Origin of the sequence: Streptomyces tibetensis (genome assembly GCF_040647715.1) — a bacterium.
GTDB lineage: Bacteria > Actinomycetota > Actinomycetes > Streptomycetales > Streptomycetaceae > Streptomyces > Streptomyces tibetensis_A.
This window is the reverse complement of the sequence record NZ_JBEZCR010000002.1, coordinates 1-111,721: the sequence shown is the minus strand read 5'-3', so window position 1 is coordinate 111,721 and position 111,721 is coordinate 1. Positions and strand designations below refer to the sequence as shown.

The following is a 111,721-nucleotide window of genomic DNA, read 5'->3' as shown; positions in this document are numbered from 1 at the left end:
GGAGCTGTTCGCCGCGGCGGTGCACGCCAAGGTGGGTCAGGACGGGGTGTTCATCGTCGCCGATCCGGACGACGGCACCATCGACGTCGTCAACCACGGGCTGCGCCTGGACTCCGACCGGCTGTCCTTCGGGCTGCCGGACTCTCTCACGTTCGGGGACAGCAGGGCGGACGAGGCCGACGACCACCTCCTCGGCGAGCGCCTCGACGCACTGATGACCCACCTCGACAAGACTCCGCGCACAGACCGTCCGCAAAGCGCGTATCCCCCGCCCGCCGCCCCGAGCGCGGCCCACGAGAACGACCTGCCACCCCTGTTCGCCACCGACTTCTGGCCCGGCCTGTTCGTGGGCGCCTTCGCGGCACTCCTGCTGTCCGCTGTGCTGGCCGGGCTGACGTGGGGTGTCGGCGGCCTGCTGCGGTGGCGCTCTCCCGCTCCCGAGCCGGCGAACCGTCTGTCGCTCACGGCCCCGACGGAGCCGTCGGCGCCCTACCTCCGCCGTACCGCTCATGCGGAACTCCGTGCATTGACAAGCGAGTTCGGCAAGCGGGAGGAGCACGGCCCCGCCTGGGACCACCTCGACGCGGCGATGCTCCTCCTCGACGGCGACCTCGACCGCGCCCGGCAGGCGGGCACCGACCCCGCGACCCTGGTCGCCGTCATCGTGCTCGCGCGAGCGGGCCGCGCCGCGCTCTCCGGCGACACGACGGACCTGTGCTGCGGCGTGAACCCCCTGCACGGCCCCGCCGCCCACCGCCACCACGTCCGTGTCTCGGCCGAGGGCAACGCCCGCCGCCTGCTGCCCGTCTGCGGGCCCTGCCGCGACACGGCCGTCGCCGAACCGGGCGGCATCCCGGCCCGGTTGCTGAAGCTGCCCGACCCGTCCCTCGGCAACACCCGCCTCCCCTACTACGACGCGACCGACGGCCCGCTGACCGCCGTACCCCAAGGAATCGCCCGGCTCGTCGACAAGGTGAGGGAGACCGCGGGTGTCCACTGAGATGAAGTGCGTGTTCACGGCTCTAGCGGCACTGCTGCTGGCGGCGCTGACCGCCACCGGCACCGCCACCGCCGCGGACGGCGACACCCCGAGCGCCGGGCAGCGCATCGCGAGCGCCCTGCGCACCTCGCCCGTCTACGTCGACGAGGCGTACGCCACCGCCGTCCCGCCGTCCCGGCAGCGGCAACTGGCGGACCGGATCCGCCGCACGGGCCTGCCCATCAAGGTCGTCCTCACGCCCCTCACCAAGGGCGACGCCTTCGACGGCGACTCCGAGGTGCTGGCGGGGATCGTCCATGACCGGTTCCCGAACCAGCGCGAACTCATCGTCATCACGACGGACGGCGACTTCTCCGACTCCCTGGAGGGCTACGAGTGGCCCTCTGACGCCCACCAGGCACGGGACGCCGTGTCCGCCGCAGGCTTCCTGGACGAGACGCGGGACGCCGGGCTGGCAGACCTGACCGCGAAGGCCGTGGACCTGGTGGCGGAGGGCGAGGGCAGGCAACGGTACGAGGAGGCGACGAGGGATCTGGACGCGGCCCGCGACGGATCGGCCCCTCCCGCGCAGCCCGGCCCCGGCTTCGCAGTCAGCGAATCCGACTCCGGAGTGACCGGCTGGTGGCTGCTGATCGCCGTACCGGCCCTGGCCCTGACCGTACTCGCGACCCGCGCCGCCCTGCTCCGTTCCCGGCGGCCCTCCCCGGCCGTCCCGCAGCTGGTGTTCGCGACGGCCCGCGCGGCCGACGAGGCACGGGTGAGGCGCCGGGCGGAGGCGGAGGTCCTGGCACTGGGCGAGGCGGCCCATGCCGCCGACGCCGCCACGACCCCCGGGCTCCAGCGTGCCCTCGACGCGTACGCCGCCGCCGGGAAGGTCCTCGACGAGGCCCCGGGCCTGCCGGACCTGGCGGGCGCCCTGGCGCTGGCACAGGAGGGCCGCGACGCCCTCGCCGGCTCCCCCGGCCTGCCGCTCTGCTTCTTCAACCCTCTGCACGGCCGCGCCGCCCTCCGCACCGGCTGGCGCCGGATCGGCCACCGGGACCGGCTCGACGTGGCGGTGTGCCAGGACTGTGCGGACGCTCTGCGGGACCACCGCGCCCCGGAGGTGCTCACCGACACGGCCCGGGACGGCCGCACCGTTCCCTACTTCGAGCTCCCCGCAGGGCGGAGCGTGTGGGCGGCCACGGGATACGGCTCGCTGATGCCACCGCTGGAGGGCCTGGACTCCCGTCGGCCGATGGCCGGCTGATCAGCCGGCCGGCCGCCCCTCCCGCAGGGCCGCGAACAGGGCGCGCGCCCGCCGGTCGTCCTTGTCATCGCTCCCCCACAACCTGCGCATGGGCCTCCCGAGCCGTCATGCCATGATCTTCGTTCGGATTAGCGACCAAGGAGCCCCCATTGAAGCGCGCCGCCCTGGCCGTCGTCTCCGTCCTGGCCCTGACCTCCGCCTTGACCGCCTGCTCGGGCGGCGAGAACAAGCCCTCCGCTTCGCCGTCGGCGCCCAGGGCCAAGCAGGTCACTCCGGCACAGCGGCTGGCGAAGGTGATCCTGACGAAGGACGACCTGCCCGGCTACAACGTGGACGAGCCGCAAGCCGAGTACGCCTTCGCCAAGTCCTCGGACGAGGTCACGGTCGACAAGTCCCGCTGCGCCCCGCTGGCCTACGCGATGAATCAACTCCCGCTCGGCGAACCGCAGGCCGACCTCACGCGCAGTGCCGGGTCGGGCTACGGCAAGGCGAGCACGTACGTCACTCTCGCCTCGTACGAATCGGCGGCCGAGACCGAGTCGGTGCTGGCCGGGTTGGCGAAGGCCGTACCGGAGTGCGCGGACGGGTTCACCGCGAAGGCGGGCAAGAACACCACGCCCTACGATTCGGTCACCGCCGAGAAGGGCACGACGACCGGTGCCGTCGCCTTCCGCTCCACGATGACGTTCCGGGGCGTCACCCACACCCTGCACACCGAAGCCATTCGCGAGGGTGACGTGCTCGCCGTCTACTTCTCGGTGAACGGCTTCGCCATCGCGGACAGCACGCGGCCCAGCGACGCCAAGATGTCCGCGAAGGTGGTGGGTGCGCAGAACGCCAAGCTCGCGAAGTGAGTCCGGATCCACCAGGGCAGACAACCCCGGTCGCACACGGCCCGGTTCTCACCGCCCTGGTGACTGCGCATCGCACACGGCCCGGGCCGCCCCGCTGATCAGCCGGGCGACCGCCCCTCCCGCAGGGCCGCGCACGGGGCGCGCGCCCGCCGGTCGTCCCACTTCACCGCGCTGCCCTTGCAGGTGCGCAGGTCCGGGTCGGCCACGGGCACGTTGAGCTGCCGCCCTCCGCCGCCGGTGGCCCTGCGCATGGCCTCGAACAGGCCCATGAGGTCCGGATAGGCGCTCTCCGTCTGACTGAGCTCCCGGACGATCCCCTGCGCCGGCTTGCGCGACCCCTTGTCGGCGGCGACGAGCACGTACCCGTACCCGGCGGCCCGCCGCGCGGCCTGCCACTCGCGCCCGCACAGGGTGTCGGGCGAGGTGGTCCAAAGCATCCGCAGCAGGTTCGTCCGCCGCCCGGTTGCCCCGGCGAGGGCGCTCTGGGTCATCTCGTGCCCGGCGCGGAAACGGGAGGCGGAGGACTCCCCGAGGACGGCCCCGGTGTAGGTATTGGACATGATCTCGTGCCCCTCGGCCCGGATGCGCCGGATCAACTCCGGGTGCCGGGCGGCCTGGGCACCGTGCCGGAAGAAGGTCGCCCGCGGGTTGTGCTGCCGCAGCAGGGCGAGCAGCCGGGGTGTCCAGACGGGGTCGGGCCTTCCGTCGAAGGTGAGCGCGACGGTCCGGGCGGGCATCGAACCGCTCTGTATCCCACCCCGATTGATTCCGATCACGGGCCCGCCCCGGGCAACGGCGTCGGGCACGGGAGCGGTACAGGGCGACCGCGTCTTGGCGGCGTCGCGTCACCGCCCCAGGGCTCCGGCCATCGTTCGACTCCCGCATCCTCCGCAGCCCGTCTTCTCCACGCGCTTCGGTCGAACACATTGGCCGAGACGGACGTCGTATGCGCGCTGGTGCTGCGGGAGTTAGGCATGGTGCGCGAGTGTAGTTTCGGAGGGTCGACCGTAGGGGTGAAATGGCGAGCTTCACGGTCCCACCCGACCCACAGCTGCTCCGCAGTGCCCGCAGTAGCGAATCGCGCTCCGCCAAGCGGTGCTGGATTCCGGACACGGAGGCTCTTGGCGCTGCCCCCCTTTTTTGAGCACGATCAGGACACGGCCCGCCCCCACGGGTGCCCTATATGAGTTGACTTGCCCCCATACAATCGGAAGTTCGCTCTGGTGAAACCGAAAACCTCACCGGTACCGTCAGGGCTCGTACTGCACATCTGTCTTTCACGGGGAGCCACTGTGAAGCGCCGCTCTTTGCCCGTTGCTGCCGCGCTGACGGCAACGGCAGCACTGCTGTTGACGGCCTGCGGTAGCGGGGACGACAAGTCCAGCGACAACGACAAGATCGCAGGCGTCGGCCAGGCAGCGGAGACGCCGAAGGAGTCGGGCTCCGGCTCGGCAGCACCGGAAGGGGACAAGCCGGACGGCGTGGATGTGTCCCTGCCTAGCGACATGGACCTGGTGTTCGACTGGGACAAGCCGAAGGACAAGAACGAGGCGGCTGCGATGGATGATGCCGCGAACTACCTCCGCGCCATTTATCGCGGTGTTGACAGGCGCACCACCAAGGACGCGGCCGTGACCGCCTACTCCACCGGCGACGGGCTTCACTACGCGCAGGTGCAGATCAATGAGTGGATCAAGGGCGGCTGGACCGCCACCGGGACGTTGCACCACTACGACGCCACCACTCGCTCCGCTCAGAACGGCAAGTCGGTGGAGGTGGGGTTCTGCGCGGACTCGGGTAAGTTCTTCGGCAGGGAAATCAAGACCAAGAAGATCCTCAAGACCAAGCCCAGCATTGAGGATTTCGACTACTTCAAAATTGTCATGGTCAAGTTCCCGACGGGCGAGAACCTGTGGCAGGCATCCAAGGTGTTCGTCGAAACGAAGGCAGCGAAGTGCCAGTGAGGGCCTCACGACGCACAATCCTAGGAACCGCAGCCCTCACTCTGGCCCTGAGCTCCCTCTACCTCACCGACTCCGCATACGCGGCAAAGCCTGTGGGATCCGGCAAGGGCGCCAACACGGAGCAGCAAGGCGGCGGCGACAAGACCGGCATCTACGCCGCCGCCCGCATCCAGTACTCCGGATCCGTAGCCAAGGGTGGCGGCACAGGCAACGTGACGTCCTCGGACGTCAACTGGAGTCCGCCTCCCTGCTGGTACGCCCCGTATCTCGGAGCCAAGGACTTCAAGAAGGAGATGTCCAAGCACATCGAGAGCCAGCTGAACGCACCCGGCATGGGCGGGACGGCGGGTTCCGCGATCGGTGAGACGCAGCGCCACTACGAGGACGGGTACGGCTGGTCCGGAAGTCCCGGCTACAAGGACTACAACGTCAAGAACGACGGCAAGGGGATGTTCTGGGCCGGCGTCGAGAACCCCGACGAGCCGGACGCCCTCAAGCGGTCCTCCTGCACCGACCTCCCCTTCTGGGTCGAGAACGGTGATGCTCCACCGCCCGAGCACGAAGAGGCCATCAAGCCGGAGATGCTGGCCGCCCTCGCCTACCAGCACATGGAGCTCCCCGACACCAAGGTCACCCTCGCCCCCGAGGCCAACACCAAGGTGAACCTGCCGACCTGGGCCTGGCTCGACAAGGCCGTCTTCGACGAGGTCCAGGCCACGGCTGCCCTCAACGTCCCTGGCTTCAACATCCAGGCCACCACCACCGCCAGGCCGGTGTCCCTCAAGCTGGAGCCCGGCACCAAGGACGCCGTGACGTACCCGGCCTCGGGTGAGTGCGCCATCAACGACGCCGACAAGTCCATCGGCGAGCCCTACGCCAAGGGCAAAGCCGACCAGACCCCGCCGTGCGGCATCAGGTACCTCCGCTCGTCCGGCGACGGCACGTACAAGCTCCGGGCCACCATCACCTGGGAGATCGACTGGACCGGCACAGGCGGCGCCGGCGGCGACATGCCCAACGGGACCTTCGGCAACGAACAGGCGGTCACCGTCCAGGAGATCCAGTCCGTCAACCGGTGAACCGACAGCAGCGAGCACACACACGGGGGGAGCGTCATCCATGAGCGACTCGGACCTTACGGTCGACTACGAGTTCCTCGCGGACTGCGAGCGCAAGCTCGGGCAGCTCAAGAAGACCTTCGAGGACATCGAGAACCGTCGCGACGACATGGACAAGCACTGGGGTTCCGGTGCGATAGCCGACGTGATGGAGGACTTCGTCGACAACTGGGACGACTACCGCACCCGGCTCGTCGAGTCGCTCGAATCAGTCGGCCAACTCGTGGCCGGCACCAAGAAGGCGTTCGTGAGCCTGGACGAGCAGTTGGCCAAGCAGAACAAGAAGAAGCAGAAGAAGTGACACCGACATCAAAGCGCCGTCCGGTCGACTGGCAGCCGCTCTGTGACTCCGACCCTGTACCCGGTGACCCGGAGGAGATCCGCGCCGAGGTCAAGCACATGATCTCGGTCGCCGAGAAACTCCGGAGTCAGGCCAAGAACCTCAAAGCGATCAGTGACGAGGACACCCTCAAGGGCAAGTACGTCAAACGCCTGCGCGAGGAGTCCGGCACGCTGGAGAAGCACATGCGGGAGGTGGCCGACCGGTACGAGCGTGTGCACGGCCATCTGACCAAGTGGTCGAACGAACTGGAGGACTTCCAGTCGGACGCCGACAAGGTCCTGCGCGAGGCGAAGGAGAAGCAGGGCGAGATCGAGGCGGACAAGAAGAAGGAGGCCGCCTCCGCCGACAAGGACACCCCCCGGCCCTCCGTCAGCGGAACCGACCACGACCCCCTCCAGTCGTACCGGAACCGGCTGAACGACATCACCGGGGACCGGGATACCCGCGCCAACCACCATGCCGGGAAGATCCGCGACGAGATCGAAGACGTCATCGAGGACTCGTGGTGGGACGACGTCAAGGGCTGGGTCCATGACAACGCCGACCTGATCAAGGCTTTCATCGATGTCCTCGGGTGGATCGCAACGATTGCGGGCTTTGTGGCGCTTGCCATACCCGGCTTGAACCTTCTCGTCCTCGGCATCGCCGCGCTCACGATCGGGCTCAGACTCCTGCTGGTGGCATCCGGGGACGCCACCTGGACGGATGTCATCTTCGACGTCGTGGGTGGGCTGCTCGTCGTGGGCGGCCTCGGGGCCGCCGCGAAGCTCGCCAGCGGCGCCAAGGCGACCGTCGGTGCCGCTCAGGCCGCCCGGACCGCTGGCCTGAGTCGAGGACTCAGGGGCGTCAAGGGAATCCTGGATGAAACCGGTCGGATGATGACGAAAATGCCGCAAGGAGCGGGGCGGCAGGCCATTGGGGCAGCTCGTAACGCAATGCGCAAGTCCATCTCCCAGAACGTCGGCCTGGTCGCCAAGAGCCCGCTGAGGGTCAGCCCGTTGTCGACGCTGGTGCACCTCGGTGACAAGGAGATGGCCGGCATGGCGAAGATGCTGCAGGCGAACAAAGCTGCCTTCCCGGAGGCTGCGGGGGCCGCCGCGGACAAGGCGTACAAGGCGTATCAGGCGGGCCTCGGCGTCGCCTGGACCGGCATGGCGATGGACGTCACGGACAAGGCGCTCGGCAAGAGCGACCTGACAAGCTTGACCGACGAGAAGTTCGGAACCGGCGAGAAGCCGTACAACGCGGCGTACTCGGACTGGAAGGACAACACCCTGAAGCCCGCCCCCGACACCCACTGGTGAGGAATGACCATGGACCTCTACTCGGCGCAACGCATTGCCGAGGCCGAAGCCGCCCGCACCGGAATCGGTACCGGGCCCAACCGGCGGCTCCGGCTGACCCTGTTCATCGGCATGCCGCTGTTCCTGCCGGTACTGGGCATTATGATCCTGGTGCCGAAGTCTTTGATGAACGACGTGCTCTACGTCTACGAGGCCGGGATCGTTGGCTGCCTCCTGCACTACGTCTGGGTGTTCGCGAAGTACCCACGGTACGCGGGGCGTCCGCCCTACCTCACCCGAGATCTGGCCATGGGCGGCGGCTTCTTCCTACCCTCGCTGTTCTTCGGCTTCTGGCCAGGCATGATCGCCGCCCCGGCGTGGGCGCTCTTTGTAGGCGTTGCCTATGCCGTGGAAGTCGCACGGGGGCGCAATGACCACCGTTGAACACCGTCGGACTCCGAACGGCTTCAATCTGGTGCCGCCGCCTGGCTGGGACGTTATTCCGCTGCACGCGGGCACTCAGGAGGCGATGGACCGCATCGTCCACAAGGCCGTCAGGCAGCTGCCCCCTGGATTTCCCAAGGACGACATTCCGAAAGCGCGGCTGAAGCTCACCCAGGAGATGAAGAAGGTCGTCCGGCGGGCCAAATCCAAAGGAGGAATGACTCTCTACCTCCCCACCGAACGCCTCCATGGCGTCGCCCTGCCCGTCTCGATCGTGGCCTCCGAGCCGATCGAGATTCCGCGGGTCAGGCCCGCCAGCGGCCCAGAAGCGGTCCTGGCCGCGCTCGCGTCCGAGACCCCCGGGGCCGAAGTGCGGCAGCTCGACGACACCGCGGCTCTGCGCTCGGAGCGAGATGTGGCCGCCGATGCGGCCCAGGGCGTCGAGGTCGCTCACCGCCGAGTCGAGTACTTGGTGCCGGTCCCAGACAGCACGCCCGACCGGTATCTCACCTTCTCCTTCAGCGCCCTGATCGCACCCGGTTCGGAGCCAGCCTTCTATGACACCCTCGTGGAGCTGTTCGACGCAGTCATGAGCACCTTCCGCTGGAGCTACTCCTGAGGTTCCCCCCACCAATGCCCACGCCCCAACGAAAGAGACCGCGCATGTCAGACGGCACACTCTGGAGCACGGACCTCGGCGCCCCGCTCTACATCGACACGGATGCCGACCCGTATCTCTGGGGCTATCTTCATCTCCAGATCGACAGACGGACCTTCAAGGAATGGCTAGACCAACACCTGATCGGCTTGGCCGCCATTCACAACATCGAGCTCACCCGGAAGCTCCGCCGCTTCCACAAGAGCTTCTACGAACATACGATCGTCACCCTGCGGGACAAGCTCCAAGCCGACGAGGCGTTCATCTACCACCCCGTTCCGCTCACCTACATGCCCTTGGTGATGCACGCCACCCGTATCCACTGCGAAGCCCCTGACGCGGCCTCTTGTGAGGGGTTCAGCGCGCCTACCGTGCCGCACCCGGACATCCCCGAGTGGCAGCAACGCACCGGCAGCGTTGCTTTCGCCTCTCCACATTTGGGCGAGGACGGAATCCGCGTCACCCGCTCCTACCCGGCGGACAGCACCATCATGATGACCTCGGTGACGTATCACTGGCACACCCCGCCCGGCATACCCGACGTGTGCCTCCGCGGACACCACGACGATCCGGAAGTGATCGCCGCGGCTATGGAGCCACTGGACGACTTCGCACGGACGCTCCGGCTTCCCGCGACGCCCCACTGACCCGCGCCCTCCGGGGCGGTTCAAGCGGTGAGGGCGACCGTCGAGCCGGGCCGCTCTGCGGAGGCCTTCACCTGCGTGCCGCCCGGCTCTTCCCCTTGCCCTTTTTCCGAAGCCTCCGCGCCCTCTCCCGCTCCCGAGCCGCCCGCTCCTCGGCTCGCGTTCTGTTCCAGCGATGCAGGAGCCAGCCTGCGGCACCGGCGCTGACGACGTAGGCGAGGAACGCGGTGGCGGTCCCGGGGATGTACACGCAACCAATCGACGCGCAGTTTCTGGCACGCAAGCCGCTCAGCAAGTAGAAAAGCGGCCCGAAGACCGCAGTGCAACACAGCGCCGTTCCCGCGGACCGCAGTCCACGCGCCAGGCCGGTCCCGCCCGGGACTCCGGGGGTGCAACGCAGCCCTCCGACCACCCCGAGCACGGTGATCACACCGAGGGCCGTACCCAGCGCCCACGAGCCTCCGGGCAGTCCTACGAGGGTAGGGAGGGTCTCGCGGGCGAACCGCTTCCACAGGCCCGTGAGCAGCAGGACCAGGCCCGTGCCGACCACCAGGCAGACGATCACCACGGCGATTCCCAAGCCGTCGCGCATTCCCCAGCGCCGGTCGGCACCCATCCCGTCAGCTTGCCTCTGCATCCGTGCCCCCACGAGTCACTCCACCCACCCAGCGCTACGCCTCACTCCACCCACCCAGCCCTACGCGTCACCCCACCCACCGAAGTGAGCCCGCGATGGCATCACACAAGCGCCCCATCGGACCTGCCATCCCGGTCAGCGGAGACGAGAAGGAGAGCGTCAGGTAACCGGCCCCGCCGGGCATCAAGACGTGGACGTTCAAGGTCGTGGCACCGAGAACGCGGACAGCCGGCCCCGCCGTCAGCTCCACCACCGACACCTGCCGCCGTCCCGCACCTTCGGGCTCCCGCAGTTCGAGCCACGCCGCGTACTTCTCCGGGTCGGCGGGGGTACCGCCCAGGGGCATCAAGGACACCAGGAGCGAGGCGGGGAGTCCGCCGTCGCGCGAGGTCGTCAGGAGGAAGAACTCCATGGCCCCGCGCGCCCGGCCGGCCTCCGCGGTGTTGCGCAGGGTGGTCCATACCTGTCGTTGGAGTTCAGCGGAGACGTGCCGCCCCTCCGACTGGCGGTCGACAAATGTCTTCAGCTGGGCGCGCCAGCGGTCCCGCATGAGGTCGACACGGAACCACTCGCGAGGAACCAGCAGCGTGTAGTCGCTGGGCGCTCCCACTCGCCGTGCGGAGACATCCGGTGCTGACTCCTTCACCCCGGCATCACCAGCGGGCCTCCGTCGTTGTCGAAGAGGCGGACGCTCTTGACGATGCCGGCGAACATGGCGGAGAAGACGTCCCACCCTTCGGCCGTCGGCGTGCCCATTTCCAGCAGGAGGACCGTGCCGTTGGTCAGGGGTATCTGGACCTGTATGAAAGACGTCCAGATCGGTTCGTCACGGCCCGACTGCGTCAGACTGCCGTCGATATGGGACGAGCGGCTGCCGACGCAGGTCACGGCCGGACCGCAGGGCAGCTGCACCTCTCCGATCTCTCCGAGTTCCAGGTGCCGCATCGTGGTCGCGATGAAGCCCACCGGATTGGCACCGGCTCGCTCGTCGAGGTCCAGGAGGCTGACGTTCACCGTGGCCGTGCAGCGGACGCCGTCGACCTCCGTGGTGACGAAGCCGGCGTACTGCACGCCCGCCTCGATGAACTCGTCGTAGTGCGCCGCGCACATCGCGGCGTACTGCACCTGCACCTCCTCGTCGGCACCGGGCAGAGCTTGCTTGGCCAACTCCACCAGTCGCTCGGCCAGCTCGTCCAGGTCGTCCGCCTCGAAGGGCAGCTCGAGGAAACCCTCCGGCATGATCCAGCGGACCTCAATGCCGCCGCCTCCCTCGAGGCTGCGCCGGGCTTCCTCAACGGTGTCCGTGGTCATCTGCGCCTTCGCTCTCGGACTTCTCGCGGTCGTCCACATCAGGACGGAATGTCGCCGCGAAGGGGTAGGGCCCGTAGTGCGGGTAGAAAGCCGGGATATCGGCTCCGCCCCTGCGAGCGATGTGTGCGATCTCCCGGTAGCTTTTCGCCCGCGCTCGCAGGTTCTGCCGGACCGGATCACCCCAGTGGGACCGGGCGCTTCGTACGAAGAAGAAGAGCTGCGTGACCAGGACGATCGCGGCGACCGTCAGATAGGCCGTGCGCGCGGCCGGGCTTTCCCAGTACAGCGCCACACCGCCCCAGTAGAGTGCCGCCCCGACGCCGACGAGTGCCAAGGGCATTCCATGCGCCAAGCCAGCCTTGAACATGTCCTGCTCGTCCTCGTGACGCCGACGCAGCAGCGACAGCACCGCCCGGTCGTCCAGGAAGTCGAACCGCAGCTCCCGTCGGGCCTCCTCCGCGGCCCGTTTCGCCTCGGGGACAGCGGCGATCACCGAACCACTGACCAAGGTGACGACATCGCCGCCCCGGCGGCCGATGAACTCCCACTGCCCGAGCCCTTGCTCGTCGTCCATGATGTCCAGCCTTTCTCGAAACAGGCCGTTGGTGGGCCTACGCCGCCAGGGCCGCGTTGAAGGACGTGGGCGAGACCCTCGGGGCGGGACCGGGCGAAGGGGAGGGCGAGGGCGAAGGAGTGGACTTGGCCGTCTCCGGCTCCTGGTACCCGGTCCTTTCACCGTTTTCACCGCTCAGCATCCTGTGCAGGGCGCTCCCGAGACCCGCACCCTTGATCAGGCCCGTGACCTTCCTGCCGTCCACGAGTTCCTTGCGCGCCACCTTGCCCAGGATCTTGTTGGTCACCGTGACACTGACACCGTTCAAGAAGGCGTGTCCGATTCCGTCCATCGCGGCCATGCCCCGGAACGACCCAATGGTCTTCAACGATCCGAATGCCTTGATCTTCGCCAGTCCCTTGAGGCCGGTCAGGGCCCTGAACCCCTTCAGCGCGCCCATTCCGGGCAGGATTCCCAGCGCATCGGCACCCAGCTTCAGCCAGTCGACCTTCCCCCCGCGCACGGACATGTCGTACGCGTGACCGGCAAGGGCGGCAGCGCTGGACAACACAGCGAGGGTGGCGAAAATCGGTGTCAGGAACTGCAGCGGCGGCACGAATGCGCAGATGACCGCTAGCACGGACAGCACTGCCGAGATGCTGGACAGCATGTCCGCCCAGTCGGCGAGGAAGTTCATGAATCCGCCCGGGTCCCGAACGTCGTCATGATGGACGACGTTCTTGATATGACGAGCGGCCTTGTCTCCCGCATCGTCATAGATGTCCCTGGCGTCCTTCACGTCCTTCCGCGCACCGCCGATGCGAAGCAACGCCTCGGAGCGTTTTTTGACCCAGCGGTCGTACTCGTCCTTCTCTGCCGCCGGAATGTTGTGCGTCGGGTACTTGTCTTCGTACTTCTGCACTTCACGATCCGCGAGGTCGTGATCGCTCTTGGCGTCGCGGTAGTCACTCAGCGCCTTGTCGGCTTTCCGCTGTGCTCGGCGCATCTCGCTCGCGAACTGGTCGGAGCTGCCTTCGCGCACGTCCTCGCCGATGGCTTTGGCTGCCTCGTCGTAACGCTCGAAGGACTTCTTCAGCTTGTCGGCCGTACCACCGGCCAACTCGTGAAACCCTTTACCGGCCTCGCTGTCCCAGCCCTCCACGGAAGCAAGCGCCTTGATGACCCGCGACTGTTCGTCGATCATGTCCGCCATCTTGCGCAACTTGCGCCCCAGCTCGGCCACTTCCTCCGGGTCGCCCGGCGTCGGGTCGTCGTGCCACAGAGGGGGCCAGTCGGAGTCTGTCCTGCTCACTTCTTCCCCTTGCTCTGCGCCTTGGCGTCCCGGATGGCCTGGGCGAGCTTCTGGTCGACCTCGTCGTACGCCTTGGCTGCGGTGGAGGTGTACTCGGCCAGCTGCTCGAGCTCCTTCATCAGCTTCTTCCGGGTCTTCTTCCAGGTGTCCCCGAAATCGGAGAAGGCGTCTTTCAGGCCTCCGTGCCCGACAGCCCGGCCGTACTCGTCCGCCGGGTTGCCGTGGCGCTCGAACTCACCATGAATCCTGGTGAGATCGCGTGAGCAGCGTTTGATGGCGGCAAGGTCCGCCTTGATGTGGTCCCCCATGGACACTTCTCTTTCTGGTTGTTCTCGGTGACCTCGGATGCGCGCGCACAATCCGGACGTTCGTCATCCCTCTTGGCGCCCTGCACCGGATACGCTCCCGGCACAGGAACCGTTCCGCGTGGGCGAGGAGAGTCGTGACGTGACATCCAGGGGCAAGCAGCGTGTGATAGCCGAGCGCCTCGGCATCCATTCCGAAGCAGGGGAATGGTGCACGATCGACAAGATCCCGCAGCCCCCCGCGGAGGTGCTTCAGGCCGCCGGTTCCCCTCGACTCCGACCTGGAAGGCTGCGCCCCATGGGCATGGTCGGCGCGGTGCTCGCCGTACCGTTCATGCCCTTTCTCATGGTGCTGACCCTTCTGTCCAACATGGAAGAAGCGTTCAAGCGGGCTCTCGCCACGAAGGGCGAGAAGGAGCGACTGCGAGCCGCGGACGAGGACGACAGACGCCGGGACGCCATCATCGCCGAACAGGGGCTCGACCGGGTCTTCGACGGCAACTGGCAGGGCAGCGCAGGGCAGTTCCTGCTGCGGTGGTACAGCCACTCCACTCACCATCAGCGCCTGGTGCTTGCCACCGAGGACGGGATCGTCCTGGCAGCCCCGCCGCAACGGGTCACCGTGGGAAGGGAGAAGGCCATGCGAATCGTCGCCCGACTCCCCGCCACCGAGGCCGTTCTCGTCGATCCGTTCTCCGGGGCGTACGAATCAAGGATGGTGCTGATCCGCTTCCGCGACGGATCCTGGTTGCGTGTGGACACGGAGGAACCCCGCAGCGACCTCCACACCTACCTGCTCCGGCAGCCTCTCCCCGACACCTGACGAACCCCGTCCGGTCGCGACCTGCCGGGTGCCGACAGCATCCCGCTCCCGGCACCCGGCACCCGGCAAACCCCTGGCCCCTACTTGCTCCGAGCCTGCTTCGCCAGCTCCTCGTCGATCTGCTCGAACTTGTCCGCGGCCATGGTCAGGTAGTCGCCCATGCCGTCCAGGCCGTCCAGCGTGTCCTTCATGCCGCGCACGAACTCGTCGAAGTTCTCGTCGAACGCCTTCGACGAGCTCTTCGTGACGTAGCCGCCCTGGACGAGGTTGTTGATGTACTTCTTCAGGCCCTCGAGCTTCTCCTGAACCTTTTCCTTCTCCTTCACGACATGCTTCGCCGCATCGCGCATGTCCTGATATGTGACATCAAGGTCCTTGGCCATGAAGCCGCTCCCTCTCACAACGCCGCAGGGCCAACCCCCGTGGCTCCCTGTTTGCGGACTCGTCGGCCCGTAAGCCGAGTTGCCGGTCGCACGCGGCAACCGGTGTGATCGTCCGCTCTTGCGTCAGCAGCTTACGGGTGTGGCCTGTGGTGCCCCATACCCACCTTGTGAACGAGCCGTCATGAAAGCGTGTACGACGTTGCCATCGGGAACATCACGAGGCCTCCCCGCTGCCCCGCCGTCACACCGAACGGATATCGTCCCTGTACCACTGGGACCCGCGTGACCGAAGCGAGCGAGCAGGACGGCGAGCAGCACCGCGAGCGAGCAGGACTTGCCGGCAGCACCGCAAGTGACCGGCACCGCGGCGACCAGCGACAGACACCACAGCGGCCACACCGGCCCAGTGGCACGGGGAGGACAAGTCGTGCGCCTGACTCTGACCGTCGTCGACCCGTACGGCGGTGGCACCGCCGACGTCGTGCTCGATGCCGATCCTGAGTCCACCGTGGGGGACATCGCGCAGGAGCTGGCCAAGCAGGTGGGGCACAGCGGGGCGCAGGTCATCCCGCTCGGGCAGCACCGGCACGCGCCGGCCAACAACGCGCCCCTCGTGTACGTGGACGGGTACGCCGTCGATCCGGGCGCCACCGTCGTCGGATCGCCCCTGCGCGAGGGTGCCGTCGTCAGTCTTCAGGATCCGTCCGGGTGTCTGCCCGGTGAGCCCACCGGACTCGTCGAGTTGCGGGTCGTCGGCGGGCCCGCCGCCGGGTTCGTGCACCGGCTCGGCGTCGGGCGGTACGACATCGGCAGCGGGGCGGCATCGTACATCCGTATCGACGATCCCGAGGTCGAGGCCCGGGCCCTCACCCTCTCCGTCGCCACCGACGGCACCTGCCAGGTCGCCGTACACATGGACAAGGAGCACGTCACCCTCGACGGCAGCTCCCTCGCGGAGGACCAGGACAAGGAAAAGAGCGAGCCCAGCGGCAAGAAGCGCGGCAGGAAGAAGGGCCCGGAGAAGAAGGAAGAGAAGAAGGACGGTCCCACCGAGTGGCCCCTCGGCGCTCAGATCGGGCTCGGCAACACCCTTCTCGAACTCACCCGTTACACACCCCCGAACGCCGCCCTGAAGTGGTCCGACGACGGTGTCGGCCTCGACTACAACCGGCCCCCGCGGCTGCGTCCGCCCGAGCGGCAGACCAGCTTCCGGCTGCCGTCGCCGCCCCGTGAGTACGAGGCCAGGCCACTGCCCTGGCTGATGGCGCTGACGCCGCTCGTGGGTGCCGTCGTATCGGTGATGATCTTCCAGCGCTGGTACTACCTGATCATGGCGGGCCTCAGCCCGATCCTGCTCTTCGCCAACTACTACAACGACAAGAAGCACGGGCGTAAGTCGCACGCCAAGCAGGTCGAGGAGTACCAGGAGCAGAAGGAGCGGATCGAGAAGGACGCCCAGGACGCGCTCGTCGCCGAGCGGAACGACCGGCGGCAGGCCATACCCGACCCGGCGACCGTGCTCGCCCTCGGGACCGGGCCGCGTACCCGTCTGTGGGAGCGGCGGCGCACCGACCGCGACCACCTTCTGATCCGTTTCGGCACGGGGCAGTTGCCCTCCGAGGTGGTGCTCGACGACCCCGAGCAGGACGACCACCGCCGCCAGGTGACCTGGAAGATCGAGGACGCCCCGGTCGCGCTGCACCTGCGCACGCTCGGTGTCGTCGGCGTGGCCGGGCCCGGCGACTCCGCCAGGGCCCTCGGGCGCTGGGCCGTGGCGCAGACGGCGGTGCTGCACAGCCCGATGGACGTGCAGTTCTACGTGCTCAGCGACAACGCCGCGCAGGAATCCTGGGACTGGGTGCGCTGGCTGCCCCACGCCCGGCCGTCGGGCGGGCAGGACGTCAACGCGCTCATCGGGACGGACGCCGAGACCGTCGGTGCCCGCATCGGTGAGCTGACGCAGATCCTCGACGCGCGCAAGAAGGCCGCCGAGGAGAACAAGTCGCAGGGCAACTCGAGCTTCAGCGACCCGGACATCGTGGTGGTGTGGGACGGCTCGCGGCGCCTCAGGTCCCTCCCCGGCGTCGTACGGCTGCTGCGCGAAGGGCCGTCCGTGTCGATGTTCGCCATCTGCCTGGACGCCGAGGAGCGGTTCCTGCCCGGCGAGTGCCAGGCGTACGTCGTGGCCGAGCCGAAGGCCGAGGAGTACCGGCCGGCCGCCCAGCAGGTTCAGCAGCAGTCCCAGCAGGTCGCAGGCGCCTTCCCGTCCTTCCAGGCCTGGCACACCACCGCCCAGCAGCCCGAACAGGCGGAGCGCACCGAGCAGTTGCGGCTTCGCGTCGAGGAGGCCGGGTCGGAGCGCCTGAAGGACGTACGGCCCGACTTCGTCTCCGCCGCCTGGTGTCTGCGTCTGGCGCGGTCGCTGTCGCCGCTGCGGGACATCAGCGGCGAGACCGAGGACTCGGCGCTGCCCGGCTCGAGCCGGCTGCTGGACGTGCTGCAGCTGGAGCCGCCGACCAGCGACGCGATCGTGGCCCGCTGGCGGATGGGCGGGCAGTCGACGCTGGCCGTCATCGGCGAGTCGTACGACGGGCCGTTCGGCATCGACATCCGCAAGGACGGCCCGCACGGTCTGATCGCCGGTACGACCGGTTCGGGTAAGTCGGAGCTGCTGCAGACCATCGTGGCGGCGCTGGCGGTGGCGAACACGCCCGAGAACATGACGTTCGTGCTGGTCGACTACAAGGGCGGTGCGGCCTTCAAGGACTGTGTGCATCTGCCGCACACGGTCGGCATGGTGACCGACCTCGACGCCCACCTGGTGGAGCGCGCCCTGGAGTCGCTCGGTGCCGAGCTGCACCGGCGCGAGCACATCCTGGCCGCCGCCGACGCCAAGGACATCGAGGACTACCAGGATCTCGTACGCCGGGACCCCTCGCACCAGCCGGTGCCCCGACTGCTCATCGTCATCGACGAGTTCGCCTCGATGGTGCGTGACCTGCCCGACTTCGTGACGGGCCTGGTGAACATCGCCCAGCGTGGCCGTTCCCTCGGCATTCACCTGCTGCTGGCGACGCAGCGGCCGAGTGGTGTGGTGTCTCCCGAGATCCGTGCCAACACCAACCTCCGTATCGCGCTGCGGGTGACGGACGGCGGCGAGTCGTCGGACGTCATCGACTCGCCCGAGGCGGGGCACATCTCCAAGAACACCCCGGGTCGCGCGTACGCCCGGCTCGGGCACGCCTCGCTGGTGCCGTTCCAGTCCGGCCGCGTCGGTGGCCGCCGGCCCGGCGCCGCCGACCCGGCCGTGCTGATGCCCTGGGTGGGCCCGCTGACCTGGGAGGATCTGGGCCGGGCGGCGCTGGTCAAGCCGAAGGCCGAGTCCCGTGAGGACGAGGAGATCACCGACCTGAAGGTCCTCGTCGACACCATCCGCGACGCCAACAGCTCGCTCGGCATCCCGCCGCAGCACAGCCCGTGGCTGCCCGCCCTGGACGAGACGCTGCTGCTGGACGAAGTCGAGCTGCCCGCGTTCGCCGGCGGCCCCGGCAAGCTGCCCCCCGCGCCGTACGGCATCGAGGATCTCCCCGCGAGCCAGTCGCGCCGCCCGGTCGCCGTGGACTTCTCGTCCTTCGGCCACCTCATGATCGGCGGCGCCCCGCGCAGCGGCCGCTCCCAGGTACTGCGCACCCTGGCGGGTTCCATCGCCCGAACGCATTCGGTCGCCGACGTGCACCTCTACGGCATCGACTGCGGCAACGGGGCGCTCAACGCCCTGACGCGGCTGCCGCACTGCGGCGCGGTCGTGAGCCGTAACCAGACCGAGCGGGTCGTACGGCTGGTCAACCGGCTCAAGGGCGAGATGGGGCGCCGCCAGGACGTGCTGGCGGAGAAGGGCTTCGCGGACATCGGTGAGCAGCGGGCCTCGGTCGCCGAGGACGAGCGGCTGCCGCACATCGTGGTGCTGCTGGACCGCTGGGAGGGCTGGGTGCCCACGCTCGGGGAGGTCGACCACGGGTCGCTGACCGACGAGTTGCAGACGATGATGCGCGAGGGGGCGAGCGTCGGCATCCACCTGGTGCTCACGGGTGACCGCACCCTGCTGGTGGGCCGTATCGCGACGCTCACCGAGGACAAGTACGGGCTGCGGCTGTCCGACCGCAGCGACTTCTCGGCGCTCGGCATCCCGGCGCGCAAGGTGCCGGAGGAGATTCCGCCGGGCCGGGCGTTCCGCAACGAGTTCGGCACGGAGACCCAGTTCGCGCTGCTCTCGGCGGACACGACCGGCCAGGGGCAGGCCGCGGCGCTGGCGGCGATCGGCGAGGCGGCCACGGCCCGCGACGCCGACGTCCCCCGCTCACGACGGCCCTTCCGCGTCGACAGCCTGCCGAGCCGCATCTCCTTCCCGGAGGCGTGGGAGCTGCGCGACCCGGACGCGTCCCGCTCGCGCCTGTTCGGTCTGGTCGGCATCGGCGGCGACGAGATCGTCGGCTTCGGCCCCGATCTGGCGCAGGGCGTACCGGCGTTCGTCATCGCGGGCCCGGCCAAGTCCGGCCGCTCGACGGTCCTGCTGAACTTCGCCCACTCCTTCCTCTCGCAGGGCACCCGCCTGGTCGTCGCGGCCCCGCGCCAGTCCCCGCTGCGCGGGCTCGACGGCACCGAGGGCGTGCTGAAGGTCTTCACCGGTGACGACATCGACGAGGACGAGTTCGAGGAGCTGATCGACCAGGCGTCCCTGGAGGAGCCGATCGCGGTCCTGATCGACGACGGCGAGATCCTGGAGGACTGCGACGCCGAGAGCCAGATGAAGAAGCTGGTCTCGCGCGGCGCCGAACGCGGGCTCGCGCTGGTCATCGCCGGTGACGAGGAGGACGTGTGCAGCGGCTTCTCGGGCTGGCAGGTCGATGCGAAGAAGGCTCGCCGCGGCATCCTCCTCTCCCCCCAGGAGTCCTCCAGCGGCGACCTCGTCGGCGTCCGCCTCAACCGCAGCATGGTCGGCGGCCAGGTCGCCCCCGGCAAGGGCATGCTGCACCTCGGCGACGGGGAGCTGCGCACGGTCGTCATTCCGGGGTGAGGCGGCGAGCCCATGCCGCCGGAGCCCAGCCGGCCCAGCAGCCGGTAGGGCCCCACGACGGATGGTTCGTCGACGTCGAGCGGCCGCATGGACGTCGCCCCTCCCCCGGAGGCGGGCGGGGGCGTCCCCGGTCCCGGTGCGCCCGCAGAGTGGTGCGGGAGCACCGCCCGGCTCACGGCTGGAGCAGGTCCACCTTCACGTCCGCCGGGAAACCGGTTGTCGGGCCGACCCGCCGTGCGAACTCGGCGACCGCGGCCAGCTGCGGGGCGCCGAAACGGAAGTCGAGGGTCGTGAAGTAGCGGGCCAGGGTCTCCTCGTCGAAGGCCTCCCAGCGGGCGGCCTGCTCGGCGACCTTGCCGACCTCCTCCAGGGAGAGGTTGCGGGAGTCGAGGAAGGCCCCGTGCACCCGGCGGGTGATGACCGGCTCTCGCTCCAGGTAGTCGCGGCGGGCCGCCCAGACCGCGAAGACGAACGGCAGGCCCGTCCACTCCTTCCACAGCGCGCCCAGGTCGTGCACTTCCAGGCCGAAGCGGGGCCCGTCGAGCATGTTCGCCCGCAGGGCGGCGTCGCCGATGAGGACGGCGGCGTCGGCCTCCTGCATCATCAGGCTCAGGTCGGGCGGGCAGGTGTAGTAGTCCGGCTGGACGCCGTAGCGCTCGGCGAGGAGCAGCTGGGCGAGGCGGACGGAGGTGCGGGAGGTCGACCCGAGGGCGACGCGGGCGCCGTCCAGACGGTCCAGCGGGACCTGCGAGACGATCACGCAGGACATGACCGGGCCGTCGCAGCCGACGGCGATGTCGGGGAAGGCGACCAGATCGTCGGCGTGCCGGAGGAACTCGACGAGGGTGATCGGACCGATGTCGAGTTCGCCCTGCACCAGCTTCTCGCTGAGCTTCTCCGGGGTGTCCTTGGAGAGCTCGAAGTCGAGGAGCGTGCCCGTTCTCGCGAGCCCCCAGTACAGGGGCAGGCAGTTCAGGAACTGGATGTGGCCGACGCGCGGCCGGGTGCGAGGATTGTCCACATCGTGAGGCTAGCCCTCATGGCGTACGGACCGGCGCGCGACCCCGCCGTCGGGGTGCGAGGCCCTGGTGGGCGCCCCCTGCGCCAGTCGGCGGAGGGATGTTCAAACATTCGGGTGACGTGATCTTGACCCCTATTGCATTCCGGGGTCTGCGTGCTAGGCTCATCGCAAGTTGCAGTTTGGTTTCCCTTGCAGTACAGAGCCTGCGGAGCATGTGACCGCGGGCTCTCGTCATTCTCAGACATATGCACTTGTGCGGAATTCATCTTCACACTTGCTGGTTCTGGAGCAGGGCAACCCTTTTGGGCCCAAGGAGGGCTTATGGCTACCGGAACCGTGAAGTGGTTCAACGCCGAAAAGGGCTTTGGTTTCATCGCCCAGGAGGGCGGCGGCCCCGACGTCTTCGTCCACTACTCCGCGATCAACGCGAGCGGCTTCCGCTCGCTCGAGGAGAACCAGCAGGTGTCTTTCGACGTCACGCAGGGTCCGAAGGGCCCGCAGGCTGAGAACGTCACGCCGGTCTGATATGCAGTACCCAAGGAGCCCCGCGCCGCAAGGCGACGGGGCTCCTGCCCTTTCCGGGCCCTTGCGCCCGATGAATTCCCGGTGAATTCCGGCCGAAGGGCGGCACCGCGGCGCGGCGCTAGGGTCTGTGGCCATGACCGACGCCGCTGACCATGTGCATGACGCCCCTGCATTCGTGACCGAGACCCGCACCTTCTACGACACCGTGGCCGAGGAGTACGCGGTCCACTTCGACGACCTGCGGCCCGGGTCGCCACTCGACCGGGGCGTGCTGTACGGCTTCGCGGAGCTCGTGGGTGCGGGCGGCGAGGTCGCGGACCTGGGGTGCGGGCCCGGGCGGGTGACGGCGTACCTGGCGTCCCGGGGGCTGTCGGTGTTCGGGCTCGACCTGTCGGAGTCGATGCTCACGATCGCCCGCCGCGAGCACCCGGGGCTGCGGTTCGTGCGGGGCTCGATGCTGGAGCTGGACCTGCCGGACGGCTCGCTCGACGGTGTCGTGTCCTGGTACTCGATCATCCACACGCCCGAGGAGCACCTGCCCGCCCTCTTCGCCGGTTTCCACCGCGTCCTGCGCCCCGGCGGCCATCTGCTCCTCGGCTTCCAGTGCGGTGACGAGCCCCGCCACTACGAGGAGGCCTTCGGGCACCAGGTGTCCCTGACCTTCCGCCGCCGCCGGCCGGAGCGCGTCGCCGCCCTGCTGAGCGGCGCCGGCTTCACCGTCCGCGCCACGACGGTGCGGGAGCCGGACGAGGCACAGGGCGAGCCGGTCGCCCAGGCGAGCCTCGTGGCCCGCAAGCCGGCGGAGTAGGCCGCCCGGCGCACCGCCGCAGCCCCACGCGCGACGCCCCGGGCGGCTCCGTACCCGGCCACGGATGCCCCCAGGCGCACCGCGACCGCCTCACGCCCACCCCCAGGCGCACCGCGGCCGCCTCACGCCCACCCCCAGACACACCGCCGCCCGCTCACGCCCAGCCCTCAGAACGCCACCCGGCCAGGAAACACACGGACTACGGCACCCCCGCGGCATCCCTCGCCGCGATGTACCCGAACGTCATCGCCGGGCCGATCGTCGACCCCGCGCCCGCGTAGCTGTGGCCCATCACGGCCGCGCTCGCGTTGCCCGCGGCGTACAGGCCCCGGATCACCGAGCCGTCCTCCCGCAGTACCCGGGCCCGGGCGTCCGTGCGGAGGCCGCCCTTGGTGCCGAGGTCACCGGGGACGATGCGGAAGGCGTGGTACGGCGGGAGCCAGAGGGGCGCCAGACAGGAGTTCGGGACGACCGAGGGGTCCGTGTAGTAGTGGTCGTAGGCGCTGTCGCCCCGGTGGAAGTCGGGGTCCTCGCCCTGGAGCGCCTGGGCGTTGAAGCGGTTCACGCTGGTGCGCAGGGCCGCCGCCGGGACGCCCATCGAGGCCGCCAGCGCGTCCAGGGTCCACTCCTTGTGGGCGGCCCCGGAGTCGTACCAGGCGTCGGGGAAGGGCAGGGTCGGCAGGACGTCCTTGAAGAGGTACCGGTTGCGGTAGTTCTGGTCGGTGATCAGCCAGGACGGGATCGCCCCGTGCTCGTCGTACATGGTGTGCACGACGTCGCTGTAGGGCGCGGCCTCGTTGACGAAGCGCCGGCCCGCGCCGTTCACCAGCAGTCCGCCGGGCAGGGTGCGTTCGGCGAGGCAGAAGTACGGCTGTCCGGGGATCGGGATCGCCGGGCCCCACCAGGCGTCGTCCATCAGGTCGAGCGCCGCGCCCAGTCGCTCCCCCGCCCGGATGCCGTCGCCGGTGTTCTCCTTCGCCCCGACGGTCCACTCCGTGCCGATGGGCTGCCGCTGGAAGCGCTGCCGCATCGCCGCGTTGTGCTCGAAGCCGCCGGAGCCGACGATCACGCCGCGGCGGGCGCGGAGCAGTCCTGGTGCGCCGTCGCGGGTGACGACGGCTCCCGTCACGGTGCCGTTCTCGACGTGCAGGTCCGTCAGGGGCGTGTTCAGCCAGACCGGGACCCCGGCCGAGCGCAGGCCGGCCCGCAGGCCCGCGGCCAGTGCCTGGCCCATCGTCAGGGGCTTCTGGCCGAGCGTCGCAGCCTTGGCGCCGCGGGCGAGGCACTGGGCCGCGACGGCCGCACCCCGGGCGTTCACGGCGGCCAGGGCGACCCACTTGTAGTCGGCGCTGAAGACGACCATGCCGGCGGGGACGTCCATGTACGGCGGGTTGAGGTGCGCCAGCTCGGTGCCCAGGAGGTTGCCGTCGAGCTGGTCCGGTTCGATGGAGCGGCCGTTCGGCAGGCCGCCGGGCAGCTCGGGATAGTAGTCGCTGTAGCCCTCCATCCAGCGGAACCTCAGGGGGCTGTTGTCCATGACGAAGGAGATCATCGCCGGGCCGGCGGTCAGGAAGGCCCGCTGCCGGTCGGCGGGGACCTCGGGGCCGACGACCGCGGCGAGGTAGGAGGCGGCCTTCGCGGGAGTGTCCGGGACCCCGGCCGCGAGGATCACGGAGTTGTTGGGAATCCAGATCCCGGCACCGGAGCGGGCGGCCGAGCCGCCGAAGGTCGGGGCCTTCTCCACGACGACGCAGCTCAGGCCCTGGCGCGCGGCCGTCAGCGCCGCGGTCATGCCGGCGGCGCCGGAGCCGATGACGACGACGTCGTACGTGCCGAGCGGCGGTAAGTCGGCTGCCCGGGCGCCTTGTTGCACTCCCGCGGCGACCGCGAGCCCGGCACCGGCGGCCCCGGCCAGCAGTCGTCTTCGGGACGGGGATCCGACGGTGCCCGGGGTGTCCGTGGGTGTGGTCATGGCCGCTCCAGCCCGACGAGAACGCGAAAGGGGTGGGGAATGTCGCGCGGGGCCCTTGCGAAGTCAAGACCCGTGCGGCACCCATCACGCGTCCGCCACGCGAACCCTGCGGCGGGGCAACGCCCTTCTTTCAGGGGCGCGGGGAACTGCGCGATCAGCCACCGGCGGCCTGCGGCCGCCGACGAAGAGGGACCCCGCACCCCGGATTCGACGCCACACGCGCCGCCGCCGTTACTCCAGGCCGATGGCCGCGCAGTCCGCCTTGTACTTCGGGGTGCAGATGTCCTTGACGGTGTACACGCCGTCGGTGATCACCGTGTCCTTGATGTTGTCCTTGGTGAGGGCGACCACCGGCACCAGCATCGCCGGGATGTTCTTCTGCGTCGGGCTGTCGACCGTCTCCCGGGTCAGCGCGGCGAACTCGATCGCCCGGTTCTGGACCTTGGCCACCGCGATCTTCGCGGCGTTGGTCGCCTCCAGCAGGAAGGACTTGTACACGGTCATGTACTGCTCGCCCGCGACGATCCGCTGCACCGCGTCGAGGTTGGCGTCCTGCCCGGTGACCGGCGGCATCCTGGTGGCTCCGGCCTCCTTCAGCGCCTCGATGACGGCGCCGGCCATGCCGTCGTTGGCCGAGTAGACGGCGGCGATGTTGTTCAGCCCGACCTTCTGGATCGCCTTCTTCATGTTGGCCTTGGCGATCGCGGGCTTCCACTCCTTGGTGTCGTACTGCGCGGCGATGTCGACCTGGCCCTGGAGTTCGCTGAGCGCGCCGTCCTTGAAGCGTGCGGTGTTGGGGTCCGCGGGGTCCCCGTTCATCATGACGACCTTGCTCTTCTCGGCCTTGTCGCCGAGTTCCCCCATGATGGCGCGGCCCTGCACCTGGCCGACGAGTTCGTTGTCGTGGGAGACGTAGGCGTCGATGGGGCCCTCGGCGAGCCGGTCGTAGGCGATGACCGGGATGCCGGCGTCCCTGGCCTTCTGCACGTCGGTGGCGATGCTCTTGGAGTTCAGTGCGTCGACGAGGATGACGTCCACCCTGTCGGCGATCATCTTCTGGAACTGCTCGCTCTGTCTGGCCACGCTCGCCTCGGCGTTGGCGTAGCGGACCGTGCCCTTGTTCTCCGTGAGGGACGCGACCTCCTGCTTGATCAGCGGGTAGTCGAACTTCTCGAAGCGTGCCGTGTCCCGGTCGGGCAGCAACAGGCCCACCGTGATGTCGTTGCCCTTCTTGGCGGCGGCGTCGTCACTCCCGCCGTCGCCGCAGGCGGCGAGGGACAGGGCCGACACGGAGACCGCCAGGGCGATGGAGAGGCGCCGCACGGTGGCCTGACGGGTGTTACGCGGTATCACTGGTGGTGCCTTCCGATGGGGGGAGCATCGTGACGAGGTGGTCGAAAGCCAACGGGCAGACGCCGTGCGTCGTCAAGAAGCACGTGTGAAGACATCGCAAAGGTGAATCACCGGGCGTACAGACCCTCTACTTCCGTGGCGAACGCGCGCAGCACGGCCTCCCTGCGGAGCTTCATCGACGGGGTGAGATGGCCCGCCTCCTCCGTGAAGTCCTGGGGGAGGATGGCGAAGCGGCGGATCGACTCCGGGCGGGAGACCAGCTTGTTGGCCTCGTCGACGGCGCGTTGCAGGACGGCGCGCAGTTCCTCGTCGTCGACGAGGAGGGCGGCCGGTACGGGGTGTTTGCCGTTCATCTGGCGCCAGTGGGTGATGCCCTCCGGGTCGAGGGTGATCAGGGCGGAGACGAAGGGCCGTCCGTCGCCCAGGACCAGGCACTGGGAGATCAGTGGGTGCGAGCGCAGCCAGTTCTCCAGCGGGGCCGGGGCGACGGACTTGCCGCCGGCGGTGATCAGCAGTTCCTTCTTGCGGCCGGTGATCGTCAGGTAGCCCTCGTCGTCCAGTTCGCCGAGGTCGCCGGTGGCGAGCCAGCCGTCGGGGGCGGCGGGGACGACGCCGCCGGCCTGCGGGTCCCAGTAGCCGCGCAGCACGTGGTCGCCGCCGACGAGGATCTCCCCGTCGGCGGCGATGCGCACGCGGGTGCCGGGCAGCGGCCAGCCGACGGTGCCGAGCCGGGGTTTCAGGGGCGGGGTGACGGTGCTCGCGCCGGTGGTCTCCGTCAGGCCGTAGCCCTCGAAGATCTCGATGCCGGCACCGGCGTAGAACGCGGCGAGGCGGCGGCCGAGCGGGGAGCCGCCGCAGATGGCGTAGCGGACTCTGCCGCCCATGGCGTTGCGCAGGCGGCGGTAGACCAGGGGGTCGTAGAAGGCCCGGGCGGTCTTCAGGGCGCGGGTGGGGCCGGGCCCGGTGCCGGTCTGCTGGGCCTCCAGGGCCTCTCCGTAGCGTTGCGCCACGGCCACCGCCCGGTCGAACGACGAGGCCCTGCCGCCCGCCTCGGCCTTGGCGCGGGCCGAGTTGAAGACCTTCTCCAGCATGTACGGGATGGCCAGCAGACAGGTCGGCCGGAAGCTGGCGAGGTCCGGCAGCAGGTGGTCGGCCTTGATGCTCGGCGCGTGGCCGAGCCGGACGCGGGCGCGGATGCAGGCGATGGCGACCATGCGGCCGAAGACGTGGGACATCGGCAGGAACAGCAGGACGGAGGCCTCTTCGCTGGTCCTGGCCCGGAAGACGGGGTAGAGCAGCTCGATGGCGTTGTCGACCTCGGCGAAGAAGTTGCCGTGGGTGAGCGCGCAGCCCTTGGGGCGGCCCGTGGTGCCGGAGGTGTAGACGAGGGTGGCGAGGGTGTCGGGGCCGAGCATGCCGCGCCGCACCTCGACCTCCTGGTCGGGCAGGTGGGCCCCGGCTTCCGCGAGCCGGTTCACATGACCCTTCTCCACGACCCACATGTGCTGCAGGTCGGGCAGGCGTTCCCGCTCGGGGCCGAGGGCGGCGGCCTGCGCGGCGGTCTCGGTGACCAGGGCGACCGCGCCGGAGTCCTGGAGGATCCAGCGGGCCTGGAAGACGGAGGAGGTGGGGTAGACGGGGACGGTGACCAGTCCGGCCGCCCAGGCGGCGAAGTCGAGGACGGTCCACTCGTAGATGGTGCGGGCCATCACGGCGATCCGGTCGCCCGGCATCAGGCCCTCGGCGATCAGGCCCTTCGCCACGGCCCGCACCTGGTCGGCGAACTGCGCCGCCGTGACGTCGCTCCAGTTGCCGTCGGCGTTCTTGCGGCTGAGTGCCACGGCGTCCGGATGCGCGCTCGCGTTGTCGAAGGGCAGGTCGGCGAGCGAGCCGTGGGTCCACGGCGGGGCCAGCGGCGGGACGGAGGCCTCCCGGACCGCCCCGTCCAGCCTCCGTACCTCGGGCTCGACGAGCCTCGGCCCCCCGTACGCGCCGCCGTAGGCGGAGGAGGGATACGCAGTGGACACGGGCGGCTCCTGGGGCGTGCAGCGAAGGACTGCTTGCTGCATACGTACGTGCCTCGCACGCCGAGGCGCTCAACCGGCTCAATCCCCCCTGAGGGGTCTTTAAGGGGTTACTGACGGCAGGAACGGGATCGTACGGCGCGGACGTGGCGGGTTTGTGCGGGTTCGGGGATGGTCCGGAGCCAGGCCTGTGCAATCTCGGGGATTACGTGAGGGGCTTTCAGGTTCTGTGGGCCGATGCCCTCAGGCGCGCTCCAGGACGGCCGTCACCCCCTGCCCGCCCGCCGCGCAGACGGAGATCAGCCCACGGGCGGGGGCGTCCCGTTCGGCCAGGAGCTTGGCCAGGGTGGCGACGATCCGGGCGCCGGTGGCCGCGAAGGGGTGGCCGGTGGCGAGGGAGGAGCCGGCGACGTTCAGCCGGGCGCGGTCGACCGTGCCGAGGCCCCGCTTCTCCCAGGCGGCGAGCGTCGCCAGCACCTGGGAGGCGAACGCCTCGTGGATCTCGACGAGGTCGAAGTCGTCCAGGCCCAGCCCGGTCCGCTCCAGCATGCGCGGGACCGCGTACGCGGGCGCCATGAGCAGTCCGTCCTCGCCGCCGGCCACGTCACCGCCGACGAAGTCGACGGCGGCCGTCTCGTACGCGGTGAGGTACGCCAGCGGCTCCAGCCCGCGTTCGCGGGCCCACTCCTCGCTCGCGAGCAGGACGGTCGCGGCGCCGTCCGTCAGCGGGGTGGAGTTCCCGGCGGTCATGGTCGGGTCGGGGTGGCCGAGCCCGAACACGGGCTTCAGAGAGGCCAGTTTCTCCACCGTCGAGCCGGGGCGCAGGTTCTGGTCGCGGGCCAGGCCGCGGAAGGGGACCACGAGGTCCTGGAAGAAGCCGCGTTCGTAGGCCGCCGCCAGCCGCTGGTGACTGGTGGCCGCGAGTTCGTCCTGCGCCTCGCGGGGGATGCCCCAGGCGCGGGCGGTGACGGCCGCGTGTTCGCCCATGGACAGGCCGGTGCGCGGCTCGGCGTTGCGCGGGATGTCGGGGACGAGGTGGCCCGGGCGCAGTTTCGCCAGGGCCTTCAGGCGGGCGCCGGGCGACTTGGCGCGGCGTGCCTCCAGCAGGATGCGGCGCAGGGAGTCGTTGACGCCGAGGGGCGCGTCGCTGGCGGTGTCGGCGCCGCCCGCGACGGCGGACTCGGTCTGGCCGAGGGCGATCTTGTTGGCGGCGGCGATGACGGCCTGGAGTCCGGTGCCGCAGGCCTGCTGGACGTCGTAGGCGGGGGTGCTCGGGTGGAGTCGTGAGCCGAGGACGGTTTCGCGGGCGAGGTTGAAGTCGCGGGCGTGCTTGAGCACGGCCCCGGCGACGAACTCGCCGACCGCGCCCGGTTCCTGGAGCCCGTACCGCTCGACGAGGCCGTCGAGGGCGGCGGTGAGCATCTGCTGGTTGGATGCGGTGGCGTAGGGACCGTCGGAACGGGCGAAGGGGATGCGGACTCCGCCGACGACCGCCACACGCCGCACCGACGGCGACAACTGCTGGGAACTCATCTCGACCAGCTCACTTTCGACCGGCTCGTCTCGACCGGCTCCTCGTCCGTGACGTAGCCTTACCCCCGGTAACCTTACTCCAGAGTAAGCAGGAGTGGGTCTTCAGCGAACCGTCTTCAGATCTGGGAGTCGTCCATGGCCGACCGCTATCTGCGCTTCACCGGTACCGCGCCCGGCCGCTTCCTCACCCAACGGCTGGGGCTGCCGCAGCCCGCGGTGCTGACCCGCTGGTCCGCCGAGCGGCCCGTCCTGGACGGCGGGCTGCTGCACCTCACCGCGGGCCGGTCCGCCCTCGACCTCGCACCCGTCCTGGCCCGTACGGGACTCGCCCCGGCCGGCTCCGGCAGCACGGCCGCCGTCGTCCTGGACGCGACCGGGGTGCGGGACGTCGAGGCCCTGGCGGAGGTGCACGCCGCCCTGCACCCCGTCCTGCGGTCGGTCGCCTCGAGCGGACGCGTGGTCGTGCTCGGCGCGCCGCTCGACCCCGCCGATCACCACCAGGCCGCGGCCCAGCAGGCCCTGGAGGGCTTCACGCGCTCCCTCGGCAAGGAGATCGGCCGGGGCAGGACGGTGAACCTGGTCCGCCTCACCGACGCCGCCGCCGCGGAGTCCACCCTGCGCTTCCTGCTGTCACCCAAGTCGGCCTATGTGAGCGGGCAGGTGATCGAGGTCGGATCCGCCCAGGAGCCGACCACCGCCGGTCAGGAGCCGACCACCGCCGCCCCGGACCGCCCCCTGGCCGGCCGCACCGCCCTGGTGACCGGTGCCGCCCGGGGCATCGGCGAGGCGGTCGCCGAGACCCTGGCGAGGGACGGTGCCCGGGTCGTGGTGCTCGATGTGCCGCAGGCCGAGCAGGACGCCCTGCGGGTCGCCGAGCGGCTGGGCGGCACCGCGCTGGCGCTCGACATGACGGCCGCCGACGCGGGTGCCCGGATCGCCGAGGCCCTTCCCGACGGCCTTGACGTGCTGATCCACAACGCGGGCATCACCCGTGACCGGCGCCTGGTGAACATGCCCGCCGAACGCTGGATCTCCGTGCTGGAGGTGAACCTGGCGAGCGTGCTGCGCACCACCGACGCCCTGCTGAAGGACGGCACGCTGAGGCGCGGCGGCCGGATCGTGGCCACCGCCTCGATCGCGGGGATCGCGGGGAACGCCGGCCAGACCAACTACGGCGCGAGCAAGGCGGGTGTCGTCGGCCTGGTCCGCTCCCTCGCGCCGCGCGCGCTCGACGAGCACGGCGTGACGGTCAACGCGGTCGCGCCCGGCTTCATCGAGACCAGGATGACGGCGGCCGTCCCGCTGTTCATCCGCGAGGCGGGCCGCCGGATGAACTCCCTCGCGCAGGGCGGTCTCCCGGCCGACGTCGCCGAGACCACCGCCTGGCTGGCCCACCCCGCCTCGGGCGCGGTCAACGGCCAGGTCGTCCGCGTCTGCGGCCAGAGCCTGCTGGGGGCGTGATGGCCGACTCCGCCGCTCTCACCCTCACCCGGCCCCCTGCCCTCGCCCCGCTCCTGGCCCGCGGTGCGCTGCTGTCCCCCCTCAAACGCCCCGGCCCCGACGCGGAGTTCCCCCGCACCGGGCTGGTCCTGCCCGGCGTGCGCGTCGACCTCGCGCGGCTCGCGTCGTACGAGCGGGTCTGCGGGTTCCCCGTCGGGGAGGACGCACTGCCGGTGACCTATCCGCACGTGCTCGGATTCCCGCTGGCCATGCGGCTGATGAGCGGCCGGGACTTCCCGCTGCCGCTGCTCGGCCTGGTCCACACGTCGATCACCGTCACCCGGCACGAGCGGATGCCGCCCTGCGGCGAGTACGAAATCTGCGTGCACGTCCAGGGGTTGGCTCCGCACCGGCGCGGCACGGAGGCCACGGTCGTCACCGAGGTACGCCGCGGTGGTGCCGTCGTATGGGAGTCCGCCAGCACGTACCTGGCCCGGCACCGCACCCACCGGCTGTCCGCCACCCCACGGGAGCCGGAGGCGCGGGGGCCGCTGCCCGCGGTCGACGAGTGGCGGCTCGCCGGGGACGTCGGGCGCCGCTACGGGGCCGCCTCCGGGGACCGCAACCCGATCCATCTGCACCCGCTCACGGCCCGGCTGTTCGGCTTTCCCCGGGCCATCGCGCACGGCATGTGGACGGTGGCCCGCTGCCTCGCCGCACAGGACGTCCCCCACGGGTGCCATCTGCGCGCGGAGTTCCGGGCCCCGGTCCTGCTGCCCGGGACGGTGACGTACGCGGCGCGGGACGGCCGGTTCGAGCTGCGCGGCCCACAGGACCGCATCCATGTGACGGGGGACGTCTACGCGACGTGAGGGCCTTGCGGTTCCTCCGGGGGCGCCCAGGGCCGCCCCGCCATCAGGTCGCCGAGCCCCGCCCAGGCGAAGTTCATCAGCGTGGCCGCGGCCTGGCGGGCCGTGACGCCCGGGGTGACGTTGGCCCAGGCGGCGAGCGACTCGGCGGCGCCGACCAACGCCTCGGCCAGCCCGGCGACCTCGCGCTCGGGCAGGTCGGGGTCGCGGTGGGCCTCCCTCGCAGCGGCAAGAATCAGCTGCGTCACGAACGCGACGATCTCCTCGCGCATCGCGGTGACCTCGGCGGCGAACGGTTCGCCGTGCGTACGGGCCTGGAGGTGCAGGACCGACCACGCGTCCGGGTTCTCGCCGGTGTGCGCGAAGAAGGCGCCGAGCCCTTCCCAGAGCTGCCGGTCGGCGGGCAGGTCGCGGCGGACCCCGGCCCGTACCGCCTCGACGAGGGCCTTCGCCTCGCGTCGGATGCAGGCGGTGAAGAGGTCTTCCTTCGAGTTGAGGTACAGGTACACCAACGGCTTGGACACGCCCGCGAGTTCGGCGATCTCGTCCATCGACGCGGCCATGTAGCCCCGTTGGCCGAAGATCCGCACGGCGGCGTCCAGCATCTGCTGTTCACGGACCGCGCGCGGCATCCGCTTGGTCTTCACGGCACCCATAGCGCTTAGCGTACGGGCCCCCTGGACGGCCCTCGCCCGGGAAACCGGGGAAGGACCGCTCAGGGGGCCCGTGACGCGTGCGGCAGGTCCGGCCGTCAGGCGGTCGCGCCGGCCGGCTCGGTCCGGTCGCGCGGCTCGTCACGCGGCTCGTCGAGCGGCTCGTCCAGGGAGGAGCCGTCGGCCGTGGCGTAGGCCGTGCGGTCGAGCAGGTTCTCGCGGGCCGAGACCAGGACCGGGATCAGCGCCTGACCGGCCACGTTGGTCGCGGTGCGGATCATGTCCAGGATCGGGTCGATCGCGAGGAGCAGACCCACGCCCTCCATCGGCAGGCCCAGGGTGGAGAGCGTGAGGGTCAGCATGACCGTCGCGCCGGTGAGACCGGCGGTGGCGGCGGAGCCGACCACCGACACGAACGCGATCAGCAGGTAGTCGCCGACGCCCAGCTGGATGTCGAAGATCTGGGCGACGAAGATCGCGGCGATGGCCGGGTAGATCGCGGCGCAGCCGTCCATCTTGGTCGTGGCGCCGAACGGCACGGCGAAGGAGGCGTACTCCTTCGGCACGCCGAGCCGCTCGGTGACCTTCTGGGTCAGCGGCATGGTGCCGACGGAGGAGCGGGAGACGAAGGCCAGCTGGATCGCGGGCCAGGCACCCTTGAAGAACTGGACCGGGTTGGCCTTGGCGACGGTCGCGAGCAGCGTCGGGTAGACGCCGAACAGCACGATGAAGCAGCCGACGTAGATGTCGGCGGTGAACGTCGCGTACTTGCCGATCAGATCCCAGCCGTAGGTGGCGATGGCGTGGCCGATGAGGCCGACGGTGCCGATCGGGGCGAGCCGGATGACCCACCACAGCGCCTTCTGCAGCAGGCTGAGGACCGACTCGCTCAGGGTGAGGATCGGCTGGGCCTTCTCACCGAGCTGGAGCGCGGCGATACCGGCGACGGCGGCCATGAAGACGATCTGCAGCACGTTCAGCTCGGTGAACGGCGTGATGACGTCGGTCGGGATGATGCCCGTCAGGAAGTCGATCCAGGAGCCGGTGTCCTCGGGCTTCCCGCCGTCCTTGGGCGTGAGGCCGGTGCCGGCGCCGGGGTTGGTCAGCAGGCCGATGACCAGGCCGATGCTGACCGCGATCAGCGAGGTGATCATGAACCAGAGGAGGGTGCGCGAGGCCAGGCGGGCCGCGTTGTTGACCTTCCTCAGGTTGGTGATCGAGACCAGGATCGCGAAGAAGACGAGCGGGGCGACCGCGAGCTTCAGCAGCCCGATGAACGTGTCGCCGACCTTTTCCAGTGTCGTGGTCAGCCAGGACACGTCCTGGTTGCGGGCGAGCCAGCCGAGCAGCACACCCAGGACGAGACCGGCGATGATCTGGGCCCAGAAGGGCACCTTGAAGGACTTCGTGTGTGAGGACACGGACTGACTCCGTTGGGGGGACGCGTAGGAAAGCTGACGTGGGAGGGACGGTGGGGGGTTGCGTTACGTCAGGAACGACAGAAAGCGGACGCGCACCGACAGAGATCCACGTGCAGCCGCGCCACGAGCGGAGTGCTCAGGGGCGAATGGGGCGCGACTGCTGACTTCATACCACGACCTTAACACCTGAACTTTGGGGACCCCAAAGCCTTTCTTTGACAGGTGACGACGCACACACACCCATACAACGCAATGCGCCCCGTTTCCGAGCATGTACGGAAACGGGGCGCTGCGAGCGTGCGAGACGGGAACCTACGAGGTCTGCCCCTGGGTGCGGGCCGTGTCGTCGGCCGCGTCCTCCTGGCTGCGGTTGGCGTCCAGGTTGGCCTTCATCCGGTCGACGCGCTGCGCGACCTGGACCGACGCCCGGTCCCGCTCCTTGCGCAGCACGACGAAGCTGATCGGCGCGGAGATCAGCAGGGCGAGCAGGACGACCCACAGCCCGTTGCTGTTGCCCAGCCCGCGCGGGGCGATGCCGGTGTAGACGGCGCCCCAGACGACCACGAGGCAGCCCACGAAGACTCCGAGGCGCATCAGTGTGTAGCGGAGCATCTCAATCCACTCTTCCGTTTCGAACGGCCGGAACGCACCCAAAGGGGCACCGTCCAGTGAAGCACGCCGAGCGGACGGTCCTGCAGGGGGGTCTTCGACGGTCAGGCGAGGGGCAGCAGCATGATGACGTCGTCCCGGTCCTCCCCCGGCCCCACCCGGATCGCCCCGGGGATCCGCCCGACCTCCTTGTAGCCGCAGGCCTCGTAGAACCGCTCGAGACCGAGACCGCCCCGGCAGGTCAGCCGGATCGCCTCGATACCGTCCATCCCCCGGGCCGCGTCGGCGGCAGCCGCCAGCAGGTCCCGCCCGTAGCCCTTGCCCTGGTGACGCGGATGCACCATCACCGTGTACAGCCACAGCCAGTGGGTCATGAGGTGGTGCGTATTGAAGGTCAGGAACGCGGTCGCCGCGACCCGCCCCTCCTCGTCGTGTCCGACGAGCAGTTTGACCCGCCCTTCCGCCATCGACGCGAAGTGCTGCACGAGCGCGGGACGGATCTCCTCCCGCGTCACCGGCGGCACGTATCCGACGGCGCCACCGGCGTTGGAGACATCGGTCCACAGATCGAGCAGGCCGTCACGCAACTCGGGGGTGACGGCGGGACCGAGCGCGAAGGTAAGGGGCATGCCCGCATTGTAGCTATTACGACAGCGCGTTCATCACGACAGCGCGTCGGCCGCCACCTCCAGGTCCGACACCAGCCCCCGGTACGCCGCCTCCCGGTCGTCGGACCGCAGCACCGACGACGGATGCACGGTCGGCACCAGCCGCTCCGGCCGCCCGTGGATCTCCTCCTCCAGCACCGTCCCCCGCACCTGCGTGACCCGGAAGGAGGACCCGAGCAGCGCCTTCCCGGCGGTCGCCCCCAGGACGACGATCAGCTCCGGCTCCACGACCGCGAGCTCCGCGGCGAGCCAGGGCCCGCACGCGGTCATCTCCCGCAGGTTCGGCGCCTTGTGGATCCGCCGCTTCCGGGGCTCGGCCTGCGTGAATTTGAAGTGCTTCACGGCGTTGGTGACATAGGCCTCGGAAGGATCGATCCCGGCTTCCTCGAGGGCCCGGTCGAGCACCTTCCCGGCCGGTCCGACGAACGGCTTCCCCTGCCGGTCCTCCTGATCCCCGGGCTGCTCGCCCACGAGCATGACCCGGGCATCCGCGGCCCCGGCCCCGAACACGGTCTGGGTGGCGTCCCGGTGCAGAGGACACCCCCGACAGCCGGCGGCGGCCTCCCGCAGAGCGGAAAGCCCACCCCGACCAGGAACAAAGGGTTCAGCGGTATAGGCATCCTCAGGTGCCGAGCTCCTGACCATGCCCCCCGAGTACCCGGCTCAGGGGCGCGAAGAACTGCGCGAAGAAGCCCCACGCACCCGCAGCCGCGCTCACACCCGCATGGCCTGCGGCGTCTCGCGAAGCGACGGGTCGGGCCCGTCGTACTCCCGAATGATCTCGTACCGCGTATTCCGCTCCACCGGCCGGAACCCGGCATCACGAATGAGGTCGAGCAAGTCCTCACGCGTCAGCTTGTTCGGCGTCCCATAGTTGTCCGCGTCATGAGTGATCTTGTACTCGACGACGGACCCGTCCATGTCGTCCGCACCGTGCTGCAACGCGAGCTGCGCCGTCTGCACTCCGTGCATGACCCAGAACACCTTCACGTGCGGCACGTTGTCGAACAGCAGCCGCGACACCGCGAAGGTCTTCAGCGCCTCGGCGCCGGTCGCCATCTGCGTCCGCGCCTGAAGACGGTTGCGCACCTTGCCGTCCTGCATGTCGACGAAGTCGTGCTGGTACCGCAGCGGGATGAAGACCTGGAACCCACCGGTCTCGTCCTGCAGCTCACGCAGCCGCAGCACGTGGTCCACCCGGTGGCGCGGCTCCTCGATGTGCCCGTACAGCATCGTGCACGGGGTCTTCAGACCCTTCTCGTGCGCGAGCCGGTGGATGCGCGACCAGTCCTCCCAGTGGGTGCGGTGGTCCACGATGTGCTGCCGGACCTCCCAGTCGAAGATCTCCGCGCCGCCACCGGTGAGGGACTCCAGCCCGGCGTCGATGAGCTCGTCGAGGATCTCCGACGCGCTCATCCCCGAGATGGTCTCGAAGTGGTGGATCTCCGTGGCCGTGAACGCCTTCAGCGAGACGTCCGGCAGCGCGGCCTTCAGCTCCCGCAGCGACCGCGGGTAGTACCGCCACGGCAGGTTCGGGTGCAGCCCGTTGACGATGTGCAGCTCGGTGAGGTTCTCGCCCTCCATCGCCTTCGCGAGCTTGACGGCCTCCTCGATGCGCATCGTGTACGCGTCCTTCTCCCCCGGCTTGCGCTGGAAGGAGCAGTACGCGCAGGAGGCCGTGCACACGTTCGTCATGTTGAGGTGACGGTTGACGTTGAAGTGCACGACGTCGCCGTTCTTGCGGGTGCGCACCTCGTGCGCGAGGCCGCCGAGCCAGGCCAGGTCGTCCGACTCGTACAGCGCGATGCCGTCCTCACGGGTCAGGCGCTCACCCGCCCTGACCTTCTCCTCCAGCTCGCGCTTGAGCCCGAGATCCATGCCCACACCTTTCTACGACGACGTCCCAACCGTACGCCCCCACCCTTCGGGCGGGAGGTGCCCCCATACGGCCCTTCGGGCCTACGCGCCTACTCCTCTTCGGGCAACTCCCCGACCCGGTTCTCCCACTTCGTGGAGAGCACGATGGTCGTACGTGTCCGGGAGACGCCCTCGATGCCGCTGAGCCGTCGGATCATCTTCTCCAGACCGTCGACGTCCGCCGCCCGCACCTTGAGCATGTACGAGTCGTCGCCCGCGATGAACCAGCAGTCCTCGATCTCCGAGAGGTCCTTCAGCCGCTGCGCCACGTCCTCGTGGTCGGTGGCGTCGGACAGTGAGATTCCGATCAGGGCGGTGACGCCGAGGCCGAGCGAGGCGGCGTCGACGGTGGCCCGGTAGCCCGTGATGACCCCGGCCGCCTCCAGCCGGTTGATGCGGTCGGTGACACTGGGTCCCGACAGTCCGACGAGGCGTCCCAGCTCCGCGTAGGAGGCCCGGCCGTTCTCCCTCAGGGCCTGGATGAGCTGCCTGTCCACCGCGTCCATTGCGATCGAAGCCTTCCGCTGAAGTTGTCGTTGAGTCCGATGAGGTTCGGGTGCTGCTCAGTCGTCGCGGTGCGCACCGCCGCCGAGTTCACCTTGCCAACGGCGGTAGAGGCGGTGCGGCACGCCCGCCGCGTCGAGTACGCGTCCGGCGACGAAGTCCACCAGGTCCTGGATGTGCGTCGCGCCCGCGTAGAAGGCGGGTGAGGCGGGCACGACCGTCGCGCCCGCGTCGTCGAGGGTGACCAGGTGGCGCAGGGTCTGACCGTTCAGCGGGGTCTCCCGTACGGCCACGATCAGCTTGCGGCCCTCCTTGAGGGTCACGCTCGCCGCCCGTTGCAGCAGGTCCTTCGACAGCCCGAGCGCGACGCCTGCCACGCTCGCCGTCGAGGCGGGCACGATGAGCATGCCCTGGGTGGGGTACGACCCCGAGGAGGGCCCGGCGGCCAGGTCGCCGGCGCTCCAGTGCCGTACGGCGTCGATGTCGACGGAGAAGGTGCCCGGCTTGCCGTCGGCGCCCCGGGACAGCCATTCCCGCAGGTCGGCCTGCCAGTGGGCGTCCCGGAAGGAGATCCCGGTCTCGTCCAGCAGCGTGAGCCGGGAGGCCCGGGACACCACGAGGTCGACACTCTCGCCGGCCTCCAGCAGCGCGCGCAGCACGGCAGCCGCGTACGGCGTGCCGGAGGCCCCCGAGACCCCCACGATCCAAGGCGTGCGCTGCTTTTCCCCTGCGTTCACATCTTGAGCCTACCGGCGTGACGGTCCGTGTTCAGGACCGGCCGGGTCGTTCCCGGCATGGGGCCGTCGGCCCCGGCAGCTGCCCTCTACACCGTCAGGCCCCGCGCCAGGAGGTCCAGCAGCGCGCACACGAACAGGGCGATGCCGATGAAGCCGTTGACGCTGAAGAAGGCGCGGTTCACTCGGGAGAGGTCGTGGGGGCGGACGATCGAGTGTTCGTAGAGGAACGCTCCCGCGACGATCAGCAGGCCCAGCCAGAAGAAAGCGCCGGCGCCGGTGGCGAGGGCGTACCAGACGAAGAGGGCCGTGGTGAGGGTGTGGCAGACCCGGGCGCCCCAGATCGCGGCCGGGATGCCGAAGCGGGCCGGGACGGACAGGACGCCGATCTCGCGGTCGGTCTCCACGTCCTGGCAGGCGTAGATCAGGTCGAAGCCGCCGATCCAGATGCCCACGGCGAGGCCGAGGAGCACCGCGTCCCAGGACCACTCTCCCGAGATCGCCAGCCAGCCGCCGACCGGGCCCATCGCCTGGGCGAGGCCGAGGATGGCCTGCGGGAAGTTCGTGAACCGCTTGCCGTACGGATAGACCACCATCGGGATCACCGCGATGGGGGCCAGTGCCAGGCACAGGGGGTTCAGCAGGGCGGCGGCGCCCAGGAAGACGGCCAGGGCGATCAGCGCACCCGTCCAGGCGTGCTTCACCGACATCGCGCCGGTCACCAGCTCGCGCTGCGCCGTGCGCGGGTTCCGCGCGTCGATCTCCCGGTCGATGATCCGGTTGACCGCCATCGCGAAGGTCCGCAGCCCCACCATGCAGACGGTGACGAGCAGCAGCCGCCCCCAGTGGATGTTCTTGTCCCACTGGAACATCGCCGTGAGCGCGGCGATGTAGGCGAAGGGCAGCGCGAAGACCGAGTGCTCGATCATCACCAGCCGCAGGAACGCCTTGGTGCGTCCCGGCTGGGGAATGGCGGCAGAGGCGCTGGTCACAGCCCGTACTCCTTCCAGCGGCGGTCCACCTTCGCCGCCGTCTCCGGATCCGACTCGACCATGTCGGGCCAGCCGCCGTCGCGGGTGTAGCCCTCCTCGGGCCACTTCTTCGTCGCGTCGATACCGGCCTTCCCACCCCAGAACTGCTGGTAGGAGGCGTGGTCCAGGTGGTCGACCGGGCCCTCGACGATCGACAGGTCGCGGGCGTAGTCGGTGTTGCCCAGCGCCCGCCAGGCGACCTCGTGCAGATCGTGCACGTCGCAGTCGGAGTCGACGACCACGATCAGCTTGGTCAGCGACATCATGTGCGCGCCCCAGATCGCGTGCATGACCTTCTGCGCGTGCTTGGGGTACTTCTTGTCGATCGAGACGATCGCGCAGTTGTGGAAGCCGCCCGCCTCCGGCAGGTGGTAGTCCACGATGTCCGGCACGATGATCTTCAGCAGCGGCAGGAAGAAGCGTTCCGTCGCCCGGCCCAGCGGCCCGTCCTCCGTCGGCGGGCGTCCCACGACGATCGACTGGAGCAGCGGCCGCTTCCGCATCGTCACGCAGTCGATCGTCAGCGCCGGGAAGGGCTCCTGCGGCGTGTAGAAGCCGGTGTGGTCGCCGAACGGCCCCTCGGGCAGCATCTCGCCGGGCTCCAGCCAGCCCTCGATCACGACCTCGGCCTGCGCCGGCACCTGGAGCGGCACGGTCTTGCAGTCGACCATCTCGATCCGCTTGCCGGCGAGGAACCCGGCGAACAGGTACTCGTCGATGTCGCCGGGCAGTGGCGCGGTCGAGGCGTAGGTCACGGCGGGCGGGCAGCCGAAGGCGATGGCGACGGGCAGCCGCTCCCCGCGCCGGGCCGCCACCTGGTAGTGGTTCCGGCTGTCCTTGTGGATCTGCCAGTGCATGCCGATGGTGCGCTTGTCGTGCCTCTGGAGCCGGTACAGCCCGAGGTTGCGGACGCCGCTCTCCGGGTCCTTGGTGTGGGTCAGCCCCAGGTTGAAGAACGACCCGCCGTCCTTCGGCCAGGTGAACAGGGCGGGCAACCGGTCGAGGTCGACGTCGTCCCCGGTCAGGACGACCTCCTGCACGGGCCCGTCCTTCACCTTCTTGGGCGGTACGTGCGTCATCGCGCCGAGCTTGCCGAAGGCCTCGCGGACACCGACGAAGCCGTGCGGCAGCTCGGGCTTCAGCAGCCCGCCGATCCGCTCGGTGATCTCGGCGTACGACTTCAGGCCCAGGGCCTTCAGCAGTCGCCGGTCCGTGCCGAACACGTTCATCGCGAGGGGCATGCTCGACCCGCGCACGTTCTCGAAGAGCAGGGCGGGACCGCCGGACTTCTGCACCCGGTCGACGATCTCCCCGACCTCCAGATACGGGTCGACCTCGGCCTTGATGCGCTTGAGGTCACCCTCGCGCTCCAGCGCCCTGAGCAGGGAGCGAAGATCGTCGTAAGCCATGGGGTCCAGTATCCCCGAGCCGCTACCCTGGCCTGGAACCACCCACCGCTTTCGCTGAGAGGCCGCATGCTCCGGGTACTGATGTTCCTCGTGCCGCTGGCGCTCAGCGTGTACGCGTTCATCGACTGCATCAGCACGAAGGACGACGAGATCCGCCACATGCCCAAGCCGCTGTGGGCGCTCCTGGTGCTGGTCTTCCCGCTCGTCGGGTCGATCTCCTGGCTCATCGCCGGCAAGAAGCGGGTGCCCGCTGCGGAGCGTCCGCGGCGGTGGGTGGCGCCGGACGACAATCCCGACTTCCTGAAGTCGCTCGACGAGGACAAGAACAAGGACGACGACCCGAGGCGCGACGAGTCCTGAGGCCACCGGCTCTCCCGTCCATGTGAAACCACTTGCCCTCGGTAAGCGCATGGTCGCCAATAGTGCCCATGGAGACACAGCAGCCACCGGGGCAGTGGGACGTACCGCCCCCGCCCTCCACTCCGCCGCGCGCCGTGACGGACGTCGAACTTCGTGTCCACAAACGCCTGTTATGGGTCGGCACGGCCGCCTACCCCCTGCGCAACATCGCCCGGGTGTACACCTTCACCCTGCACCCCAAGCGCAAGGAGGCGGTCTTCCGCTTCCTGACCCGCGCCCTGATCACCCTGGCCGTGGGTATCGGTCTGTCGATCATCGGCGGTCTGACGTTCATCGACGGCGAGTCCACGGGCACCGCGGTCCTCACGTTCGTGTGGCTCGGCGCGGGCGCGGCGCTGGTCTACTTCTTCATGCGCATGCTCTCCGTCGTCACGGCCCAGTCGCACTACGTCCTCGCCGTCGAGACGGCCGGCCCCTCCACCGCGATGGTCACCAGCCGGAACCCACAGCACCTCGACCAGCTCGTGGGCTACGTCGCGGGCGCGCTGGAGAACCCCGACACCGAGTTCCAGGTGACGGTGGAGCGCCTGACGATCAACTCACCCACGAACTACCACTTCGGCGACAGCGTGAACATGTACGGCGGCAGCGGCAACACGGGGATCTCGGCATGAGCGGCAACAACTACTACTACGGCGACAACGTCAGCATGCACGGCGGCAGCGGCAACACGGGCATCGTGAAGAACGGCACCACGGGCGACACGGACCCCGCCCTGCGGCTGGCCCTCGCCGAACTGATCCGCGAGGTCCGGCAGTTGCGCGACCAGCTGCCGCAGCCGAGCGCACAGCTCATCGACGAGTCCCTGCCGGTGCTGGCCGCGGACGCGGCGCCGGCGCAGGAGCGGCACCGTGCGCTGCTGGCCGTCGCCGCGATCGCCGCGGCCGTCGGAGCGGTGGGCCAGCCGGTGGCCGAGGCGGCCAACCGGATCCTGCAGATGGTGAGCGGGCAGTAGGTCAGCGCACGGAGTCGATGAACGCCGACCAGGCGGCCCGGCCCACGACCAGGACCGGTCCGTCAGGGGTCTTGCTGTCGCGGACGGGGACGGTTTCGGGGAAGCCGGGGGCTATTTCTATGCAATCCCCGCCGTTTGTACCGCTGTGGCTGCTCTTGATCCAGGTCGCCGCGCTGAGTCGGTGGCTGCTCATCGTGCCCATACCCCTTCATCAAGTCGCTGATCAGAGCGGCTGATTGGCGGGCGGACAGCGCGTCAGCCCTGAGCACATCATAGGTGTGGCGATGCTTGGCGAAGAGGGCCGGATTGTCGTTGAAGTGGCCCTGATCCAGCGACTCGGAGTACACCCATTGGTGGCCGTCCGGCAGCGTGATCAGTGACATGGACGCGTTGGGGCGGTCGATGTCGGGGTCGTCGGCCGGCACTACCTGGATACGGATGTTGGGGCGCTGCCCCGCCTCCAGCAGGTGGCCGAACTGGTCGCGCATGATCGCTGGGCTACCCACCCTTGTGCGTAGGCAGCTCTCGTCAAGTACGACCACAAACAGGGGACCGTCCGGGGCGAGGAAGCGTCGCTGTCGACTCATCCGTGCCCTCACGCGCTCTTCCACCTCGTCCTGGTCGGCGATGTGCCGAGCGAACAGCGCCCACGCATAGTCCTGCGTCTGCAACAAGCCGGGAACGACGTTGGCCTGGTACGCGAGCAGCGAGACTGCCTCTGCGTCCATCCGCACGCGCCGCTCGAACCAATCCGGATGCTCCACCTGCGGATACCAGTCGATGCGGCCCCACAGGCGAAGCAACACCCCACCGGTGCCCAACAGTTCGTCACAGGTCTTGGCGAACGTGTCCTGCGGAACCCTCGTACCGGCCTCCACCCGCGCCACGTGCGAACGGTCGCACGGGATCTGCCTCGCCAGGCCCTCCTGCGTGAGGAGTGCCGCCTCGCGGAAATGCCGCAGCACCTCCCCGAAGACGGCGGCCGTGCTCGCCCCCGACTCAGCTCCGCCGTTCCGTCGGCTCAAGGCTCCCCCCTCCGTGACAGTGCACCGGTGTCACACGCAAAGCATTGATCCGGACCGTTCCCCTGCGCAACGCTCACTACACCCAGAGTGACGGAGGTGCACGGAATGGAACCGGGAACGCTCGTCTACGACCCCCAGACGCGCAAGGTCGGCGAGTACCAGGACAGGACCGGCCCGTATGTGATGCTGCGTCCGGTCGGCGGCGGCCGTGAATGGCAGGCGGACCCGGCGAGGATCCGGGAGGCCACCCTGGACGAGCGGCTCAGTGCGGGCGTACGCGCGCTCAACGACCGTTCCAGGGAGGGGTTGTCGGCCGATCCGACCCGGCCGCCCTCCCCGGTGCCCGGGTGTGCGGCATGTGAGGAGCTGGCGCTGCGGCGGGACAGGGCGCGGGCGGCGTTCGACGGCAGTGCGGTGACGGACGCGAACGTGCTGCTGCGCCAGCACCAACGCGACGAACACGGTGGGGAGTCGGCCGGCCGCAGGATCTTCCGGTACGTGCCGTACACGATCGTGCAGGACGCGTCGGCGCAGCCCGAGTATGAGGCGCGGTGCGTCTCGGGTGAGGAGGAGGACTGCGGGGCGGGTTCGGGTCCCTGCCAGGCTCCTGGCGAGGTGGAGGAGTGGCAGCGCAGGCACACCCAGGAGACGAGGCACCTGCGCTACCGCCGCAGCTTCGCGGACTACGCGGTGCTGGAGCGGCAGGGCTGACAGAGCAACTGTCGGGGCCGCCCGACTCACCCTGTCAGCCACCCGCTCACCCCGTCAGCAACCCGTCCGTCCGGGGCGTCCGTACCTCCGCGATCTCCCCAGGGGCCCCCTCCGCCATGACCCGGCCACCGCCCGTCCCGCCGGTCGGTCCGAGGTCGATCAGCCAGTCCGACGCCTGCATCACCTCCACGTTGTGTTCGATGGTGACGACGGAGTGGCCCGCGTCCACCAGCCGTTGCAGCACCCCGAGGAGCCGGGCCGTGTCCGCCGCGTGCAAGCCCGTCGTCGGCTCGTCGAGGACGTAGAGCGTGCGGCCGCTCGTCCTGCGGCCCAACTCCTTCGCCAGTTTCAGGCGCTGCGCCTCACCGCCGGACAGGGTGGTCGCGGGCTGGCCGAGAGGAAGGTAGCCGAGGCCGACGTCCGCCAGGCGGCGCAGGCGGCCGGCCACGGCGGGTACGGCCCGGAAGACGTCCAGCGCCTCGTCCACCGTCGCCTCCAGCACCTCCGCGATGTCGTGGCCCTCGTACCGGACGGCCAGCACCTCGGGCCGGAAGCGCCGCCCGTGGCAGGCCGGGCAGCGCACCTGGACCGCCGGGAGGAAGTGCATCCGGACGGTCAGCACCCCGGCCCCCTCGCAGCGTTCGCAGCGCCCGCCCGGCACGTTGAAGGAGAAGCGGCCCGCGGGCAGGCGTCCGGCCGCCGCGAAGGTCTCACGGATCGGGGTGAAGACGTCCGAGTACGTCGCCGCGTTGGAGCGGGGCACGCGGCCGACCGGCTCCTGGTCGATGAGGACGGCCTTGGACAGGTGCTCCCAGCCGTCGATGCCGTCGTGCTCGGCGGGCAGCTCACCCGCTCCGTCGAAGTGCCGGCGGGCCGCCCGGCCGAGGACGTCCAGCAGCAGTGTGGACTTGCCCGAGCCGGACGGGCCGGTGACCGTCACCAGCCGCCCCAGCGGGATCCGTACGGTGACGTCCTTGAGGTTGTGGGCCCGGGCTCCCCTGATCAGCAGCGCCGTACCGCCGTCGCCGCGTCCGCGTGACCGGGGGGCGGGGAGCCTGCCCGAGAGGTACGCGCCGGTGACCGAGCCCTCCGTTGCCGCCACCTCCTGCGGGGTGCCCGCGGCGACGATCCGCCCGCCGTCCCGGCCCGCCCCGGGGCCGACGTCCACCACGTGGTCCGCCGCCCGCAGCACCTCCAGGTCGTGCTCGACGACGAGGACGGTGTTGCCCAGGTCGCGCAGGCGGCGCAGGACGCCGATCAGGCGGGCGGTGTCCGAGGGGTGCAGGCCGATGGTCGGCTCGTCCAGGACGTAGAGGACACCGGTCAGGCCGGAGCCGAGCAGGGCGGCCAGCCGCAGCCGCTGTGTCTCGCCGGCGGAGAGGCTGGGTGTGGCCTGGCCCAGGGTGAGGTAGCCGACTCCGACGTCCAGCAGGCGCCGTACCCGCTCCTCCAGGTCGGTGACGACCGGCTCCACGAGCAGCCACTCGTCCCCGCCCGACCGCTCGCGCAGGCCACTCAGCCAGGTGCCGAGGTCGGTCAGCGGAAGCCGGGTGGCCTCGACGATGCCGAGGCCGTGCACGGTCACCGCCCGTGCCCGCGCGCCCAGCCGGGTTCCTTCGCAGTCGGTGCAGGGCTGCTTCACCAGGCCCTGCCGCTCGGCCCGTTCGCGGTACTCGGGGTCGTCGGCGCGCTCGTTGTAGCGGCGCAGCAGGGCCGTCGCGACTCCTTCGAAGCGGCCCGCGGCGACGGTCGCCGGTGGGGCGGTGTCGGGGAAGTGTCGCCGGAACTCGGGGCTTTCCACGCCGTGGAGCAGCAGGTCCCGTTGGATGTCGGTCAGTTCACCGGCCGGTGTGTCCGGGTCGAAGGTGAAGCCGTAGTGGCCGGCGGCGGCCCGCAGCACGGGCAGGCTCCAGTCGGTGAACTTCGCGTTCCAGCCCCGTACCGCGCCTTGCGCGACCGACTTCTCCTCATCGACCAGGCGCCGTACGTCGGGCCGGATCACCTCGCCCAGGCCGGTGCAGGACGGGCAGGCCCCGGCGGGCTTGTTGAAGGAGAAGGAGCCCATGACCAGTTCGGGCACGGGAGTGGAGCAGTGCGGGCAGGGCCGCTGCTCCGCCTCGGCGTCCTCGTCGGCCTCGGCGCCATCGGTGTGGGACGGCGGGATGTCCTCGCCGCAGCCGGGGCAGGGGCGGATGCCGATGCGGGACCACAGCAGGCGCAGGTAGGTGAAGACCTCGGTGACCGTGCCGACGGTGGAGCGGGGGCTGCGGTTGGTGTGGTGCTGGTCGACGCTGATGGACGGGGACAGGCCGGTGATCGAGTCGACGGCGGGCTTGCTGACGTAGCCGGTGACCATGCCCAGCGACTCCAGGTACTGCCGCTGGCCCTCCTGGTGGAGCGTGTCGAAGGCGAGGGTGGACTTGCCGGAGCCGGAGAGGCCGGTCAGGACGACCAGCTTGTTCTTCGGCAGACGGAGGGAGACGTTCCTGAGGTTGTGGAGGCGTGCGCCGGTGACGCGGATGCAGTCGTCCATTCCTTCAAGTCTTCCATTGAAGTGCGGTGTTGAGACTTTTGACGCCTATCGGGCCTGGTTTCTGCCGTAACCTTCAAATCGATGACGAACGACCGCCGCCTCCGCCCCGTCGACCTGGCCCGGCTCGCCGGTGTCTCGACGCAGCAGATCCGCAACTACGAGGACGCCGGTGTGCTCCCCCCGGCCGCACGGACCGCCTCCGGCTACCGCGTCTTCGGCGAGCTGCACCGGGGCGCGCTGCTGGCGTACCGGACGTTGATGCGCGGGTACGGGCCGGTGACGGCGACGGACATCATGCGGGCCGTGCACGAGGGGGACGTGCCGGGCGCGCTCGCGCTGCTCGACGCCGCGCATGCCGCGCTGCACGAGGAGCGGGTGGCACTGCGGGCGGCGAGCGAGGCCCTGGAGCTGCTCGCGGCCGGGCCGCCCGCCCCGCTGCCGCGCTCGGGCGGCCTGCGCATCGGGGAGGTGGCCGCGCTGCTGGGCGTGCGGACGTCGGCGCTGCGAGTGTGGGAGGCGGCCGGGCTGCTCACGCCGGGACGCGAACGCGGGACGGGGTACCGGGTGTACGAGCCGGCCGATGTGCGCGACGCCCGGCTCGTGCACACCCTGCGCCGCAGCCACTATCTGTTCGACCAGATCAGGCCGGTGCTTCAGGGGCTGCGGCGGGAGGGCGGCAGTGCGGCGCTGCGGGCGGCCGTGGCGGCGCGCGGCGAGGCGCTGACGGCGCGCACCAGGGTCATGATCGAGGGCGCGGGCGCCCTGCACACCCACCTCGACCGGCTCACCGCGGCCGAGGCGGGGCAGGGAGGAGCCAGGCCGGGTTACAGAGGGGCAGGGCCGGGTCATGGATGAGGTCATGGACCGGGCACTGGCACGCACATGGCTCACGACCGCCGTCGAGGAGGCCCGCGCCGGGCTCGCCGAGGGCGGCATCCCGATCGGTGCCGCGCTGTACGGCGCCGACGGCACCCTGCTGGGCCGCGGCCACAACCGCCGCGTCCAGGACGGCGATCCGTCCCTGCACGCGGAGACGGCGGCCTTCCGAGCGGCCGGGCGGCAACGCTCCTACCGGGGTACGACGATGGTGACGACCCTGTCGCCGTGCTGGTACTGCTCCGGGCTGGTGCGGCAGTTCGGCATCTCCCGGGTCGTGATCGGGGAGGACGTGACCTTCCACGGTGGCCACGACTGGCTCGCCGAGCACGGTGTGAGGATCGTGCTGCTGGACGACGAGGAGTGCGTCGGCCTGATGCGGGACTTCGTCGCGGGCCACCCGGATCTGTGGAACGAGGACATCGGCGTCAACTGAGCGCACCGCCCCGGGTTCGCATCATCGTTCGGGATGCCATCCGATCCATTGAAATGTGGCGACACCTGGTGTCGCCGGTGGCGGGTTCGCCATTCCTTTGGTCGGGTCTATCCCACCTGCGAACGGAGACGCCCTGTGCGAATGACCGACATCCAGCGCTGCGACGTACGACCAGGGCGACTCGTCGAATGGACGCTCAGCCCGGCCACCGTCGCGACGGCGAAGGCCCTGCCGGAGGACTCCCGGCCACCCGCCTACATCCAGGAGTCACATCTGCGGACGGCGCGGTCCGTGCGCGAGGACGGCCTGTTCGTACCCACCTGGCTCGGCGCGGCGTTCGACATCCCGGGGCGGGTCGACCTCGACGCGCTGGGTGAGGCGCTGCGCGGCTGGACTCTGCGGCACGAGACCCTGCGCAGCGGCTTCCGCTGGGCGGGCGGGCCGGGCGACTCGATCCGGCGCTTCACCCTCGATGAGGCCTCCGTCTCCCTGCACCGCGAGGACGCCGGCGAGTTCACCGATCCCGACATCCTGGCCCAGCACCTCCAGGACCGCTTCGACACCACCGCCGACGCGCTGCGCTGGCCGAACCTCATCTACACGGCCGTCGTCCGGGACGACAGCACCAGCGTGTACATGGCTTTCGACCACAGCAACGTCGACGCGTTCTCCATCTACCGCATCCCGGCGGAGATCCAGGAGCTGTACGCCGCCCACCTCACCGGCCGCGCCCCGGAGCAGTCGCCGGTCTCCAGCTACGTCGACTTCTGCGAGGCCGAGCGGGCCGACGCGGACCGGCTCGACGCGGACCACGAGATCGTCGCCCGCTGGCGGGAGTTCATCCGGCGCTGCGACGGGCGGCTGCCGAGCTTCCCCGTGGACCTCGGGCTGGATCCCGAGGGCGGGCTGCCGACGCAGAAGCTCATGCGCGAGATGCTCGTCGACGCGGACACCGCCGCCGCCTTCGAGGCGTACTGCCGCCCCTACGGCGGTTCGCTGGTCGGGATCCTGGCGGCGACCGCCCTGATCGTCCACGAGATCGGCGGTGAGCCCGTCTACCGGACGGTGGTGCCCTTCCACACCCGGGCGAAGTCCGCGTACTCGGACTCGGTGGGCTGGTACGTCGGCGGCGCGCCGATCGAGGTGCCCGTGGCCGAGGCGCCCGACTTCCCCGCCGCGCTGAAGACCGTACGCGCCGCGCTGCACGCCACCCGGCCGCTGGCCCGCATGCCGCTGGCCCGGGTGCTGCGGCTGCTCGGCGCGGACTTCCGGCCGACGTCCCCCGACATGTACTCGATCGTGTCGTTCGCCGACGCCCGCGGCATCCCCGAGTCCACGACCTGGACCGAGCGCAACGCCTACGGCCTGATCCGGGTGTCGTACGGCGACCAGGTCTGCGCCTGGGTCACGCGGCTCCACGAGGGCCTGTGGGTCGCGGCCCGCTACCCGGACACCGATGTCGCGCACAAGAACCTGCGGCTGTACGCCGAACGCCTGCGGGACGTCGTCACCGGCACGGTCTGCCGTCCGTAGCCGGGACCGACACGACGTCGCCCTGCCCGGACACGCCGAGCAGGGCGCCGCAACGCGACGCGCGGCTACTCGCCGCGGCTGTCGAGGTACTCCTCGACCACATCGGGATTGCGCCTCATCGCCGCCAGCAACTGGCCGCGCCGATAGCGATTGCGGCCCTCCTCGACGCGCTTCTCCCAGCCTTCCCGGCCGTCGGCCAGCCGTTCGGTGATCAGGAACTCGATGACGTCCTCGATGCAGGGCCGGAAGCGTCTTCCCCCTACCGGGATGTGCAGCTTGTCCAGGGAACGCTTGTGATCGTTGTTCCTGTTCAGCGCCTCCAGTGCGGGCGATGTGCCGTACACCTGGACATGCGCGCTGGTGTACTTGTCCTTCTCACGTTCGTAGTCCCAGTGGAGCAGGCACGTCTCCAGGGCCTCATCGGTGAAGATGCCGCAGTAGGACGAATGCACCGTCAGGAAGTCGGCACCGTCGTCCAAGCGGACCTGTAACGAGAGGTTCATCCAGGACCGCGGCTTCTTCTGATCGATGCGGAGCGGGAACGCCGTCGGTTGGGTGGGGTTGGCGGCGGACAGACCATGTCCGAGAGTGAAGACCGGACCGACGGCGGAACGCGGTCGCAGTACGGCGGCGATCCGCACGTGCTGGCACACGGTCCCGTTGAGGGTCTCCTGTAACTCCCTTGCGAACGTGTAGGCCTGTTTCGAAAGGTCAGAGGTCAACCGTGCCGCCGATGGACACCCACAGAGCATGTGCCCGCGACGAGGTGAAGCTGCCCTCCTTCGCCTGCTCTTCGAGCTCGGCGTAGGTGAGTCCGAGCTCGTCCAGGGCTCGCTGCGCGGCGTCCCGGTAGTCGGCGTCGGACACGACGATCACGATGTCGTCCTCGTGGTGCGAAATCGCCCGCTCATCGATCGTCACACTCATCGTCTCCCCCCCCCCAGACGGTTGTGGCGTGCTGCGTGACCTACACAGCACCGCGTATTCAACCGCTCGCCGACAGTTACATACCCCGGATGGCTGAATCTACCGACCCGCAGGGCTCGTCGTCGCACATCCGTCCGTGACAGATGACGTTTCACGTCGACATGAGGCTCAGCTGAACAGAACTCAGACGCCCGCGTAGGAGTGCTTGCCGGAGACGAAGATGTTCACGCCGTAGTAGTTGAACAGCCAGCAGCCGAAGGCGATCAGGGCCAGGTAGGCGGCCTTGCGCCCCTTCCAGCCGGCGGTGGCGCGGGCGTGCAGGTAGCAGGCGTAGGCGACCCAGGTGATGAACGACCAGGTCTCCTTCGGGTCCCAGCCCCAGTAGCGGCCCCAGGCGTCACCGGCCCAGATGGCGCCCGCGATGATCGTGAACGTCCACAGCGGGAAGACGGCCGCGTTGACGCGGTAGGAGAACTTGTCGAGGGAGGCGGAGGAGGGCAGCCGCTCCAGGACGGAGGTCGCGAAGGTGCCGGGCGTGCCGCCGCTCGCGAGCTTGCTCTCGTAGGAGTCCTTGAACAGGTACAGGATCGTGGCGACCGCGCCCACGTAGAAGACCGCGCCGCAGAAGATCGCCGTCGAGACGTGGATGTACAGCCAGTACGAGTGCAGGGCCGGGACCAGCTGGTCGCTGGCGGTGTAGAGGACCGTGACCGCAAGGCCCAGGTCGAGCAGGACCGTGGTGATCAGGAACAGACCGAGCCAGCGCACGTTCTTCTTGAGGGCCAGCAGCCCGAGGTACACGCCGACCGCGACCGTGGAGAACGTGATGTTGAACTCGTACATGTTGCCCCACGGGGCGCGCTCCACCGAGAGGGCGCGGGTGAGGACACCGCCGAACTCGATGAGGAAGGCGAGGATCGTGAGGGAGATGGCGATCCGGCCGTACAGGTCGCCCTGCTCGTCCCCGCCGTGCGCCCCGGGGCCGTCGGGCACGTCGCGCTGACCGGACGCGGCCCGCACGGTGACCTTCGGCCGCTCCAGCACGGCGGTGCCGCCGGCCTGGTTCACGGTGACGGCCGGGGCCGCCTTCTCGGCGTCTGTCTTGGTGGTGAGCGCGGCGGCGGTCCGGGCGACCTTGCTGCGGCTGCCGAAGAGCCATTCGGCGATGTACGCGAAGAAGGCCAGGGTGTAGACGGCCATCGCGGAGTAGATCAGGACGTTGCTGATGTTCGCGAGGTTTTCGTTGGTGGCGGCGGCGAGAGTCACTGCTTCTCAGCCCCTTCGGCAGGTACGGGGGGTTCGGTACCCGGCTCCTGATCGGGGTCGGGGGAATCTGCGGGGTCGTCGGGGCCGGGGGCGCCCGGTGCCTGCTCGTAGAGGTCGCCGGCGAGGTGGCCCAGTTCCTCGGGGACCTTGGCGGACTCGCTGCGGCCGAGGCCGGCCATCTCGACGACGGTGACGCCGTCGGCGCCCTTGACCGCGCGCACCCAGACGCGGCGGCGCTGGATGAACAGGGAGGCGGCGAGGCCGCCGATCGCGGCGAGGGCACCGGCGAGGGCCCAGCCGCTGCCGGGCTGCTGGACCACCTGGAAGCCGGCCCACTCCTTGATGTCCTTGCCGAAGGTGACCGAACCGGCGCCGTTCGGGAGCTTCATGGTCTCGCCGGGCTTGAGCAGCTTCTTGAACAGCTTGCCGTCGGAGTCCTTGAACTCCTTCATGTTGGTCCGGTCCATCTGGTACACGCTCTGCGGGATGCCGGAGTCGGCCCCCAGGTCGCCGTGGTAGGCGGACAGCGCGAGCAGCGGATTGTCCAGCGCGGGGAACTGCGACAGCATCGTGCCGCTGGCGTGGCCGCCGAAGGTCGGCACGAAGAACGCGTTGAAGCCGAGCTGTTCCTTCTTGCCCTGGGCGTTGCGGTAGCCGTCGAGGACCTTGACGACGCCGGAGGAGGTGACGTTGGAGTCGAGCGGCAGCAGCGGTACGGCGTCGTCGAAGACGACCTTGCCCCTGGCGTCGCGGACGGTGATGACCGGGGCGTAGCCGTGGCTGACGAGGTAGACCTTGGAGTCGCCGACCTCCAGCGGGTGGTTCACCTCGACGGTGTCGTTCTTGTCCTTGCCGTAGGCGCCCGTGCTGTAGGTGATGTCGGCCTGGTAGACGCGCGGGGTGCCCTTGTTGGGGCCGGTGCGCTCGTAGGTGCCGGTGAACTTCTTCAGGTTGAAGCTGAAGGGCACCAGGTCGTCGGAGCTGAAGAGGTTGCCGGACTTGAAGTCGTCGTACTGGGTGAGGGTGTTGGAGAAGCCGTAGCCCTCGACGACCAGCTTGTTGCCCTCGGACTTGTACAGCTGGCCCCAGGCGAAGGCGATCAGCATCACGATCAGGGCGATGTGGAAGACGAGGTTGCCCACCTCGCGCAGGTAGCCCTTCTCGGCGGCGACGGCGCCCCCGGTGAGGTGGGTGCGGAAGCGGCGCTTCTTCAGCAGGGCCAGGGCGGCCTGGTGGACCTGCTCGGGTTCGGCGGTGGTGCGCCAGGTGGTGTGGGCGGGCAGCCGGTTCAGCCGCCGGGGCGCGCCGGGCGGCAGGCCGCGCAGCTGGCCGACGAACTGCCAGGTGCGGGGCACGATGCAGCCGATGAGGGAGACGAACAGCAGGATGTAGATCGCGGAGAACCACACCGAGCTGTAGACGTGGAACATGCCGATCTTGTCGTAGACGTCCCCGAGGGTCGGGTGGGCCTTGCGGAAGTCGGCGACCTTCGTCTCGTCCTGGCCGGACTGCGGGATGAGCGAGCCGGGGATCGCGCCGAGGGAGAGCAGCAGGAGCAGCAGCAGGGCGACCCGCATGGACGTCAGCTGCCGCCAGAACCAGCGGGCCCAGCCGATGACGCCGAGGGAGGGCAGGCCGGGCGCCTCCTCCTTGGGCGCGGTGGACAGCTGGGAGCCGGCGTCGCCCAGCTCCTGGTCCTCGGCGGCGGAGGGGGCCGGGTCGGAGGCGGTGGTCTTGCTCATGGATCAGATCCCCACAGTGAAGCCGTCGGACCAGACCTGCATCTCCTGCACGATGCGGTCCCACGCGCCGGTCAGCAGCAGCAGACCGGTCACGATCATCATGGTGCCGCCGATCCGCATCACCCAGACGTAGTGGCGCTTGATCCAGCCGAAGGCTCCGAGGGCCTTGCGGAAGGCGACCGCGGCGAGCACGAAGGGCACGCCCAGGCCCAGACAGTACGCGATGGTCAGGACGGCACCGCGTCCGGCGCTGGCCTGGTCGATGGCGAGCGCCTGCACGGAGGCGAGGGTGGGGCCGATGCAGGGCGTCCAGCCGATGCCGAACAGGGCGCCGAGCAGGGGCGCGCCGGCCAGCCCGGCCACGGGCCGCCGGTGGAAGCGGAACTCCCGCTGGGTGAGCCAGGGCATCAGGCCCATGAAGAAGACGCCCATGAGGATCATGAGGACGCCGAGCACCTTGGACAGGACGCCCTGCTGCTCCTGCAGCGTCTGTCCGAAGTAGCCGAACAGCGCCCCGCCGGAGACGAACACGGCGGTGAAGCCGAGCACGAACAGGGAGGCGCCCGCGACCATCCGGCCGCGCCGCGCCTCGGCGAGGTCGGTGCCCGCGACGCCCGTCACATAGGAGAGGTAACCGGGCACCAGCGGCAGGACGCAGGGCGAGAAGAAGGAGACGACTCCGCCGAGCAGCGCGATCGGCAGGGCCACCAGCAGGGCGCCGTTGAGTACCGTGCCGTTGGGGTCCGCCACCGCGGCGAGCGTGGTGACTGCGCTCACGTCGCTACTCCGCTCACTTCTCGGCGACGACCGGCTTGAGCATCTTCAGCAGCCGTTCCTCGCTGAGCGCGGACAGCGAGCGGGCCGCGATCTTGCCGTCCCGGTCGAGGATGAGCGTGGAGGGGATCGCCTGCGGGTTGAGCGTGCCCTTCTTGAAGCGCAGCAGCAGCTTGCCGGTGGGGTCGTAGAGGCTGGGGTAGGTGATGTCCCAGTCCTTCTCGAAGGCGAGGGCCGCACCGGTGGAGGTGTCCCGGGTGTTGATGCCGACGAACTGCACGCCCTTGCCGGCGTACTCCTTGGAGACCTTCGCGAAGTACTTGGCCTCAGCGCGGCAGGGGTTGCACCAGGAACCCCACACGTTGAGGACGACGACCTTGCCCTTGTAGTCGGCGACGTCGAGGGTCTTTCCGGCGATGGTCTTGCCGGACAGGTCGGGGGCCGGGGTGCGCTTGCCCTGGGCGACCGTGGCGACGCCGTCGGTGCCGGTGACGAAGTTGGTGTTGCCGCCCCCGCCGGAGGTGCCGCCGGAGCCGCACGCGGTGACGAGCAGCGCGGTCGCGGCGAGGGAGGCGGTCAGGGCGGCACTGCGGCGGACACGTCGGGTGCGCTCGGTGGCACGGGTCGTGCGGTTCGAACGCTGGGGGGCGCTGGCGGCACTCATGTGAAAAGTTTCGCATGCCCGTTCTGGGGGTCTCGCCCACCCCCCTTGCGGGCGGAAAACCGCATTTCAGGCGGCGTTCCGCGAGGCCTCTCCGCCGGGCGTGGCGGCCCGGCCGGTGAACTCCCGCCAGCCACCGGCCGGCTGCTGCCCGACCCCGAGCGTGCGGAGCCTGGCGAGCACCTCGGGCTTTTGCACGTCGAGCCAGTCGGTGAACTGCCGGAAGGAGACGAGACGCACATCCGCGCCCTTCTCCTTCTCGCGCGCGATGTGCTTGAAGGCCTCCTCGACGGCGTCCATGTAGATGCCGCCGTTCCACTGCTCGAAGTGGTTGCCGATGAAGAGAGGCGCCCGATTTGTCTCGTATGCCCGCTTGAATCCCTGGATGTACGCCTGTGCCGACTGCTTCCGCCAGCCCGGGTAGTTGTGGGCGGGTGCCTTCGTGGTCGCGAGGGACTGGTTGGCCAGCATGTTGTAGTCCATCGACAGGACCTCGAAGCCGCGGCCGGGGAAAGGTATCTGCTGCAGGGGCAGGTCCCATATGCCCTGGCGCTTGGCGGGCCAGACCTGGAGGCCGCCGGGCGAGGAGGCGTCGTAGCGCCAGCCGAGCTCGCGGGCGGTGGGCAGCAGGTTGTCCTGGCCGAGCAGACAGGGCGTACGGCCGCCGACGAGCTCCTTGTCGTAGTCGAACGGCAGCGACGGCAGGTCGGTCCAGCCGGTGTTGGTGCGCCACTCCTTGACGAAGGACTTCGCCTGGTCGATCTCGCTGCGCCACTGCTGCGGCGTCCAGTTCTTGACCGAGCCGTGGGACTCGCCGCAGAAGTGGCCGTTGAAGTGGGTGCCTATCTCGTGCCCCTCCAGCCACGCCCGGTGGACGTTCTTCAGGGTCGCCTTGACGTGGTCGTCGGTGAGGTAGCCGATGTCGGAGGCGCCGCGCGGGTTGTTCGGCGGGTCGTAGAGGCGCTTCTTCGACTCGGGCAGCAGGTACAGCCCGGACAGGAAGAAGGTCATGCTCGCGCCGTGCTCCTTGGCCAGGTCCAGGAAGCGCGGGAAGAGGCCGTTGCCGACCTCGCCGGCGCCGTCCCAGGAGAACACGACGAACTGGGGCGGGGTCTGACCCGGCTCCAGCGGCTCGGGCCTGGCGGGCTGGTGGGGCTGCTTGCCGGTGTGGCTGGTGGATCCGTCGCCGATGGGGCGGGCGGTGGGCTTCTGCTTCGGCTTGGACCCGCCCTGGACGGAGTCGCCGCCGGAACCGTCGGCGTGGCCGGAATCGTCCGAGCCCGTGAGACCGCCGCATCCGGCGAGTGAGACGGCGGCGGCGGCTCCCGCGCCGAGTCCGAGCATTCCCCTGCGGGAGAGAGCGCGCATGGCATCCCCGATTCGTCACGTCGTGCTGGTCACCCAGTCAGAGGCCGTGACGAACGGGGAGGTTCCGCTGAAATGCGCAGATTCCGTAACGAAGTAGTCGTAAGCGCTCATAAGGGGGCGAACGAAAGGCCTTGCGCGCCTGCCGAACGCCCCCGTACGCGGGGGCCGGGGTGTTACGCCCCGTAGGCCTTGGCCTGTCCCTTCACCGGCTTGGCACCGGCGAGGAGGTGGGCCGGGACGAGATCGCGGGCCGGCTCGGTGTAGCCGACGGAGACGATCCGGTCGCCCTGGTACGTGAACGTCGTCAGGGACGCGAGCGTGCACTGGCGCTTGCGCGGGTCGTGCCAGAGGCGGCGGCGCTCGACGTAGGACCGGACGATCCAGATGGGCAGCTGGTGGCTGACCACGACCGCCTCGTGCCCGCGGGCCTTGTCCTTCGCCGTGCTCAGCGCGCTCATCATGCGGACGACCTGGTCGACGTACGGCTCGCCCCAGGACGGCCGGAACGGGTTGACCAGGTGCTTCCAGTTGCCGGGGTTGCGCAGCGCCCCGTCCCCGACGCCGAACGTCTTGCCCTGGAAGATGTTGTCGGCCTCGATCAGCCGCTCGTCGGTGGCCAGGTCCAGTCCGTGCGCCTTGGCGATCGGCTCGGCCGTCTCCTGCGCCCGCTCCAGCGGCGAGGCGACGACGTGCGTCACGTCGCGGCCGGACAGGTGCTCGGCGACCCGGTCGGCCATCCGGCGCCCCAGGTCGGAGAGGTGGTAGCCGGGGAGACGGCCGTAGAGGATGCCGTCCGGGTTGGCGACCTCGCCGTGCCGCATGACGTGGACGACGGTGATGTCCTCGGCGCTGTTGTTCCGCTTCTCGCTCATGCCGTGGCCTCCGCAGCCGCCCGGGCCGCCGCCGGAAGGGCGTCGGCGATCTTCTGCACGGCCCGCTCGTCGTGCGCGGTGGACACGAACCAGGACTCGAAGGAGGACGGCGGCAGGTAGACGCCGTCGGCGAGCAGCGAGTGGAAGAACGCGGTGAAGCGGAAGGACTCCTGGGTCTTGGCGTCCTCGTAGTTGCGCACGGGCCGGTCGGTGAAGAACACCGAGAACATGTTGGAGGCGTTCTGCAGCGTGTGCGCCACGCCCTCCTTGGCCAGGGCGCCGGTGACCAGCCCCTGGATCTCCTTCGACACGGCGTCGACCTTGGCGTAGGCGGCGTCGTCGAGGAGCCGCAGCTGGGCGAGCCCGGCCGCGGTGGCGACGGGGTTACCGGAGAGGGTGCCGGCCTGGTAGACAGGCCCGGCCGGGGCGAGGTGGGCCATGACGTCCGCGCGCCCGCCGAAGGCCGCCGCGGGGAAGCCGCCGCCCATGACCTTGCCGAAGGTCATCAGGTCCGGGACGACGCCGTCGACCCCGAACCATCCGGCCCGGCTGGTCCGGAAGCCGGTCATGACCTCGTCGGAGATGTAGAGCGCGCCGTTCTCGGCGCAGAGGTCCTTCAGGCCCTGGTTGAAGCCCTCGGCGGGCGGTACGACGCCCATGTTGCCCGGGGAGGCCTCGGTGATCACGCAGGCGACCTCGCCGGGGTGCGCCAGGAAGGCCTCGCGCACGGCGTCGAGGTCGTTGTACGGCAGCACGATCGTGTCGCCGGCCTGGGCGCCGGTGACGCCCGGGGTGTCGGGCAGCGCGAAGGTGGCGACACCGCTGCCGGCCGCGGCGAGCAGCGAGTCGACGTGCCCGTGGTAGCAGCCGGCGAACTTGATCACCTTGGTGCGCTGCGTGAACCCGCGCGCCAGCCGGATGGCGGACATGGTCGCCTCGGTCCCGCTGGAGACGAGCCGCACCTGCTCCAGCGGCGCGACGCGGGCGACCATCTCCTCGGCGAGCGCGACCTCGCCCTCACCGGGCGTCCCGAAGGACGTGCCGCGGGAGACGGCGTCCTGCACGGCGGCGATGACCTCGGGGTGGGAGTGCCCGAGGATCATGGGCCCCCAGGAGCACACGAGGTCGACGTACTCCCTGCCGTCGGCGTCGGTCAGATAGGGGCCGGTGCCGGACACCATGAACCGCGGCGTGCCGCCGACGGCTCGGAAGGCCCGCACCGGTGAGTTCACGCCGCCGGGCGTGACGGCCGCCGCACGGTCGAACAGAGCCTGCGAGGCCGGTGCTTCATACGGATATGTCAGTTCGCTCATGACCTGCGACTTCTCCGACCTTCTCCGACGCTGTCGGGCTCCGGGTGCCAGTGACCTGTTCAGGGTAGGCCAGGGGCGCGTGCGGACGGGGCACGGGACAACCGGCCCCGTGGTCCCCGTCGTCTGCGAGACTGGACCCCGATACACACAGCTCGCACGGCCCCGGCGTGGTCGGAGGCTGCGGACATCCCGCGGACAGTTGTTTCAGCGCACGTTTCGGCGGGCGGCCGTGGGGGAGGTCACTGACACGATGATCGGGTTGCGCGGCGGGGGCGACGCGTTCTGGGAAAGCAGTCGGGTGGAGATATGCATCGCGGTGGCGGACTGGGCGAGGGGACCGATGACCTGGGTCCTCGACGTGCCCGGCGGGGACGGCACCGGCGCGAGGCGGAGGACGCTCAGGAACCGCGCCGGGCACAGGGTTCACCGGGTGAACCGGAGCGGGCCGCCGGACGTACTGAACGTCGGATGGACGATCTTCCTGAACCTCAGGGGGACGATCTTCGGGCCGGGAGCAGCGGGAATGGTGGTCGGGTGGGGGTGACGTACAAGTACTTCGGCGCGCCCGACGGTGCGACTGCGGCCCGTGTCCCGATCTCGATGCGTCCCGAGGAGCTCGGCGGCGACGAGCTCGGCATGAACGGCATGTTCACGAAGATCAAGCCGGAGACCATGGCGGCGATGGTCCTCACGGGCATCGAGGGCGTCCCCCTGCACAAGGTCCCCCCGCTGGAGCTCGTCGTCCTGCACCCCGACTACGCCGTGGTCAAGCTGCCGATGACGGTCGTCGACCCCTTGCGCGGCATCGGCGAGGAGGCGGTGGGCGCGGCGGCCTTCATCTGGTCGACGGTCCCCGACCGGGGCGGCCCCCGGGACGCGTTCAACGTCTACCAACTGCTGCACGAGTGGCAGGACTTCTCGCACCGGCTGCATGAGGCGGGGCATCAGCCTTATTGCCTGGTGTGGCCCTGAGCTGGGGTTTCACGGGGTTCGGGCGGGGTCTTCGGGCCTCGCCCTTTTGCATGCCCGGAAGGGGCCGTCAGGCGGCCGGGGCACATTGACGTTGCTGGGGGTGCTGATGTGCCCTGCCCCCCTCCCTCGCCCGGCGGATCCGTACGGGGATCAGGACATGGTGCCCCGGCACACCGTGCCCGTGGCCGGGGTGCGGCCCGTGCGGAGGTACTGGTTGACGGCCTCCGTGACGCAGCGGTTCTGCGGGTAGGTGCCGTGGCCCTCCTCCTCGGCCGTCAGGAGCACGCCGACACCGTCGCCCAGCTCGCGGGCCATGTTGCGGGCACCGGGATACGGAGTGGTCGGGTCGCCGGTGCCGCCGACCACCAGGACGGGGGCCGCGCCGTCGGCGTTCACCTGAGGCGTGACGCGTTCGCCGTCGAACGGCCAGTCGTAACAGAGGTAGACGCCGGCGGACCAGGCCGCGCCGAAGACGGGCGAGGCGGCCTTGACGCGGGCCTCGTCCCGGTCGAGGCGTTCGAAGTCGGGGCGCAGGCTGGAGTCCGCGCAGGTGATCGCGGTCTGGGCGACGCGGCTGAGGTCGGACGGGGTCGCCGCACGGTCGGCGGAACCCATGTCGGCCGCGCCGTTGCTCAGCGGACCGCCGTCATTGTGGTCGATCAGCGCGGTGAGGGCCTTGGCGAGCGGCGACCAGCCGTCCGTGCCGCGGACGAGATGATCGCCGACGGTGTGCGCGAGGTCGTCGGCGTCCAGCTTCCTTCCGCCGCCGGCCGGGGCGGGCTTCTTCTCCAGGCGGTCGGCCAGGCGCGCCATGCGTCGCGCGGCCTCCTCGGGCCCGTCGCCGGTCGGGCAGTGGCGGATACGGGCCGCGCAGTGCGCAGCGAACCGGTCGAACGCCGCCTGGACCGCCTTGACCTGCGACACCTGCTCCTCGCTGAGGTCCTCGGTCGGATCGACGGGCGCTTCCAGGACGAGCCGCCCGACGTGCGACGGGTACAGGTGGGCGTAGACCGCGCCGAGCGCCGTTCCGTACGAGACCCCGAAGTAGTGCAACCGCTCGTCGCCGAGGAGGTAGCGCATCAGGTCGAGGTCGCGCGCGGTGTGCGAGGTGCCGACGTACGGCAGGAGCGCCCCGGAGTGCTCGGCGCAGGCGTCGTTCCCGCCGTAGCCGGTGTCGTCCGCGGTCTTTCCGCAGCGCACGGGGATGGTCGCGCCAACGCCGCGCGGGTCGAAGGAGACCAGGTCGTACCGGTCGAGGAGCGGCTTGTACTGGCTGATTCGTGCGGGCAGTCCGCGCACGCCGGACACGCCGGGGCCACCGAAGTTGAGGACGAGCGAGCCGATGCGCCGCGCGTTCGGGCCGGTGGCCTTGCGGCGGATCAGGGCGACGTCGATCGTCCTGCCCTCTGGTTTGCGGTAGTCGAGGGGGGTCTTCATGACGGCGCAGTCGTAGCCCGTGCGCGCGGTGGGCGGTGAGGTGCAGGGGGACCAGTGGAGGCGCTGGCCGGTGGTGAGCGCGGTGGGCAGACCGGCGGGCGGGTTGTCCGCGGTGAACTCCGTACGCGGCTCCGCACCCCGGCCGGGAGCGTCGTGCCGGAGCCAGGCGCCGACGGCCCCGATCGCGACGAGGACGATCCCGGCGATGATCAGCGCACCGGCCGAGAGGCCCGGTCTGCGGCTTCGTATCGGATGTGCGTCACTCATCGAAATCCCCCGCGCTCCCGCCCCTGGACGCCCGCCCCGCGCTCGCATGCCGTGTTGGTGATCGTCCGGTCGTCGAATGAGTGCAGAGTACAAGCCGTCCACGACGGCAGCTCGGCTCCTGGCGTCACGGGTCGTCAATCGCTGCCCGGGTGGCAGGACTTGGCAGGACTTCAGCCATCGGTTGCATGAGGCGGGGCATCTGCCGTATCGCCTGGTGTGGTCCTGTTGTCGGAGGGGCCGCTCACCTGCCGGGGTCCAGTCGTTGGGCGAGGTCGTGGGCCACGGTGCCGGTGAGGTCTCCGTCGTAGGGGCCGACGATCTCGAAGCGGCCGCCGGTGAGCGAGGTGGCCACCATGGGGGTGCCCCAGAGTTTGCCGTCGACGACGATGGCGAACTCGTTGCGCGGGGGCGGGGCCGACGCGAGGGAACGAGTGAGCGTGGCGAAACGGGCCCGGTCGGTGGGCGTGAGGGTCGCCTCCACTTTCCAACTGCCCTCGACGGTGCCCTTCTCGGCCTTCGCGGAGGAGACGCGGACCTCGCTCATGCCGCCGGCCGGGTCGGCGTGGACGCACATCGCCGGCTGGGTCTCCGTGGGGTGCACGGTGTAGCCGCCGCCGGCCCGGGTGCAGGCCCCCTCCGTCGACGAGGTGACCGGCAGGAGGGAGACCGTGGCCGCCTTCGGGGTGCCGCCTCCTTCGGCGGGCTGCACCACGTGCGCGCGCAGCGGCTCGTCGTCCGCGACGGCCACCCAGGCGGTGGCGACCGCCGCGGCGAGGGCGACTCCGACGCCTGCGCGTGTCAGCCGCTGCCGCCGCCGGGCGACCCGCAACGCGCCGTCGGCCAGGCCGGTGAGATGGGCGCCGGCGTGAGCGTCGCTCTCGCGGACATGGGTGTGCAGGGTGTCGTGCAGCACCATCTCGTGCAGCAGGTCCTCGGTCGAGTCGTTCATGCGGTCACGCCCTTCCCGGAGGCGGTGGAGGAGGCGGACGGCCCTGCCTCGGCCAGGGCGGTGCGGAGAGTGACGAGGGCCTTGTGGGTCTGGCTGCGGACCGTGCCCGGGGCGACGCCCAGGATCGCGGCGATCTCGTGGTCGGGCCGGTCCTCGAAGTAGCGCAGCACGATCACCGCACGCTGACGCTTGGGCAGCCGCCGCAGCGCGGTCATGATGTCCTGCCGCTGCGCGACGGTGTCGGCCAAGGCGGCGCCCTGTGCGGAGGGCCGGTCCGGCACGGAGTCCGTGACCGTCTCCCGCCCCCAGCTGAGCAGCCGGAAGCGATCCACCTGGGCGTGGTAGAGCGCGCGGCGCACATAGATCTCCGGCCGTTCCCGGTCACGGAGCTTGGACCAGCGTCGGGCCGTGGAGGCAAGCGCGGTCTGGAGCAGGTCCCGGCCCTGTTCCCAGTCCCCGGTCAGCAGGTAGGCCGTGTGCAGCAGCGATCTCGACCGCGCCGCCACGAACTCGCGGAACTGGCGTTCCTCGTCGGCGTTCAATGCACCCTCCCTCGTTCCCCCGTAGAGACGGGTGCGGACACGCCGTCGACTGCCCTGCCGGACACACTTTTTGAAGTGGGTGGGACGCCGGCGCCTCCGGAACCTTCGTGGTGGCCCCGCCCGTCGGTACCGTCACCGGCGACCCCGGGCCGCTCCGGCCCGGGGTGGGGGCGGGCCACCCCGGCCGGGTCTCACCGGATGCGGTTCGCCGGCTTGGTGGCGGTGTTGAGCAGGTGTTCCAAGGGGCCGCGGCGGAAGAAGCGGGACCAGATCGCGGCGAACAAGGTGGCTCCGAGGACGAACATGAGCAGGGGCGCCCAGGATTGCTGGGTGCTGGTCCCGGCGGGCACGGACAGCGCCGACTGTGCGAGGAAGTGGCCGACGTAGGCGGTCAGGGACATGGTGCCCACGGCGATGACCGGCTTCGCCAGGCGGCGCAGTCGGGGCAGGCGGTCCATCGCCACCGTCGCGCCCACGATCACGAGGATCGCGACTCCGACGCTGCCGATGATGTCGAACGTGGTGCCGCTGTGCGGCCCGGCCGTCAGCAGTGACGACGCCGGCATGTCGGGGAACGAACCGCCGTCGAGGGGCACCGATCCGCTGTCCGGGGGCATCGAACCGGAGCTCCCGGACGACGACCCGTCCTCCGCCGTGCTCCGCAACGCGCCCTTGCCGGCGAGCAACAGCGACATGCCGTATGCGGCCCCGGCGAGGGCGGCACCGAGCGCGGCCAGGCGCCGCTGGACGGTGCCGCAGGACAGGTCGAGGCGGCCCAGCGCCATGCCCGCGGTCACGAACGACATCCATGTGAGCGCCGGGTAGAAGCCGGTGAGGAGCAGATCGAGCACTCCCACGTCGCTGAGGCTGCGGAGCGGGTCGTGGGCGTTGATGCTCTGCTGGACCGACTCGCTCAGCAGCGAGGTCAGGGCGAAGGCCAGCTGCGGTGTGACGAGGGCGAGCGCGGCCGCGATGATCGCGAGTGTGCCGGCGCGCAGTCGCACCAGGGGCAGGGCGAGCAGGAAGTAGACGCCGTAGAAGCCGAGGATGATGACTCCGCCGTACTCCGTCGCCATCGCGGTGCCCAGCGCCAGCAGGACCGCGGCACGGATCGCGATGCGGGCCTTCGCCTGCCGGCCGGCCAGGCCGGTCCTGGGCTCGCGGCGGCCGGCGATCAGCATCAGTGAGAACCCGGCGAGGGTGGCGAAGAGGACCGACGAGTGTCCGTCGGCCAGGTACCGGATCCAGCGGGCGACGCCGTCCGTGGCCGACAGCGGGGGCCCGATGTGCACGACGTACATGCCGAACACGGCCAGCGCGCGGGCCAGGTCCACCCCGACGAGGCGTCCCATCGAGGGGCCGGGCGAGGCCGGCACGGCGGACTCGGGGGAGGTCCGGGGCGGTGGAGGCGAGTTCTCCTGCGGAGCTGACGTCTCCTGCGGCGGCTGTGTCTGTGTCATACGGAGAATCTCGCGCCGACGCCGGGGGGCGGACCATCCGGCAGTCTTCGGCAACGCCCCCACCGATCGGCGGGTACGGGCCTGCCGACCGGCGGAGTCCCGCCCTGAGCGGCCTCCGGTGTGCCCGGGCGACGGTCTTCTTCAGGTCGGTCAGTCCGCAGCGAGCGGGATCCGCAGCCGCACCCGGTAGCCGCCCTCGGTTGTCGGGCCCGACTCCAGGACGCCGTGCAGGATGTCGGCCCGTTCCCGCAGGCCGATGAGGCCCTGCTGCGAACCGGGCAGGGACAGGGAGGGCCGCGTGGGGGCGGTGTTGGTGACCGTCACTCCGACGTCGTCGCCCTCCTGCCACAGTTCGACGCGGGCCACGGCGCCGGGGGCGTGCTTGCGTACGTTGGTCAGCGCCTCCTGGACCGTGCGGTAGACGGCCCGTTGGGCGGGGGTGCCCACGGCGGCCGGAAGCTCACCGGTCAGCTCCGCGTGGGTGCCGCTCGACTCCACCAGGTGGTGCAGGTCGGCGAGAGTGGGCTGAGGCGTCAGCTCGGTGACGCGGCCGCCTGAGGCGCGCAACAGCGTGACCATGGTGCGCAGTTCGTCGAGTGTGGTGACGCTCAGCGAACGGATCGTGCGGGCGGCCTCTTTGGTGTTGTCGTCCTTGGTGGCGACCTGGAGGGCTCCCGCCCGTACGGCGATCAGGCTGACCTGGTGGGAGACCACGTCGTGCATCTCACGGGCCAGCTGGGCGCGTTCGCGGGCGAGCACGGCCTGGGCGTGCAGGGCCTGCTCGTGTTCCCTGGCCTCCTCGATCTCGTCCAGCCGCCGCGCCAGGTCCCGTTGGGCCTGGAGAAGCTGGCCGAAGAGGACCGGGGTCGCAGAAGTCGCCAGGCCGTACACGAAGAAGACCAGCGTCATGGTCCGGTCGGCCTCGGCCAGGGGCCAGGGGGCGCTGCCCGCGACAGCGGCCAGGGCGACGCACACCGCGAGGAGACGGCGGTTGCGGGAGCGCTCGGCCAGGGTGAAGAGCGCCACGAGCACGGCGACGGCGACGTCCTGCATCATCGCGATGGGCAGGGTGAGCAGGAACACGGCGAGCGGGAACCGGCGCCGGAAGGCCAACGCCGCGCAGCCGACCGCGGCCAGCAGGACGCCGAGGCGCGTGTGCTCCCACGTGTTCAGCCATACGTCCACGGCCGCCACCGCCACCAGAAGGACGTCGACGACCGGAGTGGGAACCCGCTTCCACGCAGCTGCGGCGCGGCTCATCGTCCGGCCTGCGACGGTGGGCGCTCGTCGAGCAGTCCGGCGCGCGGCTGCGGGCGCTCGTCCAGCAGTCCGGCCCGCGACGGCGGGCGCTCGTCCAGCAGTCCGGCCCGCTGCGCCAGCAGCGCGGCCTGCACCCGGCTCGTCACCCGCAGCTTCGTGAGGATCGCGCTGACGTGGTCCTTGACCGTACCGGCGCTCAAGTGGATGCGCGCCCCGATGTCCGCGTTGGACAGGCCCTCCGCCACCAGGACGAGGACATCGCGCTCCCGGGCGGTGAGCAGCCGGACGCGGGCCGCCACCTCGTCGACGGCCGCCCCGCTGCCGGGGTGGTTGCGCAGCAGTGTCCGTGACGCCTTGGGAGACAGCACGACACCCCCTGCGGCGAGGGTGCGCACCAGGTGGGCGAGCTGCTCCGGCTCGGTGTCCTTGAGGAGGAAGCCGGCAGCGCCGGAGTGCAGCGCGGTCAGGATGTACTCGTCGGCGTCGAACGTGGTCAGCATCGCCACCACCGGCGGATCCGGCATCGCGCGCAGCTCGCGCAGGACGGTGAGCCCGTCGACGTCCGGCATGCGGATGTCCAGCAGGGCCACGTCGGGCCGCTCCCGGCGCACCGTCTCCACGGCACCACCCCCACCGGCGGTCGCGACGACCTCGATGTCCTCGGCCGCACCCAGAATGAGTTCGAAGCCGGAGCGGACCAGTGCCTCGTCGTCCACCACCACTACTCGGATCACGCGCTCCGCCTCACCTTGGTCCATGCCGTCCAGCCCATGCCGCCTCGACCCTAAAGCCCCTGATCAGGCTCGGCGGCCGGAGAGCGGGCAGCTCCAGCCACCCGGCGGGGCAACTCCCTCCGGTCGGCTGGGACATCACATGCTTCTGCCGGACACCGCCGTGACAGGCGCAGTTCCTTGCTCCCCGTCTCCCCCTGCCTGACCTCTCCGCTCGCGGCGGCCCAGCCCGCTGGAAGGCCCCTCAGGCGATCGCATAGTCACCGATCGCCGGTTCCAGGAGGTCGAAGGCGCGTGCCGCTTCCGTCGTGATCGTCCGGGCGATCCCGTCGTTCGTGTGGCCGGCCAGGGTCAGATCCTGGATGCGCGGGAACAGGACGCGGTGCACGGCGCCGAGCAGGCCGGCGACCGTGCGGACGGTGATGTCGTCCGGCCGCGCACCGACGGCCTCGGCGAGGGCCTCGGCCAGCAGGTGTTCGCGCTGGTCGTGCAGGCTGCGCAGGCACGCGGACAGGGTGGGGCTGTCGGCGATCATGCGGGAGAAGTCCGGGCCGGCGAATCCGGCGACCGGGTCCTGCGCGGCGACGGCGGCCTCGAAGGCACGGCGCAGCGCCGCCAGGGCGGACTCCCCGGGGCGGCGTGACGTGACGACCCGCGCCGGCGCGGCCGCGGACTCGTCCTGGTGGTCGAGGGCCAAGTCCTCCTTGCGCGCAAGGTAGTTGGTCACCGTCTTCTTCGCGACCCGGGAAGCCGCTGCGATCTCGGCGATGGTCGTGTCCTCGAAGCCCTGCTCGATGAAGAGCCGTGTCGCATGGTCGGAGATCAGCTGTCGCGTCTCCTGCTTCTTCGCCTCCCGCAGGCCCAGCGGGGCGGTGACGCCGACTGGGGCGGCACTGGCTGCTGCGCTCATCTCGGTTTCCACTGATTCGCCTCCCTCACCCGTGACGACGCCGCCGTCGACATCGTCCTGCTCCGAAGAGGCACCGACGTCCTGCCGCCCGAACAGCGCGACCGGCACGCCGACGGCCTGATCCTCGCCTTCACCGTCACCGGCCTCGAGGCCGAGGAGAAGCGCCTGCGCTCCGAAGGCGTCGACATCACGATGCCCCTGCGGGAAGAGCCATGGGGAGAACGCCTGTTCCAGGTCACCGACCCCAGCGGGGTCATCGTCCAGCTCGTCGAATGGGCCACACCGGACCAGGTTTGATCACACCTGCTCAGCGCTTGATCCATTCTGATTCCCGGCCCATCGCACAGACCCGGAAGAGGGAGCACCGCATGCGAAAGCTCGTGTACTACATCGCCACCACGCTGGACGGTTTCATCGCGGGCCCGGACGGTGCCGACCCCACGGGCCCGGCCGGCTTCTGGCCGATCCCGGCGGACTACGTCCAGTACCTGGCGACGGAGTACCCGGAGACCCTGCCCGTCCAGGCCCGGGCGGCGCTCTCCGTCACCGCGGAGGGCACGCACTTCGACACCGTCCTGGAAGGACGGCGCAGCTACGAGATCGGTCTCAAGGCCGGCGTCGACGACGCCTACCCCCACCTGCGTCACCTGGTCTTCTCACGGACGCTCACCGAGGCCCCGGCCCCGGCCGTCGAACTGGTCGCCGGCGACCCCGTGGAGAAGGTGCGGCAACTGAAGCAGGAGGACGGCAAGGACATCTGGCTGCTGGGCGGCGGGGAACTGGCCGGTGCCCTGTACGGCGAGATCGACCAGCTCGTCCTCAAGGTGGCCCCGTTGACCATCGGCGCCGGAATCCCGGTCTTCTCCCACAAGGCCGCCTTCGATCCGCGCGGCTGGGAGCTCACCGGCCACACCGTGCTCGACAGCGGCGCGGCCTTCGTCACCTACACGCGCGCCACCGGGAACTGAACCCGAGCGACCGCGGTTCCGGTGCCGGCGCCTTTCCGGGCTCCGGCACCGGAACCGTCCGTGGTGCTCCCCACGGCCCATGATGCAGGGCACGGAGCCGGATCGGCATAGTTCATCGACGACCTGCTCGAGAGCCGTCTGACCACGCATCAGGGCGCGGCTGAAGCGGTACGTCAGCCAGGCCGTCGTGAGCCCGCACACGGCCCCCGCCGTGAGGGCGACCGCGGGACCGGCATCCGCCGCGGAGCCGGCGATGGCGCCGCCGAAGCCGGTCATCGCCAGGAACCCGGCGACGACCGGCAGCGACAGCCAACCGTCCAGGGCGCTGCCCGGCGCGCCGTCGAGCACACCGTCCAGCACCCCGTCGAAGACCAGCGACAGGGTGAGCAACGCGACCCCCGTGATGCCCAGTCCCAGAAACCAGACCATGCGCGCCGTCCCTCCCGCCCGCCGCTGAACTGCGACTTGACGGGATCCTCACACGTGAGGAGGGGCCGTTTCATTGCCGTGTTCGGGCAATCTTTACGGGCCTTTCATGCCGGACTCCTACGCGGTGGGACCCGGGCAGGGGGATGAGGCGGGCCTCGAACGGGCAGGACCGGTGCGGCAGAAGTCGGTGACCTGAGGGGGCCCCGTGCGTGAACTCGCGGACGCGATCGAGTCGATGGAACAGCTCGCCACGGTGTGGCGGGCCATGGTGCTCGACCGGGACCCGCAAGCCGATGTGCGGGACCTGCCGGGCATCGCCGTGCGGTGGGCCGACTGCCGGTTCGCCTTCTGGAACTGCGTGACCCTGACGGAGGCCGGGGCGGACGCCGGGGTGCTGAAGCAGCGGCTGAACGAAGCCGCGGAGATCATGCGCACGAAGTCCCACCCGGGGTTCCTGTGGGTCTTCGAGGCCCTGCTCGACGACGGGGCGCGCGCCGCGCTGGGGGCGGCCGCCGAGCAGGCGGGCCTGCGGTACGCCTTCCCCGGCACCGGCATGGCGGGAGACCTGCTGCCCCTCCCCGAGCCCGCCCATCCCGAGCTGACCTTCGTACGCGTGGACAGCGACGAACTGCTGCGCGCCTACGCGGACATCAACTCGCGCGCCTACGGTTTCCCGCTGGAGGACGGGCGGGACGGGCTCGCCGGGTCCTCGCTGTGGAAGAGCAGGGTGTACGCGTATCTGGGGCTGCGCGACGGGATCCCCGTGACCTGTGCCGCCACCGTGGAGGCGGACGGACGGCTCTTCGTCGTGCTCGTCGCCACCGACCCGGCGTGGGAGCGGCGGGGCTACGGGGAGGCCGTGACCCGCAAGGCACTGTACGAGGGTGCCCGGGTTACCGGCCTGACCCGCGCGACCCTGCACGCGACCGCCGCCGGGGCGCCCGTGTACCCGCGGATCGGGTTCCGCCCGAATTCGCCGATCGGGTTCTACGCCCTCGCGGACTGACCACCCACCCGGGCGCGCCGCCGGGCTGCCCCGCGCGGCCTGCCCACCGGGGCCTCGCCGCAGCTCAGCGGCCGGGCGCGCGTCACAGGGCACCCGGGTCGCGGGCCGGGGCCCCTGCCGGGAGGCCCGGCGGGTACGCGGGCCGGGGGCAGACCGCCGGGGGCCCGGCGAGGTCAGTCGATCCCTCCGCCCACCGTGAACCCGGTCACCGTCCCGCCCCCTTCCCGCCGGAACGCGAACGGCGCTCCGCCATGGGCGAGGGCCACCTCGCGGACGATGGACAGGCCGAGGCCGGAGCCCGGCAGGGAGCGGGCGTCGGCGGCGCGGTAGAAGCGGTCGAAGACCCGGGTCAGGTCGCGCTCGGCGATGCCCGGGCCCCGGTCGAGGACCTCGACGCGGATCCGGCCGGGCCGGGCGGGCCCCGAGATGACGATCTCGACGGGGGCCCGGCCGCCCTGGTCGAACTTGACCGCGTTCTCGACGAGGTTGGACAGCGCCCGGGTCAGCATCCCGGGCCGCCCGTCGGTCGTGGTGTCGCCGCTGACGCGCAGCAGGATCTCGCGGCCGCTGCGGCGCCGTGCCGCCCCCGCGACCTCCTCGGCGATGTCGGCGACGTCCACCCGCCGCGGCGGCTCGGTGTCGGACTGTCCGGCCGCGAGATCCACCAGCTCGTTGACCAGGTCGGTCAGCTCCCGGGCCTCCTGCCCGAGGTCGGCGACCAGCTCCTCGCGGGCCTTGGGCGGGAGCTCGTCGATCCGGCGCAGCAGGGAGATGTTGGTGCGCAGCGAGGTCAGCGGCGTGCGCAGTTCGTGGCCGGCGTCCTGGACCAGCCGGCGCTGGTCCTCCTCGGACTGCGCGAGCCGGCCCAGCATGCGGTCGAAGGCCCGGCCGAGGCGGCCCACCTCGTCGTGGCCGGCCACGGGCACCTGGATGCCCAGTCTGCGGGTGCGGGCGACGTCCTCGGCGGCGTCGGTCAGCACGACCAGGCGGCGGGTGATCCGCCGGGCCAGCCACCAGCCGAACAATCCGGCTCCGATCACCACGGCCGCCATCAGCAGCAGCGTCCGCTGCTGGAGGGCCCGCAGCAGGTCCTCGACGTCGCTGAACTCCTGCGCGACCTGCACCGCGCCCCGGCCGCCGCCGAGGGAGACGGTGGCGACGCGGTAGACGTCGTTGCCCACGTCGACGTCCTTGTGCTCGGCCACCTGCCCGGACAGCGCCTGGGCGGCGATCCGCGCATCGGTGCCGGTGACCGGCAGCCCCGGACTGCCCGCGTCGACGACGTGCCCGTCCGGGCCGAGCACCTGCACGTCGGTGCGGGCCGGCCGTACGAGGTCGTGGCCGGGCGAGGCGGACGAGAAGTCGCCGGGCGTCATGTGGTTCTGCCGCACCTCGTCGCGCAGGTCCTGCACGACCTCGTCGAACACCGTCTGCTGGTCCACGCGCACCAGCCGGGCGGCGGCGCTGTACGACAGGATGCCGACCAGGATCGTCACGGCCGCGGTCACCGCCGCGAACGACACCGCGAGCGTGGTGCGCAGCGAGACCAGCTTCGGCCGCCGCCCGGCCAGCAGGCGACGGAGGCGGCCCACTCAGTCCTCCCGCAGCACGTAACCCACGCCGCGCACCGTGTGGATCAGCTGCGGCGCGCCCGGCTCGTCGAGCTTGCGGCGCAGATAGCCGACGTAGACGGCGAGGTTCTTCGAACCGGGCCCGAAGTCGTAGCCCCAGATCCGGTCGTAGATCGTCGAGTGGTCGAGGACGATGCCGGCGTTGCGCACCAGCAGTTCCAGCAGCTCGAACTCGGTGCGGGTCAGTTCCAGTTCACGCGCGCCCCGCCAGGCCCGGCGGGCCTGGGGGTCCATGCGGATCCCGGCCGCCTCGAGGAAGCGCTCCGACAGCGGCCTGGGCACCTCGGCGGCGGGTGCGCTGCCGGCCCCGACCGGGCTGGTGCGGCGCAGCAGGGCGCGCAGCCGGGCGAAGACCTCCTCCACGTCGAAGGGCTTGACCACGTAGTCGTCGGCGCCCGCGTCCAGCCCGGCGATCCGGTCGGCGGTCTCGACCAGGGCCGTCAGCATCAGCACCGGTGTCCGGTCGCCCTCGGCGCGCAGCACCCGGCACACCTGCAGTCCGTCGATGCCGGGCATCATCACGTCGAGCAGGAGCACGTCGGGGCGGTTGCGGTGGGCCTGCGCCAGCGCCTCGACACCGTCGGCGACCGCCATGACCTCGTAGCCCTCCAGGGTCAGGGCACGCTCCAGGGCGTTGCGGATGGCGCGGTCGTCTTCGGCGAGCAGCACGGTGTGGGGCACGCGTCCAGTGTGCCAAGCCGCCCGGCCCCGGGGACCGTATGCGCTGCGCCGGGGCGTCCTTCTTACTCCCCTCTCACCAGCGGCCGGGCAACCTCGCAGCCGGGCCCTACCGTGCCCTCACCCTCGGGCCCGGGCGAGTCGGGCCGCGTGCGTCGGGGCGTCCGGGACGTCGGCCGGGCGGTCCACGGCGAACTCCTTGCGCAGCACCGGCACGACCTCCTCGCCGAGCAGGTCGATCTGCTCCAGCACGGTCTTCAGCGGCAGCCCGGCGTGGTCGATCAGGAACAGCTGGCGCTGGTAGTCGCCCGCGTACTCGCGGAAGGCCAGGGTCTTCTCGATGACCTGCTGCGGGGAGCCGACGGTCAGCGGCGTCTGCTCCGTGAAGTCCTCCAGCGACGGCCCGTGCCCGTACACCGGGGCGACGTCGAAGTAGGGGCGGAACTCGCGCACCGCGTCCTGGGCGTTCTTCCGCATGAACACGTGCCCGCCGAGGCCGACGATCGCCTGCTCGGCAGTGCCGTGCCCGTAGTGGGCGTAGCGCTCGCGGTACAGCTCGACCATGCGCTTGGTGTGGTCGGCCGGCCAGAAGATGTTGTTGTGGAAGAAGCCGTCGCCGTAGTACGCGGCCTGCTCGGCGATCTCCGGGGAGCGGATCGACCCGTGCCAGACGAACGGCGGTACGCCGTCCAGCGGGCGGGGTGTGGCCGTGAAGCCCTGCAGGGGCGTGCGGAACTTCCCCTCCCAGTCGACGACGTCCTCACGCCACAGGCGGTGGAGCAGGGCGTAGTTCTCGACGGCGAGGTTGATGCCCTGGCGGATGTCCTGCCCGAACCAGGGGTAGACCGGGCCGGTGTTCCCGCGGCCCAGCATCAGGTCCACCCGGCCGTCGGCCAGGTGCTGGAGCATCGCGAAGTCCTCGGCGATCTTCACCGGGTCGTTGGTGGTGATCAGGGTGGTGGCCGTGGAGAGGATCAGCCGCTCGGTGCGGGCCGCGACGTAGCCGAGCATCGTCGTGGGGGACGAGGGCACGAAGGGCGGGTTGTGGTGCTCTCCGGTGGCGAAGACGTCGAGGCCCACCTCCTCGGCCTTCAGCGCGATGGCCACCATCGCCTTGATGCGCTCGCGCTCCGTGGGCGTCCGGCCGGTGGTGGGGTCGGGCGTGACGTCGCCGACGCTGAAGATCCCGAACTGCATGCTCGCTCACCCTCCAGGTTGTTTATCGTTCAACCATAACCTGGGAACGACGGCCCATGGGGCGCTATTCCCAGGAGCGCGCCTGCGTGGGCGATGCACATGAGGAAATCCCCCCTCCAGCCAGATCGAGCGGGGACCTGGGCACAGGAGTCGACCACCGAGGCCATCAACGTCCGACCAGTCGCCCAAGGGACCTGAACCATGACCGCAGAACCGTCATAGCCGGTTGCCACCTGAAGCGCACCCGTGTTAGAACCGTCAAAGGTGGTTCCACTTCGCCTTGGGGCACCGCGGAATCGTCCGAGCGCAGGAGCGGGTGCACCCGACCGCCGACTCCGCCGACTCGGGGACTCGACGGAGATCGATCACCGCCGGCGTCGAGGGCTCTGGCACGTCCCGCCACAACCGGAGGTAGTTGACGATGGTGGATTTAGCAGTACTGCCAAGCTACATAGCGGTGATTCTGCTCTTTCTCGCTCCGCCCGGTCCCGATATGGCCTACATGCTCGCAGTCGGCCTTGAAGGGGGTCGCCTGCCCGCACTGAAAGCCATCCTCGGCATAGGAACAGGCATGAGCGCCTATGCTGCCGCTGCCGTTGCCGGAATGGGGGAGGTCGCTCGCTCGCATCCATCGGTGCTCGATGCGGTGAGAATACTGGGTGCAGCGTATTTACTGTGGTTGGCATACGTGACCATGCGAAATGCGCGACGCGCGGTCAACGGACACCTCGATATCGCGACAGGCAGGTGGTATCTGCGGGGAGCATGGGTAAGCCTGACGAATCCGAAAATAATCCTCTTCTACCTCGCAGTGCTCCCGCAGTTCATAGGAAGCGCGGCGAATCCCGAATTACAGATGGCCGTTCTCGGTGCCATCAACGTCGCGATGGAGGTAGTTCTTTACGGGGGCATCGGAGTGTTGGCGGGATTTTTTCATGCACGACTCACCGGCTCCACGAAAGGGACGGCCGTGCTGAATTATGCCGCGTGTGCCGTCTATGTTGCGCTGGCATCGGCGATCACTGTCGAGATTCTCATGGCCTGAGAGGGCCATGCAGTCCCCTGCCCGTGCCCAGGCCCCCGACACGCCGTCGAGAGCCCGGGCCGGACACCGAGCCCCCCCCGGGTGTCAGGGCACGAGCACCAGCCGTCCCCGTACGCCGCCCCCGTCGAGCCGGGCATGCGCCTTGGCCGCATCCTCCAGCGCGAACGTCTCGGCCACCCGCGTCGTCAGCACCCCCTGATCCACCAGCCGCACCAGCTCCGCCAGCTGCGCCCCGTCCGCGCTCACCTCGACCGCGCCCGTCCGCACTCCCCGGACGGAAGCCGGCTCCGCCTGCGGGATGACCCCGACGTACCGGCCCCCGTCACGCACCGCGGCCAGGGCCGGCTCACCGAGAACGGCGGCGTCCAGCACCGCGTCGAACTCCCCGACCGGGACGGCACCGCCGACGAAACGCCCGGCCCCCAGCGACCGCACGAACGCCCCGTCCCCCTCCCTGGCCAGCCCGGCCACCGGTATCCCCCGGTGCGCGGCCAGCTGGACCGCGTATCCACCGACCGCACCCGCCGCACCCGTCACCAGCAGCGACCGGCCCGGCGTCAGCTCCAGCAGGTCCAGGGCCTGCAGGGCGGTCAGCGCGTTCAGCGGCAGGGTCGCCGCGTGGACCGCGTCCACCGAGGCAGGCGCCAGGGCCACGGCGTCCGTGTCCACGACCACGTACTCGGCATGGGTGCCCAGCGGCTTGACCATGCCGTAGTCGAGCGCCACCACCGCGTCCCCGACACTCCACGCACTGGCCACGCCCACGGCGTCCACCGTCCCGGCGACGTCCCAGCCGAGTCCGATCCGCTTGCCCGCACCCCCGAAGACACCGGCCCGCACCTCCGCGTCCACGGGATTCAGCGAGGCCGCCGCGACCTTGATCCGCACCTGACGCGCACCCGGCTCCGGCACCCCGGCCTCCACGACCTCCACAGCCTCCGGCCCACCGAACGAGTTCACCACAACAGCACGCACAGCGACGCTCCTTGGATTGTCGGTACCCGGGACGTCCTCCCGGCCCGCACAACCCTAGGAAGAGTTACTATCCATCGGTAAGTAGTTACCTGCGAGTGCGTACGTACCCCGGAGGTGAGCCATGGCCACGATGACGGCGGCCCAGCGGCGCGAGCAGGCCCGCATCGAGTACGACGCCTTCCTCAAGAGCTGCCCCACCAACCAGCTCCTGGACCGCATCAGCGACAAGTGGGTCAGCCTCGTCGTGTCCGCCCTCGCCCCGGGCCCCCTGCGCTACAGCGACCTCGGCCGCAAGATCGCCGGCGTCAGCCCCAAGATGCTCACCCAGACCCTGCGCTCGCTCGAGCGCGACGGCCTCCTCACCCGCACCGTCACCCCGTCCGTCCCCGTCCGCGTCGACTACGAACTCACGCCCCTGGGCCACAACCTGGCCCTCCTCCTGACCGCCGTGAAGGACTGGGCCGAGAACCACTTCGACGAGGTCAGGGACGCCCGCGAGCGCTACGACGCCGAGACCCAGGCCGACTGACACCCGCGGCACGACCGGGACAGACCGGGCGTGCGAAGCTGACCGCCATGTTCGTACTCCGCTCCGCCGCCCTGTTCGTCCTCGCCGCCCTGCTGGAGATCGGCGGCGCGTGGCTGGTCTGGCAGGGCGTGCGCGAGCACAAGGGCTGGCTCTGGGCGGCCGGCGGCGTCCTCGCCCTCGGTGCCTACGGCTTCGTCGCGACGTTCCAGCCCGACGCCCACTTCGGCCGCGTCCTCGCCGCGTACGGCGGGATCTTCGTGGCCGGTTCGATCCTGTGGGGCGTGGTCGCCGACGGCTACCGCCCGGACCGCTGGGACATCACGGGCGCACTGGTCTGCCTCGCGGGCATGGCCGTCATCATGTACGCCCCGCGGGGAAACTGACCACCCTCGGAGGGGGCTCAGAACGGCTCGTCGGGCGGGAGCAGCCCCAGCTGCCCCAGGAAGTCCATCTCGTCGAAGTACAGCCGGTAGTCGACGATCCGCCCGTCCTTCACGGTGGCGATGTCCACCCCGCGGATCCGGACCTCCTTCTGCGTCGGCGGCAGCGTCTCCCCGTTGGGCAGCTCCAAGGGCCCGGTGTTCCGCCCGCGGTAGACCCCCTCGTCGATCGCCGTGTCACCGGCCTCGTAGGAGTGCAGCGCCTCGAACGTCGCCCCGGGGACGGCCTCGGTCATCGTCCGCCAGTACGCGACGATCGCGTCGCGTCCGCGCAGCTCGCCCTCGTCGGGAGTGAAGGCCACCGCGTCCTCGGCGTAGAGCTCGGCCACGACCTTCAGATCGGTGTGTGCGGTGACCGCGTCCGTGAGCCGGTCCATGACCTCACGCGCCTCACCCATGATCCACCTCCGGGAGAACAGGGGACCACCCAGCCCCATTGTCCCACCGCGGGGCCCTTCTATCCTGGCCGCACGCCCCGGCGCAGACGCCCGCCGGCCCACCCACCCGAGGAGCTCCCATGGCCACCGCCGCCCCGTCCGCAGCCTCCCGCATCGCCGTCGTCACGGGTGCGAGCAGCGGAATCGGAGCCGCCACGGCCCGGCAACTCGCCGCGGCGGGCTACCGCGTCGTCCTCACCGCGCGCCGCAAGGACCGCATCGAGGCCCTGGCCGAGGAGATCAACGCGGCGGGCCACCAGGCCACGGCGTACGCCCTCGACGTCACGGACCGCGCGGCGGTCGACGAGTTCGCCACGGCGTTCAGGACGATCGGCGTGCTGGTCAACAACGCGGGCGGCGCGCTCGGCGCCGACCCGGTCGCCACCGGCGACCCGGACGACTGGCGCCGGATGTACGAGACGAACGTCCTCGGCACCCTCAACCTCACCCAGGCCCTCCTGCCCAAGCTGATCGCGAGCGGCGACGGCACGGTCGTGGTCGTCTCGTCCACCGCGGGCCACGGCACCTACGAGGGCGGCGGAGGCTACGTCGCCGCCAAGCACGGCGCCCACGTGCTCGCCGAGACCCTGCGCCTGGAGATCGTCGGACAGCCGGTCCGCGTCATCGAGATCGCCCCCGGCATGGTCAAGACGGACGAGTTCGCCCTGACCCGCTTCGGCGGCGACGAGGAAAAGGCGGCGAAGGTCTACGAGGGCGTCGCCGAACCCCTCACCGCCGACGACGTCGCCGACACGATCACCTGGGCGGTCACCCGCCCCGCCCACGTCAACGTCGACCTCCTGGTCCTGCGCCCCCGCGCCCAGGCGTCGAACACGAAGGTGCACCGGGAGGCGTAGAGCCGGAAAGTGCACCGGGAGGCGTGGAGCCGCCCGGTGCACCGGAAGGCGCAGGGCCCGCCGGTCAGCCCTTCACGCAGACGACCTGCTTGAGCTTCGCGACGACCTCGACCAGGTCCCGCTGCTGGTCGATGACCTGCTCGATCGGCTTGTAGGCGGCCGGGATCTCGTCCACGACACCGGAGTCCTTGCGGCACTCCACACCCTGGGTCTGCTGCTCCAGGTCCTTCGTGGAGAACCGGCGCTTGGCCGCGTTGCGGCTCATGCGCCGGCCCGCGCCGTGCGAGGCCGAGTTGAAGGACTTGGCGTTGCCGAGGCCCTTCACGATGTACGAACCCGTGCCCATGGAGCCGGGGATGATCCCGTACTCGCCGGAGCCGGCCCGGATCGCGCCCTTGCGGGTCACGAGCAGGTCCATCCCGTCGTAGCGCTCCTCGGCCACGTAGTTGTGGTGCGCGCTGATCTCCGGCTCGAAGGTGGGCTTGGCCTTCTTGAACTCCTTGCGGATCACGTCCTTCAGGAGCGCCATCATGATCGAGCGGTTGTACTTCGCGTACTCCTGCGCCCAGAACAGGTCGTTGCGGTACGCGGCCATCTGCGGGGTGTCCGCCACGAACACCGCGAGATCGCGGTCGATCAGACCCTGGTTGTGCGGGAGCTTCTGGGCCACACCGATGTGATGCTCGGCGAGTTCCTTGCCGATGTTCCGGGAACCGGAATGCAGCATCAGCCAGACAGAACCGGTCGTATCCGTGCAAACTTCGACGAAGTGGTTGCCGGATCCGAGCGTACCCATCTGCTTACCGGCCCGCTCGTGACGGAACTTGACCGCTTCCGCCACCCCGTCGAACCGACCCCAGAAGTCGTCCCAGCCGCCCGTGGCCATGCCGTGGAAGCGCCCCGGATCCACCGGGTCGTCATGCATCCCCCGGCCCACCGGAATGGCCTGCTCGATCTTCGACCGCAGCCGCGACAGATCGCCCGGCAGATCATTGGCGGTCAGGGACGTCTTCACCGCCGACATTCCGCAGCCGATGTCCACCCCCACCGCCGCCGGGCACACCGCACCCCGCATGGCGATGACCGAACCGACCGTCGCGCCCTTGCCGTAGTGCACGTCGGGCATGACGGCCAGGCCCTTGATCCACGGCAGCGTGGCGACGTTCCGCAGCTGCTGGAGCGCGCCCTCCTCGACCGAGGCCGGGTCGGTCCACATCCGGATCGGTACCTTCGCACCCGGTATCTCTACGTACGACATAACGCCCTCAATCCCCCGTAAACGAACAGAAGTCCTCAACAGCAAATACCGGAGCCAAGGTCGACGAAAAGGAAATCGGACCGGCGTCCACGGCAGTGCGTGCGATACACATTGTGTCCATCGCCCGCTGTACGGCGGCAAGCCAATATCCGTGTCGAGAGGAGCCACCACGTGCAACGGAAGGCGTGGGTACCCGGGATCGCCGCGCTCCTCGCGGCGGTACTGGCCGGCTGCACCGGCGGCTCGTCCGACGGCGGCCCGACGGACGACTCCAACCCCGGCGACACCGGCACGGCTTCTCCCGCCGCCGAGCCCGGCCGCTATCGCACCCTGCCCGAGCCCTGCGCCGAGGTCAGCGAGAGCACGCTCGACGAACTCCTCCCCGGCATCCGGCAGATCAGCGACGAGGAGCAGCGCGACAAGGCCTACGAGGGCGAGCCGACGAGCACGTTCGACACCGACCGCAAGGTCGGCTGCCGCTGGAAGGTGGACTCCCCGACGGCCACCGACCATCTGCTGATCGACTTCGAGCGGGTCGTCTCCTACGACAACGCCGTCAGCGACGACAGCCAGGCCGAGCAGCTCTTCGCGGAGCGGGAGGCCTCGGCCCACCTGCCCGAGCCGACCACCACGGAGACGGCGGCTTCCGGCAGCACTCCGGCGGGGGGTGCGGCCGCGTCGCCGAGCGGCTCACCGGCCCCCTCCGGCTCCTCGTCGCCCTCGGTGCAGCCTTCCGCGACCCCGACCGATCTGCAGCCCCGGGTGCTGGAGGACCTCGGCGACGAGGCCTTCCTCGACGACGGGCTGAGCAGCTCCGGTTCGACGGCCAAGCAGCGGACCGTGACTGTGGCGTTCCGCACGTCCAACGTCATCGTGACCATCGAGTACGCGGAGCAGCCGGCGAGTGTCGGTGTCGTCCCGGACAGCAAGGAAATGCAGGACAGGGCGCAGAAACTGGCCTCCCAGCTGGCGGATTCGCTGAGCGACTGAGGCCCCTTCACGGCCCCTTCACCCTCACCCGCGAGGCACACGAAGGAAGAACACATCGCTGCCTCACCGCGTACCGTGACCACTCGGACCCGTTCCGACCGCAGGGAACCACGAGCGTCATGAGTGAAGGAACCATGCAGCGACGAGTAGAGCGAGACCAGCGAGCGAAGCGCCTCAACCGCGTCCTTGTCTGCGCGGCCGCCGTCCCCGTGATGCTGGTCGCCGCCGGCTGCTCCTCGGACTCCGGCTCCGGCGACAGCACGGACAAGGCCGCCGAGGCAGCGGCGTCGGCGTCCTCGAGCCCGTCACCGACGGTGCAGGCGGCGGCGTACGACAAGCTTCCGGAGCCCTGCAAGGCGCTCTCGAAGAAGACGCTGAAGGACCTCGTGCCGAAGAGCAAGTCCGGCAAGGAGGGCAAGTCGGACGACATCTCGACGCGTGCCGGCTGCTCCTGGGACAGCCTCGACAACAACGGCGTGAAGGGCTCGCAGTTCCGCTGGCTGAACGTGTCGATGCTGCGCTTCGAGTCGGACGTCAACCGCGGCCCGGCCGACAAGCAGGCCCAGGCGTACTACGAGAAGCAGGTCCAGGAGGCCCAGGCCGCCGAGGACGCGAAGGGCGTCAAGTCGGAGTCGGTGGCCGGCACGGGCGACCAGGCGACGGCCGTGCACTACGACCTGAAGAAGAAGGAAGGCACCTTCAAGCAGCAGACGATCGTGGCGCGCGTGGAGAACGTCGTGGTCACCCTCGACTACAACGGCGCCGGTCTGGCCGGTGACAAGACGCCCGACGAGGGCGACCTGCTGAAGGACGCGAAGAAGGCCGTCAAGGAAGCCGTGGACGCGGTGTCGACGGCGAACGGCAAGGGCGGCGGCGCGGCGGACGGTGCCCCGTCCGCGGGCGCGTCCGAGTCGTCGAAGCCGTCGAAGTCGCCTTCGAAGTCGGCGTCCAAGGAGGCCTCGGACGAGTCCTCGAAGGGCGCCTCGGCCTCGCCGTCGGAGAAGCCCGCGTCGAAGAGCTGAGCAGTTCCGACAGGAACCGGCCACCCGTTCCCCGCACACATGTGCCACCCTGTTGCGCGCAACAACACGCAAGGGGAGGGGAGTACGGGTGGCCGCGCCACTGCAGCTGACTCGGATGCACCGCGTTCTCATCGGCGTGGTCGTGGCCGGTGCCGTGATCATCGCCGGTATCGGCTTCGCCGGTTCGTACGCGGCGGTCCGCGAGTTGGCCATCAAGAAGGGCTTCGGGAACTTCTCCTACGTCTTCCCGATCGGCATCGACGCGGGCATCTGCGTCCTGCTGGCCCTGGATCTGCTCCTCACCTGGATCAGGATCCCGTTCCCCCTCCTGCGTCAGACGGCCTGGCTGCTGACGGCGGCGACGATCGCCTTCAACGGCGCGGCCGCGTGGCCGGATCCGCTCGGTGTGGGCATGCACGCGGTGATCCCGGTGCTGTTCGTGGTCGCGGTCGAGGCGGCCCGGCACGCGATCGGCCGGATCGCCGACATCACGGCCGACAAGCACATGGAGGGCGTCCGTCTCACCCGCTGGCTCCTCTCCCCGGTCCCCACGTTCCTGCTGTGGCGCCGCATGAAGCTCTGGGAGCTCCGCTCCTACGAGCAGGTCATCAAGCTGGAGCAGGAGCGGCTGGTCTACCAGGCGCGGCTGCGGTCGCGGTTCGGGCGGGCCTGGCGCAGGAAGGCGCCGGTGGAGTCGCTGATGCCGCTGCGGCTGGCGAAGTACGGGGTGCCGTTGGCGGAGACGGCTCCGTCCGGCCTCGCGGCGGCGGGGATAGAGCCGGCGCTGATCCCTCCGGGGCCGGAGTCGGACACAGGCGTGGCTGCGGGCAGTCGTGCCGCTGGGGCGGCACAGTTGGGCGCAACGACAGCACCTCCCAGCGAGCAGCGACCGCAGCTCGAGAGCAACCACAGCGCCGAGCAGCCTGACCCCACACCCGAACCGGACGAGAGCCCCTGGTTCAACACCCCGCGCGAGGTCGAGTACCAGGGCGGCTACGACCCGGCCTACGACCCTGACCAGTACGCCCAGTGGATCGCCGAGCCCTCGCAGTCCGAGCAGTACCCGGACCGGCCGCAGGAGGGCTTCTCCCCGGAGGACACCGGCAGTTTCCCGATCCCGGTGGGCCCGAACCGCACGCGTGAGCTGGGTGACGGCGGCGGCACACCTCCCACGGAGCCGGACGAGGAGGCGTACTACCAGGTGTTCCGTGAGTCGATAAAGAGCGGAAACGGAGCGCCCACCCCGCGCGGCTTCATCGCCGACGTCGAGGCGACGTACGGCGTCGCCCTGGAGGAGGCCGAGTCCAAGCGCATGGTGAATCGGTTCTCCAACCGCCTCAACGCAGAGCTGGCGGAAGAGCACATCGCATGACGAAGGGGCCCTGACAACCAGGGCCCCTCCTCTTACACGGCGGCTACCGATTACACGGCGGCTACTGACCGAGCAGCGCCCGCACCCGGTCCTGCCCGACGGCCAGCAGCAGCGTGGGCAGTCGCGGTCCGGTGTCCCGGCCCACCAGCAGGTGGTACAGCAGCGCGAAGAACGACCGCTGGGCAGTCTTGATCTCCGGCGGCAGCTCCTTGGGCGTGGCGTCGGCGGAGAACCCGGCCTGCACCTTGGGCACGCCGTACACCAGGTGCGTCAGCCCGTCGAGCGACCAGTGATCGGCCAGTCCGTCGAGCAGCAGCCGCAGCGACTCGCGGCCCTGCTCGTCGAGCGACTTCAGCAGCTCGGCGTCCGGCTCGTCCCGCACGATGGTCCGCTGGTCGGCGGGGACGTGGGTGTTGATCCAGGCCTCGGCCTTGTCGTAGCGCGGGCGCGCCTCGTCGAGCGAGGTCAGCGGCTGCTCGGGGTCGAGCTCGCTGAGGATGCGCAGCGCCTGGTCCTCGTGTCCGGCGGTGATGTCCGCGACGGACGCCAGCGTCCGGTACGGCAGCGGCCGGGACGTCCGGGGCAGCTCACCGGCGGCCGTGCGCACCGCGCGGGAGTGCGCGGCGACGTCGGCCGGCAGGGCGCTGCCGTCGGCGACCTTGGCGTCCAGGCGGTCCCACTCGTCGTAGAGCCGCTGGATCTCCTGGTCGAAGGCGACCTTGAAGGACTGGTTGGGCCTGCGGCGCGCGTACAGCCAGCGCAGCAGCTGCGGTTCCATGATCTTCAGGGCGTCCTCCGGGGTGGGCACGCCACCGCGCGAGGACGACATCTTGGCCATGCCGCTGATGCCCACGAAGGCGTACATCGGTCCGATCGGCTGCTTTCCGCCGAAGATGCCGACGATCTGCCCGCCGACCTGGAACGACGACCCGGGGGACGAGTGGTCGACGCCGCTCGGCTCGAACACGACGCCCTCGTAGGCCCAGCGCATCGGCCAGTCGACCTTCCAGACCAGCTTGCCGCGGTTGAACTCGTTCAGCCGGACCGTCTCCGAGAAGCCGCACGCGGTGCAGGCGTAGGTCAGCTCGGTGGAGTCGTCGTCGTAGGAGGTGACGGTGGTGAGGTCCTTCTCGCAGTTGCCGCAGTACGGCTTGTACGGGAAGTACCCGGCGGCGGTGGAGCTGCCGTCGTCCTCACCGGCCGCGCCGGAGCCCTCGGCGGCCTCCAGCTCGGCCTCGTCGACCGGCTTCTGCCCCTGCTGCTTCTTCGCCGGGGCCTTCTTGGTGCGGTACTGGTCGAGGATCGCGTCGATGTCGCCGCGGTGCTTGATGGCGTGCAGGATCTGCTCGCGGTACACGCCGGAGGTGTACTGCTCGGTCTGGCTGATGCCGTCGAACTCCACGCCCAGCTCGGCCAGCGACTCGATCATCGCGGCCTTGAAGTGCTCGGCCCAGTTCGGGTACGAGGAGCCCTTCGGGGCCGGGACGGACGTCAGCGGCTTGCCGATGTGCTCCTGCCAGGCCTTCTCGTCGACCCCGGCGATGCCCTTGGGCACCTTGCGGTAGCGGTCGTAGTCGTCCCAGGAGATGAGGTGCCGCACCTGGTGGCCGCGGCGGCGGATCTCGTCGGCGACGAGGTGCGGGGTCATGACCTCGCGCAGGTTGCCGAGGTGGATGGGGCCCGACGGCGAGAGCCCGGACGCGACGACGACGGGTTTGCCCGGGGCCCGGCGCTCCGACTCCTCGATGACCTCATCCGCGAAACGGGAGACCCAGTCGGTGGTCTCGGTGCTCTGAGCCACGATCGGCACGTCCTTCTTTCTGCATCGGGCAGCCGGTACGGTCGCACGGCTGACCGCATCATTGTCCCAGACCACCTCGCGCCCGGAAAAACGGCTTTACCCACATGGGATACTGGGCGGGTCTATCGATTCCCTCGAGGAGAACGGCACCCTTACCTATGGCCTCGGTCACGTCCCTCAGCGACTCCGTCCACCAGCGCCTCGCGGCGGCCCTGTCGGCGGCTCTGCCGCAGGCCGGCTCCGCGGACCCGCTGCTGCGACGAAGCGACCGGGCCGACTACCAGGCCAACGGGATCCTGGCCCTCGCCAAGAAGGAGAAGGCCAACCCGCGCGAGCTGGCCACGCAGGTCGTCTCCCGGGTCGAGTCGGGTGAGCTGATCAAGGACGTCGAGGTCTCCGGCCCCGGCTTCCTCAACATCACGATCACCGACCGGGCGATCACCGAGAACCTCGCCGCGCGGCACGCGGACGGCGAGCGTCTCGGCGTGCCGCTGAAGGAGAACGCGGGCATCACGGTCGTCGACTACGCCCAGCCGAACGTGGCGAAGGAGATGCACGTCGGTCACCTGCGGTCGGCGGTCATCGGCGACGCGCTGCGCGGCATGCTCGACTTCACGGGCGAGAAGACGATCGGCCGGCACCACATCGGCGACTGGGGCACCCAGTTCGGCATGCTCATCCAGTACCTGTTCGAGCACCCCGGCGAGCTGGCCCCCGCGGCCGACGTCGACGGCGAGCAGGCGATGAGCAACCTGAACCGGGTGTACAAGGCGTCGCGTGCGCTCTTCGACGCGGACGAGGAGTTCAAGGAGCGGGCCCGTAAGCGGGTCGTCGCCCTGCAGTCCGGTGACAAGGAGACGCTCGAGCTGTGGCAGCAGTTCGTGGACGAGTCGAAGGTCTACTTCTACTCCGTCTTCGAAAAGCTCGACATGGAGATCCGCGACGAGGAGATCGTCGGCGAGTCCGCCTACAACGAGGGCATGCCCGAGACCGCCCGCCTCCTGGAGGAGATGGGTGTCGCGGTGCGCTCCGAGGGCGCGCTCGTGGTGTTCTTCGACGAGATCCGCGGCAAGGACGACCAGCCGGTCCCGCTGATCGTGCAGAAGGCGGACGGCGGCTTCGGCTACGCGGCCTCCGACCTGACGGCGATCCGCAACCGCGTCTTCGACCTGCGGGCGACGACGTTGCTGTACGTCGTGGACGTACGGCAGTCGCTCCACTTCAAGATGGTCTTCGAGACGGCGCGCCGGGCCGGCTGGCTGGGCGAGCACGTCACCGCGCACAACATGGGCTACGGCACGGTGCTCGGCGCGGACGGCAAGCCGTTCAAGACGCGTGAGGGCGAGACGGTACGGCTGGAGGATCTGCTGGACGAGGCGGTGCAGCGGGCCGCCGAGGTCGTACGGGAGAAGGCGCAGGACCTCACCGAGGACGAGATCCAGGAGCGGGCCGCGCAGGTCGGCATCGGTGCCGTGAAGTACGCGGACCTGTCGACCTCGCCGAACCGGGACTACAAGTTCGACCTGGACCAGATGGTGTCTCTGAACGGCGACACGTCCGTCTACCTCCAGTACGCGTACGCCCGGATCCAGTCCATCCTGCGCAAGGCCGGCGAGACGAAGCCGGTCGCGCGCCCGGAACTCGAACTCGCCCCGGCGGAGCGGGCGCTCGGTCTGCACCTGGACACGTTCGGCGACACGGTCTTCGAAGCCGCCGCGGAGTACGCCCCGCACAAGCTGGCGGCGTACCTCTACCAGCTGGCGTCGCTGTACACGGCGTTCTACGACAAGTGCCCGGTCCTCAAGGCCGAGACGCCCGAGCAGATCGAGAACCGCCTGTTCCTCTGCGACCTCACGGCCCGTACGCTCCACCAGGGCATGGACCTGCTGGGCATCCGCACACCCGAGCGCCTCTGAGCCCGGGCCCCGGCCGACGGTCCCGAGGGCGGCACTCCCGTGTGGAGTGCCGCCCTCGGGCGTTACGGCACCGCCTTCGCACCGAAGGGCGAGGGCCGCCCCGGACGGTGGGCGGCCCACAGGTCAGGTTCCGTCCGCCATGACGGTGGCGGGGCCGGTCGGGATGTCAGTGGCCGGCTCTACAGTCACCACCATGGCGACTCTTCCCAATCCCCTGCCGGCGCTGGCGGCGGACCCGAGCGGCGGCTCGCTCGGCCTTCGGCTCCCCGCCGGGACGCTCCTCGACACCACCGACCAGGGCCCCTGGCACGAGCCACTGCTGTGGTGCGCGGACGGACGGGCCCTGACGGGCGGCTGGGCGGCACTGGAGCCGGCCCGCCGGGCGGGACTGCTGCCCCTGGTGCTGGAGACGGGCGACGGCCATGGCGGCCCGGCCCGCTGGGAGTTGATGCCCGGCGAGGTGTCCTACCCGGGGGACCACGACGCGCAGGAGGTCCTCGCCGAGTACTGGGAGGAGTGCGCCGCGCAGGGCGAGGCCTGGCCCGGACCTGCCGGGTCTCTCGACCAGGACCGGGACCCGGACGCCCTGGCCGCCGAGGTCGCGGACGCCGTGCTCGGCGACGGCAGCCCGTTCAAGGAGCCCCGCCTGGCCCTGGTCCCGGCCCGGCGCAGCGCGGACCTCCCGACGGCGATCGGCTGGACGGGCCCGGTGAACCACGAGGGCGACACGGCCCGGCTCAGCGCGGTGCTCCGCTCCTGGGAGGACCGCTTCGGTATACGCGTCGTGGCACTGGGCTTCGATCACCTGCTGGTGTCCGTGGCGAGCCCTCCCACCACCCCGGCCGCCGCGCAGGCCGTCGCCGCCGAGCACTTCGCGTTCTGCCCCGACAACGTCCTCCAGTGCGCGGACCCGACCCTCCGGGCCTATGCCGACCACCAGGTCCTCAACCAGCGGACGTGGCACTTCTGGTGGGACTGAGCCCCTCCCCCAGCCGGCGCAGCCCCTCGGCGATCTCCTCGGGTGTCTGCGTCACGAAGCACAGCCGCAGGGTCGTCCGGTCGGGTTCGCCGGCGTAGAAGGGTGCGCCGGGGACGTAGGCCACGTTCTGGCGGACCACCTGCGGCAGCAGTGCCGTCGTGTCGTACGGCTCCGGCAGGCGCGCCCAGAGGAACATGCCGCCCTCGGGCCGGTTCCAGACCGACCCGTCGGGCAGTGCGCCGGCCAGCCCGCAGAGCATCGCGTCACGGCGTTCGCGGTACACGCCTGCGACACGGGCGACGTGGGCGTCGAGGTCGTTGTCGGCGAGGTAGCGGGCCGCTGCGAGCTGGTTGACGGTCGGGGTGTGCAGGTCGGCGGCCTGCTTGACGACGGCACAGGCCCGCCTCAGCTCCCCGGGCGCCCGCAGCCAGCCCAGCCGCAGCCCGGGCGCCATGACCTTGGAGAAGCTGCCGAGCAGCACGGTCCGGTCCTCGGCGCCCGGGTGGGCGGCGATCCACGGCACGCGCTCACCGTCGTAGCGCAGTTCGCCGTAGGGGTCGTCCTCGACGATCCACAGGCCGCGCCGGGCGGCGATCGCGGCCACGGCGGCGCGGCGTTCGGCGGGCAGGGTCCGGCCGGTGGGGTTCTGGAAGGTGGGCACGGTGTAGAGCAGCTTGGGCCGCTCCCGCACGACGAGTTCCTCCAGTGCCCCGGGGTCGACACCGTGTTCGTCGCCGGGCACGGCCACGATCCGCGCCCCGGCGAAGCCGAAGGCCTGAAGTGCCGCCAGATAGCAGGGGTTCTCGACCAGGACGGTGTCGCCCGGTTCGAGGAGGGCGGTGGCCAGGAGCGAAAGGGCCTGCTGGGAGCCGGTGGTGACGAGCAGGTCGGCGGGGCCGGTCGGCAGACCGCGCGCGGTGGTGCGGGCGGCGAGCGCGTCCCGCAGCGCGGGTTCGCCCTCGGTGGTGGAGTACTGCAGCGCCCGCCCGGGCGCCTCGGCGAGCACGGCCTCGTACGCGGCGGCGATGCCCCGGGCGTCGAACAGCTCCGGCGCCGGGAGCCCGCCGGCGAAGTTGATCACCTCGGGGCGGGCGGTGACGGCGAGGATGTCCCGTACGGGAGAGCCGCCGACGGCCCGCGCCCGCGCGGCCAGGGGCGGCACGGGAGAGTGGGTGTGCAGGGGCTCGGCGACGGTCATGACAGGGCTCCTTCGGCTGCGGTGACGCCTGGTGCCCCGCAGCCTAGGCAAGTACGTGCCGCCTACAAGCAGCTTTCCGGGATCCGGACGCCGGGTGCGCACGGACGCGGCCCCCGGAACCCACGGCTCACCCCTTCGCGCCGATCGCCGCGTACACGTTGATGTCCGCGTCCGTGACGTCGTTGATGTCGCGGTAGCGCACCTTCTCGATCTCCTCCAGCCCGGCGAGGAAGGACTGCTCCGGCTGCTCGGGGACGGGAGCGGCGTGGTCGGGTCGCCAGCGGTGCGCGGGGACGACTCCCGGCTCGGCGATCTCCAGCCGGTTCTCGGTGAAGAACCGCTCGACGTCGGCCCGGGAGCGCAGCACGAAGGTGAAGCCGCGTTCGGTGTAGGTCCGTTGGACCGCGCGGATGTTCTCGGGGTTGAGGTCCTCGGTGAGGTGGCTCAGCACCAGACGGCTGCCGACGGGCAGTTCGTCGAGCAGGCCGCTGACCAGCGGGTAGGCCTCCTCGTCGGCGACGAAGTGCAGGACTGCGACCAGGCAGAGCGCGATCGGCTGGTCGAAGTCGAGGGTCTTGGCGGCCTGTTCGAGGATGCGGGCCGGGTCGCGGAGGTCGGCGTCGATGTAGTCCGTACGCCCCTCGGGGCCACTGGTCAGCAGGGCGCGTGCGTGCGCGAGCACCACGGGGTCGTTGTCGACGTACACGACCCGCGACTCGGGGGTGATGCGCTGCGCGATCTGGTGCACGTTCTCGGCGGTGGGCAGCCCGGTCCCGATGTCGAGGAACTGCCGGATGCCGTCCTGCTCCACGAGCGTGGTCACCGCGCGCCGGAGGAAGTCGCGGTTGTGCCGGACGTCGAGGTATCCGCGCGGGTTGGCGGCCAGCGCGGCGGCCGCCGCGTCCCGGTCGGCGGGGTAGTGGTCCTTGCCGCCGAGGAAGACGTCGTAGACCCGGGCCGGGTGCGCCTTGCTGCTGTCGATCCTCCTCTGCAGCTCGGCGGGATCCTGACTGAGGGCGTCACCGGACATGGACGTCTCCCTGAAGCGTGTGTAGTTCAATCAAAAACCACTACGACGGTCAACAACCTAACGGTTCAACTGATGTGATGGTGCCCGTGCAGAACGACAGCCGAGCGACGACGACCCTCTGGCGCCCCACCGGCCCCGTGGAACTGGACCTGGTCCGCGACCTCGACTGGCGCGCCTGGCCGCCCCGGCTCCCCGAGCAGCCGATCTTCTACCCGGTCCTCGACGAGGACTACGCCATCAAGATCGCCCGCGACTGGAACGTCAAGCACGACGGCGCCGGCTTCGTCACCCGCTTCGAGGTCGACACCGAGTTCCTCACCCGCTACCCGGTCCAGCAGGCCGGCGGCCGCACCATCCTGGAGCTGTGGGTCCCGGCCGAGGAACTCGACGAGTTCAACGCCCACATCGTCGGGACGATCGAGCTGGTCCACGAGTTCCACTGAGCCACCCCCGCGTGGCTACTGCGTGGTCCCCTCCTCGACCCACTTCTCGCCGCCCAGCGGGAACTCGTAGGCCGGGCGCCCGTTGTTGCCGCTCGTGCGGAAGGGCCGGCCGTGGTCGTCCACGGTCAGCGTGCCCGTCCGGCCCCCGCTGGACCAGCTCAGCTCCAGGTACCAGCTGACGTCGTACGCGGAGGCGTCGGCCCGGATGTAGTACATCTCGGGGTCGCTCTCGCTCACCTTGAAGGGGAAGTCCGCGTGCCCCGCGCCGGGCACGACCCCGGGACGCATGGCGTCGAGGGCGACCGTGAAGAACCGGGTCGGCACGCCACCGCCGCAACCGACGCCCGGATACCCCATGGCGTAGTCGTTCCACGCGAGCGGCGCACGCTTGCCGGCCATCCGGACCGTCAGCCCCTTGACGACCACGGTCTCCTTGCCCGTCCCCTGCACCGTCAGCTTCAGGAACTGCTCCCCCGACGGCACGGCCCCCATCGCCGCCACCCACCCGGGCGCGCCCGGTTCCGACGGCGGCGGCTTCACCTGCCCGGGCGGCAGGTTCACCAGGTAGCGCTGGGAGCAGGGGCTCTCCCAGGCGTGCGGCTCCGTGGTCACGGTGAGAGGAGCGGCAGCAGGGGCGGCGTCACGGCCCGGGCGGCCGGCCCCGCCCGTGGCGGCCGCCGAGGCGGGAGGCGCGGAGGCACTCGCACTCGCCTTCCCCTCCTTCTCCCGGCCCTTGCCCCTGCTCTTGTCCTCGCTGCCCTTGGAGGGCGAAGGGGCCGAAGGTGACACGGAGGCCACCGTGTCCTCCCTCTCCGGAGCGCCCGCCCCACCGGAGGCCACCGCCGCTCCGCGCCGCCCCTCGTCCTCCCCCGGGCCCGAGGGAACGGCCACGGCGAGACCGATCCCGCCGAGGACCACGGCTACGGCGACCCCGGCGAGGACAGCACGCCGACGGCTCCGGCCCGTGAGCTGTTCCGGTGCGGGTGATGCGGCGTCCGGGGAGTTTTCCGGCGCGGGGAGGCCGGCGTTGGCAGGCCCGGCCGCCGCGGGTGTGTCGGCAGCCGCGGACCCGGCCACTGCGGATATGTCGGCAGCCGCGGACCCGGCCGCGCCCGGCGCCAGGACGTCGGCCCCCGCAGCGGAGGTCACTTCCGCAGCGCCGCTCCCCGTACCTCCGCTCCCCGTACCGGCACTCCCTGCACCATCGCTCCTCTTGCCGCCGCTCCCCGTACCGCCGCTCCCCTTGCGTGCCCGCCCGGCGTCCGCCAGGATCCACCGCCGGTGCAGCTCGACCAGCTCCTTGGGCGACGCCTTGCACAGCCGGGCGAGCCGCTCCACCGGCGCGTAGTCGGTCGGCACGGCATCCCCGTTGCAGTACCGGTGCAGCGTCGACGTACTCATGTGGAGCCGTTTGGCGAGCACCCCGTAGCTCAGCCCCGAGCGCTCCTTCAATTCCCCCAACAGCGCGGCGAATTCCCCCGCGGTCGTGCCGTCCGACACTGCTCCTCCATGCCCCGTGTCCCGTTCCCCCGTTCCAGGGAATGACTGTTCTCCCTGGTCAGAGCATTGCGGGCGTTCCAACGTCCCTGATCTCCCGCCTGGTCTGGCGGCCGGGACGGATCACCGCACAAGCTCTGGTCATCCAAGCACGCCGCTCCCGGCCCACCGGCAGCGCGACCCACCCGGGCCTGCTTACCCACCGCCTTTGTCCGAAAGGAAACGCAAGCATGCGCAAGTACCGCGCCCTTCCCGTCGCCCTCCTGGCCGCCCTCGCCCTGACGGCATGCCAGGACGGCACGGGCACGAAGGACGAGGGAGCCGCCCACCCCGAGCCGGCCTCGGCGACCGTGACGGCCCAGCAGGCCACGAAGGCTGTGAAGGGAGTGAAGGGGGTTAATGGCGTGAAGGGGATTAAGGGCGTGAAGGGGGTGAAGGTGGCGAAGGGCACCACCGCGACCCGCATCTCCTGCAACGGCTCCAACACCACCGTCACCGCCCGGCCGGTCCGCCGCCCCGTCAACCACATGCTGCTCACGGTGAAGAACACCGGCTCGAAGACGTGCGACCTCACCTACTACCCGATGCTGCGCTTCGACGAGATGCAGTGGGCGCCGCAGCCGATCGAGGACTCCCAGCCGCAGGCGGTGGTGACCCTGGCCCCCGGCGAGTCCGGCTACGCGGGCGTCTCGCTGTCGGCGGCCGACGGCAGCGGCGAATGGGGCACCACCGGTCACAAGCTCACGGTCGGCTTCCAGGGCCGCACGCCGAACAGCGACGGCGGCCCCTCGGCGATCCCGGCCCTCCCGGCCAAGGGCGTGTACTACGACAGCACGCTCGCAGTCACCTACTGGCTGCCCGAGATGGACGACGCGCTGTCCTACTGACGCCCGGGACCGGCAGACGGCTGAGAACCGCTGACGCCCGGGACCGGCAGACGCCTGAGAACCGCTGACGCCCGCGGCCTACTGTTCCTTGAGCTTCTGGGCCACTTCGGTGGCCCAGTAGGTGAGGATGCTGCGGGCACCGGCCCGCCGGATGCCGGTCAGGGCCTCCATGATCGCCCGGTCCCGGTCGATCCAGCCCTTCTCGGCGGCGGCCTCGATCATCGAGTACTCGCCGGAGATCTGGTAGGCGGCGACCGGCACGTCCACGGCGTCCGAGACGCGGGCGAGGATGTCGAGGTAGGGCCCGGCCGGCTTGACCATCACCATGTCGGCGCCCTCCTCCAGGTCCAGGGCGAGCTCGCGCAGCGACTCACGCACGTTCGCGGGATCCTGCTGGTACGTCTTGCGGTCCCCCTGCAGCGACGAGCCGACGGCCTCGCGGAAGGGCCCGTAGAAGGCCGAGGCGTACTTGACGGTGTAGGCGAGGATCGCGACGTCCTCCCGCCCGATCTGGTCGAGGGCGTCGCGGACGACCCCGATCTGCCCGTCCATCATCCCGCTGGGCCCGACGACATGGGCGCCGGCGTCGGCCTGCACCTGGGCCATCTCGGCGTACCGCTCCAGGGTGGCGTCGTTGTCGACCCGGCCCTGCTCGTCGAGGACGCCGCAGTGCCCGTGGTCGGTGGTCTCGTCGAGGCACAGGTCGGACATGACGAGCAGGTCGTCGCCGACCTCGGCCCGCACGTCCCGCAGGGCGACCTGGAGGATCCCGTCCGGGTCGGTCCCGGGCGTCCCGAGCGCGTCCTTCTTCGACTCCTCCGGCACGCCGAACAGCATGATCCCGGAGATCCCCGCCGCGACCGCCTCCGCGGCGGCCTTCTTCAGACTGTCCCGGGTGTGCTGCACGACCCCCGGCATGGCGGTGATCGGCACGGGCTCGTCGACACCCTCCCGCACGAAGGCGGGAAGAATGAGATCGGCGGGGTGCAGTCGGGTCTCGGCGACCATCCGACGCATCACGGGGTTGGTCCGCAACCGCCGCGGCCGAGTACCGGGAAATGATCCGTACGTCGTCATGCCCTCTACGCTACGCCCGCCCCGAACCCCCCGATGCCGACGCCTTGTCGGCCCCGGGCGAGCGCGCACACCGCCCCGCAATGCGCCCGAGACTCCCCAGGTCCATCCTGAAACAACAAGGACCCCGACGGCCCCCACACCGCCGCCGTCCCTCCGTACGCCCCCACGGAGGACGCGATGACCGCCCCCCACCACACCCCCGACCTGTTCGCCCTCTCAGAGATCCACGGCCCGGTACTACGCCCCGGCGAACCCGCCTACGCCGACGAGGTCACCGGCTTCAACCTGGCCTCGCTGCACACCCCGGACGTGGCCATAGGCGCCGCCGGCCCCGACGACGTCGTCACCGCCATGCGCTGGGCCCACGCCACCCGCACCCCCGTCGCCGTCCAGGCCACCGGCCACGGCGCCAACTTCCCGATCGAGCACGGCCTGCTGATCAACACGTCCCGCATGACGGACGTCCACGTCGACCCCGCCACCCGCACCGCGACCATCGCGGCGGGCGCCAAGTGGAGCCACGTCACGGCCGCGGCCGCCCCGCACGGGCTGGCGGGCCTGTGCGGCACCTCCACGGACGCGGGCGTCGTCGGCTACACCCTGGGCGGCGGACTCCCGGTCCTCGGCAGGGCCTACGGCTACGCCGCCGACCTGGTCCGTTCCTTCCAGGTCGTCACCCCCGACGGGCACCTGCGCGAGGCGGACCCCCAGCACGAACCGGAACTGTTCTGGGCACTGCGCGGCGGCAAGGGCAACGTAGGCATCGTCACCTCACTCGTCACCGAACTGCTGCCCCTGCCCCGCCTCTACGGCGGCGGCCTGTACTGCCACGCCGAGCACACCGAGGCCCTGCTGCGCGCCTGGAAGGACTGGACCCTCACCGTCCCGGACGAGATGTGCAGCATGTTCTCCGTCCTGCGCCTGCCGCCGATCCCCCAGATTCCCGAGCCCCTGCGCGGCGGCTTCTGGGCCCGGGTCGCGATCGCGTGGCCGGGCGACACGGCCGAAGGAGAGGCCCTGATCGCACCCCTGCGCGGCGTCGCACCCGTGGCCGTCGACCTGGTCGGGGAGATGGACTACGCGGACCTGGACCGCATCCACATGGAGCCCCAGGACCCGCTCCCGGCACGGGAGTGCTGCATGCTCCTGCGCGACCTGCCCGGCGAGGCCGTCGACGCGTTCCTGGAGCAGGCCGGCCCCGCCGCCGGTGTCGAGCACCCGCTGCTGATCGCCTCACTGCGGCACATGGGCGGCGCGCTGTCCCGCCCGGCCCCCGTCGAGGACGCGGTCTGCTCCCGCGACGCCCGCTACTTCATGGAGTCGGTCGGCATCATGCCGGCCCCACCGGTCGCGGAGGCCGTCGAACAGGCCACGCGCCGCCTCTACACCGCCATGGCCCCGTACGGCACGGGCCGCACCATGGTCAACATCCACGGCACCCCGGGCGACGACCAGGACCGCGCCCGCGCCTGGGCCCCGGAGGTCTACGCACGCCTGCGCCACGACAAGGCCGTCTACGACCCGGACAACCTGCTGCGCTACGGCCACACGGTCACACCCGCGTAGCCGCAGCGCCGGCAGTAGAGCAAGAGCCAGAGCACCAGCCGGTGTCGCTCAGGTCGTCGAACGCCTCCGCCGCGCCCCCGGCCGCCGCTCGCTCGGCCGCGTCACCGGATCCCCGGCTTCCACGGCCGCCGTGCGGCGCTTCGCGCCGAAGTCGGCCAGGGCTTCCGCGAGCTTGTGGACGGACGGCTCGGGAGCCATGACGTCCACCCGGAGCCCGTGCTCCTCGGCGGTCTTCGCCGTGGCCGGGCCGATACAGGCGATCACCGTGACGTTGTGCGGCTTGCCGGCGATGCCGACCAGGTTCCGCACGGTGGAGGACGACGTGAACAGCACGGCGTCGAAACCGCCGCCCTTGATCGCCTCACGGGTCTCCGCCGGCGGCGGCGAGGCCCGCACGGTCCGGTAGGCCGTGACGTCGTCGACCTCCCATCCGAGCTCGATCAGCCCGGCCACCAGCGTCTCCGTGGCGATGTCGGCACGCGGCAGGAACACTCTGTCGATCGGGTCGAAGACCGGGTCGTAGGGCGGCCAGTCCTCCAGCAGACCGGCGGCCGACTGCTCGCCGCTGGGCACCAGGTCAGGCTTCACACCGAACGCGATCAGCGCGTTCGCCGTCTGCTCGCCCACGGCCGCGACCTTGATGCCCGCGAAGGCACGCGCGTCGAGCCCGTACTCCTCGAACTTCTCCCGCACGGCCTTGACCGCGTTCACCGAGGTGAAGGCGATCCACTCGTAGCGGCCCGTCACCAGGCCCTTGACCGCGCGCTCCATCTGCTGGGGCGTGCGCGGCGGCTCGACGGCGATCGTCGGCACCTCGTGCGGCACGGCCCCGTACGACCGCAGCTGGTCGGAGAGCGACGCCGCCTGCTCCTTGGTCCGCGGCACGAGCACCTTCCAGCCGAACAGCGGCTTGGACTCGAACCACGCGAGCTGGTCGCGCTGGGCGGCGGCGGAACGCTCACCGACCACGGCTATGACCGGCCGGCCGCCGTCGGGCGAGGGCAGCACCTTGGCCTGCTTCAGCGTCTGGGCGATCGTGCCGAGTGTGGCGGTCCAGGTGCGCTGCCGGGTGGTCGTACCGGCGACGGTGACCGTCATCGGGGTGTCCGGCTTGCGTCCGGCGGAGACGAGCTCGCCGGCGGCCGCGGCGACGGAGTCCAGCGTCGTGGAGACGACGACCGTGCCGTCCGACGCCCCGACCTCCGTCCAGCACCGGTCCGACGCCGTCCGCGCGTCCACGAACCGCACGTCCGCGCCCTGCGCGTCCCGCAGGGGCACACCGGCGTACGCGGGCACACCGACGGCGCTCGCGATACCGGGGACGACCTCGAAGGGCACCCCGGCGGCGGCGCACGCCAGCATCTCCGCGGCGGCGTACGTGTCGAGGCCCGGGTCCCCGGACACCGCACGCACGACCCGCCTGCCGCCCCGCGCGGCCTCCATGACAAGATGTGCGGCATCCCGCACCGCGGGGACAGCGGCGGTGGTTGACGTGCTGTCAACTACCGTCAGCTGGGGCGCTCCTGTGCCCGGAGCCGGATCCTGGGAAGGATCGGGATCCGTGTGCACCTCGGAGACGCCCTGCCTGGCGTGCTGACGTACGACGTCGAGCACCTCGTGCTCGGCGACGAGGACGTCAGCGCTCGCCAGCGCCTCCACGGCGCGCAGAGTAAGCAGTCCCGGATCTCCGGGTCCGGCACCCAGGAAGGTGACGTGCCCGTGTTCAGGACCGGCGGAAAGGGTGGTGGGGCTCAATGTGCTCGCTCCCCCATCAGACCGGCCGCGCCCTGGGCGAGCATCTCGGCCGCGAGTTCGCGACCGAGCGCCATTGCCCCGTCGTGTGTCTCGGGCACGGGACCGGTGGTGGACAGCTGCACCATGCGCGTGCCGTCGGTGGTCCCGACGACGGCGCGCAGGCGCATTTCCTTGACAATCTGCCCGTCGGCCAGGAGGTCGGCCAGCGCGCCCACGGGGGCACTGCAACCGGCTTCCAGGGCGGCGAGCAGTGACCGCTCGGCTGTCACGGCGATCCGCGTGAACGGGTCGTCGAGTTCGCCGAGCGCGGCGATGAGGTCCGCGTTGCCCGCGGTGCACTCGATCGCCAGGGCCCCCTGGCCGGGGGCGGGCAAAACCGTGTCGACCGACAGGAAGTCGGTCGCTTCGTCGCCGCGGCCGATCCGGTTCAGTCCGGCGGCGGCCAGCACGACGGCGTCGAGCTCCCCGCTGCGCACGAACCCGATGCGGGTGTCGACGTTGCCGCGGATCGGGACGGTCGCTATGTCCAGGCCGTGGCTGCGGGCGTACGCGTTGAGCTGCGCCATGCGGCGCGGCGAACCCGTACCGACGCGGGCACCGGAGGGCAGGTCGGTGAACTTCAGGTCGTCCCGGGCGACGATCACGTCCCGCGGGTCCTCGCGCACCGGCACGGCGGCCACGACCAGTTCCTCGGGCTGCGTGGTCGGCAGGTCCTTCAGGGAGTGCACCGCGAAGTCGACCTCGCCCTTGAGCAGCGCGTCGCGCAGGGCGGTCACGAACACGCCGGTGCCGCCGATCTGGGCGAGCTGCTCACGCGAGACATCGCCGTACGTGGTGATCTCGACGAGCTCGACGGGCCGCCCGGTCACCCGGCTCACGGCTTCCGCCACCTGCCCGGACTGGGCCATGGCGAGCCTGCTGCGCCTGGTACCGAGCCTCAGCGCCTTGTCAGTCATGCCGGCCCTCGGTCTTTCTCGGTGGTGCTGTCCTCGGCCCGGGAGACGGCGGCCACCGTCTCGGGGTCGAGGTCGAACAGGGTCCGCAGCGCGTCCGCGTACCCGGCGCCGCCGGGTTCGGCCGCGAGTTGCTTGACCCGCACGGTCGGCGCGTGGAGCAGTTTGTCGACCACGCGTCGCACGGTCTGGGTGATCTCCGCTCGGTGCTTGTCGTCGAGTCCGGGCAGCCGCCCGTCCAGCCGGGCGATCTCCCCGGCCACGACGTCGGCGGCCATGGTGCGCAGGGCGACCACGGTCGGTGTGATGTGCGCGGCCCGCAGTGCTGCCCCGAAGGCCGCGACCTCGTCGGAGACGATACGCCGTACCTGGTCCACATCGGCAGCCATCGGAGCGCCGGCGGAGGCCTCCGCCAGCGACTCGATGTCCACCAGCCGCACCCCGGCCAGCCGGTGCACGGCCGCGTCGATGTCGCGCGGCATCGCGAGGTCCAGCAGGAAGAGCACGGGCTCGGGCCGCTGCGGTTCCTCGACCGGCTCGGGCCTGCGCCGCTCGGGGATCCGCCCGACGGTGGCGACGGTCGCGGCGAGCGCGGCGATGGCGTCGGTGTCCGCGGCCGGGTCGAGCGTGCCGGTCTGTCCAGGCCTCGCCGTACCGCCCGTGGTGCGCCGGTCGCCGCCCACCGAGCCGTTGTCCACCCACGCCGCGTGCTGCTCGAGGTCGGCGGCGGCCATCCCGGCCACGGCGGCCTCACCGAGCACGGAGAACCCGGCGGTGCCCTGTACCGCGGAGAGGTCCAGCGGGCAGCCGTCGTCGCTGCCGGGGCCGGCGCCCGGCGCGCCCTCGCGCTGTGCTCCGGCCGCGGCTGCGGACCGGCCGCCCGACGCCCCGGGTCCGTCCTCGCCGGGCCTGGCCGACGGCGCGGGCGTACGGCCCGCGATCGCCTCGGCGACGGACTCGGCCGTCAGGACCAGGCCCGTCGCGCCGGTACAGGAGACGGTGACGTCGGCACGTGTCAGCTCGGCCGGCACCGACTCCATCGGTACCGCGCGGGCCGCCACGTCCGTGTCGTCGCCCTCCATGAGGATCTCGGCGAGGCGCTCGGCCCGGTCGAAGGTGCGGTTGGCGACGACGATCTCGGCGACCCCGGCCCGCGCGAGCGTGGCCGCGGCCAGGGAGGACATCGACCCGGCCCCGATGACCAGGGCCCTCTTGCCCCGGGCCCACTGCTGTACGTCCCCGCCGCGGGCCAGCTGTTCCAGGCCGAAGGTGACCAGGGACTGGCCGGCGCGGTCGATGCCGGTCTCGGAGTGGGCGCGCTTGCCGACCCGCAGGGCCTGCTGGAACAGGTCGTTCAGCAGGCGGCCCGCGGAGTGCAGGTCCTGCGCCCGGGCCAGGGAGTCCTTGATCTGGCCGAGGATCTGCCCCTCGCCGACGACCATCGAGTCGAGACCGCAGGCCACCGAGAACAGGTGGTGGACGGCCCGGTCCTCGTAGTGCACGTAGAGATAGGGAGTGAGCTCCTCCAGGCCGACCCCGCTGTGCTGGGCGAGCAGTGTGGACAGCTCGGCGACACCGGCGTGGAACTTGTCCACGTCGGCGTAGAGCTCGATGCGGTTGCAGGTGGCGAGCACCGCGGCCTCGGAGGCCGGCTCGGTGGCGACCGTGTCCTGGAGCAGCTTGACCTGCGCGTCCGCGGTCAGCGCGGCCCGCTCCAGCACGCTGACGGGGGCGCTGCGGTGGCTGAGTCCGACGACGAGGAGGCTCATGCCGGCATCACGGCGGGCATGTCCCCGTCGGGTCCCTGGTCGGCGGAGTCGCTGCGCGCGGCGGCGGTGGGGACGCCGCCGTCGGAGGAGGCGGCCTCCTCCCCGGCCTTGCGCTGCTCGTGGAAGGCGAGGATCTGCAGCTCGATGGAGAGGTCGACCTTGCGCACGTCGACGCCGTCCGGGACGGACAGCACGGTCGGCGCGAAGTTCAGGATGGAGGTGACACCGGCGGCCACGAGCCGGTCGCAGACGGCCTGGGCGGCACCGGCGGGGGTGGCGATGACACCGATCGACACGCCGTTGTCCTGGATGATCTTCTCCAGGTCGTCGGAGTGCTGCACCGGGATGCCCGCGACGGGCTTTCCTGCCATGGCCGGGTCGGCGTCGATCAGCGCGGCGACGCGGAAGCCGCGGGAGGCGAACCCGCCGTAGTTGGCGAGGGCGGCGCCGAGGTTACCGATACCGACGATCACAACCGGCCAGTCCTGGGTGAGCCCCAGTTCGCGGGAGATCTGGTACACGAGATACTCGACGTCGTAGCCGACACCCCGGGTCCCGTAGGAGCCGAGGTAGGAGAAGTCCTTGCGCAGCTTCGCGGAGTTGACCCCCGCCGCGGCCGCGAGCTCCTCGGAGGAGACCGTGGGGACCGAGCGCTCCGACAGTGCGGTCAGAGCGCGGAGGTACAGCGGAAGCCGGGCGACGGTGGCCTCGGGAATCCCTCGGCTGCGGGTCGCCGGTCGGTGAGTTCGGCCAGTTGCCACGGTGCTCCTGCGGGTAGAGCGGGGCTGTAGGCGGTCATACGTCCCTACATGACCGCCCCGTCGAATGCAGGCTATGTCTTTGTGAACGCGTGCACAAAGATGGTGTCCGATTTGCCCGGCCAACGTGACCGGGGTCACGCACCCCCGGCGCACGCGCAGGGAACCGGCGCCTGGACGCCACCGTTCCTTGTCTTCTGGGGGCAAACCCGCACACTCTCCTCAGTGAATCCCGCCCCCGAGACCTAGCCACCATCGATCCTAAGCGACCTGGCGGACCCTTTGGACTGATCGGTCAGTCGCTCACCGGGCGGGATCAGTCGGTCAGCGCCTTGCGCAGGCGGTCCTCGTTCACGCGCCAGAACGTGTGCTGCCTGCCGTCCACCAGCACGACCGGGATCTGCTCCCAGTACTGGTCGTGCAGTTCCCGATCCTCGGTGATGTCCTTCTGCTCCCAGGGGACTCCCAGATCACCGCACACCTTCTCCACAACGACCTGTGCGTCATCACACAGATGACAGCCGGGCTTGCGGATCAGGGTGACGAGCCGGTCACCGGAGGGCCTGCGACGGAAGAGGGGACTCATGCCGGCCATTGTCGCGCGCCCGCGGACAAGCGGAACCCCGAGAAGGCCCCTGCGGACACGCCGACCGCGTCCGTCCCGCACGGCGTCTTTTGACGACATGCTTGCCGAGAGTTCACACGCCCCCAACCTTCCGACTCCGGAACCCCCGAACAAACTGGCTATGCTCACGCCATGGCCGCTCTAGGATGGCTCACTCCCCGTAGGCGCTCCGCCACGGCGCGGAGCGTTTTGGCAGGCGAGGCCTCGGCGGAGGCAGCCCGCAAGTCCACGCAGGAAGTCGCCGGCACGACCGAGGAACCGCAGTTCCCGGTGCACGGCGACGACCGGGCCGCCGCCTTCTTCGACCTGGACAACACCGTCATGCAGGGCGCGGCCCTCTTCCACTTCGGGCGGGGCCTGTACAAGCGGAAGTTCTTCGAGACGCGCGAGCTGGCGAAGTTCGCCTGGCAACAGGCGTGGTTCCGGCTCGCCGGGGTCGAGGACCCCGAGCACATGCAGGAGGCCCGCGACTCGGCCCTGTCGATCGTCCAGGGCCACCGCGTCGCCGAACTGCAGTCGATCGGCGAAGAGATCTACGACGAGTACATGGCCGAGCGCATCTGGCCCGGCACCCGCGCCCTCGCCCAGGCCCACCTGGACGCCGGCCAGAAGGTGTGGCTGGTGACGGCCGCCCCCGTCGAGATCGCCACGGTCATCGCCCGCCGCCTCGGCCTGACCGGCGCCCTCGGCACGGTCGCCGAGTCCGTCGACGGCGTCTACACCGGCAAGCTCGTCGGCGAACCGCTGCACGGCCCCGCGAAGGCCGAGGCCGTCCGCGCCCTGGCCGCCGCCGAGGGCCTGGACCTCGGCCGCTGCGCCGCCTACAGCGACTCGCACAACGACATCCCGATGCTGTCCCTGGTCGGCCACCCCTACGCCATCAACCCGGACAGCAAGCTGCGCAAGCACGCCCGGCAGCTGGACTGGCGCCTGCGCGACTACCGCACGGGCCGCAAGGCGGCCAAGGTCGGCATCCCGGCCGCAGCGGGCGTCGGCGCGGTCGCGGGCGGGACGGCGGCCGCCATCGCCTTGCACCGCCGCCGTCGCTGACGGCGGACCGCAGACCGGCGACCGGCGACCGGCGACCGCTGATCAAACCGGGACACGGATGTTTGCGGCCTGACAATCGCCGTAAATCCAACTGGCGTACCCCCACAACCTCCTCTCCAGTCCTCTTGGCTGCACACGGCCACAACCTGCCCTGCACTCAGCCGCAATCCGAAACTTTCCAAACACCATCCGGTCACGCTTCGGCACTTGATCGGGCGGCAATCGGTTACGGAAGCGACGTAATCGACGATTTGAGCAACTCGGTGTAGCAGCGCCTGCACGAAGCGTTATTCTCCTCAGACGCAAACCGGTACCCCTCCGTCGCTACGACGGGTGAAAGGTCCCGCACTGCACGTGATGGAAGCTCTGCCTCTGGGAGTCCCGTGTACCCACACGTCGGGGTTGACGCCTCGGGCCTGGCTACGCTGCGCGCAACGGTCCAAGACCTGTTGCGCGGCTTCGTCCCCACCGCGTACGCCGTCCCCGCATTCGCCACCGCCGCGCCCGTAGGCCCTTGCTACGCACTGGCCGACGGCAGCGCCGCGGTCGGCAGACGAGGGCGCCCCTCCGGCGCGGCCACCGCACGCCGGCCTGCCGCCGACAGCGACAGCGCCCGGATGATGGACCTCGTGGAGCGCGCCCAGGCGGGCGAGTCCGACGCCTTCGGCCGCCTCTACGACCAGTACAGCGACACCGTCTACCGGTACATCTACTACCGGGTCGGAGGAAAGGCGACCGCCGAGGACCTCACCAGCGAGACCTTTCTGCGGGCGCTCAGAAGGATCGGCACCTTCACCTGGCAGGGCCGCGACTTCGGCGCCTGGCTCGTGACCATCGCCCGCAACCTCGTCGCGGACCACTTCAAGTCCAGCCGGTTCCGCCTGGAGGTCACCACCGGCGAGATGCTCGACGCCAACGAGGTCGAGCGCTCCCCCGAGGACTCCGTCCTGGAGTCCCTCTCCAACGCCGCCCTGCTCGACGCCGTACGGCGGCTCAACCCCCAGCAGCAGGAGTGCGTGACGCTCCGCTTCCTCCAAGGCCTCTCCGTGGCCGAGACCGCCCGGGTGATGGGCAAGAACGAGGGCGCCATCAAGACCCTCCAGTACCGGGCCGTCCGCACCCTCGCCCGGCTGCTGCCGGAAGACGCCCGCTGACCGACCGGCACGCTCGGCGACACCCAACTCACGGACGGTGAAAGTCCGTTGGCTTCGGCATCCGATGAGCCGGAGTCCGTAACCCATGTGCCACGCCGCTCGTTGTGCGGAATGCAGGCTCCCTGTGGTCACCCCCTGGCCGGCTCCGGTCACTCGATCGTGTGGTCGTGCCCAGGGTGTGCAACCCTCAGGACCCCCTGGGGAGTCGACCGTCATGACGAGAGGAGGTGCCGCCAGTGATCGCGAACGTATCGGCGCACCGGCGGGCGAACGCCTTCGCCCAGGCCCTCGAGGAGCAGTCCGAGCAGGGCCCGGCGGCCGAGCAGCCCGAAGGATCGGCACCGGCCCCGGCCACCGCGGAGACGAACGAACAGGCCCGCCATCTGGCGCTCGCCTCGGAGCTCGGCGCGTTGCCCAAGCCAGAGCTCGACCCGGAGGTCAAGGTCGTCCAGCGGGCCCAGCTGGTGGCCGCCTTCGAGGCCATGCTCCAGGAGGGCACCGCGGGCGGCGGGGCGACGGACAGCGCGGTCCCCGAACAGCGGTCCCGGGCCCACGGGGCGCACCGCGCGGGCTCACTGAAGAAGTTCCGGCCGCGTTCCCGGCTCGCCAAGGGCCTCACCGCCGGCGGACTCAGCGTCGGGGTCGCCGCGAGCGCCTTCGGCGGAGTCTCCGCCGCCAGCTCGGACGCCCTTCCCGGTGACTCGCTCTACGGCCTCAAGCGCGGCATCGAGGACGTCAAGCTCGGCCTCGCCGACGGGGCGGACGAGCGCGGCCGGGTCTATCTCGACCACGCCTCCACCCGGCTCAGCGAAGCCCGCCGCCTGATGGAGCGAGGCCGCAGCGGCCCCCTGGACCACGAGTCCCTCGGCGAGATCCGCCGCGCCCTGTCCGGCATGCGGCACGACGCGTCGGAGGGCCGCCGGCTGCTGAGCGAGGCGTACCAGCGCGACCCCGACTCACTCGGCCCCATCCAGGCCCTGTCCGCGTTCTCCCGCTCCCACCGCGAGGCCTGGGGCGAACTGCGCGAGCGACTCCCCGTCCAGCTCGGGGACGTCAGCAGGGAGGTGTCGTCCGTCTTCGACGCCATAGAGGAGGACGTCGCCCCGCTGCGCTCCCTGCTGCCCGAGCCCCCGGCCACGCGCGGCGGCGGCAAGCGGCACGGCGCATCCGAGTCGGCTCCCAGCGGCTCGTCGAGCACGGGCCGCTCGACCCGCCCCGGCGACAGCGGCGGCAGGCACAGCGACGAGCACGGCACGGGCAGCGGCAGCAGCGGCAGCCCCAGCCGCTCGGCCGGCTCCGGTGACGACGGCGACGGCCTGCTCGGCGGCAGCACCGGCGGCCTGCTCGACCCGCCGAAGGACAACGCCACCAGCACCTCCCCCTCCGCGGAAGGCCACACCCCCGTCCCCAAGCCGGATGTGACGCTCCCGCCCCTCCTGCCCGGTCTCCTGCCGGGCCTGGGCATCGACGGCGAGGACGCGGACTAACAGACGGCTTCGGGGCGCCCCTTCAGCACGGGGGCGCCCCGAAGCCGTACGCGGACAGCAGCAGACAGGCTCAGAGGAACACTGCGTCAGAAGAGCACCGACCGCCGCTGCACCAGCAGCTCGGCCCCTCCCGTCTGCTGCCCTCGCACCGCTCCGCGGGCTTCGGACAGCTGCGCCGGACTCCGTCCGGCGGCTCCGAGCGGCCGGCCGGCCGCTGCGAACACCGGCGTCAGAAGAACACCGACCGCCGCTGCACCAGCAGCTTGTACAGCGTGTGCTGGATCTGCTCCCTGACCTGGTCGGTCAGGTTGAACATCAGCATCGGGTCCTCCGCCGCCTCCGGCGGATAGCCGTCCGTGGGGATCGGCTCCCCGAACTGGATCGTCCACTTGGTCGGCAGCGGAATCGCCCCGAGCGGCCCCAGCCACGGGAACGTCGGTGTGATGGGGAAGTACGGGAAGCCCAGCAGCCGCGCGACCGTCTTGGCGTTGCCGATCATCGGGTAGATCTCCTCCGCCCCGACGATCGAGCAGGGCACGATCGGCGTCCCCGCGCGCAGCGCCGTCGAGACGAAACCGCCGCGGCCGAAGCGCTGCAGCTTGTATCGGTCCGCGAAGGGCTTGCCGAGTCCCTTGAAGCCCTCCGGCATCACCCCGACCAGTTCGCCCTGCTCCAGCAGCCGGGACGCGTCCTCGGCGCACGCCAGGGTGTGGCCCAGCTTGCGGGCCAGCTCGTTGACCACCGGCAACATGAACACCAGGTCGGCGGCGAGGAGCCGCAGATGCCGACCCGCCGGGTGGTTGTCGTGCACGGCGACCTGCATCATCAGGCCGTCCATCGGCAGGGTCCCGGAGTGGTTGGCGACGATCAGCGCACCGCCCTCGGCCGGGATGTTCTCGATGCCCTTCACTTCGACCCGGAAGTACGTCTCGTACAGCGGTCGCAGCAGCGACATCAGGACCTGGTCGGTGAGTTCCTCGTCGTAGCCGAAGTCGTCGACCTCGTAGTCCCCGGTGAGGCGGCGGCGCAGGAAGGACAGGCCGCCCGCGATCCGCCGTTCCAGCCCGCCCCCGCCGTCCCGGGAAGGCTCCGGCGGCTGTTCCTCGGAAGTCACGGGAACATCATCCTGCGGAGCAGCCCTGGTGGGCAGGGGCTGCACCTCGCGTACCGGCACGGACTCCGCGCCCGGCCGGCGGTTCCCGGCGCTCCGGCGCCGCTGGGGACGCTGCGCGGCGCTCCCCCGGGACCGGTCGTCGTCGAACGGAATGACCTTGGCGTCCGCCATCGTTGATGCGCTCCTCAGTTGGCGCTCTGCGTCGGGGAGGGTCCGCCGCCCGCGAGGGGCAGGCCGGCGATCCGGTCGACGGCCCCCGCGAGGGCCTCCGGCGGAAGCAGCCCGGGGCCCTGGCTGCGGGCGAAGTCCGCGAACGTCTCCGCGGTCGTGTACTTGGGCTGGAATCCCAGCGTCTCGCGCATCTGGCCCGTGGCCACCACCCGGCCGTGCGTGAGCAGCCGGATCTGCTCGGGCGAGAAATCCGTCATCCCCAGCGTACGCACCAGCGAGCCCGCCCAGGTGACGGCCGGGAGCAGCAGGGGCACGGTGGGGCGGCCGAGGCGCCGGGAGCACTGCGAGAGCAGCAGCACACCGTCGCCGGCGATGTTGAAGGTGCCGCTGTTGAGCGTGCCCCGCCGGGGTTCGTGCGAGCCGAGCCGCAGTACCTCGATCACGTCGTCCTCGTGCACGAACTGCAGCCTGGGGTCGTAGCCGAACACGGTCGGCAGGACGGGCAGCGCGAAGTACGAGGCGAGCGGGGTCTCCGCGGTCGGGCCCAGGATGTTGGCGAACCGCAGCACGCACACGGCCACGTCGGGCCGGCGGCGCGCGAAGCCGCGGACGTAGCCCTCGACCTCGACCGTGTCCTTCGCGAAGCCGCCGCTGGGCAGGGACTTGGGCGGGGTCGTCTCGGTGAACACGGCCGGGTCGCGGGGCGCGGAGCCGTAGACGTTCGTGCTGGACTTCACCACCAGCCGCTGCACGGCCGGGGACTTCTGGCAGGCACCGAGCAGCTGCATGGTGCCGATGACGTTGGTCTCCTTCAGGGAGGCCCGGTTGCCGCTGCCCAGCGGTGTGCCCGTCACGTCGAGGTGGACGATCGTGTCGGCGCCCGTCTCGGCGAGCACCCGCGCGATGCCGGGCTGCCGGATGTCGGCCTGGACGAAGTCCGCACCGCCCAGATGGTGCTCGGGCGGCACCGCGTCCACGGCGACGACACGGTCGACGTCGGGGTCCCGCTGGATCCGCCGGACGAACCGGCCCCCCAGCTGGCGGGCCACTCCGGTCACGAGCACGACCTTGCCCAAGATCAGCGCCTTCCTTCCAGAACCTGTCGTCCCCGCCGCGTTCCCCCGTGGGGCCAACTTAGCGGGTTGTTGTTGCGCTGTGATGACCCCCCGATGCGCGAAGTGACCGAAGCCAGCCGGACGCAGGAGCGGGGCACCGTCGCGCCGCCGCCCCGCTGCGTGCCGCCCACGTCCTGCTGGGTGCCGGCGCGTGCCGCCGGGCCGCACGCCGCCGGGCCGCACGCCGCCGGGCCCGGCGCACATATGCGTGTGGCCCCCCACCGGTGGTGGGGGGCCACAGCAACGCTCTCGCGGCGTGCGCGTCGCGAACTTACTTCTTGTTGCGACGCTGGACGCGCGTGCGCTTGAGCAGCTTGCGGTGCTTCTTCTTCGCCATCCGCTTGCGCCGCTTCTTGATAACAGAGCCCACGACTACCCTCGCTCACTTCTCATCACTCGGTGTTTGGGCGCCATGGGCCCATACGACCTACGAGGGGCCAGCCTACCCGTCCGAGCGCTGAGGTCGTAATCGAGGAGGCCGGGAGGATCCCCGAGTGCCCTGTGGGGGATCGCCCCGGCCCTGCCGTCAGGCGGTTTCCACCCCCACGTAACTCTCGCGGAGGTACTCGTGAACCGCTTGCTCCGGGACGCGGAAGGACCGCCCCACACGGATCGCGGGCAGATGACCGCTGTGCACCAGCCGGTACACGGTCATCTTCGACACTCGCATCACCGAGGCGACTTCCGCCACGGTAAGGAACTGAACCTCGTTCAGAGGCCTCTCGCCAGCTGCAGCCATGACACACCTGAACCTTCCGCACTCGACGGCCACCGGCTTCCCCTTCCGGTGACTCTTCGTCGCTGCGTGCTCACTCCCCAATGTAGGTGCCAGTGATGCGAGTGGGGAAGAGGTGCACCCATCGGCGGCCTACTGTGACAGACACGCCCGATTGAGTACGTAGCGGGTAAGCGGCAGGTAGTAATCGGACCGCACGCCGTCATCAAGTGGAACGACGACGGAGACGGACCCCTCGGCCTCCCCCACGAAGAGCGCCGGGTCGTCCGTGTCGGCCGGCCCGATGGCCTCGAACCCCAGCTGACCTGCCCCGCAGACCCACCCGTGATCCCCGATCACCAGCTCGGGCAGAGGCCCTCCGGCCTCCGCGCAAGCGGCCAGTACGGTACGAACCGGGAGAGGTGAGTGCGTATGTGCGCCGGGCTCACAACCGGGGCGTTCGGGGCCGGAGCTCCGCACGAGCGCGACTCCTCGTACGTAGTCGAGGTTGTACGTACGTAGACCGAACCGGGTCGTTATGTCGACACGGCGACCCTGCGCGGGGGTGAGGACGGCACATCCCGCCGCCGACAGGGCGTCTGCCAGAGCGCCGTAGAAACCGAGCAGCCGGTGCGGGTGCCCGGTGCCGAGAAGCACGGGAGCACCCCGCCGGGCGGCCTCCGCGAGGCGTTCCGCGAAGGCGTCCAGCGCCGCCAGGGTACGCTCCGGATCGATCACATCCTGGCCGGAAACCTGACGGTAATCGGCCGAAACACCACACCGGTCCGCCATCAGCTCGATCAACTCCCGCTGCCTCCAGGCACCTTCGGGATCGATCCCGAGCAGCACCCGGGGGTCCCGGGCCGCGAAGAGCCGATAGCTGCGCAGGCTCTCCTCCCGCGAGGTCGCCACGGTCCCGGCGAGCCGCGCGCCCACCAGGTGCGCACGGAGGGCTTCGGTGGTCAGCACAAGAAGATCGTGCGTGACCGCGACGCGGCCTGTCCCGGAAACCGCCGAACACCGCACGGTCGGCCCAGCACCCGCCGCCCGCTGCAGCCTGCGGCCACCCCACGTCGAACGAACACCGCACGACCCACCGGGGCCCGTCTCACGGCTGATGTGTGGGCGGCACGACCAACCGCGGGGCCCGTCTCACGGGAGGTGTGCGGGCGGCCCCCGTACTGGGGCGGCTGACCGCACGTGAGGCCCCAGGGCCCGGTCTCACCCCCTCACGCCAGCAGCCCTCGCAGCGGGAACACCGCCCGTCGGGCCGCGAGCACCGCCTGGTCCAGCCGGTCCGCCGGGTCGTAACCCTCGTCCCAGCCGGACCAGGAGACGGGCCAGCGTCCGTCCGTCATCCGCGCCGGGGCCAACTGCCGCGTCCTCGCGAAGACTTCCTGCCGCCAGGCCTCCGGGATCATCGCCTCCGGCTCCACGGGCCGCCCCGCCGCGATCGCGACCAGGTGCGTCCAGGACCGCGGCACGACGTCCACCACCGCGTAACCGCCACCGCCCAGGGCCACCCACCGCCCGTCGGCGTACTCGTGCGCCAGGTCGTGACAGGCCACCTGCACGGCCCGCTGCGCGTCCAGAGACACCGCCAGATGCGCCAGCGGATCCTCGAAGTGCGTGTCCGCCCCGTGCTGCGTCACCAGCACCTGCGGCCGGAAGTCGGCGATCAGCTCCGGTACGACCGCGTGGAACGCCCGCAGCCACCCCGCGTCCCCCGTCCCGGCCGGCAGCGCCACGTTCACCGCCGAACCCTCCGCGGAGTCCGCCCCGGTCTCCTCCGGCCACCCGGTCTGCGGGAACAGCGTCCGCGGATGCTCGTGGAGCGAGATCGTCAGCACCCGGGGGTCCTCCCAGAACGCCGCCTGGACCCCGTCGCCGTGATGCACGTCGACGTCGATGTACGCGACCCGCTCCGCCCCGAGCTCCAGCAGCCGCGCGATGGCCAGCGAGGCGTCGTTGTAGATGCAGAACCCGGACGCACCGCCCGGCATCGCGTGGTGCAGCCCGCCCGCGAAGTTCACCGCGTGCAGCGCCTCACCCCGCCACACCGCCTCCGCCGCCCCCACCGACTGCCCGGCGATCAGCGACGACACCTCGTGCATCCCCGCGAACGCCGGATCGTCCATCGTCCCCAGCCCGTACGACTGGTCCGCCGCCCCCGGGTCCGCAGACGCCGCCTTCACCGCCCCGATGTAGTCCGGCCGGTGGACGAGCCGCAGCGTCGACTCCCCGGCCGCCTTCGCGGCGACCACGTCCACCTCACGGTCCAGCCCGAAGGCGTCGACCAGTCTCCGGGTCAGGGCGAGCCGGACGGGGTCCATCGGATGCCCCGGCCCGAAGTCATAGCCCGTTACTGCCTCGTCCCACATCAGCTGTGCGCGGCCGCTCATGCCCGCCACCGTATCGGTCCGGTTGAGGGCCGAACGACCGGGCGTACACCAGCGTCACCAGCACCAACACCATCGGCACCAGCATGGCCCCACGGTAACTCCACAGATCACCGAGCGCCCCGACCAACGGCGAACCGACCAGGAACCCCACGTAGTTGAAGACATTCAGCCGCGCCACGGCCGCGTCCGAAGCCCCCGGGAACAGCCGCCCGGCCGCCGCGAACGTCTGCGGCACCAGCACGCACAACCCCACACCCAGCAGCGTGAACCCCAGCATCCCGACCCACGCACCGGGCGCGGCGGCCACCACCGCGAAGCCGCCCGCCGCCACGAGCGCACCGCCCCGCACCACCGCGACCGCCCCGAACCGCCGCACCCCGAAGTCCCCGATCGCCCGCCCCAGCAGCGTCGTGATCATGTACACGTTGAACGGCACGGTCGCCAGCTGCTCCGAGCTTCCCAGCACGTCCTGCAGATACTTGGCACTCCAGTTGGAGACCGTCGAGTCACCGATGTACGCGACCGTCATCACCAGACACAGCGGCAGCAGCCACTTGAAGACGACCACCCCGCCCTCCCCGGCCTGGCCCTCCGCCACAGATGCCGCACCCCGGTCGTCGACGTACCACCGGCTTCCCACCAGCACAGCCGGCAGCAGCACCAGCACGACCGGCAGATACGACACCCACAACGCCAGATGCCAGTGCGCCCCCACCCAGGCCAGCGAGGCCCCGACGATCCCGCCCAGGCTGTAGGCCGCGTGGAAACTGAGCATGATGCTGCGCCCGTACGACCGCTGCAGGCTCACTCCGAGCATGTTCATCGAGGCGTCCAGCACCCCGACGGCCAGCCCGAACGCCGCTAGTGCGACCCCGAGTTCCACCATCCGCTCCCCGGCCCCGACCCCGAGCAGCGCCAGCAGCACCACGGGCTGGGACCACCGCAGCAGCCGGCTCGGCGGTACCCGCTTCACCAGCCGCTCGGTGGTCACGCTCCCGACCCCGGCGAGGACCGGCACGGCGGCCAGGAACGCGGGCAGCAGCGCGTCGGAGACCCCGTAGCGGCCCTGGATGGCCGGGATCCTCGTCACGAGCAGAGCGAAGGCGACCCCCTGCACCAAGAAGCTGAACGCCAACGAGGCCCTGCCGCGCCGCAGCACATCTGTCATGGCGGCGAGCGTAGGGCCCCGGCTTACTCGTGGGTAGATCCAGCCAAAGATGAATTCTTCTCAGCTCTCGGCCGTCACGAGCTCGGCGTTCACGCGACGGTTCCCGAGAGGCGCACCCGAGCGGCCGGCACCCGTCCGCGACGGCGCCTGCTCCTCGTCCCCCGCCCCCGCCTTCGCCTCCGCGATGACCATCGCGGCCATCGGACCGGCGCCCAGCGCGCCACCGACCACGAAGCCCAGCCCCATGGCGCCGACCATGATCACATTGCCGAGCCACACCATGGTCTCCACCGGCAGGGTGTACGCCCCCACCACCCGCACCACACACTCCGCGAGGAGTACGACCCCCCACACCAGCGAGAACATCCGCTCGGCCCGCCGAAACCGCGCCGACCCGGCATGCAGCCGCGCCCAGGCGGCCTCCCGGCCCGCGTCCCCCTTCACCACCCAGGGCTTCATACCTGCCGTCATCAGCGGCTTGCCGAGCGCCACGGAGAGGATGATGCCGATCCCGATCGTGCTGCTGACCGCGCTGTCCTTGGCGATCATCAGGCGCGGGTCACCGGCCACGAAACCGAGCAGCAGCGAGACGACGTTCACGAGGAGGATGAGCGCGGCCAGCCCGTTGACCGCACGGGACCTCACCACACCCCACCCGGTCCGCACGGCCGGCACGACGCTGCTCAGGCCGAGCGCCACCAGGGTGCTCATCCCGAGGCCGTTCTTGAGGAGGTAGTACGCCCCGAGGGGCACCGCCACGTCGAGGAGCAACGGCGCGAAGTTCCGCAGCACGCTCCGGCTGTTGGTGTCGCTTCCCTTCGTGTTCCCCGTCTTCGTCGTCATGCATCCAGCTTCGCGGTCGGCACCGGATCGCCGGTAGAAACGATCATCCGGTCCCCGGCATGACAAATGTCAGAGCAGCATGTCGGCCAACTCCCCCATGTCGGAGAAGAGTTGAGTGGCACCCGCGAGCCTGTCGGCCGGCGTCATCGCGGTGAACCCGTACACGTCCATACCGGCAGCGACGGCCGCCCGCACTCCCAGCGGACTGTCCTCGACGACGACACACCGCTCGGGCGCGACCCCCATCCGCTCGGCCGCGTACAGGAACAGGTCGGGAGCCGGCTTGCCGCGGCCGACGTCCTGCGAGCTGAAGATGCGCCTCTCGTCGAACCACCGGTCGAGCCCGGTCGTCCGGTGCCCCACCCGGATCCGCTCGTGGCTCCCGGAGGATGCCACGCAGTACGGCACCGCGTCCGCGGTGAGCGTCTGCAGCACCTGCTCGACACCGGCCACCGGCTTCAGCTCCTCCTCGAAGGCCGCGAAGACCCGCCCGTGGAACACGTCGTCGAAGTTCTCCGGCAACCGCTGTCCGGTCCGTTCCCCGATCAGGTCGTGTACGCGGTGCATGGCAGCGCCCATGTAGTCACGCAGGGAGTCCTCGTAGGTGGTGGGGTGCCCGAGCTCGGTCAGATAGGCGGCCAGGAGCCGGTTGGAGATCGGCTCACTGTCGACGAGGACACCGTCGTTGTCGAAGATCACGAGGTCATGACGCATAACCCGAGCCTAAACGCAGAAAACCCCCGCATCCGAAGATGCGGGGGTTTTCCCAAAAATTGTTCGGCGGCGTCCTACTCTCCCACAGGGTCCCCCCTGCAGTACCATCGGCGCTGTAAGGCTTAGCTTCCGGGTTCGGAATGTAACCGGGCGTTTCCCCTACGCTATAACCACCGAAACACTATGAAACTGTCGAACAATGCCGCACCACGCGTGGCAGCGTGGGGCTGTTCGTGGTTTCAGAACCAACACAGTGGACGCGAGCAACTGAGGACAAGCCCTCGGCCTATTAGTACCGGTCAACTCCACACGTT

At 70.5% G+C, this 111,721-nt stretch carries 110 protein-coding genes, 1 rRNA gene and 1 pseudogene (1 of these 112 cut by a window edge); 43 read left to right on the top strand and 69 right to left on the bottom strand.

Features of this window, described 5'->3' with window-relative positions; genetic code table 11:
- The 3 genes from AB0B29_RS05125 to AB0B29_RS05115 all read left to right on the top strand — a co-directional run.
- Positions 1-1,000, top strand: the 3' end of a protein-coding gene (locus AB0B29_RS05125) for a hypothetical protein (RefSeq protein ID WP_362234200.1). Its footprint begins 1,088 nt before the window's first position; only the last 1,000 of its 2,088 coding nucleotides appear in the window; its start codon lies off the left edge, out of view; the stop codon is at positions 998-1,000.
- Entirely contained in the window at positions 990-2,249 is a 1,260-nt protein-coding gene (locus AB0B29_RS05120; protein ID WP_362234198.1) for a hypothetical protein, read from the top strand. The genes AB0B29_RS05125 and AB0B29_RS05120 overlap by 11 nt, the downstream gene beginning before the upstream one ends.
- Before the next feature lie 149 nt (positions 2,250-2,398).
- On the top strand, positions 2,399-3,103 hold the full coding sequence (locus AB0B29_RS05115) for a hypothetical protein (RefSeq protein ID WP_362234196.1): 705 nt from the start codon (positions 2,399-2,401) through the stop codon (positions 3,101-3,103).
- 98 nt (positions 3,104-3,201) lie between these two features.
- Here the strand turns inward: AB0B29_RS05115 and AB0B29_RS05110 are convergent, their stop codons facing one another.
- Positions 3,202-3,840, bottom strand: a complete 639-nt coding sequence (locus AB0B29_RS05110) for a polysaccharide deacetylase family protein (protein WP_362234193.1) — start codon at positions 3,838-3,840, stop codon at positions 3,202-3,204.
- Between the two features lie 555 nt (positions 3,841-4,395).
- Between AB0B29_RS05110 and AB0B29_RS05105 the strand changes: the two genes are divergently transcribed.
- From AB0B29_RS05105 to AB0B29_RS05075, 7 genes are read left to right on the top strand one after another with little or no spacing between them, the layout of a single operon-like run.
- A complete protein-coding gene (locus AB0B29_RS05105; RefSeq protein ID WP_362234191.1) occupies positions 4,396-5,067 on the top strand; it encodes a hypothetical protein in 672 nt (223 codons plus the stop codon).
- Positions 5,058-6,146 carry a hypothetical protein gene (locus AB0B29_RS05100; protein ID WP_436845788.1) on the top strand — a complete coding sequence of 363 codons (1,089 nt, stop codon included), beginning with the start codon at positions 5,058-5,060 and terminating at the stop codon, positions 6,144-6,146. Before AB0B29_RS05105 ends, AB0B29_RS05100 begins: the two co-directional genes overlap by 10 nt.
- Before the next feature lie 40 nt (positions 6,147-6,186).
- The gene (locus AB0B29_RS05095) at positions 6,187-6,486 is read left to right on the top strand and encodes a hypothetical protein (protein WP_362234186.1); all 300 of its coding nucleotides are present in this window, start codon (positions 6,187-6,189) and stop codon (positions 6,484-6,486) included.
- Positions 6,483-7,832 (top strand): hypothetical protein, encoded by a 1,350-nt coding sequence (locus AB0B29_RS05090; protein ID WP_362234184.1) that lies wholly within the window; start codon positions 6,483-6,485, stop codon positions 7,830-7,832. The genes AB0B29_RS05095 and AB0B29_RS05090 overlap by 4 nt, the downstream gene beginning before the upstream one ends.
- Positions 7,833-7,841: 9 nt before the next feature.
- Positions 7,842-8,255, top strand: coding sequence for a hypothetical protein (locus AB0B29_RS05085; RefSeq protein WP_362234181.1), 414 nt, complete (start codon positions 7,842-7,844; stop codon positions 8,253-8,255).
- On the top strand, positions 8,242-8,874 hold the full coding sequence (locus tag AB0B29_RS05080; protein ID WP_362234178.1) for a hypothetical protein: 633 nt from the start codon (positions 8,242-8,244) through the stop codon (positions 8,872-8,874). The genes AB0B29_RS05085 and AB0B29_RS05080 overlap by 14 nt, the downstream gene beginning before the upstream one ends.
- Positions 8,875-8,918: 44 nt before the next feature.
- Positions 8,919-9,560: a hypothetical protein gene (locus AB0B29_RS05075; protein WP_362234175.1), complete on the top strand. Its 642-nt coding sequence runs from the start codon at positions 8,919-8,921 to the stop codon at positions 9,558-9,560.
- A 67-nt stretch (positions 9,561-9,627) separates the two neighbouring features.
- Here AB0B29_RS05075 and AB0B29_RS05070 read toward each other — a convergent pair whose 3' ends face one another.
- From AB0B29_RS05070 to AB0B29_RS05045, 6 genes are all read right to left on the bottom strand, one after another.
- Positions 9,628-10,173: a hypothetical protein gene (locus AB0B29_RS05070; RefSeq protein ID WP_362234172.1), complete on the bottom strand. Its 546-nt coding sequence runs from the start codon at positions 10,171-10,173 to the stop codon at positions 9,628-9,630.
- A gap of 88 nt (positions 10,174-10,261) precedes the next feature.
- Positions 10,262-10,804, bottom strand: coding sequence for a hypothetical protein (locus AB0B29_RS05065; protein ID WP_362234169.1), 543 nt, complete (start codon positions 10,802-10,804; stop codon positions 10,262-10,264).
- A gap of 32 nt (positions 10,805-10,836) precedes the next feature.
- Positions 10,837-11,505 carry a hypothetical protein gene (locus AB0B29_RS05060; RefSeq protein WP_362234166.1) on the bottom strand — a complete coding sequence of 223 codons (669 nt, stop codon included), beginning with the start codon at positions 11,503-11,505 and terminating at the stop codon, positions 10,837-10,839.
- A complete protein-coding gene (locus tag AB0B29_RS05055; RefSeq protein ID WP_362234163.1) occupies positions 11,486-12,079 on the bottom strand; it encodes a hypothetical protein in 594 nt (197 codons plus the stop codon). Before AB0B29_RS05055 ends, AB0B29_RS05060 begins: the two co-directional genes overlap by 20 nt.
- A 37-nt stretch (positions 12,080-12,116) precedes the next feature.
- Positions 12,117-13,370, bottom strand: coding sequence for a putative T7SS-secreted protein (locus AB0B29_RS05050; RefSeq protein WP_362234160.1), 1,254 nt, complete (start codon positions 13,368-13,370; stop codon positions 12,117-12,119).
- Complete coding sequence (locus tag AB0B29_RS05045; protein ID WP_362234158.1) at positions 13,367-13,678, bottom strand: WXG100 family type VII secretion target; 312 nt, start codon at positions 13,676-13,678, stop codon at positions 13,367-13,369. The genes AB0B29_RS05050 and AB0B29_RS05045 overlap by 4 nt, the downstream gene beginning before the upstream one ends.
- Positions 13,679-13,973: 295 nt before the next feature.
- Between AB0B29_RS05045 and AB0B29_RS05040 the strand changes: the two genes are divergently transcribed.
- Positions 13,974-14,498 (top strand): hypothetical protein, encoded by a 525-nt coding sequence (locus tag AB0B29_RS05040; protein WP_362234155.1) that lies wholly within the window; start codon positions 13,974-13,976, stop codon positions 14,496-14,498.
- Between the two features lie 80 nt (positions 14,499-14,578).
- Here the strand turns inward: AB0B29_RS05040 and AB0B29_RS05035 are convergent, their stop codons facing one another.
- On the bottom strand, positions 14,579-14,881 hold the full coding sequence (locus AB0B29_RS05035; RefSeq protein ID WP_104787347.1) for a WXG100 family type VII secretion target: 303 nt from the start codon (positions 14,879-14,881) through the stop codon (positions 14,579-14,581).
- Between the two features lie 427 nt (positions 14,882-15,308).
- On the opposite strand from AB0B29_RS05035, the gene AB0B29_RS05030 reads away from it, so the two are divergent.
- The gene (locus AB0B29_RS05030) at positions 15,309-19,955 is read left to right on the top strand and encodes an FtsK/SpoIIIE domain-containing protein (RefSeq protein WP_362234152.1); all 4,647 of its coding nucleotides are present in this window, start codon (positions 15,309-15,311) and stop codon (positions 19,953-19,955) included.
- A 172-nt stretch (positions 19,956-20,127) separates the two neighbouring features.
- Here AB0B29_RS05030 and AB0B29_RS05025 read toward each other — a convergent pair whose 3' ends face one another.
- Complete coding sequence (locus AB0B29_RS05025) at positions 20,128-20,976, bottom strand: menaquinone biosynthetic enzyme MqnA/MqnD family protein (RefSeq protein WP_362234149.1); 849 nt, start codon at positions 20,974-20,976, stop codon at positions 20,128-20,130.
- Between the two features lie 321 nt (positions 20,977-21,297).
- On the opposite strand from AB0B29_RS05025, the gene AB0B29_RS05020 reads away from it, so the two are divergent.
- Entirely contained in the window at positions 21,298-21,501 is a 204-nt protein-coding gene (locus tag AB0B29_RS05020) for a cold-shock protein (RefSeq protein WP_003992177.1), read from the top strand.
- A 133-nt stretch (positions 21,502-21,634) separates the two neighbouring features.
- Complete coding sequence (locus AB0B29_RS05015; RefSeq protein ID WP_362234146.1) at positions 21,635-22,309, top strand: class I SAM-dependent methyltransferase; 675 nt, start codon at positions 21,635-21,637, stop codon at positions 22,307-22,309.
- Between the two features lie 199 nt (positions 22,310-22,508).
- On the opposite strand, the gene kstD is transcribed toward AB0B29_RS05015, so the two are convergent.
- The 4 genes from kstD to AB0B29_RS04995 form a co-directional block, all read right to left on the bottom strand.
- Complete coding sequence (kstD, locus tag AB0B29_RS05010) at positions 22,509-24,281, bottom strand: 3-oxosteroid 1-dehydrogenase (protein ID WP_362234144.1); 1,773 nt, start codon at positions 24,279-24,281, stop codon at positions 22,509-22,511.
- A gap of 231 nt (positions 24,282-24,512) precedes the next feature.
- On the bottom strand, positions 24,513-25,634 hold the full coding sequence (locus tag AB0B29_RS05005) for a sugar ABC transporter substrate-binding protein (RefSeq protein WP_362234141.1): 1,122 nt from the start codon (positions 25,632-25,634) through the stop codon (positions 24,513-24,515).
- Positions 25,635-25,741: 107 nt separating this feature from the next.
- Positions 25,742-27,661, bottom strand: coding sequence for an AMP-dependent synthetase/ligase (locus AB0B29_RS05000; protein ID WP_362234139.1), 1,920 nt, complete (start codon positions 27,659-27,661; stop codon positions 25,742-25,744).
- A gap of 240 nt (positions 27,662-27,901) precedes the next feature.
- Positions 27,902-29,191, bottom strand: coding sequence for an acetyl-CoA C-acetyltransferase (locus tag AB0B29_RS04995; protein ID WP_362234137.1), 1,290 nt, complete (start codon positions 29,189-29,191; stop codon positions 27,902-27,904).
- Positions 29,192-29,326: 135 nt separating this feature from the next.
- Here AB0B29_RS04995 and AB0B29_RS04990 point away from each other — a divergent pair, with 135 nt between their 5' ends.
- Positions 29,327-30,652 carry a 3-oxoacyl-ACP reductase gene (locus tag AB0B29_RS04990; RefSeq protein ID WP_362234134.1) on the top strand — a complete coding sequence of 442 codons (1,326 nt, stop codon included), beginning with the start codon at positions 29,327-29,329 and terminating at the stop codon, positions 30,650-30,652.
- Positions 30,652-31,503 (top strand): MaoC family dehydratase, encoded by an 852-nt coding sequence (locus AB0B29_RS04985; RefSeq protein ID WP_362234132.1) that lies wholly within the window; start codon positions 30,652-30,654, stop codon positions 31,501-31,503. The genes AB0B29_RS04990 and AB0B29_RS04985 overlap by 1 nt, the downstream gene beginning before the upstream one ends.
- Here the strand turns inward: AB0B29_RS04985 and AB0B29_RS04980 are convergent.
- From AB0B29_RS04980 to AB0B29_RS04930, 11 genes are all read right to left on the bottom strand, one after another.
- A complete protein-coding gene (locus AB0B29_RS04980) occupies positions 31,491-32,156 on the bottom strand; it encodes a TetR/AcrR family transcriptional regulator (RefSeq protein WP_362234129.1) in 666 nt (221 codons plus the stop codon). The two genes, AB0B29_RS04985 and AB0B29_RS04980, sit on opposite strands and share 13 nt — an antisense overlap.
- Before the next feature lie 95 nt (positions 32,157-32,251).
- Positions 32,252-33,574, bottom strand: coding sequence for a dicarboxylate/amino acid:cation symporter (locus AB0B29_RS04975; protein ID WP_362234127.1), 1,323 nt, complete (start codon positions 33,572-33,574; stop codon positions 32,252-32,254).
- Positions 33,575-33,642: 68 nt separating this feature from the next.
- Complete coding sequence (locus AB0B29_RS04970; protein ID WP_361945274.1) at positions 33,643-33,744, bottom strand: putative leader peptide; 102 nt, start codon at positions 33,742-33,744, stop codon at positions 33,643-33,645.
- A 142-nt stretch (positions 33,745-33,886) separates the two neighbouring features.
- Positions 33,887-34,186, bottom strand: coding sequence for a DUF4229 domain-containing protein (locus AB0B29_RS04965; protein ID WP_104787322.1), 300 nt, complete (start codon positions 34,184-34,186; stop codon positions 33,887-33,889).
- A gap of 101 nt (positions 34,187-34,287) precedes the next feature.
- Positions 34,288-34,812: a GNAT family N-acetyltransferase gene (locus AB0B29_RS04960; protein ID WP_362234124.1), complete on the bottom strand. Its 525-nt coding sequence runs from the start codon at positions 34,810-34,812 to the stop codon at positions 34,288-34,290.
- A 33-nt stretch (positions 34,813-34,845) separates the two neighbouring features.
- Complete coding sequence (locus tag AB0B29_RS04955; protein WP_362234121.1) at positions 34,846-35,496, bottom strand: UdgX family uracil-DNA binding protein; 651 nt, start codon at positions 35,494-35,496, stop codon at positions 34,846-34,848.
- 69 nt (positions 35,497-35,565) lie between these two features.
- A complete protein-coding gene (gene mqnE / locus AB0B29_RS04950) occupies positions 35,566-36,729 on the bottom strand; it encodes an aminofutalosine synthase MqnE (RefSeq protein ID WP_362234118.1) in 1,164 nt (387 codons plus the stop codon).
- Positions 36,730-36,818: 89 nt separating this feature from the next.
- Positions 36,819-37,274 (bottom strand): Lrp/AsnC family transcriptional regulator, encoded by a 456-nt coding sequence (locus AB0B29_RS04945; RefSeq protein ID WP_033314055.1) that lies wholly within the window; start codon positions 37,272-37,274, stop codon positions 36,819-36,821.
- Positions 37,275-37,331: 57 nt separating this feature from the next.
- Positions 37,332-38,009 (bottom strand): UbiX family flavin prenyltransferase, encoded by a 678-nt coding sequence (locus AB0B29_RS04940; protein ID WP_362234115.1) that lies wholly within the window; start codon positions 38,007-38,009, stop codon positions 37,332-37,334.
- Positions 38,010-38,095: 86 nt separating this feature from the next.
- On the bottom strand, positions 38,096-38,998 hold the full coding sequence (gene mqnP / locus AB0B29_RS04935; protein ID WP_362234113.1) for a menaquinone biosynthesis prenyltransferase MqnP: 903 nt from the start codon (positions 38,996-38,998) through the stop codon (positions 38,096-38,098).
- Entirely contained in the window at positions 38,995-40,446 is a 1,452-nt protein-coding gene (locus AB0B29_RS04930; protein ID WP_362234110.1) for a menaquinone biosynthesis decarboxylase, read from the bottom strand. The genes mqnP and AB0B29_RS04930 overlap by 4 nt, the downstream gene beginning before the upstream one ends.
- Positions 40,447-40,512: 66 nt before the next feature.
- Here AB0B29_RS04930 and AB0B29_RS04925 point away from each other — a divergent pair, with 66 nt between their 5' ends.
- The 3 genes from AB0B29_RS04925 (at position 40,513) to AB0B29_RS04915 (ending at position 41,821) form a co-directional block, all read left to right on the top strand.
- On the top strand, positions 40,513-40,806 hold the full coding sequence (locus AB0B29_RS04925) for a PLD nuclease N-terminal domain-containing protein (RefSeq protein WP_362234108.1): 294 nt from the start codon (positions 40,513-40,515) through the stop codon (positions 40,804-40,806).
- A gap of 68 nt (positions 40,807-40,874) precedes the next feature.
- The gene (locus AB0B29_RS04920; protein WP_362234106.1) at positions 40,875-41,480 is read left to right on the top strand and encodes a DUF6232 family protein; all 606 of its coding nucleotides are present in this window, start codon (positions 40,875-40,877) and stop codon (positions 41,478-41,480) included.
- On the top strand, positions 41,477-41,821 hold the full coding sequence (locus AB0B29_RS04915) for a hypothetical protein (protein WP_362234104.1): 345 nt from the start codon (positions 41,477-41,479) through the stop codon (positions 41,819-41,821). Before AB0B29_RS04920 ends, AB0B29_RS04915 begins: the two co-directional genes overlap by 4 nt.
- 1 nt (position 41,822) lies before the next feature.
- Here AB0B29_RS04915 and AB0B29_RS04910 read toward each other — a convergent pair whose 3' ends face one another.
- Positions 41,823-41,936, bottom strand: a complete 114-nt coding sequence (locus tag AB0B29_RS04910; RefSeq protein WP_362235624.1) for a DUF397 domain-containing protein — start codon at positions 41,934-41,936, stop codon at positions 41,823-41,825.
- Complete coding sequence (locus AB0B29_RS04905) at positions 41,884-42,846, bottom strand: helix-turn-helix domain-containing protein (RefSeq protein ID WP_362234101.1); 963 nt, start codon at positions 42,844-42,846, stop codon at positions 41,884-41,886. The genes AB0B29_RS04910 and AB0B29_RS04905 overlap by 53 nt, the downstream gene beginning before the upstream one ends.
- A gap of 105 nt (positions 42,847-42,951) precedes the next feature.
- Here AB0B29_RS04905 and AB0B29_RS04900 point away from each other — a divergent pair, with 105 nt between their 5' ends.
- Positions 42,952-43,557: a DUF7848 domain-containing protein gene (locus AB0B29_RS04900; protein ID WP_362234098.1), complete on the top strand. Its 606-nt coding sequence runs from the start codon at positions 42,952-42,954 to the stop codon at positions 43,555-43,557.
- A gap of 46 nt (positions 43,558-43,603) precedes the next feature.
- Here AB0B29_RS04900 and uvrA read toward each other — a convergent pair whose 3' ends face one another.
- A complete protein-coding gene (gene uvrA / locus AB0B29_RS04895; protein ID WP_362234095.1) occupies positions 43,604-46,090 on the bottom strand; it encodes an excinuclease ABC subunit UvrA in 2,487 nt (828 codons plus the stop codon).
- 81 nt (positions 46,091-46,171) lie between these two features.
- On the opposite strand from uvrA, the gene AB0B29_RS04890 reads away from it, so the two are divergent.
- From AB0B29_RS04890 to AB0B29_RS04880, 3 genes are all read left to right on the top strand, one after another.
- Complete coding sequence (locus tag AB0B29_RS04890; protein ID WP_362234093.1) at positions 46,172-46,945, top strand: MerR family transcriptional regulator; 774 nt, start codon at positions 46,172-46,174, stop codon at positions 46,943-46,945.
- Between the two features lie 4 nt (positions 46,946-46,949).
- Positions 46,950-47,402 (top strand): nucleoside deaminase, encoded by a 453-nt coding sequence (locus AB0B29_RS04885; RefSeq protein WP_362234090.1) that lies wholly within the window; start codon positions 46,950-46,952, stop codon positions 47,400-47,402.
- Positions 47,403-47,537: 135 nt separating this feature from the next.
- Positions 47,538-48,935 carry a condensation domain-containing protein gene (locus tag AB0B29_RS04880; protein WP_362234088.1) on the top strand — a complete coding sequence of 466 codons (1,398 nt, stop codon included), beginning with the start codon at positions 47,538-47,540 and terminating at the stop codon, positions 48,933-48,935.
- A gap of 65 nt (positions 48,936-49,000) precedes the next feature.
- On the opposite strand, the gene AB0B29_RS04875 is transcribed toward AB0B29_RS04880, so the two are convergent.
- From AB0B29_RS04875 to hemL, 9 genes are all read right to left on the bottom strand, one after another.
- Positions 49,001-49,576: a hypothetical protein gene (locus tag AB0B29_RS04875; RefSeq protein ID WP_362234085.1), complete on the bottom strand. Its 576-nt coding sequence runs from the start codon at positions 49,574-49,576 to the stop codon at positions 49,001-49,003.
- 70 nt (positions 49,577-49,646) lie between these two features.
- Positions 49,647-49,862: a hypothetical protein gene (locus tag AB0B29_RS04870; RefSeq protein WP_362234083.1), complete on the bottom strand. Its 216-nt coding sequence runs from the start codon at positions 49,860-49,862 to the stop codon at positions 49,647-49,649.
- A 183-nt stretch (positions 49,863-50,045) separates the two neighbouring features.
- Positions 50,046-51,128, bottom strand: coding sequence for a c-type cytochrome biogenesis protein CcsB (gene ccsB, locus AB0B29_RS04865; protein WP_362234080.1), 1,083 nt, complete (start codon positions 51,126-51,128; stop codon positions 50,046-50,048).
- Positions 51,125-52,870 (bottom strand): cytochrome c biogenesis protein ResB, encoded by a 1,746-nt coding sequence (gene resB / locus AB0B29_RS04860; protein WP_362234077.1) that lies wholly within the window; start codon positions 52,868-52,870, stop codon positions 51,125-51,127. The genes ccsB and resB overlap by 4 nt, the downstream gene beginning before the upstream one ends.
- A 3-nt stretch (positions 52,871-52,873) precedes the next feature.
- A complete protein-coding gene (locus AB0B29_RS04855; RefSeq protein ID WP_362234074.1) occupies positions 52,874-53,647 on the bottom strand; it encodes a cytochrome c biogenesis CcdA family protein in 774 nt (257 codons plus the stop codon).
- Positions 53,648-53,660: 13 nt separating this feature from the next.
- Positions 53,661-54,308 (bottom strand): TlpA family protein disulfide reductase, encoded by a 648-nt coding sequence (locus AB0B29_RS04850; RefSeq protein ID WP_362234071.1) that lies wholly within the window; start codon positions 54,306-54,308, stop codon positions 53,661-53,663.
- 66 nt (positions 54,309-54,374) lie between these two features.
- Positions 54,375-55,673 carry a hypothetical protein gene (locus AB0B29_RS04845; RefSeq protein WP_362234068.1) on the bottom strand — a complete coding sequence of 433 codons (1,299 nt, stop codon included), beginning with the start codon at positions 55,671-55,673 and terminating at the stop codon, positions 54,375-54,377.
- 173 nt (positions 55,674-55,846) lie between these two features.
- Complete coding sequence (locus AB0B29_RS04840; RefSeq protein WP_362234066.1) at positions 55,847-56,545, bottom strand: histidine phosphatase family protein; 699 nt, start codon at positions 56,543-56,545, stop codon at positions 55,847-55,849.
- The gene (hemL, locus tag AB0B29_RS04835; RefSeq protein WP_362234063.1) at positions 56,542-57,858 is read right to left on the bottom strand and encodes a glutamate-1-semialdehyde 2,1-aminomutase; all 1,317 of its coding nucleotides are present in this window, start codon (positions 57,856-57,858) and stop codon (positions 56,542-56,544) included. The genes AB0B29_RS04840 and hemL overlap by 4 nt, the downstream gene beginning before the upstream one ends.
- Before the next feature lie 534 nt (positions 57,859-58,392).
- On the opposite strand from hemL, the gene AB0B29_RS04830 reads away from it, so the two are divergent.
- Complete coding sequence (locus AB0B29_RS04830) at positions 58,393-58,830, top strand: hypothetical protein (RefSeq protein WP_003974483.1); 438 nt, start codon at positions 58,393-58,395, stop codon at positions 58,828-58,830.
- Between the two features lie 150 nt (positions 58,831-58,980).
- On the opposite strand, the gene AB0B29_RS04825 is transcribed toward AB0B29_RS04830, so the two are convergent.
- The 7 genes from AB0B29_RS04825 to AB0B29_RS04795 form a co-directional block, all read right to left on the bottom strand.
- Positions 58,981-60,534: an alpha/beta hydrolase gene (locus AB0B29_RS04825; protein WP_362234061.1), complete on the bottom strand. Its 1,554-nt coding sequence runs from the start codon at positions 60,532-60,534 to the stop codon at positions 58,981-58,983.
- Positions 60,535-60,775: 241 nt separating this feature from the next.
- Entirely contained in the window at positions 60,776-61,483 is a 708-nt protein-coding gene (locus AB0B29_RS04820; RefSeq protein WP_362234059.1) for a SecDF P1 head subdomain-containing protein, read from the bottom strand.
- Positions 61,480-62,025: a SigE family RNA polymerase sigma factor gene (locus tag AB0B29_RS04815; protein ID WP_362234056.1), complete on the bottom strand. Its 546-nt coding sequence runs from the start codon at positions 62,023-62,025 to the stop codon at positions 61,480-61,482. Before AB0B29_RS04815 ends, AB0B29_RS04820 begins: the two co-directional genes overlap by 4 nt.
- A 191-nt stretch (positions 62,026-62,216) precedes the next feature.
- Positions 62,217-63,485, bottom strand: a complete 1,269-nt coding sequence (locus tag AB0B29_RS04810; RefSeq protein ID WP_362234053.1) for a DUF418 domain-containing protein — start codon at positions 63,483-63,485, stop codon at positions 62,217-62,219.
- A gap of 150 nt (positions 63,486-63,635) precedes the next feature.
- Positions 63,636-64,745 carry a sensor histidine kinase gene (locus AB0B29_RS04805; RefSeq protein ID WP_362234051.1) on the bottom strand — a complete coding sequence of 370 codons (1,110 nt, stop codon included), beginning with the start codon at positions 64,743-64,745 and terminating at the stop codon, positions 63,636-63,638.
- On the bottom strand, positions 64,742-65,503 hold the full coding sequence (locus AB0B29_RS04800; RefSeq protein WP_362234049.1) for a response regulator transcription factor: 762 nt from the start codon (positions 65,501-65,503) through the stop codon (positions 64,742-64,744). The genes AB0B29_RS04805 and AB0B29_RS04800 overlap by 4 nt, the downstream gene beginning before the upstream one ends.
- A gap of 217 nt (positions 65,504-65,720) precedes the next feature.
- The gene (locus AB0B29_RS04795; protein WP_362234047.1) at positions 65,721-66,386 is read right to left on the bottom strand and encodes a TetR/AcrR family transcriptional regulator; all 666 of its coding nucleotides are present in this window, start codon (positions 66,384-66,386) and stop codon (positions 65,721-65,723) included.
- Positions 66,387-66,401: 15 nt separating this feature from the next.
- Here AB0B29_RS04795 and AB0B29_RS04790 point away from each other — a divergent pair.
- The 4 genes and pseudogenes from AB0B29_RS04790 to AB0B29_RS04775 form a co-directional block, all read left to right on the top strand.
- Positions 66,402-66,683, top strand: a pseudogene (locus tag AB0B29_RS04790) (VOC family protein); the annotation flags it as partial.
- A 71-nt stretch (positions 66,684-66,754) separates the two neighbouring features.
- Positions 66,755-67,354 (top strand): dihydrofolate reductase family protein, encoded by a 600-nt coding sequence (locus AB0B29_RS04785; RefSeq protein ID WP_362234044.1) that lies wholly within the window; start codon positions 66,755-66,757, stop codon positions 67,352-67,354.
- A gap of 253 nt (positions 67,355-67,607) precedes the next feature.
- Complete coding sequence (locus AB0B29_RS04780) at positions 67,608-67,811, top strand: hypothetical protein (protein WP_362234042.1); 204 nt, start codon at positions 67,608-67,610, stop codon at positions 67,809-67,811.
- Positions 67,812-67,988: 177 nt separating this feature from the next.
- Positions 67,989-68,789, top strand: a complete 801-nt coding sequence (locus AB0B29_RS04775; RefSeq protein ID WP_362234040.1) for a GNAT family N-acetyltransferase — start codon at positions 67,989-67,991, stop codon at positions 68,787-68,789.
- Positions 68,790-68,962: 173 nt separating this feature from the next.
- Here AB0B29_RS04775 and AB0B29_RS04770 read toward each other — a convergent pair whose 3' ends face one another.
- From AB0B29_RS04770 to AB0B29_RS04760, 3 genes are all read right to left on the bottom strand, one after another.
- Positions 68,963-70,381: a sensor histidine kinase gene (locus AB0B29_RS04770; protein WP_362234037.1), complete on the bottom strand. Its 1,419-nt coding sequence runs from the start codon at positions 70,379-70,381 to the stop codon at positions 68,963-68,965.
- On the bottom strand, positions 70,382-71,101 hold the full coding sequence (locus AB0B29_RS04765; RefSeq protein ID WP_362234034.1) for a response regulator transcription factor: 720 nt from the start codon (positions 71,099-71,101) through the stop codon (positions 70,382-70,384). It lies immediately after the preceding gene.
- A gap of 117 nt (positions 71,102-71,218) precedes the next feature.
- Positions 71,219-72,295 (bottom strand): LLM class flavin-dependent oxidoreductase, encoded by a 1,077-nt coding sequence (locus AB0B29_RS04760; protein ID WP_362234031.1) that lies wholly within the window; start codon positions 72,293-72,295, stop codon positions 71,219-71,221.
- Positions 72,296-72,716: 421 nt separating this feature from the next.
- Between AB0B29_RS04760 and AB0B29_RS04755 the strand changes: the two genes are divergently transcribed.
- Positions 72,717-73,340 carry a LysE family translocator gene (locus AB0B29_RS04755; protein ID WP_362234028.1) on the top strand — a complete coding sequence of 208 codons (624 nt, stop codon included), beginning with the start codon at positions 72,717-72,719 and terminating at the stop codon, positions 73,338-73,340.
- Positions 73,341-73,424: 84 nt separating this feature from the next.
- Here the strand turns inward: AB0B29_RS04755 and AB0B29_RS04750 are convergent, their stop codons facing one another.
- Positions 73,425-74,315 (bottom strand): NADP-dependent oxidoreductase, encoded by an 891-nt coding sequence (locus tag AB0B29_RS04750; RefSeq protein WP_362234026.1) that lies wholly within the window; start codon positions 74,313-74,315, stop codon positions 73,425-73,427.
- A 121-nt stretch (positions 74,316-74,436) separates the two neighbouring features.
- On the opposite strand from AB0B29_RS04750, the gene AB0B29_RS04745 reads away from it, so the two are divergent.
- Complete coding sequence (locus AB0B29_RS04745) at positions 74,437-74,844, top strand: winged helix-turn-helix transcriptional regulator (RefSeq protein WP_362234023.1); 408 nt, start codon at positions 74,437-74,439, stop codon at positions 74,842-74,844.
- A 47-nt stretch (positions 74,845-74,891) separates the two neighbouring features.
- Positions 74,892-75,227, top strand: coding sequence for a YnfA family protein (locus AB0B29_RS04740; RefSeq protein WP_351637858.1), 336 nt, complete (start codon positions 74,892-74,894; stop codon positions 75,225-75,227).
- A 17-nt stretch (positions 75,228-75,244) separates the two neighbouring features.
- On the opposite strand, the gene AB0B29_RS04735 is transcribed toward AB0B29_RS04740, so the two are convergent.
- Entirely contained in the window at positions 75,245-75,682 is a 438-nt protein-coding gene (locus AB0B29_RS04735; RefSeq protein ID WP_362234020.1) for an ester cyclase, read from the bottom strand.
- A 119-nt stretch (positions 75,683-75,801) separates the two neighbouring features.
- Between AB0B29_RS04735 and AB0B29_RS04730 the strand changes: the two genes are divergently transcribed.
- The gene (locus AB0B29_RS04730) at positions 75,802-76,578 is read left to right on the top strand and encodes an SDR family NAD(P)-dependent oxidoreductase (protein ID WP_362234017.1); all 777 of its coding nucleotides are present in this window, start codon (positions 75,802-75,804) and stop codon (positions 76,576-76,578) included.
- A gap of 64 nt (positions 76,579-76,642) precedes the next feature.
- On the opposite strand, the gene AB0B29_RS04725 is transcribed toward AB0B29_RS04730, so the two are convergent.
- Positions 76,643-77,836: an RtcB family protein gene (locus AB0B29_RS04725; RefSeq protein WP_362234014.1), complete on the bottom strand. Its 1,194-nt coding sequence runs from the start codon at positions 77,834-77,836 to the stop codon at positions 76,643-76,645.
- Between the two features lie 171 nt (positions 77,837-78,007).
- Between AB0B29_RS04725 and AB0B29_RS04720 the strand changes: the two genes are divergently transcribed.
- From AB0B29_RS04720 to AB0B29_RS04710, 3 genes are all read left to right on the top strand, one after another.
- The gene (locus AB0B29_RS04720) at positions 78,008-78,826 is read left to right on the top strand and encodes a DUF3558 domain-containing protein (RefSeq protein ID WP_362234011.1); all 819 of its coding nucleotides are present in this window, start codon (positions 78,008-78,010) and stop codon (positions 78,824-78,826) included.
- A 119-nt stretch (positions 78,827-78,945) separates the two neighbouring features.
- Positions 78,946-79,848, top strand: a complete 903-nt coding sequence (locus AB0B29_RS04715; protein ID WP_362234009.1) for a DUF3558 family protein — start codon at positions 78,946-78,948, stop codon at positions 79,846-79,848.
- 88 nt (positions 79,849-79,936) lie between these two features.
- Positions 79,937-81,220, top strand: a complete 1,284-nt coding sequence (locus tag AB0B29_RS04710) for a DUF2637 domain-containing protein (RefSeq protein WP_362234006.1) — start codon at positions 79,937-79,939, stop codon at positions 81,218-81,220.
- 61 nt (positions 81,221-81,281) lie between these two features.
- Here the strand turns inward: AB0B29_RS04710 and lysS are convergent, their stop codons facing one another.
- On the bottom strand, positions 81,282-83,030 hold the full coding sequence (gene lysS, locus AB0B29_RS04705; protein ID WP_362234003.1) for a lysine--tRNA ligase: 1,749 nt from the start codon (positions 83,028-83,030) through the stop codon (positions 81,282-81,284).
- 149 nt (positions 83,031-83,179) lie between these two features.
- Between lysS and argS the strand changes: the two genes are divergently transcribed.
- Positions 83,180-84,937 carry an arginine--tRNA ligase gene (argS, locus tag AB0B29_RS04700; protein WP_362234001.1) on the top strand — a complete coding sequence of 586 codons (1,758 nt, stop codon included), beginning with the start codon at positions 83,180-83,182 and terminating at the stop codon, positions 84,935-84,937.
- A gap of 193 nt (positions 84,938-85,130) precedes the next feature.
- Positions 85,131-85,916 carry a DUF4253 domain-containing protein gene (locus tag AB0B29_RS04695; protein ID WP_362233998.1) on the top strand — a complete coding sequence of 262 codons (786 nt, stop codon included), beginning with the start codon at positions 85,131-85,133 and terminating at the stop codon, positions 85,914-85,916.
- Here the strand turns inward: AB0B29_RS04695 and AB0B29_RS04690 are convergent.
- Positions 85,882-87,114, bottom strand: a complete 1,233-nt coding sequence (locus tag AB0B29_RS04690; RefSeq protein WP_362233995.1) for a PLP-dependent aminotransferase family protein — start codon at positions 87,112-87,114, stop codon at positions 85,882-85,884. The genes AB0B29_RS04695 and AB0B29_RS04690 overlap by 35 nt on opposite strands.
- 127 nt (positions 87,115-87,241) lie before the next feature.
- Positions 87,242-88,144 (bottom strand): SAM-dependent methyltransferase, encoded by a 903-nt coding sequence (locus AB0B29_RS04685; RefSeq protein WP_362233992.1) that lies wholly within the window; start codon positions 88,142-88,144, stop codon positions 87,242-87,244.
- An 86-nt stretch (positions 88,145-88,230) separates the two neighbouring features.
- Between AB0B29_RS04685 and AB0B29_RS04680 the strand changes: the two genes are divergently transcribed.
- Positions 88,231-88,587, top strand: coding sequence for a hypothetical protein (locus tag AB0B29_RS04680; RefSeq protein WP_362233990.1), 357 nt, complete (start codon positions 88,231-88,233; stop codon positions 88,585-88,587).
- 15 nt (positions 88,588-88,602) lie between these two features.
- On the opposite strand, the gene AB0B29_RS04675 is transcribed toward AB0B29_RS04680, so the two are convergent.
- Positions 88,603-90,087 carry a helix-turn-helix domain-containing protein gene (locus AB0B29_RS04675; RefSeq protein ID WP_362233987.1) on the bottom strand — a complete coding sequence of 495 codons (1,485 nt, stop codon included), beginning with the start codon at positions 90,085-90,087 and terminating at the stop codon, positions 88,603-88,605.
- Between the two features lie 227 nt (positions 90,088-90,314).
- Here AB0B29_RS04675 and AB0B29_RS04670 point away from each other — a divergent pair, with 227 nt between their 5' ends.
- Positions 90,315-90,971, top strand: coding sequence for a DUF4232 domain-containing protein (locus AB0B29_RS04670; RefSeq protein WP_362233985.1), 657 nt, complete (start codon positions 90,315-90,317; stop codon positions 90,969-90,971).
- 78 nt (positions 90,972-91,049) lie between these two features.
- Here AB0B29_RS04670 and hemB read toward each other — a convergent pair whose 3' ends face one another.
- On the bottom strand, positions 91,050-92,048 hold the full coding sequence (gene hemB / locus AB0B29_RS04665; RefSeq protein WP_362233982.1) for a porphobilinogen synthase: 999 nt from the start codon (positions 92,046-92,048) through the stop codon (positions 91,050-91,052).
- Positions 92,049-92,225: 177 nt separating this feature from the next.
- Here hemB and AB0B29_RS04660 point away from each other — a divergent pair, with 177 nt between their 5' ends.
- Positions 92,226-93,614: an FAD-binding oxidoreductase gene (locus tag AB0B29_RS04660; protein WP_362233979.1), complete on the top strand. Its 1,389-nt coding sequence runs from the start codon at positions 92,226-92,228 to the stop codon at positions 93,612-93,614.
- Between the two features lie 48 nt (positions 93,615-93,662).
- On the opposite strand, the gene AB0B29_RS04655 is transcribed toward AB0B29_RS04660, so the two are convergent.
- The 5 genes from AB0B29_RS04655 to AB0B29_RS04635 form a co-directional block, all read right to left on the bottom strand.
- Positions 93,663-95,369 (bottom strand): uroporphyrinogen-III synthase, encoded by a 1,707-nt coding sequence (locus AB0B29_RS04655; RefSeq protein ID WP_362233977.1) that lies wholly within the window; start codon positions 95,367-95,369, stop codon positions 93,663-93,665.
- Positions 95,366-96,325: a hydroxymethylbilane synthase gene (hemC, locus tag AB0B29_RS04650; RefSeq protein ID WP_362233975.1), complete on the bottom strand. Its 960-nt coding sequence runs from the start codon at positions 96,323-96,325 to the stop codon at positions 95,366-95,368. Before hemC ends, AB0B29_RS04655 begins: the two co-directional genes overlap by 4 nt.
- Positions 96,322-98,091, bottom strand: coding sequence for a glutamyl-tRNA reductase (locus AB0B29_RS04645; protein WP_362233973.1), 1,770 nt, complete (start codon positions 98,089-98,091; stop codon positions 96,322-96,324). The genes hemC and AB0B29_RS04645 overlap by 4 nt, the downstream gene beginning before the upstream one ends.
- Entirely contained in the window at positions 98,088-98,852 is a 765-nt protein-coding gene (locus AB0B29_RS04640; protein ID WP_362233971.1) for a redox-sensing transcriptional repressor Rex, read from the bottom strand. The genes AB0B29_RS04645 and AB0B29_RS04640 overlap by 4 nt, the downstream gene beginning before the upstream one ends.
- A 313-nt stretch (positions 98,853-99,165) precedes the next feature.
- A complete protein-coding gene (locus tag AB0B29_RS04635; protein ID WP_362233968.1) occupies positions 99,166-99,444 on the bottom strand; it encodes a glutaredoxin family protein in 279 nt (92 codons plus the stop codon).
- Between the two features lie 162 nt (positions 99,445-99,606).
- On the opposite strand from AB0B29_RS04635, the gene AB0B29_RS04630 reads away from it, so the two are divergent.
- The 3 genes from AB0B29_RS04630 to AB0B29_RS04620 all read left to right on the top strand — a co-directional run bounded on the left by AB0B29_RS04630 (position 99,607) and on the right by AB0B29_RS04620 (position 103,165).
- Positions 99,607-100,524: an HAD family hydrolase gene (locus AB0B29_RS04630; protein ID WP_344467279.1), complete on the top strand. Its 918-nt coding sequence runs from the start codon at positions 99,607-99,609 to the stop codon at positions 100,522-100,524.
- A gap of 383 nt (positions 100,525-100,907) precedes the next feature.
- Positions 100,908-101,678 carry an ECF subfamily RNA polymerase sigma factor, BldN family gene (locus tag AB0B29_RS04625; protein ID WP_030840376.1) on the top strand — a complete coding sequence of 257 codons (771 nt, stop codon included), beginning with the start codon at positions 100,908-100,910 and terminating at the stop codon, positions 101,676-101,678.
- A gap of 236 nt (positions 101,679-101,914) precedes the next feature.
- The gene (locus AB0B29_RS04620) at positions 101,915-103,165 is read left to right on the top strand and encodes a DUF5667 domain-containing protein (RefSeq protein ID WP_362233965.1); all 1,251 of its coding nucleotides are present in this window, start codon (positions 101,915-101,917) and stop codon (positions 103,163-103,165) included.
- 229 nt (positions 103,166-103,394) lie between these two features.
- Here AB0B29_RS04620 and AB0B29_RS04615 read toward each other — a convergent pair whose 3' ends face one another.
- The 10 genes from AB0B29_RS04615 to rrf form a co-directional block, all read right to left on the bottom strand.
- Positions 103,395-104,450, bottom strand: a complete 1,056-nt coding sequence (locus tag AB0B29_RS04615) for a lysophospholipid acyltransferase family protein (protein ID WP_362233963.1) — start codon at positions 104,448-104,450, stop codon at positions 103,395-103,397.
- 14 nt (positions 104,451-104,464) lie between these two features.
- The gene (locus tag AB0B29_RS04610) at positions 104,465-105,526 is read right to left on the bottom strand and encodes an NAD-dependent epimerase/dehydratase family protein (protein WP_362233960.1); all 1,062 of its coding nucleotides are present in this window, start codon (positions 105,524-105,526) and stop codon (positions 104,465-104,467) included.
- 310 nt (positions 105,527-105,836) lie between these two features.
- The gene (locus AB0B29_RS04605) at positions 105,837-105,935 is read right to left on the bottom strand and encodes a 30S ribosomal protein bS22 (protein ID WP_003948845.1); all 99 of its coding nucleotides are present in this window, start codon (positions 105,933-105,935) and stop codon (positions 105,837-105,839) included.
- 156 nt (positions 105,936-106,091) lie between these two features.
- Positions 106,092-106,304 carry a helix-turn-helix domain-containing protein gene (locus tag AB0B29_RS04600; protein ID WP_004984898.1) on the bottom strand — a complete coding sequence of 71 codons (213 nt, stop codon included), beginning with the start codon at positions 106,302-106,304 and terminating at the stop codon, positions 106,092-106,094.
- 129 nt (positions 106,305-106,433) lie between these two features.
- Complete coding sequence (locus AB0B29_RS04595; RefSeq protein WP_362233958.1) at positions 106,434-107,249, bottom strand: phosphatase; 816 nt, start codon at positions 107,247-107,249, stop codon at positions 106,434-106,436.
- Between the two features lie 260 nt (positions 107,250-107,509).
- Complete coding sequence (locus tag AB0B29_RS04590) at positions 107,510-108,682, bottom strand: acetoin utilization protein AcuC (RefSeq protein ID WP_362233955.1); 1,173 nt, start codon at positions 108,680-108,682, stop codon at positions 107,510-107,512.
- Positions 108,633-109,850 (bottom strand): MFS transporter, encoded by a 1,218-nt coding sequence (locus AB0B29_RS04585; protein WP_362233952.1) that lies wholly within the window; start codon positions 109,848-109,850, stop codon positions 108,633-108,635. The genes AB0B29_RS04590 and AB0B29_RS04585 overlap by 50 nt, the downstream gene beginning before the upstream one ends.
- A gap of 60 nt (positions 109,851-109,910) precedes the next feature.
- Positions 109,911-110,693 carry a VC0807 family protein gene (locus AB0B29_RS04580; protein WP_362233949.1) on the bottom strand — a complete coding sequence of 261 codons (783 nt, stop codon included), beginning with the start codon at positions 110,691-110,693 and terminating at the stop codon, positions 109,911-109,913.
- A gap of 69 nt (positions 110,694-110,762) precedes the next feature.
- A complete protein-coding gene (locus AB0B29_RS04575) occupies positions 110,763-111,407 on the bottom strand; it encodes an HAD family hydrolase (RefSeq protein ID WP_362233946.1) in 645 nt (214 codons plus the stop codon).
- 61 nt (positions 111,408-111,468) lie between these two features.
- A 5S ribosomal RNA gene (gene rrf / locus AB0B29_RS04570) occupies positions 111,469-111,585 on the bottom strand.
- Positions 111,586-111,721 lie beyond the last annotated feature (136 nt).

Excerpts from the sequence above, each read along its gene's own strand:
- AB0B29_RS05110 (WP_362234193.1), bottom strand. The coding sequence starts at position 3,840 with ATGCCCGCCCGGACCGTCGCGCTCACCTTCGACGGAAGGCCCGACCCC.
- AB0B29_RS05095 (WP_362234186.1), top strand. The coding sequence starts at position 6,187 with ATGAGCGACTCGGACCTTACGGTCGACTACGAGTTCCTCGCGGACTGC.
- AB0B29_RS05085 (WP_362234181.1), top strand. The coding sequence starts at position 7,842 with ATGGACCTCTACTCGGCGCAACGCATTGCCGAGGCCGAAGCCGCCCGC.
- AB0B29_RS05080 (WP_362234178.1), top strand. The coding sequence starts at position 8,242 with ATGACCACCGTTGAACACCGTCGGACTCCGAACGGCTTCAATCTGGTG.
- AB0B29_RS05075 (WP_362234175.1), top strand. The coding sequence starts at position 8,919 with ATGTCAGACGGCACACTCTGGAGCACGGACCTCGGCGCCCCGCTCTAC.
- AB0B29_RS05070 (WP_362234172.1), bottom strand. The coding sequence starts at position 10,173 with ATGGGTGCCGACCGGCGCTGGGGAATGCGCGACGGCTTGGGAATCGCC.
- AB0B29_RS05060 (WP_362234166.1), bottom strand. The coding sequence starts at position 11,505 with ATGACCACGGACACCGTTGAGGAAGCCCGGCGCAGCCTCGAGGGAGGC.
- AB0B29_RS05055 (WP_362234163.1), bottom strand. The coding sequence starts at position 12,079 with ATGGACGACGAGCAAGGGCTCGGGCAGTGGGAGTTCATCGGCCGCCGG.
- AB0B29_RS05045 (WP_362234158.1), bottom strand. The coding sequence starts at position 13,678 with ATGGGGGACCACATCAAGGCGGACCTTGCCGCCATCAAACGCTGCTCA.
- AB0B29_RS05040 (WP_362234155.1), top strand. The coding sequence starts at position 13,974 with ATGGGCATGGTCGGCGCGGTGCTCGCCGTACCGTTCATGCCCTTTCTC.
- AB0B29_RS05035 (WP_104787347.1), bottom strand. The coding sequence starts at position 14,881 with ATGGCCAAGGACCTTGATGTCACATATCAGGACATGCGCGATGCGGCG.
- AB0B29_RS05020 (WP_003992177.1), top strand. The coding sequence starts at position 21,298 with ATGGCTACCGGAACCGTGAAGTGGTTCAACGCCGAAAAGGGCTTTGGT.
- AB0B29_RS05015 (WP_362234146.1), top strand. The coding sequence starts at position 21,635 with ATGACCGACGCCGCTGACCATGTGCATGACGCCCCTGCATTCGTGACC.
- kstD (WP_362234144.1), bottom strand. The coding sequence starts at position 24,281 with ATGACCACACCCACGGACACCCCGGGCACCGTCGGATCCCCGTCCCGA.
- AB0B29_RS04995 (WP_362234137.1), bottom strand. The coding sequence starts at position 29,191 with ATGAGTTCCCAGCAGTTGTCGCCGTCGGTGCGGCGTGTGGCGGTCGTC.
- AB0B29_RS04990 (WP_362234134.1), top strand. The coding sequence starts at position 29,327 with ATGGCCGACCGCTATCTGCGCTTCACCGGTACCGCGCCCGGCCGCTTC.
- AB0B29_RS04985 (WP_362234132.1), top strand. The coding sequence starts at position 30,652 with ATGGCCGACTCCGCCGCTCTCACCCTCACCCGGCCCCCTGCCCTCGCC.
- AB0B29_RS04980 (WP_362234129.1), bottom strand. The coding sequence starts at position 32,156 with ATGGGTGCCGTGAAGACCAAGCGGATGCCGCGCGCGGTCCGTGAACAG.
- AB0B29_RS04970 (WP_361945274.1), bottom strand. The coding sequence starts at position 33,744 with ATGAAGTCAGCAGTCGCGCCCCATTCGCCCCTGAGCACTCCGCTCGTG.
- AB0B29_RS04965 (WP_104787322.1), bottom strand. The coding sequence starts at position 34,186 with ATGCTCCGCTACACACTGATGCGCCTCGGAGTCTTCGTGGGCTGCCTC.
- AB0B29_RS04960 (WP_362234124.1), bottom strand. The coding sequence starts at position 34,812 with ATGCCCCTTACCTTCGCGCTCGGTCCCGCCGTCACCCCCGAGTTGCGT.
- AB0B29_RS04955 (WP_362234121.1), bottom strand. The coding sequence starts at position 35,496 with ATGGTCAGGAGCTCGGCACCTGAGGATGCCTATACCGCTGAACCCTTT.
- mqnE (WP_362234118.1), bottom strand. The coding sequence starts at position 36,729 with ATGGATCTCGGGCTCAAGCGCGAGCTGGAGGAGAAGGTCAGGGCGGGT.
- AB0B29_RS04945 (WP_033314055.1), bottom strand. The coding sequence starts at position 37,274 with ATGGACGCGGTGGACAGGCAGCTCATCCAGGCCCTGAGGGAGAACGGC.
- AB0B29_RS04930 (WP_362234110.1), bottom strand. The coding sequence starts at position 40,446 with ATGGCTTACGACGATCTTCGCTCCCTGCTCAGGGCGCTGGAGCGCGAG.
- AB0B29_RS04925 (WP_362234108.1), top strand. The coding sequence starts at position 40,513 with ATGCTCCGGGTACTGATGTTCCTCGTGCCGCTGGCGCTCAGCGTGTAC.
- AB0B29_RS04920 (WP_362234106.1), top strand. The coding sequence starts at position 40,875 with ATGGAGACACAGCAGCCACCGGGGCAGTGGGACGTACCGCCCCCGCCC.
- AB0B29_RS04915 (WP_362234104.1), top strand. The coding sequence starts at position 41,477 with ATGAGCGGCAACAACTACTACTACGGCGACAACGTCAGCATGCACGGC.
- AB0B29_RS04900 (WP_362234098.1), top strand. The coding sequence starts at position 42,952 with ATGGAACCGGGAACGCTCGTCTACGACCCCCAGACGCGCAAGGTCGGC.
- uvrA (WP_362234095.1), bottom strand. The coding sequence starts at position 46,090 with ATGGACGACTGCATCCGCGTCACCGGCGCACGCCTCCACAACCTCAGG.
- AB0B29_RS04890 (WP_362234093.1), top strand. The coding sequence starts at position 46,172 with ATGACGAACGACCGCCGCCTCCGCCCCGTCGACCTGGCCCGGCTCGCC.
- AB0B29_RS04885 (WP_362234090.1), top strand. The coding sequence starts at position 46,950 with ATGGACCGGGCACTGGCACGCACATGGCTCACGACCGCCGTCGAGGAG.
- AB0B29_RS04870 (WP_362234083.1), bottom strand. The coding sequence starts at position 49,862 with ATGAGTGTGACGATCGATGAGCGGGCGATTTCGCACCACGAGGACGAC.
- resB (WP_362234077.1), bottom strand. The coding sequence starts at position 52,870 with ATGAGCAAGACCACCGCCTCCGACCCGGCCCCCTCCGCCGCCGAGGAC.
- AB0B29_RS04850 (WP_362234071.1), bottom strand. The coding sequence starts at position 54,308 with ATGAGTGCCGCCAGCGCCCCCCAGCGTTCGAACCGCACGACCCGTGCC.
- AB0B29_RS04845 (WP_362234068.1), bottom strand. The coding sequence starts at position 55,673 with ATGCGCGCTCTCTCCCGCAGGGGAATGCTCGGACTCGGCGCGGGAGCC.
- AB0B29_RS04840 (WP_362234066.1), bottom strand. The coding sequence starts at position 56,545 with ATGAGCGAGAAGCGGAACAACAGCGCCGAGGACATCACCGTCGTCCAC.
- hemL (WP_362234063.1), bottom strand. The coding sequence starts at position 57,858 with ATGAGCGAACTGACATATCCGTATGAAGCACCGGCCTCGCAGGCTCTG.
- AB0B29_RS04825 (WP_362234061.1), bottom strand. The coding sequence starts at position 60,534 with ATGAGTGACGCACATCCGATACGAAGCCGCAGACCGGGCCTCTCGGCC.
- AB0B29_RS04820 (WP_362234059.1), bottom strand. The coding sequence starts at position 61,483 with ATGAACGACTCGACCGAGGACCTGCTGCACGAGATGGTGCTGCACGAC.
- AB0B29_RS04810 (WP_362234053.1), bottom strand. The coding sequence starts at position 63,485 with ATGACACAGACACAGCCGCCGCAGGAGACGTCAGCTCCGCAGGAGAAC.
- AB0B29_RS04805 (WP_362234051.1), bottom strand. The coding sequence starts at position 64,745 with ATGAGCCGCGCCGCAGCTGCGTGGAAGCGGGTTCCCACTCCGGTCGTC.
- AB0B29_RS04800 (WP_362234049.1), bottom strand. The coding sequence starts at position 65,503 with ATGGACCAAGGTGAGGCGGAGCGCGTGATCCGAGTAGTGGTGGTGGAC.
- AB0B29_RS04795 (WP_362234047.1), bottom strand. The coding sequence starts at position 66,386 with ATGAGCGCAGCAGCCAGTGCCGCCCCAGTCGGCGTCACCGCCCCGCTG.
- AB0B29_RS04785 (WP_362234044.1), top strand. The coding sequence starts at position 66,755 with ATGCGAAAGCTCGTGTACTACATCGCCACCACGCTGGACGGTTTCATC.
- AB0B29_RS04780 (WP_362234042.1), top strand. The coding sequence starts at position 67,608 with ATGGCGCCGCCGAAGCCGGTCATCGCCAGGAACCCGGCGACGACCGGC.
- AB0B29_RS04760 (WP_362234031.1), bottom strand. The coding sequence starts at position 72,295 with ATGCAGTTCGGGATCTTCAGCGTCGGCGACGTCACGCCCGACCCCACC.
- AB0B29_RS04755 (WP_362234028.1), top strand. The coding sequence starts at position 72,717 with ATGGTGGATTTAGCAGTACTGCCAAGCTACATAGCGGTGATTCTGCTC.
- AB0B29_RS04745 (WP_362234023.1), top strand. The coding sequence starts at position 74,437 with ATGGCCACGATGACGGCGGCCCAGCGGCGCGAGCAGGCCCGCATCGAG.
- AB0B29_RS04740 (WP_351637858.1), top strand. The coding sequence starts at position 74,892 with ATGTTCGTACTCCGCTCCGCCGCCCTGTTCGTCCTCGCCGCCCTGCTG.
- AB0B29_RS04735 (WP_362234020.1), bottom strand. The coding sequence starts at position 75,682 with ATGGGTGAGGCGCGTGAGGTCATGGACCGGCTCACGGACGCGGTCACC.
- AB0B29_RS04730 (WP_362234017.1), top strand. The coding sequence starts at position 75,802 with ATGGCCACCGCCGCCCCGTCCGCAGCCTCCCGCATCGCCGTCGTCACG.
- AB0B29_RS04725 (WP_362234014.1), bottom strand. The coding sequence starts at position 77,836 with ATGTCGTACGTAGAGATACCGGGTGCGAAGGTACCGATCCGGATGTGG.
- AB0B29_RS04715 (WP_362234009.1), top strand. The coding sequence starts at position 78,946 with ATGAGTGAAGGAACCATGCAGCGACGAGTAGAGCGAGACCAGCGAGCG.
- argS (WP_362234001.1), top strand. The coding sequence starts at position 83,180 with ATGGCCTCGGTCACGTCCCTCAGCGACTCCGTCCACCAGCGCCTCGCG.
- AB0B29_RS04695 (WP_362233998.1), top strand. The coding sequence starts at position 85,131 with ATGGCGACTCTTCCCAATCCCCTGCCGGCGCTGGCGGCGGACCCGAGC.
- AB0B29_RS04690 (WP_362233995.1), bottom strand. The coding sequence starts at position 87,114 with ATGACCGTCGCCGAGCCCCTGCACACCCACTCTCCCGTGCCGCCCCTG.
- AB0B29_RS04685 (WP_362233992.1), bottom strand. The coding sequence starts at position 88,144 with ATGTCCGGTGACGCCCTCAGTCAGGATCCCGCCGAGCTGCAGAGGAGG.
- AB0B29_RS04670 (WP_362233985.1), top strand. The coding sequence starts at position 90,315 with ATGCGCAAGTACCGCGCCCTTCCCGTCGCCCTCCTGGCCGCCCTCGCC.
- hemB (WP_362233982.1), bottom strand. The coding sequence starts at position 92,048 with ATGACGACGTACGGATCATTTCCCGGTACTCGGCCGCGGCGGTTGCGG.
- AB0B29_RS04660 (WP_362233979.1), top strand. The coding sequence starts at position 92,226 with ATGACCGCCCCCCACCACACCCCCGACCTGTTCGCCCTCTCAGAGATC.
- hemC (WP_362233975.1), bottom strand. The coding sequence starts at position 96,325 with ATGACTGACAAGGCGCTGAGGCTCGGTACCAGGCGCAGCAGGCTCGCC.
- AB0B29_RS04645 (WP_362233973.1), bottom strand. The coding sequence starts at position 98,091 with ATGAGCCTCCTCGTCGTCGGACTCAGCCACCGCAGCGCCCCCGTCAGC.
- AB0B29_RS04635 (WP_362233968.1), bottom strand. The coding sequence starts at position 99,444 with ATGGCCGGCATGAGTCCCCTCTTCCGTCGCAGGCCCTCCGGTGACCGG.
- AB0B29_RS04630 (WP_344467279.1), top strand. The coding sequence starts at position 99,607 with ATGGCCGCTCTAGGATGGCTCACTCCCCGTAGGCGCTCCGCCACGGCG.
- AB0B29_RS04615 (WP_362233963.1), bottom strand. The coding sequence starts at position 104,450 with ATGGCGGACGCCAAGGTCATTCCGTTCGACGACGACCGGTCCCGGGGG.
- AB0B29_RS04600 (WP_004984898.1), bottom strand. The coding sequence starts at position 106,304 with ATGGCTGCAGCTGGCGAGAGGCCTCTGAACGAGGTTCAGTTCCTTACC.
- AB0B29_RS04590 (WP_362233955.1), bottom strand. The coding sequence starts at position 108,682 with ATGAGCGGCCGCGCACAGCTGATGTGGGACGAGGCAGTAACGGGCTAT.
- AB0B29_RS04585 (WP_362233952.1), bottom strand. The coding sequence starts at position 109,850 with ATGACAGATGTGCTGCGGCGCGGCAGGGCCTCGTTGGCGTTCAGCTTC.
- AB0B29_RS04580 (WP_362233949.1), bottom strand. The coding sequence starts at position 110,693 with ATGACGACGAAGACGGGGAACACGAAGGGAAGCGACACCAACAGCCGG.
- AB0B29_RS04575 (WP_362233946.1), bottom strand. The coding sequence starts at position 111,407 with ATGCGTCATGACCTCGTGATCTTCGACAACGACGGTGTCCTCGTCGAC.